This window comes from Nocardioides sp. HDW12B (genome assembly GCF_011299595.1).
GTDB lineage: Bacteria > Actinomycetota > Actinomycetes > Propionibacteriales > Nocardioidaceae > Marmoricola_A.
On the sequence record NZ_CP049867.1, the window covers coordinates 1,713,905 to 1,826,688 of the forward strand.

A 112,784-nucleotide genomic window follows, 5' to 3' on the forward strand; every position below is an offset into this window, starting at 1 on the left:
GTCGTCGAAGCCGACGTTCGCGTCGGCCATCGCCCGGTCGACCGCCTCGCGGCAGAGCCCGGCCATCGACACGTCGCCGCGCTTGGCCCGGTAGTGGGTCTGGCCCACGCCGATGACGGCCGCCAGCTGCTTGCCCATCAGTTCCCTCCCGGGGTCGCGCCCATGACGCACAGCAGGTTCTGCTGCAGCGCCGGGCCGGACGTCGCGTGGCCCAGGACCCTGCTCGCCGAGCCGTCGTGGATGCGTCGCGCCGCCTCGCCGATCCGGATCAGCCCCCCGGTGAACATCGGGTTGCCCGACAGCGAGCCGCCCGACGGGCTGATCGCCGTACTGCCGTTGAGTCCGAGCTCGGCACGCAGCATCAGCTCCTGGTGGCTGAACGGCGCGTGCAGCTCGGCGACCTCCACCCCCGCGAGGTCGAGCCGCGAGGCCGCTCCGGCCGCGGACGGGGCGCGCGCCAGGTCGCGGAGCGACAGGTTCTGCCCGTCCGAGCGGTGCTCGAGACCGGTGATCCACGCCGGAGCGTCGTGCACGTCGCGCGCGCGGTCTTCGGCGGCCAGCACGATCGCTGCCGCGCCGTCGGTCACCGGGGCGCAGTCGTGCTTGCGCAGCGGATCGGCGAACATCGGCTCGGCGAGCAGGTCGTCGACTTCGTGTTCACCTGACAAGATCGCCCACGGGTTGGCGCGCGCGTCCGAGCGGGAGCGAGCCACCACGGACGCCAGGTCCTCCTGCGACCAGGCCCCGGACTCGAGCCCGAGCCGTGCCTGCATCGCCGCGATCGAGACCGTGTCCGGCCACAGCGGCGTGAGCACGTAGGGGTCGAGCTGCAGCGCCAGCACGCGCCGCAGCACGCCGGCCGACGACTTGCCGAAGCCGTAGACGACCGCGGTGTCGACCTCGCCGGTCTGGATCTTCACCCACGCCTCGTAGAGCGCCCACGCCGCGTCCATCTCGACGTGCGACTCGTTGACCGGCGGCAGCGTGCCGATCGCGTCCACCGCGGAGACGAACGAGAACGCCCGCCCGGCCAGGTAGTCCGAGGACCCCGAGCACCAGAAGCCGATGTCGTCCTTCGTCCAGCCGGTCTGCTCCCACAGCTCGCCGAAGATCGGCACCAGCAGCTCGACCATCGACGGGGACCCGTCGAAGTGAGCCGTCTGCCGCTGGGCGAAGCCCACCACGGCCACGTCGCGCGCCATCAGAGGTGCGCCCGGAACGACTCGAAGTCGGCGTCCGGCTCCCCGGTCGGCTCGAAGTGCAGGATGTTCTCCACCGTCGTGCCCCACTCCTCACGTGGCTTCCACACCGCCTTCACGCGCATCCCCATCCGCACCTCGTCGGCGGCGACGCCCTGGATGAGGTGCAGGAAGCCGATGTCCGCGCCCTCGAGCAGCACGTACGCCGAGACGTACGGCGGCGTGATCTTCTGGCCCAGGAACGGCACGTTCACCACGCAGTACGTCGTCACGATGCCGTGGTCGGGCAGCTCGACCTCGTCGGTCGTCGGCACTCCGTCGACCGGGCAGGCGCCGCGGGGCGGGACGTAGACCTTCTGGCACGCCGGGCAGCGCTGGCCGAGGATCCGGCCCTCGGCGAGGCCGCGGAAGAACGCGGACTCCTCGGGGGAGGCCTCGTAGACGTAGTCGAGCTCGACGGGGGTGACGATCCCGGTCACGGGGTCGGACTCGGAGGCGGTGGGCGCGTTGCCTGCGCCCGAGGGGGTCGCGCCGTCCAACCACCCTCGCTCCTTCGTCGCTCGGGGGCCAGGCCCATCCACGGCCGGCGCGGCACCCTCGGCGCCCGGCTCCGTAGCCCCGTACCGTTCCCTGCCAGCCGCCGCGACGGGTTCGAAGAAGCGGATGTCGGTGATGTGGCCCTGGGGGGTGTCGGACCAGACGGCGCGGACCGTCATGCCGGTGGTGAGGGCGGAGGGGCCGGAGGCCTTGACGGCGTGGAGGAGGGGGGCGGTGGCGCCGTCGAGGGTGATGAGGGCGAAGGCGAAGGGCTCGGCGACGGGCTGGCCGGCGACGGGCTCGGACACCCAGGTCCAGGTGACGACCGTGCCGTGGTCGGCGACGGGGACGAGGTCGTCGGTGCTCAGGGGGGCGTAGGTGACGGGGTCGAACTCGACCGGGGGGACGACGACGCGGTCGTCCGACGTACGGATGCCGACGACGCGGCGCTCGCGCAGGCCGGTCATGAAGGCGCCGAGGACCGGTCCGGTCGAGCGGGTGTAGTCGAAGGCCACCCGGAGGGGGGCCGACAGGACGCGACCGGAGTCGGTGGCGGGGGCGGCGGTCATGTCCGAAATGAAACACGTTCTAGTTCTGCACCGCAAGGGCGACCCGCTGCGAGCGACATCACGCCCGGGCGGGACCGTGCCGTGGCAGGGTGACCGGCATGAAACTGGGTCTGCAGCTGGGGTACTGGGGAGCGCGACCGCCGGAGGGCGTCGCCGAGATGGTCGCGGAGGCGGAGCGCTGCGGCTTCGACGCCGTCTTCACCGCCGAGGCGTGGGGGAGCGACGCGTTCACCCCGCTGGCGTGGTGGGGCAAGGACACCGAGCGGCTGCGGCTCGGCACCTCCATCGTGCAGATGTCGGGACGCACGCCGACCTCGATCGCCATGCACACGCTGACGCTCGACCACCTCTCGAACGGCCGCGTCATCCTCGGCATGGGCGTCTCGGGTCCGCAGGTGGTGGAGGGCTGGTACGGCCAGCCGTTCTCCAAGCCGCTGGCCCGCACCCGCGAGGTCGTCGACATCATCCGCCAGGTCCTCGCCCGGCAGGGCCCGGTCACCAACGACGGCCCGCACTACCCGCTGCCGTTCCACGGCGAGGGCTCGGTCGGTCTCGGCAAGCCACTGAAGCCGATCACCCACCCGCTGCGCGCTGACGTCCCGATCTGGCTCGGCGCGGAGGGCCCCAAGAACGTCGCCCAGACCGCCGAGATCGCCGACGGCTGGCTCCCGATCTTCTACTCCCCGGCCTCGGCCGACATGTACCGCCCGTGGCTGGCCGAGGGATTCGCCCGCGAGGGCGCGCGGCACACGCCCGAGACGTTCGAGATCGCCGCCACCTGCCACCTCGAGGTCACCGACGACCGGCCCCGCGCCCTCGAGGCGATGAAGCCGTTCGCGGCGCTCTACATGGGCGGGATGGGCGCGAAGGAGGCGAACTTCCACAAGCAGGTCTTCGAGCGGATGGGGTACGCCGACACCGCCGACCGGGTCCAGGAGCTCTACCTCGACGGCCGCAAGGACGAGGCGACCGCCCTCATCCCCGACGAGCTCGTCGACGACATCCACATCATCGGCGACGCCGCCCTCGTCAAGGACCGCGTGCAGCAGTGGGAGGACGCCGGGGTGACGACCTTGCTGCTCTCGTGCCGCTCGGCCGACGAGATCCGACAGGTGGCCGAGGTCGTGCTGGGGTGAGCGGGCGTCCGGGTGGGGGACTCGGATCCGTCGCCTCGCTGGCCCGTCGGCGCCCGCCCATCGGGCGCCTCGTCGGTGCCTACGGCCTGTTCATCCTCAGCGAGTACGTCGCCTGGGTCGTCGTCCTCGTCATCGCGTTCAAGCGCGGCGGTGCCACCGAGGCGGGGCTCGTCGCACTGGCCCAGCTGGCCCCGGCCGCCGTCGCGGCGCCGTACATCGCACGCCTCTGCGACCGCTACCCGCCCTGGACCGTGCTCTACGGCGGGTACGTCGTGCAGGGCGCCGGTCTGGTCGTGGCCGGTGGTGCGGCGGCGCTCGGCGACGTCCTCGGGGTGTACGTCGGCTCCGTGGTCGCCTCGGTGGCCGTCGTCACCGCGCGTCCGGCGCAGGCCGCGCTGCTGCCCCGCCTGGCCACCGCCCCGGAGGACCTGACCGAGGCCAACGTGCTGGTCGGCTGGATCGAGAACCTCGGCGTGATCGCCTCCGGCCTGGTCGCCGGCTGGCTGCTCGCCGCGTCCGGACCGACCGCGGGGCTGGTGCTCGCGGGCGTCGCGAGCCTGCTGGGCGGGGCGATGGTGTGGAAGCTCGGCCACCGGGTGGTCGTCGGCCACGACGCCTCACACCTCGCCGCCGAGCACGGCCCGCGTCCCCGGCTGGGCCCCGAGGCCAGGCTGCTGCTGGCGCTGCTGACGGTGCAGTGGGTCCTCATCGGCGGTCTCGACGTGCTCTTCGTGGTCATCGCCATCGACGTGCTGGGGGCCGGCGACGGCTGGGTGGGCTACCTGCAGACCGGTTTCGGGATCGGGGGACTGCTCGCCACCGTCGTCGCCGCGCTGCTCGTGGGGCGTCGGCTGGCGTGGCCCATCCTCGGCTCGGCGGTGGCCGCCGGCGCCTGCCTCGCGCTGGTCGCCGTCGCCCCGGGCGTGTGGACCTCCGCGGTGCTGCTGGCGCTGGTGGGAGCGTTCCGGTCCCTGCTCGACGTGGCCGGGCGGACACTGCTGCAACGGTCGGTGCCTCCGCACCTGCTGGGCCGGGTCTTCGGCCAGCTCGAGGGGCTAACCATGGCCGCCCTCGCCGTCGGCTCCCTGCTGGTGCCGGTGTTCGTCGAGCTCGGCGGCGACCGGGGAGCCATCGTCGGCATTGCGCTGGTGCTGCCGCTGGTCGCGCTCCTCGGCGGTCGCCGGCTGATGTCGGTGGACGCGGCCGCGACCGTGCCCGTCGTGGAGATCAGCCTGCTGCGCGACATGCGGATGTTCGGCGGCCTGCCCCCACCGGCGCTGGAGTCGGTGGCGATGGCCATGGAGCGACGGACCCTCGCACCCGACGAGGTCCTGATCCGCGAGGGCGACCCGGGGGACGCCTACTACGTCATCGCCGACGGTGCGCTGCACATCGAGCGCGGCGGCCGCTCGCTCGGGCTGCGGCACCGCGGGGACGGGGTGGGGGAGATCGCCCTGCTGACCGGTACGCCGCGGACCGCGACCGTCTCCGCCCACGGTGCGGCGACCGTCTACGAGCTGGGGCGCCAGCCGTTCCTCGCCGCCGTCAGCGGGCACCCCGGGACCACCGGGCTGCACCCGGTGGCCGCCACCATCCTCGACGAGCGGCTGCGCGACGACGACCCCGCCGCCGACGCCTGACCCTCACCGCTCGCGAAGCGTCACGTGTGTACGCGCGAAGCGTCACGTGTGTACGCGCGAGACGTCGCGTGTGTACGCGCGGAACGTCTCTCGCGCACACGCCTCACTCGCCGCCCGGGCACCCGTCGGTGGTGTCGACCAGCCAGCCCCGCAGGTGCACCAGGCTGAGCCGCGTGTGCGCCGTACCGTCGGGCCGCAGCACCCAGGCGGTCCCGCCGTCCTCGGTCATGACGAACGACTCACCCGCGGCGAGCCTGCGCTCGACGGCCTCCTCGGGCGTCGGGTCGCCCTTCGCCCCCGCGGCGAAGTCGAAGAAGCCGGTCGCCCGTGCGCCGTCCGCGCACACGATCCCCGGTCGCGGGTCGCCCGGACCGAGCCGGGTCGGCACGCCGGCGGCCTTGCCGACCGGCTCCGAGGTCGTTCGCGGCGCCGGGCTCGACGCAGCCGCGGTGGGAGCGTCGCCGACCCCGGCCTCGGGACCCTCGTCGCGGGCATCCCCGCACCCCGCGACGAGGGTCGCGAGGAGGACACCGGTCGCCACACGGGCGCGGACCTGTCGCCGTACTCGTGGGGTCATGGTTCCTCCTCCACCCTGGGACGCACGCCGGAACCTCCAGGTTCCCACTCGCGCAGCCCGCGCGGCCGTTGTCGGTCTCTGGAACACGTTCTAGTCTGACCCGATGCCCGACCTCGACCTCCGCACCGGCCCCCACAACGGCCACCTCCTCGTCCACGCCCTGCGCCGCCACCGGGACGCCCCGGTGCTGCACATCGACGGCGACACCTGGACCGGCCAGGACCTGGCCGACCGCACGAGCTGCTTCATCCAGGCGCTCGACGAGGTCGGCGTCGGAAGCGGGTCGACCGTGGGACTGCTCGCCCTCAACCGCCCGGAGGTGCTGGTCAGCATCGGCGCCGGCCAGCTGCTCGGGCTGCGTCGTACGGCGCTGCACCCGCTCGGCTCGGTGGACGACCACGCCTACGTGCTCGCCGACGCCGGCGTCGAGACGCTCATCGTCGACCCGCTCTTCGCCGACCGCGCCCGCGCGCTGCTCGAGCGGGTCGACTGCCTCACCCAGGTGCTGACCTTCGGCCCGAGCGACCTCGGCACCGACATCAGCGCGCTCACCGACAAGCAGACGCCGGAGCCGCTGGTCCCGCTCGACCTGCCGCCCGACACGGTCGTCGGCATCACCTACACCGGCGGCACCACCGGCAAGCCGAAGGGCGTCGTCGGCACCACCGGCTCGATCGCGACCATGACCACGGTCCAGCTCGCCGAGTGGGAGTGGCCCGAGCAGCCCCGCTTCCTCATGTGCACCCCGCTCAGCCACGCGGGGGCGGCGTTCTTCCTGCCCACGCTCATGGCCGGCGGGTCGATGGTCGTCCTGCCGCGCTTCGACCCCGCCGAGGTGCTGGAGGCGATCGAGCGGCACCGGGTCAGCGCCACCATGCTGGTGCCGAGCATGCTCTACGCGCTCATGGACCACCCGGACAGCCGCACTCGCGACCTGTCGAGCCTCGAGACGATCTACTACGGCGCTTCCGCCATCAACCCGACCCGGCTGGCCGAGGGGGTCGAGCGCTTCGGCCCGATCTTCGCGCAGTACTACGGCCAGTCCGAGGCGCCGATGGTCATCACCTACCTCGCCAAGGCCGACCACCTGCGCCGCGACAAGCTCGCCTCCTGCGGCCGCCCGAGCGCGTTCCTGCGCACGGCGCTGCTCGACGAGACCGGCGAGCGCGTCCCGGTCGGCGAGCCGGGGGAGATCTGCGTCGCCGGGCCGCTGCTCGCGGCCGGCTACTGGAACCTGCCCGACGAGACCGCCGAGACCTTCCGAGACGGGTGGCTGCACACCGGCGACGTCGCGCGTGAGGACGAGGACGGCTTCTGGTACATCGTCGACCGCACCAAGGACATGATCGTCACCGGTGGCTTCAACGTCTTCCCCCGCGAGGTCGAGGACGTCGTCGCCGAGCACCCCGCGGTCGCCCAGGTCGGCGTCATCGGCGTACCGGACGAGAAGTGGGGGGAGGCCGTCACCGCCGTTGTCGTGCTGCGCGAGGGGTACGACGACGGGGCGCGCGAGCGCGTCACCGCCGAGATCCAGGAGGCGGTCAAGCAGCGCAAGGGCTCGGTCCACACCCCCAAGCAGGTCGAGTACGTCGACGCCCTCCCGCTCACCGCCCTGGGCAAGCCCGACAAGAAGACGCTGCGGGCGACGTACTGGCAGGGCCACGCCCGCTCCGTCTAGGCGCACATTTCGTTCAAAAGAATGTTCAGAAGTGACTCACCACGCTCGAGGTGCAGTTCTGAACGTTCTTTTGAACGGAATCCTCAGCCCTCAGGCGGGGGTGAGGTGGGCGGTGAAGAGGCGCCGGTCGTGGGACAGGGCGCGGGAGCGGACCAGCACCTCGACGAGGACCTCGTGGCCGTCGGCACACAGGGCCGGGACCGTCACGGGCGTGTCGATCAGCGGGCCCCGCCCGGCGAAGAGGTGCAGGGTCACCCCGGCGAGGTGGGCCTGGCGGAACCGCTCGGGGATGACGTCGATCAGCCGGCCCCCCACCAGCGCGGCGGGGTCGGGGTAGCCGAGCGCCGTCGCCGCGGCGTGGCTGACCGCGACCACGGTGCCGCTGTCGTCGGCGGCGATGACGGCCTCGGCCGACTGCTGCACCACGGAGGCGTCCCACCGCAGCGGCGGGGCGGACGCGGGGGGTCCGCGGCGCACGGACGGGTCCCAGGTGACGGGGGCGTCGCCGGCCGCCTGCCGGGCCACCTCCTGGCAGATCCACCGTCGGAAGTCGCGGATCTCCGGCTGGATCGGCGGGGTGAGCAGCGACCCGGAGTCGGCCATCTCGGCGGCGTCCTCCAGCAGCCGGTTGAGCACCGCGAAGTGCCGCACCGAGCCGGGCGGCACCTCGAGCACGATCTCGTCGGCCGACACCAGTGGCTCCACCGCCCCGGCCATCACCTCCTCGGGGGCCTGTCCCAGGTCGGGGCGACGGATCTGCTGCTCCATCAGGGCGATCGCGGCGCTCGCCGACGCGTGCTCCTCGAGACCGGACAAGGACTCCTCGTCGAGACGCACCAGGAGGATCTCGCGCAGCAGCGACTCCGCGTGGATCTGCCAGGCGGCGTGCAGCAGCAGCGGGACCCGGCGCAGCACCACGGGAACGATGGGCAGCAGGCTGGACCCGCTCATCGGGGTCGGGTCGTGGTCGGGCAGGTCCGAGACGCCTCCGACCTCGAACCACACCGTCTTCGAGTTCACGCGCGAGCTCACGCCCCACCGCGTGCAGAGCTGGTCGACCATGAGCAGTCCGCGGCCGGTCGAGGCCAGGCTGACGTAGTGGCGCGGGACGGGCAGGTGCGCGCTGCGGTCGAGGACCTCGACACGCGCCCCGCCGTCGTACAGCACGACGGCGACGTCGATCTCGGTGCCCGCGTGCACCACGGCGTTGGTGACGAGCTCGCTCACGCACAGCTCGGCGGTGTCGAGCAGGTCGGGGTCGGGCAGCGACGTGCGGAGCGCGGCACGGACCGCGTGGCGGGCCTCGGCGACGCTCGAGGGGTGCGGGCGCAGACGGCGCAGCTCCTGCGAGCGATCTCGACTGGGGTCGGTCACGCGACGTTTCTACCCCACCCGCCCCATGCGACACGCCACAGTTGCGGCGTTCCGACGTACCTCATGCGGAGGAATCCCCGCACGGGCAGGGATTCCGGCCGCACCCGTGTGGCGGAGCACCTCGCGGGCACCGACGTGCAACCTTTGAGGCGCGTGGTGCGTCTTGAGGTCAGACAACCCGTCGAGAGGAACACGTCATGTCACGCAGGATCGTCGCTGTCGCCGTCGCGACCGCTGCCCTCGCCGGTGGCGCCTGGGGCGTCGGTTCGGCGTACGCCGACCACCGCGCCGCCCTGGACGGAGCCCGCCCCAGCGCGGCCGCTCCCGCCCCGGCCCCCACCCCGTCGGTCGACCCGGGCCGCGGCTCGGACCCGAAGGCCGACCCCTCGGAGCGTCCGGCTCCGCAACGACCCGCTCCGCGGCGCACCCCCGCTCCGCAGGTCACGCTGGAGCCGACGCCCGAGCCCGCACCCGTCCTGCTCGCTCCCGGCGACCAGGGGCCGGAGGTCCGGGAGATGCAGGCCCGGCTGCGGCAGATCTTCTGGCTCTCCGGCGACGTCACCGACTACTACGGCGACGCCTCGCGCGCCGCGGTCGCCGGCTTCCAGACCAAGCGCGGGCTGCCCTCGACGGGCTCGCTCGACACCGTGACCCTGGAGCGGCTGGAGGCGATGACCACGGAGCCGACCGCGGACGAGCTCGCCAACGTCGAGCCGGAGCCGGTGGACCCGGCCGACGGCGCCGGGCTGGACCCGCGGTGCCTGACCGGGCGCGTGCTGTGCGTCGACAAGTCGAGCAGCAGCCTGCGCTGGGTGATCGACGGCGAGGTCCAGCTCACGCTGGACGCGCGCTTCGGCGGCAACGGCTACACCACCCGTGAGGGGCAGTTCGCGGTGACCTTCAAGGACCGCGACCACGTCTCGAGCCTCTACGACACCTCGATGCCGTTCGCGATGTTCTTCAGCGGCGGCCAGGCCGTGCACTACTCGCCCGACTTCGCGGCCACCGGGTACGCCGGCGCGTCCCACGGCTGCGTCAACATCCGTGACTACGACGCCATCGCGGGCCTGTACGACGAGGTGCTCGTCGGCGACAAGGTCGTCGTGTACTGGTCCTGACCTCCCACAGGCCCAGGCACGACCTCTCTGGCCGTCGGGCCGCCCCCGTGGCGGCCCGGCGGCCCTTCCGCGTCCTGCCCGCGTCCCTCCCGCGTCCCTCCCGCGTCCTGCCGGCTCAGCGGCCGGTGAACTGCGGGGCGCGCTTCTCCAGGAAGGCCCGCGGGCCCTCCTTCGCGTCCTCGCTCGCGAACACCGCGGCCCCGACCTCGGCGTCGGCCTTCCAGGTGTCGTTCTCGTGCAGGCCCTCGCTGTCGCGGATGGTGCGCAGCACCGCCTGCACCGCGAGCGGTCCGTTCGCCGCGATCAGGCCTGCCAGCTCGTGGGCCTTGGCGAGGGCCTCGCCGTCGGGCACGACGTGGCCGATGAGGCCGAGCTCGCGGGCCTCGGGCGCCTTGACGTGACGGCCGGTCAGCAGCAGGTCGGCGGCCACGGTGTAGGGGATCTGGCGGGGGAGACGCACGGCGGAGCCGCCGAGCGGGTAGAGGCCCCACCGCACCTCCGAGACGCCGAAGCGAGCACTCTCTCCGGCGACGCGGATGTCGGTGGCCTGCAGGATCTCGGTGCCGCCCGCGATCGCCGGCCCCTCCACGGCGGCGATCAGCGGCTTGGTCAGCCGGAAGCCCTTGAGCAGCGACTTGATCACCGACGGGTCGAACGCCCCGCTCTCGAAGCTGTCGCTGGGGTGGCTGCTGGTCATCGCCGTGAGGTCGGCGCCGGCGCAGAACGCCCCGCCCGCGCCGGTCAGGATCGCGACCCGGACGTCGGGATCCTCGTTCACCCGGTCCCAGGCGTCGCTCATGATCGCGAGCATCTCGCCGGACAGCGCGTTGCGCTTCTCGGGCCGGTTCATGGTCACCACGAGGGTGTGGTCGACGAGCTCGACGAGGGCGTGGGGGACCGACATGGGCTCTCCTCGGATCGGGGTCCCGGCGGTGCGACCGCCGGTGCCGCTCACCCTAGTCAGAAACGAGAACGTGTTCTAGTCTGCCTCCCGTGGCCCTCAACATCGCTGACCTCTTCGAGCACGCCGTCGACGTCGTCCCCGAGCGGACGGCCCTGATCGTCGGCGAGCGCCGCGTGACCTACGCCGAGCTGGAGAGCGAGGCCAACCGGCTCGCCCACTACCTCGCCTCGGAGGGCGTCGGCGCCGGAGACCACGTCGGGATCCTGTCGAAGAACAGCGTCGAGCACGTGGTGGCGCTGCTGGCGGCGTACAAGTTGCGCGCGATCGCCATCAACATCAACTACCGCTACGTCGAGGGCGAGCTCGACTACATCGTCGACAACGCCGACCTCGTGGTCCTGCTCCACGAGCGGGTGTACGCCGACCTGGTCGCCAAGGTCTTCCCCAAGCACGACCAGCTGCGCCGGGTCGTGGTGATCGACGACGGCACCGAGGAGGCCTCGGCCCGGGAGGCGGTGGCGTCGTACGGCGGGGTGGCCTGGGCCGACGCGGTCGCCGACCGGCCCACCGGACGCGACTTCGACGAGCGCTCCAACGACGACCTGTACGTCGTCTACACCGGCGGCACCACCGGCTACCCCAAGGGCGTGATGTGGCGCCACGAGGACGTCTGGCGCACCCTCGGCGGCGGCATCGACTTCTACAGCGGTGAGCGGCTCGAGGAGCACAGCCAGTCGAGGAAGGCGACCGAGGGCCAGCCGATGATGACCTTCCCCCTCAGCCCGATCATGCACGGCGGTGCGCAGTGGGGGATGCTCATGCACCTCTTCGCCGGCCACGCCACGATCCTGGCGCCGACCTTCGACCCGGCCGAGATCTGGTCGACCATCGAGCGCGAGAAGGTGCAGCTGATCTTCATGACCGGCGACGCGATGGCGCGCCCGCTGATCGAGGAGTTCGAGCGCGGCGAGTACGACGCCTCCTCGCTGTTCGCCGTCTCCAGCAGCGCGGCCATCTTCAGCCGCCCGGTCAAGGAGCGCTGGATGGCGGCCTTCCCGAACACGATCTTCACCGACTCCGTGGGCTCCAGCGAGACCGGCTTCCAGGGCATGGGCATGGTCGACAAGGAGAGCCTCAAGGCCGAGGGAGCGGTGACCACGCTCGGCCCGGAGGTCGTGGTGCTCGACGAGCAGAACCGCATCCTCGACCCGGCCGCCAACGTCGGCGTGGTGGGGCGGCTGGCACGAGGCGGCAGCGTGCCGCTGGGCTACTACAAGGACCCGGAGAAGTCGGCCGCCACGTTCCTCGAGATCGACGGCGCCCGCTACTCGGTGCCCGGCGACTTCGTCCGCATCGAGGACGGCAACCGGATCACGCTGCTCGGCCGCGGGTCCAACTGCATCAACACCGGCGGCGAGAAGGTCTACCCCGAGGAGGTCGAGATGGCGCTGAAGACCCACCCGGCCGTCTTCGACGCGCTGGTGGTGGCGACCCCCGACGAGCGCTTCGGCCAGCGGGTGACCGCCGTCGTGCAGACCCGTGAGGGCGAGGAGACCCCGTCCCTGACGGACCTCGACGCCCACCTGCGCTCGCAGCTGTCGGGCTACAAGATCCCACGCTCGCTCGTGACGGTGGACCAGATCCCGCGCCACGTGACCGGCAAGGCCAACTACCCGAAGGCGCGTGACCTGGCGCTGGCCGGGGTGTCTGACGGCGTGCCGGCCGGCGCGGGGGCCTGACGTGCGGACCGATCTCTGCGACCAGTTCGGCATCGACCACCCGATCTTCGCCTTCACCCCGAGCGAGCACGTCGCCGCGGCGGTCTCGCGCGCCGGCGGGTTGGGCGTCCTCGGGGCGGTGCGGTTCAACGAGGCCGAGGAGCTCGACCGGGTCCTGACCTGGATGGACGAGAACACCGACGGTCGCCCCTACGGCGTCGACGTCGTGATGCCGATGAAGATGCCCGACGAGGGCACCTCGCTCGACCTCGGTGCGATGATCCCCCAAGGACACAAGGACTTCGTCGAGCAGACGCTGCAGAAGCTCGGCGTGCCCCCGCTGGCGGAGGGCGCCGGTCGAGAGGGCGTGCTGGGGTGGCTGCACTCCAAGGCCCGCAGCCACGTCGACGTCGCGCTGACCCACCGTCCGGTGCTCATCGCCAACGCGCTCGGCTCGCCGCCGGTCGACGTGATCGAGCAGGCGCACGCGAAGGGCGTGAAGGTCGCGGCGCTGGCCGGCGCGGCCAAGCACGCCGCGTCCCACGTCGCCAACGGCGTCGACATCGTCATCGCCCAGGGCTACGAGGCGGGCGGGCACACCGGCGAGATCGCCAGCATGGTGCTGTGCCCGGAGATCGTCGACGCGGTCGGTGACGTGCCGGTGCTCGGCGCCGGCGGCATCGGCACCGGGCGGCAGGTCGCCGCCTCATTGGCGCTGGGCGCGCAGGGCGTGTGGACCGGGTCGGTCTGGCTGACGACCGAGGAGTACCAGAACCTCAACACCAACAAGGGCATGACCGAGGCGTTCCTGCGGGCCAGCAGCGCCGACACCGTGCGGGCCCGGGTCTACACGGGCAAGCCGGCGCGGCTGCTCAAGACGCGCTGGACCGAGGCCTGGGCGGAGGAGGGCGCGCCCGCCCCGCTGCCGATGCCGCTGCAGAACCTGCTCGTCTCCGAGGCCCACAGCCGCATGAACGAGCACGGCGACCCCGACGTCATCTCGATGCCGGTGGGCCAGATCGTGGGGTCCATGAACGAGGTGCGCCCCGTGGCCGCCGTGATGGCGGAGCTGGTGTCCGGCTTCGAGGACGCCGTCGGGCGCCTCGACAAGATCCGCCACGCCTGAGCGGCGCACATTTCGTTCAAGTGAACGTTCAGAACCCCGGCCGGGACCTGCACCAGGGGCTCTGAACGTTCTTGTGAACGACATCTGACGGCACCATGGGGATGTGGACGTGGGCGCGAGGGAGTGGAGCGACGAGGCGGTCGCGCAGGCGTTCGTGGACTGGTTCTGGGTGCCGGACGGGTCCGAGACGTGGGAGGTCCCCGGCGCGCGGGTCGTGCGCTTCCCGGCGTACGTCGCCCGCCGGATGCACGCCACGCTGCACCTGACCGGGACCGACGACCCCGCCCCGGGCGACCTGCTGGACGCAGTCCTCGAACGCACCCGCGCCGCCGGTGAGCGCGAGGTCCGCCTGCACGTCGCCGAGCGCCCCGCCCACGAGGACCTGCTCGCGGCGCTCCTCGAACGCGGTCACGTGGAGGAGACGCTGGCCCAGCTCGCGTTCACCGGTACGCCGCCCCCGGTCGCGTCCGGTGCCCCCGAGGTCCGACCGGTGCTGAACGAGCGCGACGCCCGCGGCCTGGACCGCGTCGACGTGGCGGTCTTCGACGAGAAGCCCGCTGACGACGCACGCGTCACGGACCTGGTCGCGGACTGCCGTGCCCAGTGGGACGCCCGCACCGACGCCCGCTTCGTCGCCTGGCGCGGCGACGAGCCGCTCGGCTCGGGCGGGATGTCGCGGGCCGGGGACGTGCTGCGCCTGTGGGGCGGGGCGACGATGCCGGCCGCGCGCCGCCAGGGCGTGTACGCCGCGGTGCTGCGGACCCGGCTGGCCACCGGCTGGGACTGGGGCACCACGCTCGCGATCGTCCGCGGGCGGGTCGAGACCTCGGCCCCGCTCCTGGAGGGGACCGGCTTCACCACCGTCGGACGCCAGCTCGCGGTCGTCGTACCGGTGCCGGGCACCTGACGCACGCCCGGCCCGGGGCTAGGGTCGCGCCATGCGCGCCATCTCGTACGCCGTCACCGGCGAGCCCGACGTCCTGACCCTGAGCGACAAGCAGCCGACCGAGCCCGGCCCGGGCGAGGTCCGCGTCGCCGTGCACCGCTCGGGTGTCAACCCCACCGACTGGAAGAACCGCCGCGGTGCCGAGCCGGGTGTCGCCGTGGAGCCGGCCCAGGTGCCCAACCAGGACGGCGCCGGCGTCGTCGAGGCGGTCGGCGAGGGCGTCGACGAGAGCCGCGTCGGCGAGCGGGTGTGGCTGTGGGAGGCCGCCTTCAACCGGCCCGACGGCACCGCGCAGGAGCTGACCGTGCTGCCGGCCGACCGGGCCGTGCCGCTGCCCGACGAGGCGTCCTTCGACCTGGGCGCGAGCGTCGGCATCCCGTTCATGACCGCCCACCGCTGCCTGACCGTGGGGGAGGGCGGCCCGCTCGAGCTCGGGCCGGGGGCCCTCGACGGGGTCACCGTGCTGGTCTCCGGCGGTGCCGGCGCGGTCGGCAACGCCGCCATCAAGCTCGCCACCTGGTCGGGCGCCGAGGTCATCACCACCGTCAGCGGCCCCGAGAAGGCCGATCTGGCCCGCCGGGCCGGCGCCCGCCACGTCGTGAACTACCGCGAGGAGGACGTCGTCGAGGCCGTGCGCGAGATCGCCCCCGACGGTGTGCACGTCGTCGTCGAGGTGGCCGCCGCGGCCAACGCCGAGATCGTCGCCGGCGTGCTGGCGACCGGGGGTGCCGTGGCGGTCTACGCTGACGACGACAAGGCCCCGCTGACGCTGCCGGTGCGGCCCCAGATGCTGCTCAACGCCCGCTGGCAGTTCGTGCTGGTCTACAGCGCGCCGGCGGAGTGGAAGCAGCGCGCCGTGCGCGACGTGTCCCGGGGCATCGCCGAAGGCGTCGTCACGGTCGGCGAGGAGCACGGCGTACCCCTGCACCACTTCGCCCTCGAGGACACCGCCGGCGCCCACGCCGCCGTGGAGAGCGGCGCCGTCGGCAAGGTCATCGTCGACGTCACCGGCTGACCGCGCACATCTTGTTCACGCCGGTTCGGTGACGTCCGCGACGGTGGCGTCCAGCGCGGCGACGAGCGCAGCGGCGTCGACGGTCAGCGCCACACCGTGGGCTCCGCCTCCCAGCGACACCGGGCCGGTCATCCGCTCGTCGGCGACGACGGGCCACGGCTGCGTGGAGCCCAGCGGGGTGATGGTGCCGCGGACGTAGCCGGTGACGTCGTACGCCGTCGCCGCGTCGGGCATCGACAGCCGGTTCACCCCGAGCAGGGCGCGCAGCTTGGGCCAGCTGATCTCACGGTCCCCGGGCACCAGCACGAAGCGGTGGTCGCCGTCGGAGACCCGGACGACCAGGGACTTGACGATCGCGGACGGCGGTACGCCGCGGGCGTCGGCCGCCTCCTGCAACGACCGCACGCGCCCGTGCCGGGTGACGACGTGCTCCAGCCCGAGGGCCTCGGCGGCCGCGACCGCCCGGTGCGACTGGTCGGAGGGGTCGGAGGGGTCGGCGGCGGCGTCGGGCCGGGAGTCGCTCATCGCCCCAGCCTGCCACCCCCGCCAGGTCTCAGACCGGCTCGGCGGCCAGCACCCGACCGACGGCGCGGGCGGCCAGCGTGGTGCCGCCGAGTGCCATCTCCCACCGCTTGGCGGCGGTGAAGTAGCGGTGCGCCGGCGCGTCGAGGTCGATGCCGACGCCGCCGTGGACGTGCACGGCAGTATGGGCGATCGTGTGCCCGGTGTCGCACGCCCACAGCCGGGCGGTCGCGACCTCCGCCTCCGCCGGCAGGCCCTCGGCCAGCCGCCACGCCGCCTGGGTCACCGTCAGCCGGAGGCCCGCGACGTCGATGAAGCCGTCGGCCAGCCGCTGCGAGACCGCCTGGAACGTGCCGATGGGCCGGCCGAACTGCTCACGCGTCCGCGCGTAGTCGGCCGTCAGCCGCAGCGCGCCCTCGCACACCCCGAGCTGGAGCGCCGCGTGCGCCACCGCGAGGTGGTCCAGCAGCCAGCCGTGCGCCTCGGAGTCGCCGAGCCGTGAGGCCTCCGGCACGCGGACGCCGTCGAGCTCGAGCCGGGCGGTCCGGTCGCCGTCGGTGGTCCGCTGCTCGTGGACGCTCAACCCCTCCGCGTCGGCCGGTACGGCGAGCACCACCACGCCGTGGTCGGTGGCGGCCGGCACGAGGTGGAGGTCGGCGGACACGCCCGCGACCACGGTGGTCTTGGTGCCGGTGACGACCCAGTCCTGCCCCGAGCGGACCGCGGTGGTGCCGGGTCGGCGCGGCTCGGCCACGCCGTCCTCGGCGACGGCGACCGTCAGCACGGCCTCGCCGGTGGCGGCACGCGGCAACCAGGTCTGCGCCAGGTCGCTGCCGGCCCAGCGGGCGAGCGCCAGGGCGGCCACGGTGTGGGGGGCCAGCGGCTCCGGCGCCACGACCTTGCCGGCCTCGACCAGCACGGTGGTCAGCTCCAGCAGGCCCAGCCCGGCGCCGCCGTACGTCTCGGGGACCGCGAGACCCAGCAGCCCGGCGGTGCCGAGCTCGTGCCACAGCTCGCGGTCGAAGCGGTCGCCGCCGGCCTCGACCGCGGCCAGCCGGTCCGGGGTGCAGCGGTCGGCGAGGATGCGGGCGGCCAGGGGCTCGACGTCGCTCTGGCCGACGGTGGGGGTGAAGTCCATGGGTTCCTCTCGTGGGGGGTCTCGGCGAGCTCGACCGGCGGGTCGCTGCTCAGCGACGCGCCGGGGGCAGGCCGAGACCGACCATGCCGATGATGTCGCGCTGGATCTCGTTGGTGCCGCCGCCGAAGGTCATCACCAGCGACGAGCGGTGGTAGCGCTCGAGCCGGCCCCGCACGACGGCGGCGGGGGAGTCGGCGTGCACGACGCTGTTGGGGCCGACCACCTCCATGAGCGAGCGGTAGACCTGGGTCGCCAGCTCGGAGCCGTAGACCTTGGTCGCCGAGGCGTCGGCGGGGCTCAGGTCCTCGCCCCCGTCCTTGCCCGCGGAGGCGATCTTCCAGTTCATCAGCGCCAGCATCTCGGCGCGGGCGTGGGCGCGTCCGAGCAGCACCTGCACCCACTCGGCGTCGATGACGCGGCCGCCGGTACCGGGGTCCTTGGTCTGCTGGGCCCACTCGCGCACCAGCCGGATCGAGTGCTGCAACGGCGCCGCGGACGTCAGCGCCACTCGCTCGTGGTTGAGCTGGTTGGTCATCAGCGGCCAGCCGCCGTTGAGCTCGCCGACCAGGTTCGTCGCCGGGACCCGGACGCCCTCGTAGTAGGTCGCTGACGTCGAGACGCCGGCGACGGTGTGCACCGGGGTGTAGGAGAACCCGGCCGCATCGGCCGGCACCAGGATCATCGACAGGCCCTTGTGGCGCGGGAGGTCGGGGTCGGTGCGGCAGGCGAGCCAGATCCAGTCGGCGTACTGCACCAGGCTGGTCCACATCTTCTGTCCGTCGATCACCCAGTCCTCGCCGTCGCGGCGCGCGCGCGTCTTGAGCGACGCGAGGTCGGTGCCGGAGTCGGGCTCGGAGTAGCCGATCGAGAAGTGCAGGTCGCCGGTGAGGATGCGGGGCAGGAAGTGCTCCTTCTGCTCCGGCGTGCCGTAGCGCATGATCGTCGGCCCGACGGTGTTGAGCGTCAGGTAGGGGATCGGCACGCCGGCCACCGCGGCGGCGTCGGAGAAGATCAGCTGGTCGACCATCGAGCGGTCCTGGCCGCCGTACTCCGCCGGCCAGCCGATGCCGAGCCAGCCGTCGCGGCCGATGCGGCGGATGACGTCCTTGTAGACCGCGGTGTCGCCGAACTCGCCGGTCGCGGCACTGAGCCCAGCGCGGACCTCGTCGGTGACGAGGTCGGCGAAGTACTCGCGCAGCTCGGCGCGCAGCGCCTCCTGCTCCGGCGTGAGCGCGATGTGCATGGGTCTCCTCGGCGCTGGTGGGAGAGTGGGGACGGTCACGACGCGGTCGCACGGCTGGTCCCAGGCTCCTCAAAACTGTAACGTGTTCTAAGTATCGATCCGAGCGTCAGCCTTGTCGAGACCCGTGGAGGCCCCCGTGCAGGCAGGACAGCCAGTGCAGACCCAGGGGAAGCACGACCCCCGCCTGATCGACCGCGGTACGCCGCCGCAGCGGTTCGCGCGCGGCTGGCACTGCCTCGGCCTCGCCGAGGACTTCCGCGACGGCAAGCCCCACAGCGTGCCCGCCTTCGGCACGAAGCTCGTCGTGTGGGCCGACAGCCAGGGAGACCTCCAGGTCCTCGACGGCTACTGCCGCCACATGGGCGGCGACCTCACCCAGGGCACCGTCAAGGGCGACGAGATCGCGTGCCCCTTCCACGACTGGCGCTGGGGCGGCGACGGCCGCTGCAAGGCCATCCCCTACGCCAAGCGCATCCCGCTGCGGGCCCGCACCCGGACCTGGACGGCGATGGAGCGCAACGGCCAGCTCTTCGTGTGGCACGACGTCGAGGGCAACCCGCCGATCGCCGAGCAGATGATTCCCGAGATCCCGCAGGTCGCCTCCGACGAGTGGACCGGCTGGACCTGGAACACCCTCGACATCCCCAACGCCCACTGCCGCGAGATCGTCGACAACGTCGTGGACATGGCGCACTTCTTCTACATCCACTACGCCTACCCGAAGTACTTCAAGAACGTCTTCGAGGGCCACGTCGCCACCCAGTTCATGCACTCCTCGGGCCGTCAGGACATGGCCGGCGCCGGGTACGGCGACAGCGACCTGCTGCTGCAGTCGGAGGCCAGCTACTTCGGGCCGTCGTACATGATCAACCCGCTCACCACGACGTACAAGGGCTTCGAGATCGAGGTCATCCTCGTCAACTGCCACGTGCCGGTCAGCGACGACTCGTTCCGCCTGCAGTACGGCCTCATGGTGAAGAAGCCCGAGGGCCTCGACGACGAGACGTCGAACAAGATCGCCAAGAAGTACAGCGACATGTTCGGCGAGGGCTTCCTGCAGGACGTGCACATCTGGAAGAACAAGTCGCCGATCCAGAACCCCCTGCTGTGCGAGGAGGACGGGCCGGTCTACCAGCTGCGGCGGTGGTACGAGCAGTTCTACGTCGACGTCGCCGACGTGACGCCGGAGATGACGCAGCGCTTCGAGTTCGAGGTCGACACCACCCACGCCAACGAGAGCTGGCAGCGCGAGGTGGAGGAGAACCTCCGACGCCGCCAGGCCGAGGACGAGCAGTACGCCGACGCCGCGTCGGTCGAGCGGCCCGCGTCGGTCGAGCCCGTCGAGACCCCCGGCGGGGTGTGATGACCTCCTTCGCCCCCCTGAGCGAGGAGACCCACGAGGACCGGCGGCGCTACCTCGAGGGCCACCTCGCCGAGGTCTCGTGCCTGGACTGCCTGGCCCGGGTGCGCGTGCACAAGCAGAGCGAGTTCCACACGAGCATCCAGTGGGACGCGCAGTCCAGCGCCCACTGCGCCGAGCTCGCCCGCGCCCGCGCGGAGAACCCCCACCGCGTGCCCGCCGCCTGCGGCAGGCTGTCGGCGAGCATCCGCACCGCGGTCCGCGAGGGCCGCCTCGAGATCGGCGGCACCGTTGACTGAGGTCCGTGACCCCTCGGGTCCGCTCGACCTCCGGGTCCTCGAGGTGGTGGAGGAGACCGGCGACGCGCGCTCCCTCGTCCTCGAGGCGCCGGCCGGGCTGACCTACAAGCCGGGCCAGTTCCTCACCCTCGCCGTCCCGAGCGAGCAGACCGGCGTCGCGGCGCGCTGCTACTCCCTGTCGAGCGCACCCCACGAGACCGGTCACCTCCAGGTCACCGTCAAGCGCACCGCCGACGGCTACGCGTCGAACTGGATCTGCGACAACGTCCGCCCGGGCACCACGCTGACGGTGCTGCCGCCGAGCGGGATCTTCACCCCGGCCGACCTCGACGCCGACCTGCTCCTCTTCGCCGGCGGCAGCGGGATCACGCCGGTGATGTCGATCGTGAAGTCGGCGCTGACCCACGGCAGCGGCCACCTCGTCCTCGTCTACGCCAACCGTGACGAGTCGTCGGTGATCTTCGCGCGCGAGCTCGCCGAGCTCTCCGAGAAGTACGTCGACCGCTTCGTGCTGGTGCACTGGCTGGAGAGCCTGCAAGGGCTGCCCACCGCCGACCGTCTCCGTCCGGTGGCGGAGTACTTCCGCAGCTACGACGCCTTCGTCTGCGGGCCCGGGCCGTTCATGGGCGGTGTGGTGGCGATGCTCAAGGAGCTCGGCTTCCCCCGCGAGCGACGGCACCAGGAGAAGTTCGTCTCCCTCGGCGGCAACCCCTTCGGCGACGCCGCCATCAGCGGGGGCTCGGGGGTCGTCGACATCGGCGACCCGGGCGCCGAGGAGCCGGACCCGCCGCTGCGCGAAACCCCCGCCCGGGTCGTGGGCGACCTCGACGGGGAGGAGTTCGCCCTCGACGGGTGGGACCCCGGCACCCCGTTGCTGGACTTCCTGCTGTCCCAGGGCGTGGGAGCGCCGTACTCCTGCCGGGAGGGCAACTGCTCGGCCTGCGCCTGCATCGTCACCGACGGTGAGGTGTCGATGCGCGCCAACGACGTGCTCGACGCCGACGACCTCGCCGACGGCATCCGCCTCGCCTGCCAGTCCCTCCCCGTCTCCGACGAGGTCCGCATCACCTACTCCGGCTGAGAGGCGTCCTGCCGGTTTCACTGGGTACCTAGTGAAACCGGTGCTTCCCCGACGAAGTTTCGTTCGGGAAGCGCCAGTTTCACTAGGTACCCAGTGAAACCGACAGCCCCCTCACCCCAGCCCGAGGACCTGCTCGAGCTCCTCGAGGGCCTCGCCGGCGTAGACGGCGATCTTCTGCAGGCTGGGTACGGCGTCGCGGGAGCCGGTGAAGCCGATGCACAGCGACTGGGCGTTGCTGACGCAGGTGATGTTGAGGGCCTGGCCGTGGAAGAGCAGGCTCAAGGGGTAGTACTCCTCGACACGGGAGCCGTCGAAGTAGCGCTGCTCCTTCATGCCCGGCACGTTGCTGATCACGACGTTCGCGGCCTGCACCCCGACCCCGCCGATGCCCAGCATCGCCTGGCCGAGGAACGGCGTCATCAGCAGCGCCGTGTAGGCGTCCATGGTGGCGCCGGCCGCGGTGGGCAGCCGCTGCTTGCCCTTCTGCGTCGACTCGCGCACCACGCGGATCCGCTCCACCGGGTCCTCCACGTCGGTGCCGAGCTTGGCGTAGAGGAACGTGATGGCGTTGCCGACGCCCACGCCCTCCTGGCGCACCGACACGGGCACGATCGTGGTCAGGCTGCTGCTCGGGAGCTTGTCCAGCTCGAGCAGGTAGCGGCGCAGCGCGCCGCCGCAGATGGCCAGGAAGACGTCGTTGAGGCTGCCGTCGGCCGCCTTCGCGACCCGCTTGACCCGGTCCATGTCGTAGGTCTGGGTCGCGAAGCGCCGCGGCTTGCCGATGCGCACGTTGAAGACCGAACGAGGAGCGCGCCACGGGACGGCGCGCTTGCGGTCGCCGGAGCCCGTCGCGCTCTCGAGGTACGTCGACGCGAGGCTCCCGGCGACCGACGCGGCGGACCGCACGATGCCCGGACCGGAGTCGTCGGCCTTCGCGACCTCCTTGGTCTTCGGCGGCAGCCCGGACTGGTCGGCGCCGCGGGTGCCGACCGCCCACGGCGGCAGCATCCCGCGCGCCTCGGGGTCGACCGAGAAGATCCGGTTGGCCAGGCGTACGCCGCCCACGCCGTCGATCTGGGAGTGGTGGACCTTCATGTACATCGACCACTGGCGCTCGGCGACGCCCTCGATGACGTGGCACTCCCACAGCGGGTAGGTCCGGTCAAGACGCGCGGAGTGCAGGCGGGACACCAGGACGCCGAGCTCGCGCTCGCCGCCGGGGGAGGGCACCGCGGAGTGACGCAGGTGGTAGTCGAGGTCGATGTCCTCGTCGGCGAGCTGCTCCCACCGCGGCAGGCCGACGCCGCGCACCAGCCCGCGCAGCTTGTAGTTGAACGGCGGCTGGAAGGTGGCGTGCTCGCGCCAGCGCGTGACGAGGTCCTCGAGGTAGTCCTCACCGGCGTCGTCGGGCATCGTGAAGGTCGCCAGCACCCCGACGTGCGCGGGGGTCCGCGACGTCTCGGCCAGCAACCAGCCGGCGTCGTTGATCTTGAGAACCTTGGCCACCCGCCCCGCCTCCTCCGGCCCCGGCGGACCGCTCGCGCCAGTGTCCCCGAACCCCGCTCCGCCCGCTCGCCGTTCTCCGAACCCGTCCACCCCGCGGGCATGATGGGAGCCATGACCATCCACCGGTCCCACCCCTTCGAGCCCGCTCGTGAGGACCGCGACGCCCTGCGCCGGTTCCGGGGCCGGCTCGCCTCCGGCGTCACCCTCTGGACCGCCGGCTCGGGGCCCGAGCCCGCCGGTGGGGCCTGGGCCGGGCTGACGGTGTCGTCGATGATGGTGGCGGCGGGCGAGCCCGCGCGCGTGCTGGCGCTGCTCGACCCCGACAGCGACGTGGTCGGGGTGCTGCGGGACACCGGCGTCGCGACGGTCCAGGTGCTGGCCTGGTCGCACCGCCAGCTGGCCGAGATGTTCGCCGGCACCGCTCCCGCCCCCGGCGGGGCGTTCACCCACGCCGGGTTCGAGCAGACGCCGTGGGGGCCTGGCCTCGTCGACGCACCGGCCCGGCTCGGCGTACGCCTGGAGTCGGAGCGGGAGGTGGGTTGGTCGGTCGAGGTGACCTGCGTGGTCGAGCACGCCGAGGTCTCCGACGCCGACCTCGGCGACGAGCCTCTGGTCCACCAGCGCGGCCGCTGGTGGCGGATCGGCACCGGCGCCTGAAACCGGTTGCCGTCGCGGCGGCGCCCGGTGAGGATCGCGGCATGCCCGTCGATCTGTGGACCTCGCCCGCCTTCGTCGACGAGGCTCGCGCGTGGACCGCCGCCCACCTGGGCGAGGGCTCGCTGACGGGGGAGTGGGAGCAGCCGCACGCCCGTGCGTGGTCCAGCGCGATCCGGTTCGGCACGACCCGGGGGAGCGTGTGGTTCAAGGTCAACGGCCCGGGCACCCGGCACGAGTCCCGCCTGACACGGCTGATGAGCGAGCTCGTGCCCGACCTGGTGCCGGAGCTGCTGGCCGCCGACGACGCCCGCGGCTGGACGCTGATGCGCGACGCCGGGCCGACGCTGCGCTCGGTCCGGCCGCCGGAGGAGCTGTGGGGACGCTGGGAGCTGCTGCTCCCGCGGTACGCCGAGGCGCAGCGGGTCCTGAGCGGCCACGAGCACGACGTGCTGGCGGCCCGCGTCCCGGACCAGCGGCCGTCCCTCCTGCCCGGTCACCTCGCCGACACCACGGCTCGGCTGGCCGGCACACCCGTCGAGGACGGAGGGCTGTCCGTCGAGGAGACCCACCGGCTCGAGGCCGTCGCCGCCGACCACGCCGACTGGTGCGCGGAGCTCGCCGCCTCGGGGGTGGTGCCGTCGGTCAACCACGACGACCTGCACTCTTCGAACGTGTGCCTCCCGTCCGGCGGCGACGTCGACGCCGCGCGGGTCATCGACTGGGGTGACGCAGTCTGGTCGCACCCCTTCGCGACCCTGCTCGCCACGCTCAACTCGATCGCATGGCACGCCGGCACCGAGGTCACCGACCCCCGCGTCCGGCGAGTGCGCGACGCCTACCTCGAGGTGTACGCCGACCACGGCTCGGCCACCGAGAGGGAGCGCTGGGTCCGGCTGGCCCGACGGACCGGCTGCGTCACGAAGGCGCTCTCCTACGTGCGCGCGTTCGAGGGCGAGCCGCGGTCGGCCGAGGCCGCGGAGGACTGGCCGGTCCGCGCGTGGCTGCTGGAGACGCTCGACCCGGCCGTGGCGGGCTGACGGTCCGCCGCCTCGATCCGGGCCAGGGCGCGGCCGGCGGCGGCGCGGACACGGGCGACCGGGTCGTCCTGCCGGTCGGCGACCCGCTGGAGGTCGTGGTCGAGGCGGCGACGGGCCACCACCCGCAGGGCGCCCTCACGGACCCGCCACTGCTGGTGGTCGAGAGCCGCCAGCACGGGACCCACCGCGTCGGGGTGCCAGGCGTGGAGGAGGCCGCGGGCACCCCAGACCTGCCACCACCAGGCATGGTCGCCGCCCGGGTCGGCGAGCAGGGCGACGCCGTGCCGGCCGCCGAGGACGAGCGCTCCCTCGCGGGGCACGCCGTGCGGACCGGACCCGCGGAGCAGCTCGGTGCACCAGCCCACGACCGCGGCCTCGCCGTGCTCGCGGACCGCCGCGTGGACGCGGGACCGCGGCGGGTCGGAGACCGGGACCACCGCTGGCGCCTCAGTCGCCCGCCGCGGGAGCGCGGACCATCATCGCGTCGAACTCGATGATCCTCATCGTCCTGCCGTCGCGGACGACCGGGAAGATGCCGGTGAGCCCGAACCCCGCCCGCTCGTAGGTCGCGAGCTGCTCGGTCACGTGCGGCATGCTCTCGTAGAGCGGCACCAGCGAGACCTCGGACTGCATGGCCAGCACCTCGTCGATGCGGTCCCCGGCGCCGGCGAAGGCCTGGAGGTCGAACCCCTGCGTGTCGAGCTTGAGGTAGATCCGGGGATCCTCGACGCCCGCCAGCACCTCGTCCAGGAGGCCGTCGAGGCGCCGTACCGGGACCGCGAGCGTGGTCGTGGTGTCGATGCGCGGGTTCCACTCCCGGCCGAAGTCGGACGCCGGCAGCAGCGAGCTGAGTCGTCCCTGGCCCTTGCCGACGTGGATGTCCAGCGTGGTCTCCTCGGCGCCCAGCGCGCAGCGGTGCACCTGCCAGTCGGGATCGTCCGCGGTCCGCTCCTCCAGCACCTCGGCGCTCGCCGGCACCGGCTCGAAGGAGACGATGCGTCCGGCGTAACCCGCGGCGCGCAGCGCACGACCGTACTGACCGCGGTTGGCGCCCACGTCGAGCACGACGTTGATGCCGAGCCGGCGCAGGACGATGCCGACGTGCTGCTCGCCGAGGTGACGCAGCAGCTGGAGCTCGTGGACGAGGGGGTGGCGGCGCACCTCCTGCGGGTCGACGAGCAGCCCGGTCCGCAGCGAGTCCGGCCCGAGCGGGCGGAGCACCCGGCCAGCGCCGCGTCGGCGTACCAGCCAGGTGTCCTCGTCGACCTGCTCCACGACCAGCCGCCGGCCCCGGGGCGCGGGTCCTCGGAGCAGCCAGCCTCCCGACCCGAGCGGGGTGACGTCCGGGGGGCCTGCGCCGCTGCGGAGGAGGAGGTCGTCGCCGAGCGGTGTCCCACCGCCGCGGCGCCGGTCACGGACCGCGCGCAGCCGTGCCAGGCTGGGAGGCAGCCGACGACGTCCTGCAGCCCCCGCCACCTGGATCGTTCGCATGTTCATGGATAGCACGCGCGGAGGCTGCCGCACCCTGTTGTCAACGGCGTCCGTGAGCGGTTCTGCCGAGGGGTGACCAGCGGCTGCCACCACCGGCCCTGCCGTGCTGGACCGGCCCGTCACCGCCTCTAGACCAGCGGCCCGGCCGGGGTGGCGCCGGGACTAACCTGCAGAGCAGGAGGGAAGCCCCATGCCTCTGTTCCACCTGCGTCACACCTGGGTCCTCGTCAGCGCACCCGGTGGCAACCCGCGGCGTCGATGCGCCAGGTGCGGCAAGACGCAGACCTGGGTCGACCAGAGTGCGGTCAACGAGGCCAAGGGACGCTACGGCAGCGACGGCCGCGAGGGTTTCGGCGGCCCGGGCGCGATGGTCGGCTGAGCCGACCGCCTCCGCGCAGTCGCTTGCCTACCAACCGCGCTCGCGCCACTCCGGGATCTTGGGCCGCTCGGCGCCGAGGACCGAGTCGTCGCCGTGGCCGGGGTAGAACCAGGTCTCGTCGGGGAGCCGGTCGAACAGCTTGGTCGTGACGTCGTGCAGCAGCGAGTCGAAGTTCTCCTTGCTACCGAAGGTGTTGCCGACCCCGCCCGGGAACAGGCAGTCGCCGGTGAACAGGTGCGGGGTGCCGTCGGGGTCGTCGTAGAGCAGCGCGATCGAGCCGGGGGTGTGGCCGACCAGGTGGATCGCGGTGAGGGTGCAGTCGCCGACGGTGATGGTGTCGCCGTCCTCGACGAGGACGTCGGTCGGCACCGGGATCCCCTCGGCGTCGTGCGCCCCGGCGTACGTCGTCGCGCCGGTCGCCTCGACGACGTCGGCCAGCGCGCCCCAGTGGTCGCCGTGCTGGTGGGTGGTGACGACCTTCGCGAGCCCGCCGCGGCCGACGAGGGAGAGGATGCGCTCGGGCTCGGCGGCGGCGTCGACCAGCACCTGCTCGTCGGTCCGGCGGCAGCGCAGCAGGTAGGTGTTGTTGCCGAAGTCGCCGACCACCATCTTCGTGATCATCAGCCGTGACAGCTCACGGACGTCGGCGGGACCGCCTTCGGTGACCTTGCCGGTGTAGCTCATGGGTGGGTTCGCCTCCACTTCCCGCCGCTGCCGCGACGCTCGGACCGGTGTCCCGCCCGAGCATGTCAGGACGACGAGGCACCTGCCCACCGCCCTGCCCACCACCCTGCGGACCGGCGGGTGCCCGGGTTGCCCGGGACACGTACTGTTTCGTGGGGCGTGCACCCCGACCTGTCGGTCCCCGGCGCTAGCATGACGAACATGTGTTCGAAGCCGGACCGTGCTCCCACCTGCCGACCCCGAGGACCTTCGTGGCTGACCAGCTGATCATCCGTGGTGCGCGTGAGCACAACCTCAAGGACGTCTCCCTCGACCTCCCACGCGACTCCCTCATCGTCTTCACCGGGCTCTCCGGCTCGGGCAAGTCGAGCCTCGCCTTCGACACGATCTTCGCCGAGGGCCAGCGCCGCTACGTCGAGTCGCTGTCGGCCTACGCCCGGCAGTTCCTCGGACAGATGGACAAGCCCGACGTCGACTTCATCGAGGGTCTGAGCCCGGCGGTCTCGATCGACCAGAAGTCCACCTCGAAGAACCCGCGCTCCACCGTCGGGACGATCACCGAGGTCTACGACTACCTCCGTCTGCTCTACGCCCGCGCCGGGCGCCCGCACTGCCCCACCTGCGGCGAGCCGATCGAGAAGCAGACGCCGCAGCAGATCGTCGACCGCGTCATGACCTGGGACACCGGCACCCGCTTCCAGGTCCTGGCCCCCGTGATCCGCGGGCGCAAGGGTGAGTACGTCGACCTCTTCCGCCAGCTCGTCACCCAGGGGTTCTCGCGTGCCCGGGTCGACGGGGAGACCTACTCGCTGTCCGAGCCGCCGACGCTGGACAAGCAGAAGAAGCACACCATCGAGGTCGTGATCGACCGGATCGCGGTCAAGGACGGCGTCAAGCGTCGCCTCACCGACTCCGTGGAGACCGCGCTCGACCTCGCCGGCGGCCTCGTGCTGTTCGACCTCGTCGACCTCGACGCGAAGGACCCCGACCGGGAGAAGAAGTTCTCCGAGCGCATGGCGTGCCCCAACGAGCACCCGCTCGAGGTCGACGAGCTCGAGCCGCGCTCGTTCTCCTTCAACTCGCCCTTCGGCGCGTGCGGGGAGTGCCACGGCCTCGGGACCCGGATGGAGGTCGACCAGGAGCTGGTCGTCACCGACCCGGAGGCGACGCTGGCCGAGGGCGCCATCAGCGCCTGGTCCGGCGCCCACGTCGCCGACTTCTTCCAGCGGCTCCTCGGCGCCCTGGGCGACGAGCTGGGCTTCGACCTGGACACGCCGTGGGAGGAGCTGCCGGCCAAGGCCCAGCGCTCCATCCTCGACGGCCACTCCACCAAGGTCCACGTGCGCCACCGCAACCGCTACGGCCGCGAACGCTCCTACTACACCGCCTTCGAGGGCGTCCGCCCCTACATCGAGCGGCGCCACCGCGAGGCGGAGTCCGACACCAGCCGCGAGCGCTTCGAGGGCTTCATGCGCGAGGTGCCGTGCCCGGTCTGCGAGGGCTCGCGCCTCAAGCCGGTCGTGCGGGCGGTCACCGTCGGCGGCCGCTCCATCGCCGAGGTCTGCGCCCTGCCGATCAACGAGACCGCCGCCTTCCTCGCGACCGTCGAGCTCAGCGTGCGCGAGCGCCAGATCGCCGAGCAGGTGCTCAAGGAGATCCAGGAGCGTCTGCGCTTCCTGCTCGACGTCGGTCTCGACTACCTCTCCCTCGACCGTCCCTCCGGGTCGCTGTCGGGTGGGGAGGCGCAGCGGATCCGGCTGGCCACCCAGATCGGCGCCGGCCTGGTCGGCGTCCTCTACGTCCTCGACGAGCCCTCGATCGGCCTGCACCAGCGCGACAACCACCGGCTCATCGAGACCCTGCTGCGACTGCGCGACCTCGGCAACACGCTCATCGTCGTCGAGCACGACGAGGACACCATCCGGGTCGCCGACTGGGCCGTCGACATCGGGCCCGGGGCGGGGGAGCACGGCGGCCAGGTGGTCCACTCCGGCCCCGTCGCCGGCCTGCTGACCCACCCCGACTCCCCGACGGGGATGTACCTCTCGGGGCGCAAGTCCATCCCGCTGCCCGCCGTACGCCGTCCGCGGACGCCGGGGCGCGAGCTCAAGGTGATCGGGGCCAAGGAGCACAACCTCCGCGACATCGACGTCGCGTTCCCGCTGGGGATGTTCGTCGCGGTCACCGGGGTCAGCGGCTCGGGCAAGTCCACCCTGGTCAACGACATCCTCTACACGTCGCTGGCCAAGCAGGTCTACAACGCCCGCACGGTCCCGGGGCGTCACCGCCGCATCGACGGGCTGGGCGAGGTCGACAAGGTCATCCACGTCGACCAGTCGCCGATCGGCCGGACGCCCCGTTCCAACCCGGCCACCTACACCGGCGTCTTCGACCACGTCCGCAAGCTCTTCGCCTCCACGCCCGAGGCGAAGATGCGCGGCTACCTGCAGGGCCGGTTCTCGTTCAACGTCAAGGGCGGCCGCTGCGAGGCCTGCTCCGGCGACGGCACCCTGAAGATCGAGATGAACTTCCTGCCGGACGTCTACGTCCCCTGCGAGGTCTGCCACGGCGCCCGTTACAACCGGGAGACGCTGGAGGTCCACTACAAGGGCAAGACCATCGCCGAGGTCCTCGACATGCCGATCGAGGAGGCCGTCGACTTCTTCGCCGCGGTGCCGGCCATCAACCGGCACCTGTCGACGCTGGTCGAGGTCGGGCTCGGCTACGTGCGCCTGGGTCAGCCCGCCCCCACGCTGTCGGGCGGCGAGGCCCAGCGCGTCAAGCTGTCCACCGAGCTGCAGAAGCGCTCGACGGGCAAGACCGTCTACGTCCTCGACGAGCCCACCACCGGTCTGCACTTCGAGGACATCCGCAAGCTGCTGCTGGTGCTGGGCCGCCTGGTCGACCAGGGCAACTCGGTGCTGGTCATCGAGCACAACCTCGACGTCATCAAGACCGCGGACTGGATCGTCGACATGGGTCCCGAGGGCGGCAACCGCGGCGGCCTCGTCGTGGCCGAGGGCACGCCGGAGGACGTCGCGGCCAACCCCGACAGCCACACCGGCCGCTTCCTCAAGTCGCTGCTCGACGGCCAGACCCGCGTGCCCACCGGCACCCGGTCCCGGGGCACGAAGGCGACCACGAAGGCGGCGAAGGCGGTGACGTCGTCGGGCACCACGACGGCGACCACGACGGCGAAGAAGACGGCGAAGAAGACGGCCGCGAAGACCACGGCGAAGAAGCCCACGACGACGAAGGCGACGACGCGGGTGGCGCGCAGCCGCTGACCGGCGCGACCGTCCGGGTTCAGGGGACCTGATTACGCTGGCGCCATGGCCGACCTCGTCCCCCTCCGTGACCTGCCGCTCGATCGGCGCCGCCTCATCGGGTGCGCCGCGCTCTTCGGGGTCAGCGGGCCGCTGCTGGCCGCGTGCTCGAGCGGCTCCTCCTCCGAGGACTCCGAGGACTCCGAGGACGCTGCGGCCAGCACGTCGGCCGGGGCGGCGCTCGTCGCCGCGGCGGACGTCCCGGTCGGCGGCGGCGTGGTCCTCAGCGACCTGAACATCGTGGTGACGCAGCCGAAGAAGGGGGAGTTCCGTGCCTTCGACTCCCGGTGCACCCACCAGAACGGCACGCTGAGCGAGCCGCAGGACGGCATCATGACGTGCCCGCTGCACGGCAGCCAGTTCTCCGTCGAGGGCGAGAACCTCGTCGGTCCCAACGGCGAGCCCGCCGGCAGCACGCCCGACCTCGACACGGTCGACGTCGAGGTGCAGGGCGGCGACGTGGTGCGCGCCTGACCTCGCCCGACCCCCTCCACGCCGGGCACCGACCCCGGCCCTGACCCACGGCCCTGACCCACGCCCCTGACGCACTGGTCTGAACCGGTTCGCGCCGCAGGTGGCCACCCGGGACCGGGCCTTGTCATGGTGGTGGTGAGACAGGTGGTGTCCTTCGGGCGGGGGACGACCGCTCGACCCGCCCCCGGACGACGCCGGAGAGGGACGGGCGTGCGCGAGGTGCTGGTCTTCGCCGAGGCGGAGCTGGACCGGCAGCGGCAGGAGTGGCTGCTGGAGCGCCTGCACGACCTCCGGCACCGTCCCGTGATCTGTCAGGTCCATCTGCGGCCCCTGCGTCACACGTCCGCGAGCGCCCTGCCCGCGCAGACCCCGCGGGCGGCCGAGGAGCGCGACGTCGAGCTCGCCCGGGCCCGCCGGCGGCTCGGTGACCTCGTCGAGCTGGTGCGCGGCGCCGGCCACGTCGCCCACGGCGAGCTCCTCGTCGGGCCACTGGTGCGCGCGCTCGCCCGCGGGATCGCGGAGCGCTCGCCCGAGGAGGTCGTCCTGGTGACCGCCGACCGTCGCCTGGAGCTCCTGCTGAGGCGTGACCTGGAGCGCCGGCCGCACCACGTCGCCGCCGTCCCCGTGCGCGTCCTGGACGGCTCCTCGGGGCTCCCGCGCGGCTGAGCCCGGCCGGGACGCGAGGCCGGGGGAGCGCCCGGGTGGCCCCCGGGGACTGTCGCACCCGGACAGTAGGGTTGCCGACGTGGCCGACCCGTCGACGTACCGTCCCGCAGCGGGGTCGATCCCGACCTCGCCGGGCGTCTACCGGTTCTCCGACCCGCGCGGTCGCGTGGTCTACGTCGGCAAGGCCAAGAACCTCCGCGCGCGGCTGTCGTCGTACTTCCAGGACATCGCCAACCTGCACCCGCGGACCGCGTCGATGGTCACCACCGCGGCCAAGGTCGAGTGGACCGTGGTCGGCACGGAGGTCGAGGCGCTGCAGCTGGAGTACTCCTGGATCAAGGAGTACGACCCGCGCTTCAACGTGAAGTACCGCGACGACAAGTCCTACCCGTGGCTGGCGGTCACCCTGGGCGACGAGTTCCCGCGCGTCATGGTCGTCCGGGGCGCGAAGAAGAAGGGCACGCGCTACTTCGGCCCCTACTCCCACGCCTGGGCCATCCGCGACACCGTCGACACCCTGCTCCGGGTCTTCCCGATGCGCTCCTGCTCCAACGGCGTCTTCACCCGCAGCGGCCAGGTCGGCCGCCCCTGCCTGCTCGGCTACATCGACAAGTGCGCCGCCCCCTGCGTCGGGCACGTCAGCGCCGAGGAGCACCGCGCGATCGTCCAGGACTTCTGCGACTTCATGAGCGGCCACACCGCGGAGTTCACCAAGCGCATCGAGAAGGAGATGTACGCCGCCTCGGAGGCGATGGACTTCGAGAAGGCGGCCCGCCTGCGTGACGACCTCGGGGCGCTCAACCGGGCCCTGGAGAAGCAGGCGATCGTGCTGGGCGACGGCACCGACGCCGACGTCGTGGCCGTCGAGGAGGACCCGCTCGAGGTCGCGGTGCAGGTCTTCCACGTCCGCGGCGGACGCGTGCGCGGCCAGCGCGGCTGGGTGGCGGAGAAGACCGAGGACGCCGACCTCGGCGGGCTGATGGAGCGCTTCCTGCTGCAGCTGTACGCCGCGGAGTCCGGCGACGGCGTGCCGCGGGAGATCCTCGTCCCGGCCTTGCCGGAGGACCACGCGGCGATGGAGGAGTGGCTGAGCGGGCTGCGGGGGAGCCGGGTCAAGGTCCGGGTGCCGCAGCGCGGCGACAAGAAGGCGCTGCAGGAGACCGTCGCCCGCAACGCCAAGCAGTCGATGATGCTGCACAAGACGAAGCGGGCCTCCGACCTCACCAGCCGCAACCAGGCCCTCGAGGACATCCAGGTGTCGCTCGAGCTGTCCGAGGCGCCGCTGCGCATCGAGTGCTTCGACATCTCCAACCTCCAGGGCACCGAGGTGGTCGGCTCGATGGTGGTCTTCGAGGACGGCCTGCCCCGCAAGTCGGAGTACCGCCGTTTCGTGGTGCGCAGCATCGACGGCCAGAACGACGTCGCGGCCATGCACGAGGTCGTCACCCGGCGCTTCCGGCGGCTCCTCGACGAGCGCGTCGAGCACCCCGAGCTGGGGGAGTCCTCGCCCGTCGGCAGCGGCCCGATGCTGGTCGACCCGGACACCGGGCGCACCAAGTCCTTCGCCTACACCCCGGGTCTCGTCGTCGTCGACGGCGGTCCGCCGCAGGTGGCGGCCGCCCAGCGTGCCCTCGACGAGCTCGGCATCGACGACATCCCGGTCTGCGGGCTGGCCAAGCGGCTCGAGGAGATCTGGCTGCCCTCCCAGGAGGACCCGGTCATCATGCCGCGCACCAGCGAGGCTCTCTTCCTGCTGCAGCGCGTGCGCGACGAGGCCCACCGCTTCGCCATCGCGCACCACCGCGGCCGCCGCTCGAAGACCATGGTCGAGAGCCTGCTCGACGACGTACCCGGACTCGGCGAGGTGCGACGCAAGGCCCTGCTCCGCCGGTTCGGCTCCCTGCGCAAGCTGCGGGCTGCGACGGTGGAGGACATCGCCGACGTGCCGGGCATCGGCCCGTCCACGGCACAACGCATCGCCGACGCCCTCGTGGCGGGAGCACCGGCTCCGGGGGTCAACACGGCCACCGGCGAGATCGAGGAGGGGTAGCAGTGGCGTTCACCTCACCCGGGGGCGACCCGGACAGCCGCGGCGAGCTCGTGGTCGTGACCGGCATGACCGGCGCGGGCCGGAGCACGGCGGCCAAGGAGCTGGAGGACCTCGGCTACTTCGTCGTCGACAACCTCCCGCCGCGCCTGGTCCCCGACGTGGTCCGCATGGTCGACGACACCCACGGGGTCGCGCAGTCGATCGCGGTCGTCGTCGACGTCCGCTCGGGCTCGTTCTTCGACTCGCTGCGCGAGGTCGTGAACGCCGGGGTCGAGGACCGTCGGACGACGCTGCTCTACCTCGAGGCCGACGACGACGTGCTCGTACGCCGCCAGGAGGCGGCCCGGCGTCCCCACCCCCTGCAGGAGGGCGGCCGGCTCCTCGACGGCCTCCAGCGCGAGCGGGAGGTGGTGGCCGACCTGCGCGGCGACGCCGACCTCGTGATCGACACCAGCAACCTCAACGTCCACCAGCTCACGGCGCAGATCGCACGCAACTTCGGCACCGAGAAGCGCCTCGCCCTGACCGTCACGGTGGTGAGCTTCGGCTTCAAGTACGGCATCCCGGTCGACTCCGACTACGTCGCCGACATGCGCTTCCTGCCGAACCCGTTCTGGGTGCCCGAGCTGCGTTCGCACACCGGTCGGGAGAGCGGGGTCTCGGACTACGTGCTGAGCCAGCCCGGCGCCGGGGCGTTCCTCGAGCACTTCGTGCCGCTGGTCACCGCCGTCGGGGAGGGCTACCTGCGCGAGGGCAAGCGCTTCATGACGATCGCCGTCGGGTGCACCGGCGGCAAGCACCGCAGCGTCGCCATGTCCGAGGAGCTCGCGGCGCGGCTGCGCGGGCAGGGCCTCGACGCGCTGGCCGCCCACCGCGACCTGGGTCGCGAGTGACCGCGCACCCGGACGGCGTGCGGGTGGTCGCGCTCGGGGGCGGGCACGGGCTGTCGGCCTCGTTGTCGGCGCTGCGCCGGGTCACGGGCCGGCTCACCGCCGTCGTCACGGTCGCCGACGACGGCGGGTCGTCGGGGCGGCTGCGGCGCGAGTTCGGCTGCCTGCCGCCCGGCGACCTGCGGCAGGCGCTGTCGGCGCTGTGCGGCGACGACGAGTGGGGCGTGACCTGGGCGCGAGCGCTGCAGCACCGCTTCGCCAGCACCGGCGACCTCGACCAGCACGCGCTGGGCAACCTGCTCATCGTCACCCTCTGGGACCTGCTCGACGACCACGTCGCCGGCCTCGACTGGGTCGGGCGGCTGCTCGGCGCCCAGGGCCGGGTGCTGCCGATGGCGCTGGCCCCCCTCCACATCACCGCCCAGGTCCGGGGCGAGGATCCCGAGGCACCCGAGGCCGTCTCCACGGTCCGCGGCCAGGCCGAGGTGGCCGTCACCCCGGGGCAGGTGCTGTCGGTGGCGCTGGACCCGGCCGACGCGCCCGCCTGCCCCGAGGCGGTGGCTGCGGTCCTCGAGGCCGACTGGGTGGTGCTGGGACCCGGGTCGTGGTTCACCAGCGTGATCCCGCACCTGCTCATCCCGGACCTGCGTCGCGCCCTCGAGACGACGTCGGCGCGGATCCTGGTCGCCCTCAACCTCAGCGCCCAGACCGGCGAGACCGAGGGCTTCACCCCCGAGGCCCACCTGGAGGTGCTGGCGGCGCACGCGCCCGGCCTGAGCGTGGCCACGGTGCTGGCCGACAGCACCGCCGTCACCGACCTCGACGGGCTCCAGCAGGCCGCCGAGCGGCTCGGAGCCCGCCTCGTGAGCGAGGACGTGGCCCGGGCCGACGGCTCGCCGCGCCACGACCCCGAGAAACTGGCAGCCGCCTATGCGCGGGCATTGGGAGCGACGTAGGGTGGCCCCTTCCTCACCTGCCGCCGACCTCCTGGGTCGGCTGCCGCACGACTGCACGAGCACCGCCCCACCGTCCACCCAGGACCGGGGCAGAAGAGGGGACCGAGGCGTGACAGGATCGGACGAATGGCGATGACGGCTCAGGTCAAGGCAGAGCTGGCCAGCACCCCCGTGACGCGCACCTGCTGCCGCAAGGCGGAGGTCTCCTCGATGCTCCGCTTCGCCGGCGGTCTCCACATCGTCAGCGGCCAGATCGTCGTCGAGGCCGAGCTCGACACCGGGGCGGCGGCCCGCCGCCTCCGGCGCGACATCTCCGAGATCTACGGCCACGCCTCCGACGTCGCGATGGTGACCGGCCACGGCATTCGCAAGCACAGCCGGTACGTCGTCCGCGTCGTCCGCGACGGCGAGGCCCTGGCCCGCCAGACCGGCCTCCTCGACGGCCGTGGCCGCCCCGTGCGCGGCCTCCCGCCGCAGGTCGTGTCCGGCGGCAACTGCGACGCCGTGGCGGCCTGGCGCGGCGCGTTCCTGGCCCACGGCTCGCTGACCGAGCCGGGCCGCTCCTCCGCCCTGGAGGTCACCTGTCCCGGCCCCGAGGCCGCCCTCGCGCTCGTCGGCGCCGCCCGACGCCTCGGCATCAGCGCCAAGGCCCGCGAGGTGCGCGGCGTCGACCGCGTCGTGATCCGCGACGGCGACGCCATCGGCGCGCTGCTGACCCGGCTGGGCGCCCACGAGTCGCTCATGGCCTGGGAGGAGCGCCGGATGCGTCGCGAGGTCCGTGCCACGGCCAACCGCCTCGCCAACTTCGACGACGCCAACCTGCGCCGCTCCGCCCGCGCCGCCGTCGCGGCCGGCGCTCGTGTCGAGCGCGCGCTCGAGATCCTCGGCGAGGAGGTCCCCGACCACCTCCGTCAGGCCGGCAGCCTCCGGCTCGAGCACAAGCAGGCCTCCCTCGAGGAGCTCGGCCAGCTGCACGACCCGGTGCTGACCAAGGACGCCATCGCCGGACGCATCCGCCGTCTGCTGGCGATGGCGGACAAGAAGGCCCAGGAGACCGGCATCCCGGACACCGAGGCCTCCCTCACCCCGGAGATGTTGGCCGAGGATGAATGACCATCCGCTGCGCGAAGGATGAGCGCAGCGGATCAGGTCATCAGGTCGAGCAAGCCCCGCGGCCGAGCCCGCGAGGCCGCGACGGGCGTGCCGAGACCCGGTGACGTAGGCACCACCCCCGCCCGTGTCCTCACACATCGTCCGCGTCGACCGGTCGCTTTGATCGATCCAAAGTTACCGATCCGTACCGAGGACTCCGGGTCGTGACGTCCACCACGGGGCGATAGGGTCGAGAAGTCCCGACCCCCTTCTTCCCAGGAGACCCGCTGTGACCGTTCGTGTAGGAATCAACGGCTTCGGCCGCATCGGCCGCAACTTCTACCGTGCGGTCCGCGCCTCGGGCGCCGACATCGAGATCGTCGGCGTCAACGACCTGACCGACAACACGTCGCTGGCCCACCTGCTGAAGTTCGACTCGATCCTGGGTCGTCTCGACGCCGACGTGTCGTCCACCGACACCTCGATCAAGGTCGGCGACACTGAGTTCGCCGTGTCCGCCGAGCGCGACCCCTCGAAGCTGAGCTGGGGCGAGCTCGGGGTCGACGTCGTCGTGGAGTCCACCGGCTTCTTCACCGACGCCACCAAGGCCAAGGCCCACGTCGACGCCGGCGCCAAGAAGGTCATCATCTCCGCGCCCGCCTCCAACGAGGACATCACGATCGTGATGGGTGTCAACCACGAGCTGTACGACCCCGCGCAGCACACCGTCATCTCCAACGCGTCGTGCACCACCAACTGCCTGGCCCCCATGGCCAAGGCGCTCCACGACGAGTTCACGATCGTCAAGGGCCTGATGACGACGATCCACGCCTACACCGCGGACCAGAACCTCCAGGACAACATCCACAAGGACCCGCGCCGCGCCCGCGCCGCCGCGCTCAACATGGTCCCGACCTCGACCGGTGCCGCCAAGGCCATCGGCCTGGTTCTGCCCGAGCTCAAGGGCAAGCTCGACGGCTACGCCATGCGCGTCCCGGTGCCGACCGGCTCCGCGACCGACCTGACCTTCGAGGCCGGCCGCGAGACCTCGGTCGAGGAGGTCAACGCCGCCATCGAGAAGGCCGCCGACGGCCGCTACCTCAAGTACTCGACCGACCCGCTGGTGTCCACCGACATCGTCACCGACCCGGCGTCGTGCATCTTCGACGCCCCGCTGACCAAGGTGATCGGCAACCAGGTCAAGGTCCTCGGCTGGTACGACAACGAGTGGGGCTACTCCAACCGCCTCGCCGACCTGATCACCCACATCGGCAGCTCCCTCTGAGTCGCCGCGAGGACCCGCCGATGACCACGATCGACGACCTCGGGGACCTCCGGGGCCGCACCGTCCTGGTGCGCTCGGACCTCAACGTGCCGCTGGACGACGACCGCATCACCGACGACGGACGCATCCGCGCCAGCCTGCCCACGCTGCGCCGGCTCACCGACGCGGGGGCGCGGGTCGCCGTGGTCGCCCACCTCGGCCGTCCGAAGGGGGCGCCCGACCCGGCGTACTCCCTGCGGCCGGTCGCGGCCCGTCTCGGCGAGCTGCTGGGCACCGACGTCGCCTTCGCCGACGACACGGTGGGCGACAGCGCCCGCGCCACGGTGGCGGCGCTCGGGGACGGCCAGGTGGCGGTGCTCGAGAACGTCCGCTTCAACGCGGGCGAGACCAGCAAGGACGAAGGCGAGCGCCAGGCGTTCGCCCGCGACCTCGCTGCCCTCGCCGACGTCTTCGTCTCCGACGGCTTCGGCGTCGTGCACCGCAAGCAGGCCAGCGTGTACGACGTGGCCCGGTTGCTGCCGCACGCGATGGGCGGCCTGGTGCAGACCGAGATCGAGGTGCTGCGCCGGCTCACCGAGGACCCGGAGCGTCCCTACGTCGTCGTGCTCGGCGGGTCCAAGGTCTCCGACAAGCTCGGCGTCATCGACAACCTGCTCGGCAAGGCCGACCGGCTCCTCATCGGCGGCGGGATGGTCTTCACGTTCCTGGTCGCCCAGGGCCACGCGGTGGGCAAGAGCCTGCTCGAGCAGGACCAGGTCGAGGTGTGCCGCGAGTACCTCCGCCGCGCGGAGGAGTCGGGCGTGCAGATCCTGCTGCCGACCGACGTCGTGGTGGCCCCGGAGTTCGCCGCCGACGCACCGGCGACGGTCGTGCCCGCCGACGCCATCCCCGACGACCAGCTCGGGCTGGACATCGGCCCCGATTCCCAGCGTGCGTTCGCGGCTGCCCTGGCCGACGCCCGCACGGTCTTCTGGAACGGGCCCATGGGCGTCTTCGAGTTCCCCGCCTTCGCCGAGGGCACCCGGGCCGTGGCCCAGGCGCTCACCGAGCTCGACGGGCTGTCGGTCGTCGGGGGAGGGGACTCCGCCGCCGCCGTGCGCACGCTCGGCTTCGACGAGGCCGCCTTCGGCCACATCTCGACCGGGGGCGGTGCCAGCCTGGAGTACCTCGAGGGCAAGGACCTCCCCGGCATCGACGTCCTGGACGACCCGGTCGACTCCGTCGACCGCGACCACTGAAACGAGAGAGACCGATGTCCCGCACCCCCTTGATGGCCGGCAACTGGAAGATGAACCTCACGCACTCCGAGGCGGTGGTGCTGGTCCAGAAGCTGGCCGCGGTCCTGGCCGACAAGAAGCACGACCACGCCAAGGCCGAGGTCGTCGTCATCCCGCCGTTCACCGACCTGCGCAGCGTGCAGACCTGCGTCGACGGCGACAAGCTCGCGATCAGGTACGGCGCCCAGGACGTCTCCGCGCACGAGAAGGGCGCCTACACCGGCGAGATCTCGGCCGGGATGCTCGCCAAGCTCGGCGTGTCCTACGTCCTGGCCGGTCACTCCGAGCGCCGTGAGTACCACGCCGAGGGCGACGACCTCGTCAACGCCAAGGCCAAGGCCACGATCGCCGCCGGCATGACCCCGCTGGTCTGCGTCGGGGAGGGCCTGGAGGTCCGCAAGGAGGGCCGCCAGGTCGAGCACACCCTCGCCCAGGTCGACGGCTCGCTCGCCGGTCTCGACGCCGCGCAGGTGGGCGCGCTGGTCGTCGCCTACGAGCCGGTCTGGGCCATCGGCACCGGCGAGGTGGCGACGCCCGACGACGCCCAGGAGGTGTGCGCGGCCATCCGCGGTCGCGTCCGCGAGGTGTGGGGCGACCAGGCGGCGGACGCCGTGCGCGTGCTCTACGGCGGCTCCGTGAAGGCCGCCAACGTCGCGGGGATCATGGACAAGGCCGACGTCGACGGCTGCCTCGTCGGAGGGGCGAGCCTCGACGCCGACGAGTTCGGCGGCATCGCGCGTTTCTACGACATGCCGAAGCTCTGACCGCCGTCCTCAACCCCCACCCCGTGAGTTAGGCTGTCCCACCGTGATCATCGCACTCACCGTCGTGCTCGTCCTGACGAGCCTGTTGCTGATTCTCCTCATCCTGCTCCACAAGGGCAGGGGCGGAGGTCTCTCGGACATGTTCGGAGGCGGCATGTCCAGTGGCCTCGGTGGGTCCTCGGTTGCCGAACGCAACCTGGACCGCATCACCGTGGGAGCCGGATTCATCTGGTTCGCCAGCGTGATCGCCCTGGGACTGCTGCTGAAGGCCAACAACTCCTAGCAGTCGCCCCTCTTCATCCCCCCGAACAAGGAGAAGTGAGCGTGGCAGGTGGTGCAAGCGCCATCCGCGGCAGCCGAGTCGGCGCCGGTCCGATGGGAGAGGCCGAGCGCGGGGAGTCCGCTCCTCGCCAGCGAGTCGTCTACTACTGTGCCCACCGGCACACGTCCGAGGTCTTCTTCGCCGTCGAGGTGACAGCGCCCGAGTCGTGGGACTGCCCGCGCTGCGGCCTGCCGGCCAACCAGGACTCGGAGAACCCTCCGCCGCCGCCGAAGATCGAGCCGTACAAGACGCACCTCGCCTACGTGAAGGAGCGTCGCAGCGACACCGAGGCGGCCGACATCCTCGACGAGGCGCTCAAGACGCTCCGAGACCGCCGCAAGCGCGGCGAGATCGGTTTCTGAGCACTCGACAATTTCTGCCAGCCAGCCGTCGACCGGATCCCCGGTCGGCGGCTGGTCTGTCTCTGCCCGGCAGGACGCGGTCAGCGCTCCAGCTGACCGGCAGCGGTCTCGTCGAGGAACCACAACGTGCGGCGCAGCCCCCGTGGTCCGGCCGCCGGAGTCTCCGACACGTCCCCACCGCCGACCGACCGCGCCACCGCGTCGGCCTTCTCGTCGCCGGCGGCCACGAACCAGACCTGGTCGGCACGCTGCAGGGTCGACAGGCCGAGACTGATGCGCACGGGCGGCGGCTTGGGCGAGTCGTGGACGGCCAGCGCCACGGCCTGCTCGTGCACCTCGGGGCGTCCGGGGAACAGCGACGCGCAGTGGCCGTCCGGACCGATCCCCAGCAGCAGCACGTGGAACCAGGCGTGTCCCTCGGGCACGTGACCGCGCGCGATCCGCAGGTCCTCGACGTACGCCGCGGCAGCGTCCTCCGGGCTCGCGTGGCCCTCGTCGGACGCCGCCATGGGGTGCACGCGGTCGCGGTTCAGCGGCAGCCTGCGCAGCCCGTCCTGCAGCGCCTGCCCGGCGTTGCGCTCGTCGTCGTCGGACGCGACGTAGCGCTCGTCGCCCCACCACAGCGACACCCGGGCCCAGTCGATGTCCTCCCGCTCGGCCGACAGGTCGGCCAGGCGGGTGTGAAGCCGTCGGGACAGCGACCCTCCGGTCAGCACGACATGGGGGTCCTCGCCGAGGGCCGAGAGCTCGGCCAGGTGGTCGAGCAGGCGGACCGCCACCGTCTCGGCCACCTCCTCCGAGCTGGACCGCACCACGAGCTGGTCGGAAGAGGCTGACACCAGGGCACCTGCTTTCAGGACGCGGACTTCTTCGCCGCGGTCTTCTTGGTCGCGGTCTTCTTGGTCGCGGTCTTCTTGGTCGCGGTCTTCTTGGTCGCGGTCTTCTTGGTCGCGGTCTTCTTGGTCGCGGTCTTCTTGGTCGCGGTCTTCTTGGTCGACTTCTTCGCCGCGGGCCTCTTCGCCGCGGGCTTCTTCGCAGCCTGGGCGGCGCCACCCTTGCGGCCCGCGCTCATCCGGGTGAGCCGCTTGACGGTCCGGGCGTAGACGTCGTCGGGGTCGAGCCGGCGCAGCTCCTCGGTCAGAAGCGCGGGGATCTCACGACGGACGAGCGCCACCGGACGGTCGGGCTGCCCCGGCACCGAGAGCACCGCGTGCCGGCCGTCGTCCCGGGCGAGCCGCACGTCGCCGTCGCTGGTGGTGAGCACCACCTCGGTGATGCCGGGACCGTCGGACTGCCGGCGCGTGGCGGTCACGCGCAGCCGGTCGCCGAGCCAGGCGGCCAGCAGGTCGGCGCTCGGGCTGACCCGCTCGGAGGTCACGCTCACCGCGCTCACCCGGCCGTCGGTCTGGTCGAGCGCCGCCGCGAGGAAGGCCCGCCACGGCGTGATGCGGGTCCAGGCGAGGTCGGTGTTGCCGGGTGCGTAGGAGCGGCACTGGTCGAGCATCGCCCGGGCGCGCGCCGTCGGGGCCCGGGCGGCGTCGGTGATGCGGCGCGTCCCGAGCTGCCCGACCGGGTCGGCGGCCGGGTCGGCGGGGGAGCCGCAGGGCCACCAGACCACCACGGGGGAGTCGGGCAGCAGCAGCGGCAGCAGCACCGAGTCGGGGTGCTTGGTGACCGGTCCCTCGAGCGTGATCAGGGCCTGCTCGCCGGCGGTGCCGCTGCCGGTGCGGATCTCGGCCGTGATCCGCGAGGAGCCGCGGCCCGATCCGGTCACGAGGCCCAGCAGGCGCGAGGGGTGCTCCCGGGCGGCGTCGCGCGCAGCGTCGAGGGCGGCGTCGGCGTCCTCCTGGTCGACCACCACGATCATCGTCATCACCATGCCCATGGCGGGGCTGCCGGCGTTGCGCCGGGCCTTGACGATGGCCGAGGCGATCTCGCTGGCGTTGGTGTCCTCCAGGACGGTGCCGCGTCGGCCCGACTGCGTGCTCATGGTCGCCTCCAGGCGCGTCCCTCGCGGGCGAGCATGGCGTCGGCCGAGGCCGGGCCCCACGTGCCGCTGGGGTACTGCTCGGGCCGGCCGTGGTCGGCCCAGTAGTCGATGATCGGGTCGAGGATGCGCCAGGACTGCTCGACCTCCTCGTGCCGGGGGAAGAGCGGTGGCTCGCCCAGCAGCACGTCGAGGATCAGGCGCTCGTAGGCCTCCGGGGAGGCCTCGGTGAAGCTGCCGCCGTAGGCGAAGTCCATGTTGACGTCGCGGATCTCCATCTGGGTGCCGGGCACCTTGGAGCCGAAACGCAGCGTGACGCCCTCGTCGGGCTGCACCCGGATCACGAGCGCGTTGTGGCTGAGGTCCTCGACCGCCGCCTGCGAGAAGGGCAGGTGGGGAGCGCGCTTGAACGACACGGCCACCTCCGTGACGCGGCGTCCGAGCCGCTTGCCGGTGCGCAGGTAGAACGGCACGCCGGACCAGCGGCGGTTGTCGACGCCGAGGCGGATGGCGGCGTACGTCTCGGTCGTCGAGGTGGCCGCGATGTCGGGCTCGTCGAGGTAGCCGCCGACCTGGACGCCACCCGCCCAGCCGGCGGCGTACTGGCCGCGGGCGGTGGTCAGGTCGAGGCGCCGCGGCAGCACGACCGAGTCGAGCACCTTCTGCTTCTCCAGGTGCAGGCTGCGGGCGTCGAAGGAGGTGGGCTCCTCCATCGCGGTCAGGGCCATCAGCTGGATGAGGTGGTTCTGGATGACGTCGCGGGCGGCGCCGATGCCGTCGTAGTAGCCCGCGCGACCGCCGATGCCGATGTCCTCGGCCATGGTGATCTGCACGTGGTCGACGTAGTTGCTGTTCCAGATCGGCTCGAAGAGCATGTTGGCGAAGCGCATCGCGAGGATGTTCTGCACCGTCTCCTTGCCGAGGTAGTGGTCGATGCGGAAGACCGACTCGGGGGAGAAGACGCCGCTGAGGGTCTCGTTGAGCTTCTGCGCGGTCGCCAGGTCGGACCCGAAGGGCTTCTCGACCACCACGCGGCGCCAGGTGTCGGGCCGGTCCTCGGTGAGGCCGTGCTCCTGCAGCTGACCGACCACGTCGCCGAAGTAGCGCGGCGGGATCGACAGGTAGAACGCGTGGTTGCCGCCCGTGCCGCGCACCCGGTCGAGGTCCTCGATGGTCTGCTTCAGCTGGGCGAAGGCCTGGTCGTCGTCGAACTCGCCGGGCACGAAGCGGAAGCCCTCGGCGAGCTGGTGCCAGACCTCCTCGCGGAACTCGGTGCGCGCGTGCTCGCGCACCGAGTCGTGCACGACCTTCGCGAAGTCCTGGTCGGCCCAGTCCCGCCGCGCGAAGCCGACGAGCGAGAAGCCCGGCGGCAGCAGCCCCCGGTTGGCGAGGTCGTAGATCGCCGGCATCAGCTTCTTGCGGGCGAGGTCGCCGGTGACGCCGAAGATGACCATGCCGCAGGGGCCGGCCACCTTGGGCAGGCGGCGGTCCTGCGGGTCCCGCAGGGGGTTGGTCCGCGCGCGGGACGGGCTCACGTGGTCCTCTCTCAGTCCTGCGTGCCGGTCAGCGCCGCGCGTACGGCGGCCAGGCCGGTGTCGAGGTCGTGCAGGTGCAGGCGGAGGACCGGGCGGCCGTGGTCGGCCAGGACCGTGGCGTCACCGGCCGCCTGGGCGGCGATCAGGGTGCCGAAGCCGAAGTCGCGGCCCGGGACCGCGAGGTCGTCGGCCGGGGTGTCGGTGATCTGCACGTAGACGCCGGTGGCCGGACCGCCCTTGTGGAACTGCCCGGTCGAGTGCAGGAACCGCGGACCCCAGCCGAAGGTGACCGGGCGCCCGGCCCGGCGGGCCAGGGGAGCGCGTACCTGCTCCTCGAGCGCGGCGTGCGCCCAGCGGTCCAGGTAGGCCATCACGGCCACATAGCCGTGCTCGGGGTCGAGCTGGGCCAGCAGGGCGCTGACGGCGTCGTCGAGCGAGCCGGAGCCGTCGTACCAGTCGCCGCCGAGGGTGGTGACCTCCACCGCCTCGGACGACCCGGACTGCTCCGAGCTCGGCGGGTCGTCGAGCATGCTGCGGGCGGCGGTCTTGGCGCTCTCGACGTCGGGCTGGTCGAAGGGGTTGATGCCGAGGAGACGACCCGCGACGGCGGTGGCGACCTCCCAGAGCATCAGCTGGCCACCGAGGGTGCCGCTCACGGCCAGGTGGGCACCGTCGTCAGGGAGCGATGCCGCAGAGGCGTCCGCGACGAGGTGGGCCACGGTCACGTCCCCGGCCGGCCCCTGCACCTCCGGCGCCTCGGGGCCATCGACGACGACGGGCAGCACGCCCGTGCCCTGCTTGCCGGTGCTCTCGGCGATGAGCTGCTCGGCCCAGGCCGGGAGCCCGTCGATGCCCGAGCCCTCGTCGACGAGGACGAGCTTGTCGCGCCGTGCCTGCTCCAGGCCGGCCATCGCCGCACCCAGGACGAGCCCCGGGTTGCCCTCGGCGTCGACCGACAGCAGCGCGGAGGCGTTCGCGGCGTCCGAGAGCAGCGCGCCCACGTCGACGCCCGCCAGGGCGCTGGGCACCAGGCCGAAGGCCGTGAGCGCCGAGTAGCGGCCGCCCACGTCGGGGTCGGCCGCGACCACGCGCAGCCCGGCCTGGTCGCTCTGCTCCTGCAGGGGCGAGCCGGGGTCGGTCACGATCACGACGTGGTCGGAGGGCTCGAGCCCGGCCTCGACGAAGGCGTGCTCGAAGGCGCGCCGCTGCGAGTCGGTCTCGACCGTGGAGCCGGACTTCGAGGAGACGACGACGACGGTGGTGCCGAGGTCGCCGGCGAGCGCGGTGCGGACCTGGTCGGGGTGGCTGGAGTCCAGCACCACCAGGTCGACGCCCTCCGTGGCGCAGATGACCTCGGGGGCCAGCGAGGATCCGCCCATGCCGCACAGCACGACGCGGGTCAGTCCCTCCTCGCGGCAGGCGTCCACGATCGGCCGGAAGACCGACAGCAGGGGGCGGGACGCCTCGGGGAGCCCCACCCACGCCAGGCGCTTGGACGCCTCGTCCTCGGCCTCGGGACCCCACAGCGTGTGGTCGCGGGAGAAGAGCCGGCTGGCGAACTTCTCCTCGACGAGGGTGGGCACGTGCGCGGCGACGGCCCGCTGGGCCTCACCCGACGTCTGGACCGTCACCTGCGTGCTCATGACTTCGACGACTCCATCTGCTTCTCGACGGTCTCGGTGAGCTCGTGCCAGGAGGCGACGAACTTGTCGACGCCCTCCTTCTCGAGGGCGGTGATGACCTCGTCGTAGCCGATGCCCTGCTCGGCGAGCGCCTCGAAGACCCGGCGGGCGTCGTCGTACGTGCCACGCACGGTGTCGCCGGTGACGACGCCGTGGTCGGCGAACGCGTCCATGGTCTTCTCCGGCATGGTGTTGACCACGCCGGAGGTGACGAGGTCGGCGACGTACATCGTGTCGTCGTAGTCGGGGTTCTTGACCCCGGTGGAGGCCCACAGCGGACGCTGGGGGAGCGCGCCGTGCTCGGCGAGCGCGGCGAACCGGTCGCCCGAGAAGACCTCCTCGTACTTCTCGAACGCGAGGCGGGCGTTGGCCACCGCGGCCTTGCCGCGCAGCGCGAGGGCCTCGTCGGTGCCGATCTCCTCGAGGCGCTTGTCGACCTCGCTGTCGACGCGGGAGACGAAGAACGAGGCGACCGAGTGCAGCTGGGCGAGGTCCCAGCCGTTGCGGTGCGCCTGCTCGAGCCCGGCGAGGTAGGCGTCCATGACGGCCTCGTAGCGCTCCAGGCCGAAGATCAGCGTCACGTTGACGCTGATGCCCTCACCCAGGGTCTGGGTGATCGCGGGCAGGCCCTCGTCGGTCGCGGGGATCTTGATGAGGAGGTTCTGCCGGTCGACCTTGCGCCACAGCTGCTGGGCCGACTCGATGGTGCCCTCGGTGTCGAAGGCCAGCGTCGGGGCGACCTCGATCGATACCCGGCCGTCCTTGCCGCCGGTGGCGTGCGAGACGTCGGTCAGCTCGTCGCAGGCGTTGCGCACGTCGTCGGTGGTGAGCTCGAGGATGACGTCCTCGACCGTCGCCCCGCCGCGGGTCAGGCCGGCGACCTGGTCGTCGTACCGCTCGCCGTCGGCGACCGCCGCCGCGAAGATGGTGGGGTTCGTCGTCACGCCGACGACGTGCTTGTCCTTGACCAGCTCGGCCAGGTTGCCCGACTCGATGCGCTCGCGCGACAGGTCGTCGAGCCAGATGCTCACCCCGGCGGACGAGAGCTTCTCGAGCCGGTCGGTGCCTGCGTCGGATGTCATGGTTTCCCTCCACGGTTGCGGTGCGGTGGCTCGTTCCGGGCCACCCGGTCCGGAGCCGGCCCGGGTCGGGACGGTCCGGGACGTTCTCTGATGGCTACACGCCGCGGGCGGCGTCGTCGATGCTCTCCTTGGCCGCCGAGACCACGGCCGCGGCGGTGAGCCCGAACTTCTCGTACAGCTCCTGGTACTGCGCGCTGGCCCCGAAGTGGTCGAGCGAGACGGCGCGCCCGTGGTCGCCCACGACCTCGCGCCAGCCCTGGGCGACGCCGGCCTCGATGCTGACGCGGGACTTGACCTCGGGCAGCAGCACGCTGTCGCGGTAGCTCGCGTCCTGGGCGTCGAACCACTCGCGGCACGGCATCGACACCACGCGGGCGGCGATGTCGAGCGCGGCGAGCTGCTCGCGGGCCTCGACGGCGATCGCCACCTCGGAGCCGGTGGCCACGAGGATGACGTCGGGGGTCGAGGGCGTGTCGATCAGGACGTAGGCGCCCTTGGCGACGCCGTCGACGGTCGCGTAGCCGTCGGTCCCTCGCGGGAACGTCGGGACGTCCTGGCGGGTCAGGGCCAGGGCCGAGGGACCGCTGGTGTCCTCGAGCACGGCTCGCCACGCGGCGACGGTCTCGTTGGCGTCGGCCGGCCGCACGACCGCGAGACCCGGGATCGCGCGCAGCGCAGCCAGGTGCTCGACGGGCTGGTGCGTGGGACCGTCCTCGCCCAGACCGATGGAGTCGTGGGTCCAGACGTAGGTCACGGGCAGGTGCATCAGCGCCGCGAGGCGGACCGCGGGACGCATGTAGTCGGAGAAGACGAGGAACGTGCCGCCGTACACGCGAGTGCCGCCGTGCAGGGCGATGCCGTTCATCACCGAGCCCATGGCGTGCTCGCGGATGCCGAAGTGCAGGACGCGGCCGTACTCGTTGCCGGTGAACTTCTTGGTCGAGTGCTCGGCCGGGAGGAACGACGGCTCGCCCTTGGGCGTGGTGTTGTTCGAGCCGGCCAGGTCGGCCGAGCCGCCCCACAGCTCGGGCAGCACCGGGGCGATGGCACTGAGCACCTCGCCGGAGGCCTTGCGGGTGGCCACGCCCTTGGCGTCGGGCTCGAAGGTCGGCAGGGCGTCGGCCCAGCCGTCGGGCAGGCGGCGCTCCACGAAGACCCGCTTCAGCAGCTCGGCGCGCTCGGGGTTCTTCGTCTGCCAGGCGGTGAACTGCTCGTCCCACGCCGCGCCGGCCTCGCTGCCGCGCTCGAGCAGGCCGCGGGTGTGCGCGATGACCTCGTCGCTGACCTCGAAGGACTTCTCCGGGTCGAAGCCCATCAGCTTCTTGGTGGCCGCCACCTCGTCGTCGCCGAGGGCGGAGCCGTGCGAGCCGCCGGTGTTCTGCGCGTTCGGCGCGGGCCAGGCGATGACCGTGCGGAGGTTGATGAAGCTGGGACGGCCGGTCTCCTTCTGGGCCCGCTGGATCGCGCGCCACAGGGCCGGGACGTCCTCGGCGTACTCCGCGCCGCCGTTGGTCCAGTCCACGTTCTGCACGTGCCAGCCGTAGGCGGCGTACCGGGCGGAGACGTCCTCGCTGAACGCGACCGCGGTGTCGTCCTCGATCGAGATCTTGTTGTCGTCGTAGATGAGCACGAGGTTGCCGAGCTGCTGGTGCCCGGCGAGGGACGAGGCCTCGGCGCTCACGCCCTCCTGCAGGTCGCCGTCGGAGCAGATCGCGTAGACCATGTGGTCGAAGGGGCTCTCGCCGGCCTTCGCGTCGGGGTCGAGCAGACCGCGCTCGCGGCGGGCCGCCATCGCCATGCCGACGGCGTTCGCGACGCCCTGGCCCAGCGGGCCCGTGGTGGTCTCGACGCCCGCGGTGTGGCCGTGCTCGGGGTGGCCCGGGGTGCGGCTGCCCCACGTGCGCAGGGCCTTGAGGTCGTCGAGGGCGAGACCGAAGCCGCCGAGGTAGAGCTGGATGTAGAGGGTCAGGCTGGAGTGGCCGCAGGACAGCACGAAGCGGTCGCGCGCGATCCACTGCGGGTCGGCGGGGTCGTGACGCATGACCTTCTGGAACAGCAGGTACGCCGCCGGCGCCAGGCTCATGGCCGTGCCGGGGTGGCCGTTGCCGACCTTCTGCACGGCGTCCATGGCCAGCGCCCGGGCCGTGTCGACCGCCCGGTCGTCCAGCTCGTTCCAGTCGAGGGAGGGGCTCACGAACGGGGTCCTCTCGTTGTCTGAGACCGGGGCGAGCGGTGGCTGTCCCGGCGGAGCCGAGCCTACCCACGCCCCCTGTGGGCATGCACACCCCCGCGGGTGCTCGGCCGGCGGCCCCGGGCGACTACACTCGCACTGCCGGCGGCCTGCGTCGGCATGTCAGCCGCCATCTCGAGGACGCGAGGACACGTGACCGCCGTCGACCCCCAGGTGCGCCTCTCCCCGAGCGCGGGGGGATCCAGCCCTCTCGGCCGGTTCCGCGACGTCGTGGGCGCCTACGTCGGGCTGACCAAGCCGCGGATCATCGAGCTGCTGCTGCTGACCACCGTCCCGGTCATGTTCCTGGCCTCGCGCGGCGTGCCCGAGCTCGGCCTCGTGGTGGCCACGGTGGTCGGCGGGACGCTGTCGGCCGGCAGTGCCAACGCCCTCAACTGCGTCTACGACCGCGACATCGACGAGCGGATGCGCCGTACGCGGCGCCGCGCGCTGCCGCGCCACGCGGTCTCGCCGCGCGCCGCCCTGGTCTTCGGCCTCGTCCTCGGCGTGGTCTCGACCGTGCTGCTGTGGACGCTGGTCAACCCGCTCTCGGCCCTGCTGTCCCTGGCGGCGAACGTCTTCTACGTCGTGGGCTACACGATGCTGCTCAAGCGACGCACCAGCCAGAACATCGTGTGGGGCGGCGCCGCCGGGTGCTTCCCGGCCCTCATCGGCTGGACCGCGGTCACCGGCTCGCTGTCGTGGGTGCCGGTCGTGCTCTTCGCGGTCGTGTTCTTCTGGACGCCGCCGCACTTCTGGGCCCTCGCGCTGCGCTACCGCGAGGACTACGCCGCGGCCGACGTGCCGATGCTGCCGTCGGTCTCCCCGGCCCCCGTCGTGGGACGCCAGATCGTCGCCTACGCCTGGGTGACGGTCGCGACCTCGCTGCTGCTGTGGCCGGTCGCCGGGACCTCGTGGTTCTACCCGACGGTCGCCGGGATCCTCGGAGCGGTGTTCATCGTGGAGTCGCACCGGCTCTCGGCCCGCACCCGCGCCACCGACGACGTCGTCGCCATGCGCCCGATGCGGCTCTTCCACTGGTCGAACATCTACCTGTCGCTGCTGTTCGTGGGCGTCGCCCTCGAGCCCCTCGTCGCCGGCTGACCCCGCTCACTCGGGGGCCGTCGGTTTCCCACGGTATGCAGCCGAACATGCACTCCCCACGGCGTCCGGAGCACGGGGAGCGCCAGTTTTCCATGGGGAGTCGGCCGAGCGCCTGACCCACGACCTCCGGACGTACGACGTACGCGCGTCGGCGGGGCACTGGGTCCTGCGAGCCGTCGCTCGTCGCCGGTCGACGGGATGGCGGCGGAGTTCTTCCCACGGCAACCCGGCACTCCCCACGGTGCGGACGCCGTGGGGAGTGCCAGTTCGCCTGCATACCGTGGGAAACCAGCACCCCACCCGGCCGAGGTCAGAGCGGGCTGGGGGCGGCGGAGCGGGAGGGGACGGTCCGGTCCCGGGCGGCCAGGAGCAGCCACGTCATGGCGGCGGCGAAGAGCGCGGCGCCGAGCAGGTGGATCGCGACGAGGACGACCGGCAGGTCGGTGAAGTACTGCACGAACCCGACGGTGCCCTGCGCGAGCACCACCACGAGCAGGATCCGCGCAGCGCGCACGACCTCGAGGGTGCGGTCCAGGCTGCGCACGGCGACCACCACGGCCACGAGCAGCCCGAGCAGCAGGAAGACCGCGTCGGTGTGCAGCTGGCTCACCGACCGCGGGTCGAGCCCGTTGCGCGGGGCGTCGGCGTCCCCGGCGTGGGGGCCGCTGCCGGTCACGACCGTGCCGAGGTAGAGCACGGCCCAGCCGACGACGAACACGGCGACGGACAGGCGCTCGACGACCGTCCCGACCGTGGGCGCGACCACGGCATCGGCGGCCACGAGCGGCTCGGCCCGGTCGGCGGGCGAGCCGACCACCACCGAGCGCACCAGCAGCACGGCCACGCAGATCATCACCATCGACACGACCAGGTGCATCGACACGGTCCACGGGTTGAGGCCGGTCAGCACCGTGACCCCGCCCAGGGCGGCCTGCGCGGGCACGCCGACGGCCAGCACGACCGCCGGCAGCCGCAGGTCGCGGCGGCTCGAGCGCCACACCGCAACGAGGGTCGCGATCGCGACCGCCGCGATGAGGAAGGTGACCATCCGGTTGCCGAACTCGATCGCGGTGTGGATCGTCATCGCGCCGTGCGGCCGGAACGACTCCTCGGTGCAGCGCGGCCACGTCGGGCAGCCCAGCCCGGAGCCGGTCAGGCGCACCACGCCACCGGTCACCACGATCGCGATGTTGACCACCAGCGAGGCGACCGCCGCACGCCGCAGCCACGCGGGCGACGTACGCCGGGGCGGGGCGTCGAGGGCGCGGGGCGGGCTCACGTCTACTCCCACCGGAAGGTCCTCGCCGTCAGCGCCGTCGCGACGACCGCCCACACGAGCAGCACGAGCGACTGGTCGAGCGGGAACGTGCCGGCCACGAGGCTCTCGCGCATCCCGCTGCCGAGCGCGCCGGAGGGCAGGTAGGCCAGCACCTCGCCGAACCCGCCGTACGTCGACAGCGGCAGGACCACGCCACCGCCGGCCGCCAGCAGGATGTAGACGAGGTTGGCCGCCGCCAGCGTGGCCTCGGCCCGCAGCGAGCCGGCGATCAGCAGCCCGAGCGAGGCGAACGCGGCCGTTCCGAGGGCGACCATGACGAGCAGACCGGCCAGCGCCCGCAGTGTCGTCGCGGGCTCCCAGCCGAGCCCGAAGGCGACGGCGGAGAGCACCAGGACCTGCACCGCCTCGACGAGCAGCAGGGCCAGCACCTTGCCGAGCAGCAGGCCGTGCCGCGGCAGGGGCGAGGCGCCGAGCCGCTTGAGGACGCCGTAGCGGCGCTCGAAGCCAGTGGCGATCGCCAGCGAGGTGAAGGCGGTCGACATGATCGCCAGCGCGAGCACGCCGGGCGTCAGGTCGTCGATGGCGGTGGACGACAGGGACAGGTCGAGCTGGCGCGCGGCCAGCACGCCGCCGGTGAGGACCAGCACCGGGATCACCAGCGCCAGCAGCAGCTGCTCGCCGTTGCGCAGCAGCAGCACGGTCTCCATGCGGGCCTGGGCGACGACCTGGCGCGCCAGGGGCGCCGAGCCGGGTCGCGGGGCGAAGGTGCCGGTCGCGCTCATCCGAAGGTCCTTCCCGTCACCCGCAGGAACACGTCCTCGAGGCTGCGCTGGCCGAGGCTGAGCGACTCCGGCACCACGCCGTTGCGCTGGCACCAGGCGGACACCGTCGCCAGCGTGGTCGGGTCGGCCGGGCCGCTGATGAGCAGGCTGTGCGCGTTGACCGGCCGCACCTCGGTGCCGGCGCCGAGCTCGGCCTGCAGCGAGGCCGGCGCGTCGGGCGGGAACGGCTCGGTCACGACCAGGCGGATGGTGACCTCGCCGACGCCGCGGGTCAGCTCGAAGGGCGACCCGGAGGCGATGAGCCGGCCGTGGTCGATGATGTGGACGGTGTCGGCGAGGCGCTCGGCCTCCTCCAGGTAGTGCGTGGTGAGCACCGTCGTCACGCCGTCGCCCTTGAGCTCCTCGAGCAGGTCCCAGGTGTCGCGCCGCGCCTGCGGGTCCATGCCCGCGGTCGGCTCGTCGACGAAGAGCAGCTCGGGACGCCCCACGAGCGCCATCGCCAGCGACAACCGCTGCTGCTGCCCACCGGACAGCCGCCGGTACGGCGTACGGCCGCACGTGTCGAGACCGAGCCGCTCCACGAGCAGCGGGACCGGCAGGGGATGGGCGTGCAGGGAGGCGATGTGGGCGAGCATCTCGACGGCGCGGACGCCGGTCCAGGCGCCGCCGGACTGCAGCATCACCCCGATCCGGGGCAGCAGCGCGCGCCGCTCGGTGACCGGGTCGAGCCCGAGCACGCGGACGGAGCCGCCCTGCGGCTTCCGGAACCCCTCGCAGGTCTCCAGCGTGGTCGTCTTGCCGGCCCCGTTGGGCCCCAGCACGGCGGTGACGCTGCCGCGCTCGACGCTCAGGCTGAGCCCGTCGACGGCCGTCTTGTCGCCGTACCTCATGACGAGTCCGTCGACCTCGACCGCAGGCGAGGAGGGCGAGGTCAGGGGCACACCCGCCAGTCTAGGGACGCCGGGCTCCCGGACCGACCTCGCCGCGGGTGGAGTGCCTCACGCGTCGCGCACCGCGGCCTGCCCGGTCGCGGGGATGACGACGTGGAGGGCGTTGCGGTCGACCGACAGCTCGACGGGCGTCGCCAGCGCGGGCTCGCCGTCGAGGTTGAGCGGTCGCGGGGTGTCCGTGGTCAGCCGCACCCGCCGGCTGGTCAGGTGCACGACCCGCTCGTGCTCGACCACGCTGCCGTCGCGCAGCCGTCGCGCCCAGGTCGCGTGGTCGCGCAGCGACCCCCGCACGATCACCGACACGTCGAGGGCGCCGTCGTCGACCGAGGCGCCGGGCGCCACGGTGCGGCCGCCGCCGTAGTGGCGGCCGTTGCCGACCGAGACCTGCAGCACGTGGTCGAGCCGCAGGGTGTCGTGGTCGCCGTCGGGGAACTCCAGGACCGCCGAGAAGTCGACGTGGCGACGGTACGCGCGCAGCGTCGCGACCGGGTAGGCCAGCGGGCCCAGGTGCCGCTTGAGGCGCGGCGACAGCATCTCGGTCACGACCGACGACAGGCCGCAGGAGGCGACGTTGAGGAAGGCCTGCGCGTCCGGACGGGCGTCCCCGCCGCCGTCGCCGCGCGTCAGCGTCTCCACCCGACCGAGGTCGACGTCGACCACCCGGCCGGTCACCAGTGCCTCGACCGCCGTGGACATGCTGTCGAGCTCGAGGGTGCGGGCGAAGTCGTTGGCCGTGCCGGCGGGCAGCACACCGAGGACCGTGCCGGTGCCCGCGACCCGGTCGGCCGCCGCGCACAGGGTGCCGTCGCCGCCGGCGACGACCAGCGGCGGGGGAGCGGTCGCCACCGCGCGGTCCAGCGCCTCGAGGAGCTCGGCGCCGGACGAGACCTCGACGACGTCGCCGAGCTCGAGCGCCCGGCCGCCTGTCCGGTCGTCTGACTGGCCGTCTGACCGGCCGTCCAGGCGCGCCTCGAGCAGCCGGCGCAGCTCGGCCGCGGCCCCGGCGCCGCGCCGGGCCCCGACGTTGAGCACGACGGGGACGGGGGTGGACGCGGTGACCGGGGCGGGGGACGGCATGCTGACGACCGTAGGTCCACCGACTGGCCCGGACCTGCGAGAGCGCTGAGAGCCCGCTGTGAGGGGCTGGATGCTCGTGGCCACCGCCGGGGCGGCCCTGGGTAAGGGCTGCCTTACTTGAAGCGGCAAGATCAATAACGGCACACTGGTGTTGTGGAAATCAACGACACCCTCGATGTCGGCGCCGACGCGCCGACGCGCGAGCGCGTCGCGAGGACCATCCTCGAGCGTGGTCCGAGCAGTGCCTCGGTCCTCGCGGAGCAGCTCCTGCTGACCCCCGCCGCCGTACGCCGCCACCTCGACCACATGCTCGAGACCGGTCTCGTCGAGCTGCGCGAGCCGCGCCCGCACGAGGCGCGCACCCGGGGACGCGGCCGACCGGCGAAGGTCTTCGCGCTCACCGCCGCCGGCCACGACCTGTTCGAGCAGCAGTACGACGACCTGGCCGCCCAGGCCCTGCGCTTCCTGGCCGAGACGGCCGGCGACGAGGCCGTCACCGAGTTCGCCCGGCGTCGCTGGGCCGTCCTCGAGACCCGCGTCGAGGAGCTGCTCGCCCTCGACCCCGACCAGAGCCCCACCCGGGCCCTGGCGGCGGCCATGCGAGAGGCGGGGTTCGCCGCCTCGGTCAGCGAGAGCCCGATGGGGGAGCAGCTGTGCCAGCAGCACTGCCCCGTCGCGCACGTCGCGCACGAGTTCCCCCAGCTGTGCGAGGCCGAGACCGAGGCGATCTCCCGGGTCCTCGGCCGCCACGTCCAGCGTCTGGCCACCATCGCCCACGGCGACGGCGTCTGCACGACCAGCATCCCGCACACCCGCACGAGCACCACGCGCACCACCAGCACCCCCACCCTGTCGGCAACCAACGAGAGGCGGTCCTCATGACCACCCATCCCGACGCACCCCTCACCTCCGTCGAGGAGATGAACCCCGAGCTCCAGGGCCTCGGCCGCTACCAGTACGGCTGGGCCGACTCCGACGTCGCCGGCTCGACCGCCAAGCGCGGTCTCAACGAGGACGTCGTGCGCAACATCTCGGCGCTCAAGAGCGAGCCGCAGTGGATGCTCGACCTGCGTCTGAAGGGCCTCAAGCTCTTCCACCGCAAGCCGATGCCGACCTGGGGCTCCGACCTCGGCGCGATCGACTTCGACAACATCAAGTACTTCGTCCGCTCCAGCGAGAAGCAGGCCACCACCTGGGACGAGCTGCCCGAGGACATCAAGAACACCTACGACAAGCTCGGCATCCCGGAGGCGGAGAAGCAGCGCCTCGTCTCGGGCGTCGCCGCGCAGTACGAGTCGGAGGTCGTCTACCACTCCATCCGCGAGGACCTCGAGGCCCAGGGCGTGCTGTTCCTGGACACCGACACCGCGCTGAAGGAGCACCCGGAGCTGTTCCGGGAGTACTTCGGCACCGTCATCCCCGTCGGTGACAACAAGTTCGCCGCGCTCAACACCTCGGTGTGGTCGGGCGGCTCGTTCATCTACGTCCCGAAGGGTGTCCACGTCGACATCCCGCTGCAGGCCTACTTCCGGATCAACACCGAGAACATGGGCCAGTTCGAGCGGACGCTGATCATCGTCGACGAGGACGCCTACGTGCACTACGTCGAGGGCTGCACCGCGCCGATCTACAAGTCCGACTCGCTGCACTCCGCGGTCGTCGAGATCATCGTGAAGAAGGGCGGCCGCTGCCGCTACACGACGATCCAGAACTGGTCGAACAACGTCTACAACCTGGTGACCAAGCGCGCGACCTGCGAGGCCGGCGCCACCATGGAGTGGGTCGACGGCAACATCGGCTCCAAGGTCACGATGAAGTACCCGGCCATCTACCTCATGGGCGAGCACGCCAAGGGCGAGACGCTGTCCATCGCCTTCGCCGGCGAGGGCCAGCACCAGGACGCGGGCGCCAAGATGGTGCACGCCGCCCCGAACACCTCGAGCTCCATCCTCAGCAAGTCGGTCGCCCGCGGCGGTGGACGTACGTCGTACCGCGGACTGATCCAGATCAACGAGGGTGCCCACGGCTCGAAGTCGAACGTCCTGTGCGACGCGCTGCTGGTCGACCAGATCAGCCGCTCCGACACCTACCCCTACGTCGACATCCGCGAGGACGACGTCTCCATGGGCCACGAGGCGAGCGTCTCGAAGGTCTCCGAGGACCAGCTCTTCTACCTGATGAGCCGCGGCATGGAGCAGGACGAGGCCATGGCCATGATCGTGCGCGGATTCGTCGAGCCGATCGCGAAGGAGCTCCCGATGGAGTACGCCCTCGAGCTCAACCGGCTCATCGAGCTGCAGATGGAAGGAGCCGTCGGCTGATGGGCCTCGAGATCTCTTCCCACCTGCACCCGGTGGGCTCGTTCGACCTCGCCGACCACGGCGTCCCCACGGGGCGCGAGGAGGTGTGGCGCTTCACGCCGCTCAAGCGGCTGCGGGGCCTGCACGCCGAGGCGCCCCTGGGCGCCGGTGAGCTCAAGGTCGACGTCGACGCCGGCGACGGCGTCACCGTCGAGGTCGTCGGCTCCGACCACGAGAGCCGCGGCACCTCCGGCCTCGTGCCGCCCGACCGCGTCTCGGCGCGGGCCTGGGCCGCGGCCGAGCAGGTCTTCCTGGTCGACGTGCCGGCCGAGACGGTCGTCGAGAAGGCGTCGACGATCACGCTGACCGGCCTCGGGGTCGAGGACGCCGCCGCCGGCCACGTCGTGGTCCGCATCGGCGCCTTCTCCAAGGCCACCGTCGTCCTGCGTTTCGAGGGCTCGGCCACGCTGGCCGAGAACGTCGAGATCGTGGTCGGCGACAGCGCGAGCCTCACCCTGGTGTCCATCCAGGACTGGGCCGACGACGCCGTCCACCACTCCACCCAGCACGCCAGGATCGGCAGGGACGCGACCCTGAAGCACGTCGCGATCTCGTTCGGCGGCGACGTGGTCCGCCACGACCTCACCGCCGACTACGCCGGCCCCGGCGGCCGCGCGGAGCTGCTCGGGCTGTACTTCGCCGACGCCGGCCAGCACCTCGAGCACCGGCTCTTCGTCGACCACAACGCCCCCAAGACCACGAGCAACGTGGTCTACAAGGGTGCGCTGCAGGGCCAAGGCGCGCACGCGGTGTGGATCGGCAACGTCCTCATCCGCAAGGAGGCCGAGGGCATCGAGACCTACGAGGAGAACCGCAACCTCGTGCTCACCGACGGCTGCCAGGCCGACTCGGTGCCGAACCTCGAGATCGAGACCGGCGAGATCGAGGGCGCCGGTCACGCCTCGGCCACCGGTCGCTTCGACGACCAGCAGCTGTTCTACCTGCAGGCGCGCGGCATCCCCGAGGAGGAGGCCCGCCGCCTCGTCGTGCACGGCTTCTTCAACGACATCGTGCGCAAGATCGGCGTACCGGAGCTCGAGGACAGCCTGATGGCCGCCGTCGAGGCCGAGCTGGAGAAGAACGTGACCCAGGGCGTCGGAGGCGCGGCGTGACCTTCACCCGAGCCTGCGCGCTCGCCGACCTCGAGACCGGTACGCCGTACGCGGCGACCGTCGAGGACGTCGACGTGGCCATCGTGCGCGACGGCGAGGAGCTCTTCGCCATCCGTGACGAGTGCAGCCACGCCAACATCGCGCTGTCCGAGGGTGACGTCGAGGGCTGCCTCATCGAGTGCTGGCTGCACGGGTCGACCTTCGACCTGCGCACCGGCAAGCCCACCACCCTGCCGGCCTTCGAGCCGGTCCCTGTCTACCCCGTCCGGGTCGACGGCGACGACGTGCTCGTCGACGTCGCGAGCCCCCTGAACACCGAGGAATTGAGCGCATGAGCAATCTGGAGATCCGCGACCTGCACGTCAGCGTCGACACCGAGGACGGCCCCAAGGAGATCCTCAAGGGCGTCACGCTGACCATCAACGCCGGCGAGACGCACGCCATCATGGGCCCCAACGGCTCGGGCAAGTCGACCCTGGCCTACTCGATCGCCGGCCACCCGAAGTACACCGTCACCTCGGGCACCGTGACGCTCGACGGCGAGGACGTCCTCGAGATGTCGGTCGACGAGCGCGCCCGCGCCGGGCTGTTCCTGGCCATGCAGTACCCGGTCGAGGTCCCCGGCGTGTCCGTGGCGAACTTCCTGCGCACCGCCAAGACCGCGGTCTCGGGCGAGGCCCCGAAGCTGCGCACCTGGATCAAGGACGTCAACGGCGCGATGGACCGCGTCAAGATGGACACCGCGATGGCGCAGCGCAACGTCAACGAGGGCTTCTCCGGTGGTGAGAAGAAGCGCCACGAGATCGTGCAGCTGGAGCTGCTCGACCCGAAGGTCGCCGTGCTCGACGAGACCGACTCCGGCCTCGACATCGACGCGCTGAAGATCGTGTCCGAGGGCGTCAACCGCTTCGCCGAGAACGGCGACAAGGGCGTCCTGCTGATCACGCACTACACGCGGATCCTGCGCTACATCAAGCCCGACCACGTCCACGTGTTCGTCGACGGCCGGATCGCCGAGGAGGGCGGCCCGGAGCTGGCCGACAAGCTCGAGGCCGAGGGCTACGAGGCCTACACCGGCGCGGGCGCGACGGCGTCGGTCGGCTCGGCGGCCGGGGCCTGACATGCCCCTGGAGGGACTGCTCGACGACCTGGACCTGATCCGGGCCGACTTCCCCATCCTGTCGCGGGTGTTCCCCGACGGGAGCCCGCTGGTCTACCTCGACAGCGCCAACACCTCGCAGAAGCCGCAGGTCGTCATCGACTCGATGGTCGACCACCTCGAGCGCCACAACGCCAACGTCGCCCGCGCCGTGCACCAGCTCGGGGCGGAGTCGACGGAGGCGTTCGAGGGCGGTCGCGACAAGGTGGCCGCCTTCATCGGTGCCCCGTCGCGTGACGAGGTGATCTTCACCAAGAACGCCTCCGAGGCGCTCAACCTGGTGGCGAACACCCTCGCGTGGGCCGGCACGTCCGGCTCCGACCCGGCGCTGCGCGTCGGGCCGGGCGACGAGGTCGTCATCACCGAGATGGAGCACCACTCCAACATCGTGCCGTGGCAGCTGCTGTGCGAGCGGACCGGCGCGACGCTGCGCTGGTTCGGCCTGACCGACGACGGCCGCCTCGACCTGTCCGACGTCGACTCGCTGATCAACGAGCGCACCAAGGTCGTCTCGCTGATCTGGGTGTCGAACATGCTCGGAACCATCAACCCGGTCGCCGACATCGCCGCCCGGGCCAAGGCGGTCGGCGCGCTCGTCGTGGTCGACGCCTCCCAGGCCGTGCCCCAGATGCCCGTGGACGTGTCCACGCTGGGCGCGGACTTCGTGGCCTTCACCGGCCACAAGGTCGTCGGCCCGACCGGCATCGGCGTGCTCTGGGGCCGCCGCGAGGTGCTGGAGAAGCTGCCGCCGTTCCTCGGTGGGGGCGAGATGATCCGCACCGTGTCGATGGAGTCCACGACCTTCGCCGACATCCCCAGCAAGTTCGAGGCCGGCACCCCGCCGATCGTCGAGGCCGTCGGCCTGGGCGCTGCGGTGGAGTACCTCGGACACGTCGGCATGGACCGCGTGCGCAAGCACGAGGAGGCCATCACCGGCTACCTGCTCGACGGGCTCGCGTCCGTCGGCGGGATCTCGGTGCTCGGCCCCACGACCATGGCCGACCGCGGGGGAGCGGTCAGCTTCGAGCTCGCCGGCGTGCACCCCCACGACGTCAGCCAGCTGCTCGACAGCCGCGGCGTCGCCGTACGGGCGGGCCACCACTGCGCCAAGCCGGCGCACGCGCGGTTCGGCGTGCAGTCGAGCGCGCGCGCGTCGACGTACCTCTACACGACGCCGGCGGAAATCGATGCGCTGGTCGAGGCGTTGGAGTACACGAAGAAGTACTTCCGGGTGGACTGAGCGGAGACCATGAGCGACCTCGATGCGATGTACCAGGAGATCATCCTGGACCACTACAAGAACCCTCTGAACGCGGGGCTGCGTGAGCCCTTCGAGGCGGAGGTGCACCACGTCAACCCCACCTGCGGCGACGAGGTGACCCTGCGCGTGCACCTCGCGGACGGCGTCGTCAGCGACGTGTCGTACGACGCCCTGGGGTGCTCGATCAGCCAGGCCAGCGTCAGCGTGATGAGCGACCTCGTGATCGGCAAGAAGGTCGACGAGGCGCTCGAGATCCACGAGGAGTTCCTGCGGCTCATGCAGAGCCGGGGCGCCGTGGAGCCCGACGAGGAGGTCCTGGAGGACGGGATCGCCTTCGCCGGCGTCGCCAAGTTCCCCGCGCGCGTGAAGTGCGCGCTGCTGGGATGGATGGCGTGGAAGGACGCGACCGCCCAGGTGGTCGCGAGCAGCACCGACACATCGAGCCAGACCGACGAGACCAGCCCGACCGACGAGACCGAGGAGTCCCGATGACGGACGCACCCGAGCGCACCACCACCGACGACGACCTGCCCGAGGTCCCCACCGCCCCGGCGGCCGGCACCACGACGCTCTCCGAGGACGAGGTCGAGGAGGCGATGAAGGACGTCGTCGACCCCGAGCTCGGCATCAACATCGTCGACCTGGGCCTGCTCTACGGCGTCAACATCGACGCCTCCCACAACGTCACCCTCGACATGACCCTGACCTCGGCGGCCTGCCCGCTGACCGACGTCATCGAGGACCAGACCAACCGCGCGCTCGAGGGCATGGCCAACGACGTCGCCATCAACTGGGTCTGGATGCCCCCGTGGGGCCCGGACAAGATCACCCCCGACGGCCGCGAGATGCTGCGCGCCCTCGGCTTCAACGTCTGACGGTGGTCGAGCAGGTCGCGCAGCGACCGTCGTCAAGACCCGGCGGGCTTCGCGCTCGCCTCGCCACGGGCCTCGACACGCTCGCTGCCGCTCGCTGCTCGACCAACGGCCGGTCGGGATGACCGCGCTGCTCGTGCCGGCCGGGCGGGTGGTCCGGTGGTGCGCCAACTTCGCCGACCGCCACGGGCCGACGTCGTACGCCGTGGTGGCGGGTGCCCTGACGCTGACCGCGGAGGACGGCTCCACGGCCGGGCTGCGCCTGCCCCTCGACGAGGTGTTCGCCGGCGAGCCGACCCCCGAGGCGCTGGCGGACGCCGTCACCCCGCCCGCGGCCTGGGGCGTGCTGCTGGTCCGCAAGGGCGGCTTCGCCGTGGCCCGGCTGGCGGGGGAGAGGCTCGTCGAGCACAAGATCGGGCAGCGCCACGTCCAGGGCCGCACCAAGGCCGGCGGGCAGAGCCAGCAGCGCTTCGCCCGGCGCCGCGACAACCAGGCCCGGGCGGCCTACGAGGCCGCGGCCGAGCACGCCGCGCGCATCCTCGGCGGGCACCGACTCGACGCCCTCGTGGTCGGGGGAGACGCGGGCGCGGTCGACACGGTCCTGGAGGACACCCGCCTGGCCCGCGCCGCGGCTCGTCGTACGACGCTCTGGCTGCCGGTGGGCGACCCCAAGCGGGCCGTCCTCGACCAGGCCGTCCAGGACGCGCTCGCTGTCCGGGTGGACGTCACCAACGCCTGAGCCGGCCCCTGCTCGCGGCGATCAGCTCGGGTAGAGCTCGTCGGCCTCGAAGGTGTCGCAGGCCTCGAAGGAGCCCTGCTCGTAGCCGACGTTGAACCACATCTCACGAGCGGCCGCGCTGCCGTGTGTCCAGGTCTCGGGGTTGGTCCGCCCCGAGGACCGCTCCTGGATCCGGTCGTCGCCGACGGCCGCGGCGGCGTCGAGGGCCTCGGAGATGTCCTCGTCCGTGAGCTCGAGGATGAGGACGTTGCCGTCGGTGTCCTCGGTCGTGGTGGCGTACTTCGCCCACATGCCGCCCAGGCAGTCGGCCATCAGCTCCACGCGCACGGCGTCGCTGTTCGGCCCCTGCTGGGTGCGCGTGCGTCCGAGGTAGCCGAGCAGGTTCTCGACGTGGTGGCCGTACTCGTGGGCGAGCACGTAGGCCTCCGCGAAGTCGCCGCCCTTGGCGCCGAGCTGGTCCTCCAGCATCGCGGAGAAGAACGAGGTGTCGAGGTAGACCTTCATGTCGTCGCGGGTCGGGCAGTAGAACGGCCCGACCGAGGAGTCGGCCGCCCCGCAGCCGGTGTCCACCGTGCCGGTGAAGATCACCGTGTCGGCGTCGACGTACTGCTCGCCGGTCTGCTCCGGCAGCGCCTCGCGCCAGAACGACTGGATGGAGTTCACGACGGCCAGGCGTGCGCAGTCGGGGTTCTCGTTGGCGTCCTCGCCGGTCTCGCACTCGGTCAGCTCGCTGGTCGCGACCGCCTCCTCGTCGGAGCGCGGCGTGACCGCGCCGCTGCCGGTGCTGCCACCGCCACCCAGGAGGCCGCCCAGCCCGCCGGTGAGCCCGAGCACCACCAGCACGATGACGACGAGGACCACCATGCCGACCCCGCCGCCCTTGCCGCCGGTGGGGATCGGCAGGGACATGCCCGAGCCGCGACCGCCGGAGCCCCGGCCGCCCCCGCGTCGGACCTGCACCTGGCTGCGGTCGAGCCGCGCCTTGGGGTTGAACCTCATCCGTGACCTCCGCCGCCGAGAGCGGTGCGTGGACCGCAGCGCGTCACGAGGCTATCCGCCGGGGCCGTAGAATGGACCCATGCGGTGCGCTCACTAGTCGGCGATCTGCCGTCCTGACCTCGCTCTCGAGCCGAAAGCCCACCGTGATCACAGCAACTGACCTGGAAGTGCGCGCGGGCGCGCGCCTGCTCATGGACGGCGTGTCCTTCCGCGTCGCGCCCGGCGACAAGATCGGCCTCGTCGGCCGCAACGGCGCCGGCAAGACCACGCTGACCCGCATCCTGGCGGGCGACTCCCTGCCGGCGGGTGGCAGCGTCACCCGGACGGGCGAGCTCGGCTACCTGCCCCAGGACCCCCGGGCCAGCGACCCCGAGATGCTCGCGCTGCACCGCATCCTGTCCGCCCGCGGGCTCGACGTGGCGCTGCGCACCCTCGACAAGGCCGGCATCGACATGGCCTCCGACGACCCCCAGGTCCGCGACAAGGCGATGCGGGCCTACGAGCGCGCGGAGGCGGCCCTGCACGTCGGGGGCGGGTACGCCGCGGAGGCCGAGGCCCGCCAGATCGCGTCCAACCTCAGCATCGAGGACCGCATCCTCGACCAGCCGCTCGCCACCCTCTCCGGAGGCCAGCGCCGTCGCGTCGAGCTGGGACGCATCCTGTTCTCCGGTGCCGAGACGCTGCTGCTCGACGAGCCGACCAACCACCTCGACGCCGACTCCATCGTGTGGCTGCGCGGGTTCCTCGCCTCCTACAAGGGCGGGCTCATCGTGATCAGCCACGACGTGGGGCTGCTCGAGGCGTGCGTCAACAAGGTGCTCCACCTCGACGCCAACCGGGCCGAGGTGGACGTCTACAACATGGGCTGGTCGTCGTACCTCCTGCAGCGCGAGACCGACGAGCGTCGCCGCAAGCGCGAGCGCGCAAACGCCGAGCGCAAGGCCACCACCCTCGTGGAGCAGGCCAACAAGATGCGCGCCAAGGCCACGAAGGCCCAGGCGGCCCAGTCGATGATGAAGCGCGCCGAGAAGATCATGTCCGGTGTCGAGGCCGAGCGGGCCAGCGACAAGGTCGCGCACATCAAGTTCCCCAAGCCGGCGCCGTGCGGCAAGACGCCGCTGCGCGGCAGCGAGCTGTCGAAGAGCTACGGCTCGCTGGAGATCTTCACCGACGTCGACCTCGCCATCGACCGTGGCAACCGGGTGGTGATCCTCGGGCTCAACGGTGCCGGCAAGACCACCCTGCTGCGGATCCTGGGGGGCGTCGACAAGCCCGACACCGGTCAGGTCGAGCCCGGTCACGGCGCCCGTCTGGGCTACTACGCGCAGGAGCACGAGACGCTCGACGTCACGCGCACGGTGCTGGAGAACATGCAGTCCGCCGCCCCGCAGCTGACCGACAGCGAGGCCCGCAGCGTGCTCGGGTCCTTCCTCTTCAGCGGCGACGACGCCCAGAAGCCCGCCGGGGTGCTCTCCGGGGGCGAGAAGACGCGTCTCGCGCTGGCATCGCTGGTGGTCTCGCAGGCCAACGTGCTGCTGCTCGACGAGCCGACGAACAACCTCGACCCGGCCTCCCGCGAGGAGGTGCTGGGCGCGATCCGTGCCTACGAGGGCGCCATCGTGCTGGTCACCCACGACGAGGGCGCGGTCGCGGCGCTGGAGCCGGACCGCGTGCTGATCCTGCCCGACGGCGTCGAGGACCTCTGGTCCCAGGAGTACGCCGAGCTGGTGGCGCTCGCCTGACGCAGGCGAGCGGCGTACGAGCGGGGTCGGGAGCAGACCGGCAGCCGGGCCCGCGGGCATCCGACCGTGGAATAAGGACGCCTCGCGCGGGTTGTAACCGTTGTCACCCGTCCATAACCCCGCGTTACATGCGGGGTTGGGCGTGAGACCAGCAGCAGCAGCATGAGCAGCAGCGAGAGGTGGTGGGTCGATGGCGATGGGGCACGGCATGGGGCCGGTGTGGCGCCACATGCGCACCGACCGGAGCGCGACCGACACCCGCCTGCGTCGCGAGACGGTCCGACGGGTGCTGCGCTTCGCCCGGCCGCACCGTCGGCTCATCGGCACCTTCCTGACCCTCACCGTGCTCGACGCCGCCCTCGTGGTGGTGCTCCCGCTGCTGATCCAGCGGCTCGTCGACGACGGCATCGGGGCCGGCGACACGAGCCTGGTGTGGTGGCTGGCCGGCGCCATGGCGGCGGTGGCGGTCTTCGACGCCGTGCTGACGCTGCTCTCGGGCTACCTGTCGTCCCGCATCGGCGAGAGCCTGATCCTCGACCTGCGGTCGTCGGTGTTCGGCCACGTGCAGCGCCTGTCGCTCGCGTTCTTCACCCGCACCCAGACCGGTGCGCTGGTCAGCCGCCTCAACAACGACGTGATCGGCGCGCAGCGCGCCTTCACCTCGACGCTGTCGAGCACGGTCTCCAACTCGATCGCGGTCGTCTTCGTCGGCGTCGTGATGCTCAGGCTGTCGTGGCAGGTCACGCTGCTGTGCCTGCTGCTGTTCCCGATCCTGGTCGTGACGTCGCGCTGGGTCGGCACGCGCCTGGCCGGACTGACGCGCGAGCAGATGGACGGCAACGCCGCGCTGGGCAACGCCATGACCGAGCGCTTCAACGTCGGCGGCGCGATGCTGCTGAAGCTGTTCGGCCGCCGCGAGCACGAGGACGAGGCCTTCGTGCAGCGCGCCTCGCTGGTGCGTGACCTCGGGGTGCGCATCGCGCTCATCACCAACGTCTTCCGCGCCGCCCTCACCCTGATCCCGGCCCTGGCCACGGCCATCGTGTACGGCGTCGGCGGCTACCTGGTCATCCAGGGCGACCTGTCCACCGGCACCTTGCTGGCACTGGCCACCCTGCTGCTGCGCCTCCTCGGCCCGCTGCAGGGCCTGTCCAACGTCCGCATCGACGTGATGACGGCGCTCGTCAGCTTCGAGCGCGTCTTCGAGGTGCTCGACCTGCCGACCACGGTGCCCGAGAAGGCCGACGCCACCCCGCTGCCCGCCGGGTCCTCGCGCGTCGAGTTCGACCACGTCCGCTTCGGCTACCCGCGCGCCGAGGAGGTCTCGCTCGCGAGCCTCGAGGCGGTCGCCCGCAAGGACTCCAAGGACTCGGGCGAGGTGCTGCGCGACATCAGCTTCACCATCGAGCCGGGCCAGATGGTGGCCCTGGTCGGCCCGAGCGGTGCCGGCAAGACCACCGTGACCCACCTCGTCGCCCGCCTGTACGACGTGACCGGTGGCACCGTGCGCGTCGGCGGCACCGACGTCCGTGACCTGACCCTGCAGTCGCTCGAGGACGCGGTCGGCTACGTCACCCAGGACACGTTCATGTTCCACGACACGATCCGGGCCAACCTGGTCTACGCCCGGCCCGAGGCCGACGACCGCGACCTCTGGCGGGTGCTGCACGCCGCCCAGGTCGGCCGGCTCGTCGAGAGCCTGCCCGACGGCCTGGACACGGTCGTGGGGGACCGGGGCTACCGCCTCTCCGGCGGGGAGCGCCAGCGCCTGGCCATCGCGCGGCTGCTGCTCAAGGCACCCGACATCGTCGTGCTCGACGAGGCCACCGCCCACCTCGACTCCGAGTCGGAGGCCGCGGTCCAGCGCGCGCTGGACGAGGCGCTGACCGGGCGCACCTCGCTCGTCATCGCGCACCGGTTCTCCACCGTGCGCAACGCCGACAAGATCCTGGTTCTCGACGAGGGCCGGATCGTGCAGTCCGGCACCCACGCCGAGCTGCTCGCCCAGGGCGGGCTGTACGCCGTGCTGTACCGCACGCAGTTCCGCGAGGACGCCGAGCCCACCGAGCCGACCGAGGACGTCGTCCCGGCGCTGTGACCCGCCGGCGTCCTCAGCTCTGCTTCTTCGCGCCCCAGCCGTGGTAGCGCTCGACCTCGACCCAGGCGCTGACGCGCGGGCTCTGCTGGTCGGGGTAGTCCTGGCCCCGGTAGTGCTGGGAGAGCCGGTTGATGTCGCTCAGACCTTCATCATCCTTCATCTCCACGACCGTCCCGACGACGCTGACGTGGGTGTACCAGTCGTCCTTGTCGGTCACGGTGAGCGCCACCCGGGGGTCGTGCCGCAGGTGCTCCAGGCGCTTGCGGGTGGCGTCCATGTTCACCAGCACGCGGTCGCCGTCGAGCAGGTACCACGTCGCCACGGACACGGGTTGGCCGTCAGCGCGGAGCGTGGTGATGACCGCCGGGTGCGGCTGCGCGAGGAACTCACGCACGTCGTCGGGCAGCGGGGGCTTGGGCACAGGGACCTCCAGGGGTCGGTCGGGCGCGTCAGGGGGTGTTGACGCTCTCCTGGGAAGCCTTCCCCGGAGCCTGGCCGCGACGCATCCGGCGTCGCTCGTCCCAGACGAGGTAGCCGAAGCCGAAGACGGCCAGCAGGCCGAAGAACCACCACTGGAGCCCGTAGAAGAAGTGCGGGCCGTTGCCGAGGTCGGGCAGCTCGGTGCGCACCAGCGTCGTGCCGGCGGCCGGGTCCTCGGTCTCGGCGTCGACGAAGCCCTCGTAGAGGGGGTAGTCGACGGTCTCGCCGATCGCCGCCGACGAGATGGCGCGGGTGGAGCCGTCCTCGACCACGGTGGAGGAGCCCGACCCGTCGGCGCGCACCCAGCCGGTGACGGTGACCTCGCCGGACGGGGGAGCGGGCAGGTCGGTCGGGACGGTCCCGGTGTTCGGGGTCGAGAGCCAGCCGCGGTCGACGAGCACCGCGGCGCCGGCGTCGGTGCGCAGCGGGGTCACCAGGTCGACGCCGGGCTGGCCGTCGCGGGTCTGGTAGCGGACCACGACCGTCGCGGCGTCGTCGTACTCCCCGGTGGCGGTGACCCGCAGCCACTCCCGCTCGAGCGGCACGTCCTCGTCGGGGCTCAGCACCCGGTCGACCGGCACGGGGTCGGCGTCGATGTTCTGCGCGATGAACCCGTTGCGCTCCTCGCGGTCGGCGAGGCGGTGGAACTGCCACTCCCCGAGGCGCACGGCGAGCACGGCGAGCAGCGCGACCGCGATCGCGAAGAGCACCCAGCGGCGGCTCAGCAGGAATCCCACACCCCGAATCTAGGCCCCCGGCGGCTGCCGGAACGAGCCCACCCCGTGGGACGTGGGCCACGCCACCGCCCGCGGCCTAGACTCACCCCTGTGACCTCCACCTCGGGCCTCGTCGACAGGTACGGCCGGACCGCCACGGACCTCCGGGTCTCGCTGACGGACCGCTGCAACCTGCGCTGCACCTACTGCATGCCCGCCGAGGGACTCGACTGGCTGCCGAACGACAAGATCCTCACCAACGACGAGATCGTGCGCCTGGTCGGCATCGCGGTGGAGCACCTCGGCATCGAGGAGGTGCGCTTCACCGGCGGCGAGCCGCTCGTGCGGCGCGGCGTGACCGACATCGTCGCGCGCTGCGCGCAGCTGTCCCCGCGCCCCGACCTGTCGGTCACCACCAACGCACTCGGGCTGGCCAAGCTGGCCGGGCCGCTGGCCGAGGCGGGCCTGGACCGGGTCAACGTCAGCCTGGACACGGTGCGCTCGGACACGTTCAAGGAGCTGACCCTGCGCGACCGCTTCCACGACGTGGTGGCGGGGCTGGCGGCCGCCGACGCGGCGGGCCTGCGGCCGGTGAAGGTCAACGCGGTGCTGATGCGCGGCGTCAACGACGACCAGGCGCCCGAGCTGCTGCAGTGGTGCCTCGACCGCGGCTACGAGCTGCGCTTCATCGAGCAGATGCCGCTCGACGCCCAGCACGGCTGGACGCGCGAGCAGATGATCACGGCCGACGAGATCTTCGAGAGCCTCGCCACCCGCTTCGTCCTCACGCCGGCGAAGGAGCCGCGGGGGAGTGCGCCGGCGGAGCTGTTCGCCGTCGACGGCGGACCGGCCACCGTGGGCGTCATCGCCTCGGTCACGCGACCGTTCTGCGGCGACTGCGACCGGGTGCGGCTGACCGCGGACGGCCAGGTCCGCAACTGCCTGTTCGCCCGTGAGGAGTCCGACCTCATGACGGCCATGCGTGAGGGCGCCTCCGACGAGGAGCTGGCCGACCGGTGGCGCGTGGCCGTCCTCGGCAAGCGTCCCGGGCACGGCATCGACGACGTCACGTTCCTGCAGCCGTCGCGGCCGATGTCGGCCATCGGCGGCTGACCGACGCACGGAGCCCGCGGGCTCAGACGTCGCGCGGGCCGCGCTCGATCATCGGCAGGTCGGGGTGGTACTCGTAGTCGTTGCGCGCCGGGTCGGGCGCCGAGCCACCGTTGGCCGCCACCACCGCGATGTAGGGCAGGAAGACCGCACCGGCGGCGAACAGCCACGTCCACCAGTGCCCGATCGAGAGCACGCAGGCGATCACGCACGTGGTGCGGATGGCCATGGAGATGAGGTAGCGGCGCATCCGCCCGCTCATGTCCTCGCTGTGGGACCGAGAGGCGGAGGTGATCCTCAGAGTGTCGTCCTGTTTCCTCGCCACACCTCCACACTACGTGGAGGTTCCAAGACAGACCTGGGCGTCTCGTGAACCGGTCGGTGACGTCGCCGTACGCCGTGGTGGTGCCGGGTCTACGATCCGCAGGGCGGTGCACCACCGCCCGTCCCCGCCCCGCGTCCCCGACCTCTGGAGAGCCCCATGAGCAACCGTACCTACCGCGTCACCGAGATCGTCGGCACCTCGCCGGAGGGCATCGACCAGGCCATCCGCAACGGCGTCGAGCGCGCCGCCTCGACGCTGCGCCACGTCGACTGGTTCGAGGTCACCCAGGTCCGCGGTCAGGTCCACGACGGCACGGTGGAGCACTTCCAGGTCGGCATCAAGCTCGGCTTCCGCCTCGAGGACGACTGAATCCCGTCGGTCGAGCTCGTCGAGACCCGATTTCGGGTACCCACAAGTAGCCCCTAGCGTCGAACGGGTCAGAGCATGTGACCTGCGCGAAAGGGGAACCCGTGTCCGACACGGCGTCCAGATCCGTCCTCGTGACCGGCGGCAACCGGGGCATCGGCAAGGCGATCGCCGAGGCCTTCGCGGCCCAGGGCGACGCTGTCGCCATCACCTACCGCTCCGGTGAGCCCCCCGAGGGCTTCCTCGCGGTGCAGTGCGACATCACGGTCCCCGAGCAGGTCGAGGCCGCCTTCGCCGAGATCGAGGAGAAGCAGGGCCCGGTCGAGGTGCTGGTGGCCAACGCCGGCATCACCAAGGACACGCTGCTCCTCCGCATGGGCGAGGACGACTGGTCCGACGTCATCGAGACGAACCTGACCGGTTCCTTCCGGGTGGCCAAGCGGGCCGCCAAGGGCATGCTGCGCATGCGCCGCGGCCGCATCATCTTCGTCTCCTCCGTCGTGGGGCTGCTCGGCTCGGCCGGCCAGGCCAACTACGCGGCCAGCAAGTCCGGCCTCGTCGGCATGGCCCGCTCCATCGCGCGCGAGCTCGGCAGCCGCTCCATCACCGCCAACGTCGTCGCCCCCGGCTTCGTCGACACCGAGATGACCGCGGTGCTGCCCGAGGAGCAGAAGGCGCAGTACAAGGCGCAGATCCCGCTCGGCCGGTACGCCGAGCCCGCGGAGGTCGCCGGCGCCATCACGTGGCTGGCCTCCGACGCCGCCGGCTACGTCACCGGGGCCGTGATCCCGGTCGACGGCGGCCTCGGCATGGGTCACTGAGCCACCCCGGCCGACCCACCAGCTCACCCACCCACCCCGCACACACCCAGGAGAACCATGGGAATCCTCGACGGCAAGCGCATCCTCGTGGCCGGCGTCACGATGGACAGCTCGATCGGCTTCGCGGTCGCCCGCGTCGCCCAGGAGCAGGGCGCCACGGTGCTGGTCTCCAACTTCGGGCGCGCGCTCGGCATCACCAAGCGCATCGTCAAGCGGCTGCCGACCGAGCCTCCGGTCATCGAGCTCGACGTCACCGACCCCGAGCACCTCGAGCGGCTGCCCGGGCTGCTCTCGGAGCACGTCGACGGTCTCGACGGCGTCGTGCACTCGATCGCCTACGGCAACCCCGAGACGCTGCTGGGCGGCAAGTTCCTCGACGGCCCGTGGGAGGACGTCGCGCAGGCGGTGCAGGTCTCGGCGTACTCGTTGAAGTCGCTGTCCACCGCGTGCCTGCCGCTGATGTCCGAGGGCGGCTCGGTGGTCGGCATGACCTTCGACGCCACGGTCGCGTGGCCGGCGTACGACTGGATGGGCGTGGCGAAGGCCGGCCTCGAGTCGACCTCGCGCTACCTCGCGCGTGACCTGGGCCCGAAGGGCGTGCGGGTGAACCTGGTCTCGGCCGGTCCGCTCAAGACGCTGGCGGCGAAGGCGATCCCGGGCTTCGAGGACCTCGAGTCGTCGTGGAAGGACCGCGCTCCGCTGGGCTGGGACGAGTCCGACCACACCCCGACCGCGAAGGCCGTCGTGGCGCTGCTGAGCGACTTCTTCCCGGCGACGACCGGCGAGATCGTCCACGTCGACGGCGGCTTCCACGCCATGGGACTCTGAGGCGGTGACCGCAGACCGCCCCCGCACGCTCGTCCTCATGCGCCACGCCAAGGCCGAGAGCACGCCCAGCGGGCCGATCGGCGGTGACATCGGCCGGCGGCTCACCCCGACCGGCCACGCGGACGCGGAGGCGGCCGGCCGGTGGCTGGCCGGCGTCGGCTGCGTGCCCGACCACGCCGTGGTCTCCGCCGCCGAGCGGACCCAGCAGACGTGGGCCGCGGTGGCGGCCGGGTCGGGGTCGTCGGCGCGCGCGGAGGTCTCGCGCTCGATGTACGGCGCCTCCGCCGACTCGATCCTCGAGAGCCTCCGGCTCGTGCCGGACGCGGCCGAGGTCGTGATCTTCGTGGGCCACAACCCCGACACCGAGGTCCTGGCCGGCTCGCTCGGCGACGGCGCGGGACCGGACGAGGCCGAGGCCGGTCTCGCCGGCGGCTTCCCCACCGCCACCCTGGCCGTCTACGACGTGCCGACGGCGTGGGAGGACCTCACCCCCGGCGGCGTGACCGTCCGCCACGTCCACACCGCCCGCGCCTGACCGGCCGCGGCCGGACGCGGGGTGCCCGTCAACCGCGCGGGATCCAGTCGGACGCCCGGACGGCGGCGCCGGGCGCGTAGTCGGTGTCGCGGCGGCGCTCGGTGAGCACGGCGAACCGGACGGCTCCGTAGTCGCCGCCGGCGAGGCAGCTCGAGGGCATGGTCATGCGCGCCATCCCACGGTCGGCGAACCAGCGCACCCGCAGCCCGTCGCAGCGCGGCGCCGAGGCCACCTGACGTCCGGTGAAGGCCCCCGGGACGACGTAGCTCCTGGTCTCGCCGTCGGGACGGTGCTCGCTGACCAGCCGCACGCCCCTGCCGCGCCGCGGCTCGACGCTCACGATCAGGTCGCCGCGGACCGCATCGACGACGCTGACGCGCGCCACGAGCCGGTCCCGGCCGTTGTCGACCGAGGCGGCGACGATGTCGAGCCCCCGCCCGTGAGCGTCCCCGCGCCGGTCGGTGACCCTGCCCTCCTGGGCCGCCACCGGAGCGACCGAGACGGCCACGGTCCCCACTGCTGCGACGACTGCGCTCCAGCCCCTGTTCCTCATCCGCCCATCCTGCCCCAGGAGTCCCGTGCGCCCCGGCACGTCACCGGCGAGGCGGTCGAGTGTCGCGGGGGAGGCGCCCGCGAATCCCGTTGCCCCGGCGGGGAGGCCTTGGGACGCTGGGGCATGGTGACGAGCGACCGAGGACCCGCGTTCGAGCGCTTCATGGCGACGGCGGAGGCGGTCGCGCGGGAGCGCCCCGAGGTCGACCCGGACCTGGCGCGCGAGGTGTTCGAGGAGGCCGCGACCCTGCTCCACGACGGCCTCGCCCTCGACGGTCTCGACTCCCACGACACCGACGCCGTCGTCACGGGTCTGTGCGCCGACCTGGTCTCGCCGGACCCCGGCGCCGCCGTACGCGCACGGTCGCAGGCGGCCGCGGCGGGCGCGAACGACCTGCACGACCCCGCCGCGGTGTCGGCGGCGTACCTCAGCGCGGCGTCGGTGCTGCAGCTGTGACGGGCAGACACGGCCCGTGACGTGCGAAGGGCCCCGACCGCAGTGCGGTCGGGGCCCTTCGGCGTCAGATCAGGAGACGCGGACGTTCTCGGCCTGGGGACCCTTGGGGCCCTGGGCGAGGTCGAACTCGACCTTCTGGTTCTCGTCGAGCGACTTGTAGCCGCTGGACTGGATCGCGGAGAAGTGGACGAACACGTCCTCGCCGCCGCCGTCCTGCGAGATGAAGCCGAAGCCCTTCTCAGCGTTGAACCACTTGACGGTGCCCTGAGCCATGATCTTTTCCTTTGGTCTGCCGAGGGCGGTGTGCCCTCGAGCTGCTGAAGACATCGAAGCTGTGCTGATGTCCAGCGAACCGAAGATCAGAAGTACGAAATACCAGCCGCGACTAGGTGCGCGGCGAGGACGGCCCGTGAGCCTTCCCTTCAACAACGTCGACGATAGTGCATGGAGCCCGGATCGCGGCATCGGCACCTCCGCGTCGGCCTGTCGCCGACCTCGGGGATACCGTGAACCCCCCCCCCCCCCCGTCCCCCGAGTGCAACGAGGACACCACCATGGTCCGCCTGGTCCCCGACACGGTCGTGCTGCACGGTCACGAGCTGTCGTACGTCGACAGCGGCTCCGGTCCGGTCGTGCTGTTCATCCACGGCATCCTCGGTTCGCAGCGGCAGTGGGCGCACCTCGTCGACGCGATGGACGACGACCACCGGCTCGTCGTACCGGACCTCTTCGGTCACGGCGAGTCCGCGAAGCCGCTCGGCGACTACTCGCTCAGCTCGCACGCCGCGACCATGCGCGACCTCCTCGACCACCTCGGGGTCGAGCGCGTCACGCTGGTCGGGCACTCGCTCGGCGGCGGCATCGCGATGCAGTTCTTCTACCTGTTCCCCGAGCGGGTCGAGCGCATCGTGCTGGTCTCCAGCGGCGGGCTGGGGCGCGAGGTCAACCTCGTGCTGCGCTCCGCCACGCTTCCCGGTGCCGCCCAGGTCCTGGGCGTCGTCGCCTCGCGTCGTGTGCTCGGCAAGGTCGAGGCCCTCGGACGCGGGGCGTCCCGGACCGGCTGGCGGCCCGGCGCCGACCTCGGCGCGATCTGGCACGGCTTCAGCTCGCTGGGCGACCGCGAGAGCCGACGCGCCTTCCTGTCGACCACCCGGGCCGTGATCGACATCGGCGGGCAGAGCATCAGCGCCCACGACCACCTCGAGGGCGCGCTCCCGGTGCCGACGCTCATCGTGTGGGGCACCAAGGACCGGATGATCCCGGTGGCGCACGCGCGGAGCGTGCAGCAGGCGCTGCCCGACTGCCAGGTCGAGCTCTTCGAGGGCGCCGGCCACTTCCCCCACCTCGAGGACCCGGACCGCTTCGCCCGCCTGCTCCGCGACTTCGTGGCCTCCGCACCGTCCGTGGACTAGCCCGCGGCCCCCGTCGTGACGCCGGCGAGCTCGGCCAGGCGCGCCACGCCGGGCCCGGTGTGCTCCTGCAGGCGCCCCAGCGCGTCGTCGAGGGCGGCGGAGCCGGGGTGCTCGGGCGGGACCCGGGCCGGGTTGAGCGCGACGCGGTTCGACCAGTCCTTGACGTCGGGCTCGGAGCCGAAGGACGCCGCGTTGCGCATGCCGAGCACGTTCATCGTCGCCCAGTCGACGAGGCTGTTGCCGAAGGACGACGGGGGACACAGCCGGTTCTTCTCGGCGTCGTCCGCGCGCGTCGCCTCGACGTACCCGGCCAGCGCGCCGCCGAAGCAGGGGAAGCCGGCCCGGATCGCCTGCAGGGTGATGACGTCGGGCTGCCAGATCGGCACGCGGGTCGGGTTCTTGAGCCCGTCGGCGGCGCAGTTGACGACGAGGGCGTCGTCGGCCACCGCGACCGAGCCGTCGGCGAACGTCAGCCGGCCCCGCTCCACCGACGTCAGGTGCCCGCGACGCACCACGTTGCCGATGGTGCGGAGCAGCTCGAGCTCCCAGACACCGAGGGTGGGGGCCTTGGCCATCGACGGGGTGCGCGTCCGGTCGATGCGCAGCATGATCCCGAGCTCCTCCAGGCGCAGGAAGAGCGCGTCGAGCGAGGTCGCGGACCCGGCGGCCTGCATCATGTCGGCGACCATGGCGAGGTAGATCTCGGGGTCGGGCTGGATGAGGGCGCGGTTCAGCATCCACGGCTCCCGCGGGCGCACCCAGCAGATCGCGTCCGGGTCGACGCCGCTGCCCAGCAGCCACACGCAGGCGTCGGTGGCCGTCTTGCCCGAGCCGACGACGACGTACTGGCTGGGGGAGGACTGCTCCGCGACGAGGTCGTTGACCGGGATCACCCGCACCCCCTCGCCGACCGCGAACCGCGGAGGTGTCTCGGCGGGGATCTCGGGCGCGAGGTAGCGGGCGTCGACGACCCGGCAGCGCTCGGGCACCTCGTACTGCTCCCCGGTGTCGTGGGACGCGAAGGAGCGGCCGCCGAGGTGGTCGGCGGAGGTGAAGAGCTCCACGCGTCCGGGGCCCACCATCCGCTCGGCGAGCACCTGGTCGTAGTAGGCGCAGATGGTGCCCTGGTCGGCACGCTCGTGCAGCCCGGCCTCCGGGCCCTCGGTCTGGATGCGGCCGCCGCCGAGCAGCGTCGAGGGCACGCCGTAGAACGTGGAGGACTGGTGCAGGCGGACGAAGGGGTACGCGCCGCGCCAGTGCCCGCCCGGTCCGGACCGGCGGTCGACCATCACCACGTGGGCGTCGCTGTGGTCGATCAGGGCGTCGGTGAAGGCCATGCCCATGGCTCCGGCGCCGACCACCAGGTAGTCGGCCTCGACTGTTCGTGTCACCGTGCCAACCAACCACGCGGTGACGGGCGCCGCCACCACCACGGCGCGCGGAACTTCCGATGACGGGCCCGGTGGTGCCGAGGACCCCTGCACGCCCGGGGTGCCGCCCGCAGCCTCCTGACCGTTCGGCCAGCATGTGGGGACGTTGGTCCCCGGTCGTCCCGGGTCGGACCTTCCGGACGATCCGCAGTGCAACGCTTCTCGCGCGACACCCGTCGCCGTCACCTCCGAGTCTCCACCGTCGCCCGCTCTCGGTGCCGGGTGCGGGCTCCGCGTCGAGAGGCTCTCCATGCCCGTGTCCCATCGCCCTGCCCGGTTGCGGCGGATCGCCGTGCCGCTGACGGCCGCGGCCCTGCTGGCCTCGGCCGGCGGGCTCGTCGCCGCCCAGGCCACGACCGCCGCGACCGCGTCCATGTCCGCGCCCCGGATGCTGCACGACGCCACGGTGCTGCCCGGCGGCTCGGTGCTGATGTCGGGCGGGAAGAACGCCGCCAGCCCCTACGGACTGCGAGCGGCCGAGGTCTTCCAGCCGTCGACCCGGACCTGGGCGACGGTCGGCTCCCTCGCCCTCGGTCGCACCGCCTCCGCGACCGCGGCGCTGGCCGGCGGTCGGGTGATCGTGACCGGCGGCATCGACGACGGTCCCTCCGGCGAGGTGACCGGCACCACCGAGGTGTACGACGACGACACGCGCACCTGGTCGGCCGGTGCCCCGCTGCTGCACGCCCGCTACGAGCACGTCGCCACCACGTTGCAGGGCGGCCGGGTGCTCGTCACCGGCGGCAGCGGGATCGTGGGGGACGAGTGGCAGGACCTGGCCAGCAGCGAGGTCTACGACCCGACCCTGGGCGACGCGGGCACGTGGTCGACCACCGGCTCCCTCGCCACCCCGCGTCTCTCCCACACCGCGACGCTGCTGGGCGACGGCACCGTGCTCGTCGTCGGCGGCAGCGACGGCACCGAGGGCAGCGGCTACCTCAAGCGGACGGAGACCTTCGACCCCGCCACCGGGCTCTGGACCAACGCAGGCCCCCTGAGCGTCGGCCGGGCCGGCCACACCGCCACCCTCATGGGCGACGGGAAGGTGCTCGTCACCGGCGGGTTCACGGACAGTGGGACGCTGGCCACGAGCGAGGTCTACGACCCCGCCACCCGCACCTGGAGCAGGACGGCCTCGCTGAGCGCCCCCCGCAAGTGGCACGACGCGACCGCGCTGAGCGACGGCCGCGTGCTCGTCGCCGGTGGTCAGTCGAACACCGGCACCGAGGTCTACAGCCCGGTCACGAAGACGTGGCGCGCGGCCGGCGCGCTGGCGACGGTGCGGCAGTACCCCAGCGTCACGGCACTCCCGAACGGCACCGCCCTCGTCGCCGGCGGCTACAAGGCCGGCTACCTGAGGTCCGCCGAGATCGTCACGCCTCCGGCCGAGCCCGCGCCGGTCGTCGACGCCGACGGCGACAGCGTGGCCGACAGCCGGGACAACTGCCCGACGGTCGCCAACAAGTCGCAGGTCGACACCGACGCCGACGGCACGGGCGACCCGTGCGAGGCCACCCACGCCCGGCGCGTCACCCTGGCCGGTGTGCACCAGACGGTCTCCGGCGTACGACGTCTGGTGCTGTCGGGGCGCCTGACCGTCACCGACACCGTGACCGCCTGCCGTGCCAAGCGTCCGGTCGTGCTGGCCCGGCTCGACTCCGCCACCGGGCAGTGGACCCAGGTCGCGGCGCCGGTCACGACCGCCGAGGGCACCTTCCGCTCGGTGCTGCGTGACCAGGTCGGCCGCTACCGCGTCCAGGTCGCCGAGCAGACCGTGACCGCCGGCGGCTTCACCAGCACCTGCCTGGCCACCGAGGCGCTGCGCCAGCACAGCCACTGACGGGTCCCGTCGACCTGTCGCTGGGCGGGACGGACCCCGGTCCGTCCCGCCCAGCGCGGACCGAGGTCCCGGGGGCACCCGCCCGACGGCCCTCGCCACGCCGAGGTCGGGGCGCCACCCTGGGGTCACCTCCCGTGATCCGGTGGGAACCGGTCCCGCGGCGCCCGGGGGAGACAAGGGGACACGCCATGAGCTCACGCACCGCCACCCTGTCCGCCACCCTGGCCGCCACCGTCCTGCTCGCCGGGTCCGTCGCGCTCGCCGCGCCGGCCTCCGCAGCACCGACGGGCCCTGCCGTTCAGTCGCGCGTCAGCGACAGCGCCTCCTGCGTCGGCAAGGTCTTCGTGCCGCAGGCGCTCGATGACCCCGGGACGGTCGCCCGCCGGATCGCCGAGATCAAGGGCTTCATCGACGTCCCCTTCGGCACCCCCATCAGCGGCCTCGCGCGCACGACCGACTGCTGAGCCACGCCGGCGCGGTGCCTGCGCGGTGCCGGCGCGGTGCCGGCGCCGGGCTACGAGACGACCAGGTGCTGGTGGCCGTCGACGGTCTCGCGCACGAGGTCGAGGTGACCGGCGTGCGTCGCGGTCTCGACGAGCACCCGGTAGACGCAGCCGCGCGCATCGGCGAAGCGGGGGAACGGGAACACCTCCGCGGGGGGCCACCAGCGGGGAGCTGCGTCGAGGTCGACCTCGGCCAGGACCGCGTCGCTGCGCTCCGCCCAGCGCCGGTACGTCGCGACCGCGTCGGCCCCGCTCGTGACGGGCACCGCCCAGCCGTTCTGCACGAGCCCGATCGCCTCCTCGTCGGCGCCGAGGATGGCGCTGACCCAGAAGATCTCGTCGTCGTAGGTCAGGTGCTGCAGCAGCTGGGCCATCGACCACCCCGACGGCGCGACGGCGCGGGTGAGGTCCTCCTCGGAGAGTCCCTCGAGCGTGGCGAGCACGTGCGCGCGCTCGGACTGCAGGTGGGCGACGAGGACGTCGCGTTCGCGTGACATGGCGGCCACGGTAGGCCGCTCGCCCCTCAGACGGGGGGAGCGGGGGTGGTGAAGCCGGCCGCGGCGTCGGCCGCCTCGACCTCCTCGCGGCTGATGCCCAGCAGGTAGATGACGGCGTCGAGGAACGGCACGTTGACCGAGGTGTCCGCCGCCTTCTGCACCACCGGCTTGGCGTTGAAGGCGATCCCCAGGCCGGCCGCACCGAGCATGTCGAGGTCGTTGGCGCCGTCGCCGACGGCCACGGTCGCGGCCTGGCTGACGCCGGCCTCGGCGGCGAAGCGGCGCAGCGCGTCGGCCTTGCCCGCCCGGTCGACGACCGCGCCGACGATCCGACCGGTGAGCCTGCCGTCGACGACCTCGAGCTCGTTGGCGGCGGCGAAGTCGATGCCGAGATCCTCGGCCAGCCGGTCGGTGACCTGGCTGAAGCCGCCCGACACGATGGCGAAGCGGTAGCCGAGTCGCTTGAGGGTCCGCACCAGGGTGCGCGCCCCCGGGGTCAGCACCAGCCCGTCGTACACCTTGTCGAGGGCCCCGGCGTCCAGGCCCTCGAGCAGCTCGACGCGGGCCCGCAGCGACTCCTCGAAGTCGAGCTCGCCGCGCATCGCCTCCTCGGTGACCCGCTTGACCTCGTCGAGGCAGCCGGCATGCTCGGCGAGCATCTCGATCACCTCGCCCTGCACGAGGGTGGAGTCGACGTCCATGACGATCAGCCGCACGCCGTGGCGCAGCAGGTTGGCCGGCTGCACGGCGACGTCGACCTGCTGGCGGGCGGCCTCCTCGGCCAGCACCAGCCGCAGCCGGTCGGGGTCGGCGCCGGAGACGTGCAGGTCCAGCGCGGTGACGGGGTAGCGCGCCATGCGCTCGATGCGGTCGATGTTCGCGCCGATGTCGGCGATCCGGCCCGTGATGGCCGACACCGCGGTCGCCTTCAGCGGGCTGCCGAGCACGGTGACGTGGCTGCGGCCCGCGCCCCGGGCCCGGTTGTCACCGGTGCCCTTGTCGACGGTGACCTCGAGGTCGAGCGCCGCACCGGCGGCGGTCACCGCGTCGCGCAGCTGCTTCCAGCCGCGTGGCGCGGTCACGAGCACGCCGAGCACGAGGCGGCCGCGCAGCACGATCTGCTCGATGTCGAGCACGTCGACACCGAAGCCGGCCAACGTGCGGAGGACCTCGGTGGTGACACCGGGCCGGTCCACGCCGGTGAGGGTGATGAGCAGTGTCGTGGGGGCGTCCTGCTCGTCGTCCATAGGGCGCCAACGCTACCGCTCCGGTGCGCTCACGGCAGCACCGCCGTCGCTTCCACCTCCACGAGCAGGTCGGGCTCGCCCAGCCCGGACACGCCGATGAGGGTGACCGCCTTGGTGGGGTCGGTGCCGACGGCGGCGGCGAAGCGTCCGATGCCCTCGCCGAGCGCGCCCAGCTTGTCCGGCGTCCAGTCCACGACGTACATCGTCAGCTTGGCGACGTCGGCGAAGGTGCCGCCGGCCGCCTCGACGGCGGTCGCGACGTTGCGGAAGGCCTGCTCGACCTGGGCCGCGAGGTCCCCGTCACCGACGGGGGAGCCGTCGGCGTCGCGGGCGACCTGCCCGGAGACGAGGACGAGGCGGGTGCCGGTGGCGACGGCGACCTGGCTGTAGTGCTCGGGCCGGGGGAGTCCCGGCGGGTTGATCAGCTCGACGGACATGGGGCGCTCCTGGTGATAGCAGTGCTATGGCTTCCCATTCATAGCACTGCTATGCCACACTGGGCAAGTGCCTCGCCCCGCCCCGGAGTCCGTCCGCACCATGCTCGTGGAGCGCGCCGCCACCATGCTGGCCGCGCGCGAGCCGGTGAGCCTCCGCTCGCTCGTCGCGGGCACGGGGGTGTCGACGATGGCCGTCTACACCCACTTCGACGGGATGGCCGGGCTGTGGGCCGAGGTACGCCGTGAGGGGTTCCTCCGGCTCGGCGACCGGCTCGCACAGGTCCCGTCGACCGACGACCCGGTCCACGACCTCGCCGCCCTCGGGGCGGCGTACCAGCGCAGCGCGGCCGAGCACCCGGACCTCTACCGGGCGATGTTCGACGCCGCGCACGACCTGGTCGACCCGGCGGTGGCCTCACGCTCCTTCGACCTGCTCGTCGACGCGGCCGCCCGCGCCCGCGAGGCCGGGCGCTTCGCCCCGGACACCGACCCGCTCGGCGTCGCGACCCGCTTCTGGGCCAGTGGCCACGGTCTCGCGATGCTCGGCCTCACCGGCGTGCTGCCCGCCGAGGTGGTCCAGGACCAGGCCCGCCAGGTGTCGGTCGCGTTCTGCGTCCACGCCGGTGACGACCGGGAGCGCGCCGAGAGGTCGGTCAGCGCCGGCTGGCCGGTCGGGCCCACGGCCGGACCCGGAGGACGGTCCTAGCGCTCGGCGTCGGGGTCGCACGCGGCGACCACGGCGCGCCGGGCGGCGCCGTCCAACGGCTGCAGCGCCTCGCGTCGTACGGCGATCTCGCGCGCGGTGACGGCGTTGCCGTCGTCCTCGCGCGCCAGCGCCACGATCCGGCGGCACCGCGTGGCCAGCGCCAGCAGGGCCTGGGTGCGTCCCGACAGGGACGCCGGGACCGGCATTGCCAGCGGTCGGCGCAGGTCCATGATCTCGTCGGCGACCTCGGGCCGCCAGCGCGCGACGTCGAGGTCGACCAGAGCGTCCGCCGTGGTCGTCAGCGTGCGGCGCAGGACCCGCTCCGCGTCGGCCACCCCGTGCGTCGGCGGCGGGGGAGTCGCGGGCAGGCACCGCCACACCACGCCGGCTCCCGCCCGCACCGGCACCAGCCCGACCCCGGTGCCGCGCACGACGACGGCCTGCTCGGCCTCGAACGCCTCGGCGTTGAACGCCGGCGGTCCCGCCAGTCCCAGGGGATCGCCCGGCTCGGGCAGCGCGAGCGACGCCCCGGTCGCCCCGGCCGCACGGAGCCGTCCGAGCGCCAGGATGAGCGGGGTCGACGTACCGGCGTCGCCCGGGTCACCGGGCAGGTCCAGCACGTCGTGCGCGGCGTCGCCCCCGACGACCGCGTCGCGGGCGTCGTCGAGGCTGACCTCGCCCCGCAGCCAGGCCGTCAGCCACAGCGCGAGCACGGTCGCGTCGTCGAGCTCCTCGCTCACCGGGGCACCCGCGCCGACCCCTCGGCGGAGCGCGCGTGCGTCGTCGTCCACGCCGAGGAGCCTACGACCAGGACACCACCGCCGGTGTCATAGGTTGAGGCCCATGGATCCGGTGCTGCAGTTCGCGGGCGTGACGGTGCGGCGGGGCGAGGCGACGCTCCTCGACGACGTCGACTGGACCGTCGAGGAGGACGAGCGCTGGGTCATCCTCGGCCCCAACGGCGCGGGCAAGACGACGCTGGTGCAGGTCGCCTCCGCGAACATCCACCCCAGCGACGGGGTGGCCGGCGTCCTCAACGAGGTGCTGGGCGCCGTCGACGTCTTCGAGCTCCGCCCGCGCATCGGCCTGACCAGCGCGGCGCTGGCCGAGCGCATCCCGCGCCACGAGCTGGTCCGCGACGTCGTCGTCTCCGCCTCCTACAGCGTGCTCGGCCGCTGGCGCGAGGTGTACGACGACCTCGACCACGACCGTGCCGCCGAGCTGCTGGCCGACCTGGGGGTGGCCCGGCTGGCCGAGCGCACCTTCGGCACCCTGAGCGAGGGCGAGCGCAAGCGCGTGCAGATCGCTCGTGCCCTCATGACCGACCCGGAGCTGCTCATCCTCGACGAGCCCGCCGCCGGGCTCGACCTCGGCGGCCGTGAGGACCTCGTCGTCACCCTCTCCGGGCTCGCGATGGACGAGGAGGCGCCGGCGATGATCATGGTGTCGCACCACGTCGAGGAGATCCCGCCCGGCTTCACCCACGCGCTGATGCTGCGCGAGGGCCGTGTCGTGGTGGCCGGACCGCTCGAGCACGTGATGACCGCGGAGAACCTGTCGGAGACCTTCGGGCTCCCGCTGGCGCTGGAGCAGCACGACGAGCGCTGGGCCGCGCGCCGCGCCACCTGAGCCCCGACTGTCCCACCTGACTCGTCCCTGACCCGTAGAGTCGGGTCATGGACTGGGACTGGGTGCGTGAGAACGCCTGGGCCGCGTGGCTGGTGGCCGCGATGGTGCTCGGGGGCGCGGAGATGCTCTCGCTCGACCTCGTCCTGCTCATGCTGGCCGTCGGCGCGCTGGGCGGCATGACCGCCGACCTCGTCGGCCTGGGTCTCGGCGTCCAGGTCGTGGTCGCCCTCGTCACCTCGGTCGGGCTGCTCGCGCTCGTGCGTCCCGGCGTCGTCAAGAAGCTCCACCACGGCCCCGACCTGGTGCAGGGCCACGACGCCCTGATCGGCATGGAGGGCTTCGCCGTCGCCGAGATCACCGAGCAGTCGGGCCAGGCCAAGATCCGCGGCGAGGTCTGGACGGTCCGGCCCTACGACCCGCACGAGGTCATCGCGTCGGGCGCGAAGGTGCAGGTCCTCGAGATCCGCGGCGCCACGGCGTACGTCCACGAGATCCCTCAGCTGGGGTCCTGACCCCCGAACCGGAAAGGCTGGACCCCCATGGAAGTCCTCATCGTCTTCGTCGTCCTGCTGCTGCTGGTCGTGCTCGGTCTGTCCAAGACCGTCAAGATCGTGCCGCAGGCGCGCGCCGGCATCGTCGAGCGCTTCGGCAAGTACCGCACCACCCTGTCGGCCGGCCTCAACATCGTGGTGCCGTTCGTCGACAAGGTCCGCTACACCATCGACCTGCGCGAGCAGGTCGTGTCGTTCCCGCCGCAGCCGGTGATCACCGAGGACAACCTCGTGGTCTCCATCGACACCGTCATCTACTTCCAGGTGACCGACGCGGTCAGCGCGACGTACGAGATCGCCAACTACATCCAGGCCGTCGAGCAGCTCACGATGACCACGCTGCGCAACATCGTCGGCGGCATGGACCTCGAGCAGACGCTGACCAGCCGCGAGGACATCAACGCCGGCCTGCGCACCGTCCTCGACGAGGCGACCGGCAAGTGGGGCATCCGCGTCAACCGCGTCGAGATCAAGGGCATCGACCCGCCGCCGTCGATCAAGGACGCGATGGAGAAGCAGATGCGCGCCGACCGCGACAAGCGCGCCGTCGTCCTCACCGCCGAGGGTGGTCGGCAGTCGGCCATCCTCACCGCCGAGGGCAACAAGCAGTCCGCCATCCTCAACGCCCAGGGCGAGCGGGAGGCCGCGATCCTGCGGGCCGAGGCCGAGCGGCAGTCGGCGATCCTCCGCGCCCAGGGTGAGGGGCAGGCCATCCAGACGGTCTTCCAGGCCATCCACGACGGTCAGCCCGACCAGTCGCTGCTGGCCTACCAGTACCTCCAGATGCTGCCGAAGATCGCCGAGGGCGGCGCCAACAAGGTGTGGGTCGTGCCGTCGGAGATCACCAAGGCGCTCGAGGGCCTCGGCTCGGCCATCGGCGGCTCCGAGGGCATCCCGCAGAGCAGCGGCGGCCCGCGCACGCGCGTCAGCCTCGACGCCCCCGTGGAGGCCACGGAGACCGACCCGGCGGTCAAGGCGGCCGAGGCCGACGTGCAGGCCGCCATCGCGGCCGCCCGCGCGGACGCCTCGCCCTCCTCGCGCCGTGCCGACGCGCGGTCGCTGGGCACCGGCGCCACCCCCACCGCGGGGACCGCCCCGGAGGCCGCGACCGCGCCGTCGGTCGACGTGCCCCCGAACACCCCGCCCACCGGTGAGGAGCCCCCGGCTTCGTGACCTGGCTCGAGCTCGCCGCGATCGCGCTGGCGGGGATCGGGGCAGGGTTCGTCAACACGCTGGCCGGGTCGGGGACGCTGCTGACGTTCCCGACCCTGCTGGCGTTCGGCGTGCCCCCGGTCACCGCCAACGTCTCCAACAACATCGGTCTGGTCCCCGGCGCGCTCAGCGCCGCCTGGGGCTGGCGCGCCGAGCTGCGCCACCAGAAGCGGCGGCTGCTCCGCCTGGCACCGGCCTCCCTGGTCGGCGGCCTGGTCGGCGCGGTGCTGCTGCTCGTGCTGCCGGCCGAGGCCTTCGAGGCCGTGGTGCCGGTGCTGGTCGCGCTCGGGCTCGTGCTGGTGGCGGTGCAGCCCTGGATCAACCGGCGCATCAACGCCCGGGCCCAGGAGGGGATCGAGCCCCGCGACCACTGGACGACGATCCCCGCGGTCGCCGCGACCGGGGTGTACGGCGGCTACTTCGGCGCCGCCCAGGGCATCCTGCTCGTCGGGGCGCTCGGGATCACCACCGGCGAGCCGGTGCACGCCACCAACGCGATGAAGAACGCCCTGTCCGCGGTGGTCAACTCCGTCGCAGCCGCCGTGTTCGTCCTGGTGGCCGAGGTCGACTGGCTGATCGTGCTGGTGATCGGCGTCGGGTCGGTCGTCGGCTCGCTCGTCGGCTCTCGGGTGGGACGCCGGCTGCCCGCCGCGCTGCTGCGGGGGTTCATCCTCGTCATGGGGACGACCGCGCTGGTCGTCTTCCTCACCCGCTGACGTAGGCCCCGAGCCACCGGTCGAGCTCGGCGTAGACCCGGTCGCGGGCCGGCTGGCGCGACAGCGTCACGTCGTGCAGCGCCCCGGGGACCTGCACGAGCGTCACGTGGCGGGAGAGCTTGTGCACCCACTTCGCCATGAGCGCCACGTCGAGCACGGTGTCGGACTCGTCGACCGCCGGCTCCCACTCCTGCGGCTGCAGGCTGGTGGCCGAGCTGAGCACGAGGGTGGGCACCGTCAGGCCCAGGCCCTTGTGGATGGCGGCGTGGCCGCGGCGCACCGCCCGCAACCAGCCGGCGTACACCGGCCAGCTCTCGATCGGCTTCCAGGCCAGGTCGTAGTCCCACTCGCCGTCGAAGTCGGCGTGCAGGCTGCGTCCGTAGAGCCCGGACACGTGCCGCGGGATGGACTGGTAGGGCCGTCGCGCCCCGACCTGGTTGATGGCCTGAGTGCCGGCGGTGCGCAGCAGGAAGGAGCCCTGCATGTCGAGCCAGGGCGAGTTCAGCACGACCGCCTCGAGCGGCACCTCGTGCCGGGCCGCCCACAGCGACCCGATCATGCCGCCGGTGGAGTGCCCGGTCAGCAGCACCCGGTCGTGGCCGTCCCGCTCGGTGATGATCCGGAACGCGGCGGTCAGCTCCTCGGCGTACTCGTCGAGGTCGCGCGCGAAGTTGGGGGTCTGGTGCGGGCGCAGGGAGCGGCCGTACTTGCGCAGGTCGAGGGCGTAGAAGGCGTAGCCGCGCTCGGTCCACCAGTCGGCCGCCCCGGTCTGGAAGAAGTAGTCGCAGAAGCCGTGCAGGTGCAGCACGGCCGGACCGGTCGCCGGGGCGTCGGAGCGGGAGACGAGCGTGGCGACGACCTCGCCCTCGTCGTCGGGCTCGAGGGGGATCGTCTCGCGGAGGTACGGCGCGCCGAGGACGTCGGCCTGACGGTCGGGGGCGTCGTCGACGCCGGGGCCCTCGGGGGTCACAACGGCAGGCATGTCGAGCATTCTCACCCACCGGCCCTGAGGCAGAGTGGCCCGGGTGGGCCCCACGCCGCCCGTCGATCCCGACCACCTGCTGCCCTGCGCCCGACGCTCGTGCGACGTCGCAGGCGTCTTCCTCGTCGACGCGCGCGGGTGGGTGCTGCTGCAGGAGCGTGACGAGGGCGCCCCGGTCGCTGCGAACCAGTGGGGCATCGTCGGCGGCCACGTGGAGCCGGGGGAGGAGTGGCCCGCGGCGATGCGTCGCGAGCTGCTCGAGGAGACCGGGCTGACACTGCCCGAGGGGGTCCTCGAGGTCTGGTACGACGGCGACCACACGCCCGAGACCAAGGCCGTCGCCGGCCTGCGCAACCACTGGCAGCTGTGGGTCGGCCGCGCGGACCTGACCGACGACGACATCGTGCTGGGGGAGGGGCGGCAGATCGTCTTCGTCGACCCGGACCGGATCGACGAGCTCGACCTCGCCGAGACCACGGCCGACTTCCTGCCGCGGTTCCTGGCCTCGGAGACCTACCGCCGTCTCACCCGCTGACGACGCTCAGTGCTGGTAGGTGCCGGTGAGGATCGCGCGGCCCGCGGTCTTGAAGGCCAGGTTGAACGACACCACCGCCGGGCTGGCGTCGCTGTCGACGCCGAGCTGCTCCTCCTTCACCGCGTGGACGACGAAGAAGTAGCGGTGGACCTGGTCGCCCTCCGGCGGGGCGGCACCGGTGAAGGCCTTCGTGCCGACGTCGTTGCGGCACATGAACGCGCCCTCGGGGAGCCCGGCGCCGCCCTCGGCGCCGGCGCCGGTGTCCAGCGAGGTCACCGACGCCGGGATGTCGCACACGACCCAGTGCCAGAACCCGGACGGGGTCGGGGCGTCGGGGTCGAAGCAGGTCACGGTGAAGCTCTTCGTGTCGTCACCGAAGCCGGACCAGCTGAGCTGGGGCGAGGTGTCGCCGGCGGCCTGCACCTGGTCGTCCTTCAGCGCCTGCCCCTCGGTGACGTCGTCGCTGGTGACCTCGAACGACGGCACGCTCGGCAGCAGCTCGTAGGGGTCGGGGGTGACCGGGCGGTCCAGGCTCATGGAGGTTCTCCTCGGGATCGGTGTCTCGGGCGGGTGTCGTGCGTGTAACCGACCGGTGACGGCCGCGGGGACGCGTTCCGTCAGGTGGTCGGTCCTCATCGTGCCCACCGGACCGCCGGAGAATGCATGCATGGACAGCACCGCCCCGCCGTACCCCTCCGCGCTCCGGCTGCAGGGTCGCCGCGTGCTGGTCGTCGGGGCGGGTCAGGTGGCCCAGCGCCGGGTGCCCGCGCTGCTGACCGCCGGCGCGGTCGTCGAGGTCGTGTCCCCCGAGGCGACACCGGCCATCGAGGCCTTCGCGACCGCGGGGGAGATCACCTGGCACCGGCGCCCCTTCGTCGCCGAGGACTGCGACGAGGCGTGGTACGTCATCGCGGCCACCGACGTCACCGAGGTCAACGCCGCCGTCACCGAGGCGGCCGAGGAGCGGCGGATCTTCTGCGTGCGCTCCGACGACGCCAGTCAGGCGACGGCGTGGACTCCCGCGGTCGGGCGCCACGACGGGGTCACCGTCGCGGTGGTCAGCAACCGCGAGCCGCGGCGCTCCGCCGCCCTGCGCGACCAGATCATCGACGGGCTGCGCGACGGCGCCCTGCCCGCGCACGTCCCGGACCGTACGCCGGGCGTGGTGCTCGTCGGGGGCGGCCCCGGGGACCCCGACCTCGTGACCGTGGCCGCCCGCAAGGCGCTGGCCGACGCCGACGTGGTGGTCGCCGACCGTCTCGCCCCCCGTGAGCTGCTGGGTGAGCTGTCTCCGGACGTCGAGGTCATCGACGTCGCGAAGCTTCCCCGCGGCCGCTCCGCCACGCAGGAGGAGATCAACCGGGTCATCGTCGAGCGGGCCCGCGCCGGCAAGCGCGTGGTGCGTTTCAAGGGCGGTGACAATTTCGTCTTCGGTCGCGGCTTCGAGGAGATCCAGGCCTGCCAGGAGGCGGGTGTCCCGGTCCGGGTCGTGCCCGGCCTGTCCAGCTCGATCTCGGTGCCCGGGCTGCTCGGCATCCCCGTCACGCACCGCGGCGTGGCCCACGAGTTCACCGTGATCAGCGGCCACCTGCCGCCCGACCACCCGGGCTCGCTGGTGGCGTGGGACGCCGTGGCGCAGATGCGGGGCACGGTCGTGCTGCTGATGGCGGTGCAGAACCTGCCCGCCATCGCCGCCCGGCTGGTCGCGGCCGGCCGTCCCTCCTCGACCCCGGTGGCGGTCGTGGCCGACGGCAGCATGCCGACCGAGCGCGCCGTGTGGTCCACCCTCGAGCACGTCGCCGAGGACCTGGAGACGCAGTTCATCCGGCCGCCCGCGATCGTGGTCGTCGGCGAGGTGGTGGCGGTGGCGAACCCGCAGCGCTACGCCACCCCCGGTGCCGTGCACGGCTGAGCGCCGAGCGCCCACCCATGGCCGAGATCGTCGAGATCACCGACCCCGCCGACCCGCGGCTGCGCGACTACCGCGACCTGCGCGACGTACAGCTCCGCACGCAGGTCGAGACCGCGCACGGGCTGTTCCTCGCCGAGGGGGAGAAGGTCGTGCGCCGTGCCGCGGAGGCCGGCTACGAGGCCCGCTCGTTCCTCATGGCCTCGCGCTGGCTGGACGGGCTGGCGAGCGTGCTGACGGCCAGCGACGCACCCTGCTACGTGGTGTCGGAGGCGCTGGCCGAGGAGGTCACCGGCTTCCACGTGCACCGCGGCGCGCTGGCGTCCTTCCACCGCACGCCGCTGCCGAGCGTGGCCGAGGTGCTCGACGGCGCCCGCACCGTGCTGGTGCTCGAGGACATCACCGACCACACCAACGTCGGGGCGGCCCTGCGCAACGCCGCCGGTCTCGGCGTCGACGGCGTGCTGCTGGCGCCGCGCTGCGCGGACCCGCTCTACCGGCGCGCGGTCAAGGTGGCGATGGGCACCGTCTTCTCGCTGCCCTGGACCCGCCTGCCCGACTGGTACGACGCACTGCCGTCGCTGGGCGCCGCCGGCTTCACCACGGTGGCGATGGCGCTGACCGACGACGCCGTCGACGTGGCCGAGGCGGTCGCCGGCGTCGACCGGCTGGCGCTCGTGCTCGGCAGCGAGGGCCACGGGCTGTCCTCGCGGTGGCTCGAGACCGCGGACCGGCACGCGGTGATCCCGATGACCGGCGGCGTCGACTCGCTCAACATCGCCGCCGCCGCCGCGGTCGCCTGCTACGTCGCCCGCGAGCGGTAGCGGGCGCCGGTTTCCCACGGTATGTCGACGTACTGGCACTCCCCATGGTGTCGGCGCCGTGGGAAGTGCCAGTTTTCCTGCATACCGTGGGAAACCAGCACCCCTCAGGCGTGGTCGGCGGGCCAGCCGAGCGGGTAGGACGCGGCCTCGTCGTCGTGCTGGCGGGTCAGCTTCTTCATGGCGCGGCGGTTGATGCGGTCGCCGAAGACGGTTCCGTGGCAGTGGTCGGTCTCGTGCTGCAGGCAGCGGGCGAGCAGCCCGTCGCCCTCGTAGTGGACCGGCTCGCCGTCGAGCCCCTGGCCGTCGACGGCCGCCCAGTCGGGGCGGGCGCACGGCACGAACGAGCCGGGGAAGGACAGGCAACCCTCGTCGCTCTCGTCGAGGCGGCGGTCCCGTCCCTCGGGCAGCCGCAGGGTGGGGTTGCAGACCACCCCGCTGACCATGCGGCCCTCGTCGTCGGGGCAGTCGAAGACGAAGACCGAGCGGCCCACCCCGATCTGGCAGGCGGCCAGGCCCACGCCGTCGGCGGCACGCATGGTGGCCACCATGTCGGCCGCCAGGGCCCGCAGGTCGTCGTCGAACTCGGTCACCGCCTCGGCCGGACGGTGCATCACGGGCTCGCCCCAGCGCGTGACCGGGCGGACCGTCCCGCCGGTCGGCAGGACCGAACCGGCGGCGTCGGGGGTGGCGTCGGCTGTGGCGTCGGCTGTGGCGTCGGGAGTGGCGTCGGGGGAGGGGGACGTCATGGGTCCATCGTAGGCAGCGCGCGCGTGTGACCCCTGCCACCCGGGGCGTGTGTGGCGCAGTGTGTAACTCAGAGTTACAGTGGAGCACATGTCCGACAGCGCACGCACCAGTGATGAGACCCGTCCCGGTCAGACCCAGCGCCCTGCCTCCGCGCAGCGACGACGCGGGCTGACCTCCTTCGACCGACCCGACGCCATCGGCTATGCGGTGGCGGCCCTGAACCGGCTGGCCCAGACCCCGGCGCTCGACAAGCTCGGGCTGCGCAAGCCCGCCGAGCGCGCGGTGTACGCCGCCACCAAGTCCGGCTTCCAGACCGTCGGCACCGTGAACCGCCAGTTCTCCCGCTCAGGCAAGAAGCAGGCCGGCACCCGCGTGCCGAGCACGAACCGCCCCGGCGTCTTCGACCTCACCCCGACCGAGGACGAGCAGATGCTCGTCGACGTCGTGAGCGAGCTCGCCACCGAGGTCTTCGCCCCCGCCGCGGAGGAGGCCAACGACGCGTGCGAGGCACCCGTCGACGTCCTCAAGGCCGGCCTCGACCTGGGTCTGCCGGTCCTCGGTGTCGCCGAGGACCTGGGCGGCATCGCCGCTGAGCGCTCGTCCGTGGCCGGGGTCCTGGTCGCCGAGGCGCTGGCCAAGGGCGACATGGGCCTCGCGGTCGCCTCCCTCGCGCCGGCCGCGGTCAGCACCGCCCTGTCGCTGTGGGGCACCGACGAGCAGCAGCAGACCTACCTGCCCGCCTTCACCGGCGACGACGTACCGGCCGCTGCGCTGGCGCTCGCCGAGCCCACCGCGCTGTTCGACCCGCTCGCGCCGGGCACCAAGGCCGAGCGCAGCGGTGACGGCTTCGTCCTCACCGGCACCAAGTCGGGCGTCCCGCGCGGCGTGGACGCTGAGCTGTTCGTCGTCGGCGCCGAGCTCGACGGCAAGCCGCAGCTGTTCATCGTGGAGTCCTCCACCACCGGGCTGACCGTCGAGACCGACCCGTCCATGGGCGTCCGCGCCGCCGGCCTGTCCAAGCTGGTCCTCAACGGCGTCCAGGTCGGCTCCATCAGCCCGCTGGGCGACGCCGAGACCTACCGCGACGCCGTGCGTCTCTCGCGCCTGGCGTGGTGCGCCCTCGCGGTCGGCACCGGCCAGGCCGTGCTCGACTACGTGACGCCCTATGTCAACGAGCGCAAGGCCTTCGGCGAGCCCATCAGCAACCGCCAGTCGGTCGCGTTCATGGTCGCCAACATCGCGATCGAGCTCCAGGGCATGCGCCTGGTCACCTACCGCGCCGCGGCACGCGCCGCGCAGGGCAAGTCGTTCGACCGCGAGGTCGCGCTGGCCCGTCGCCTGTGCTCCGAGCACGGCATGCGGATCGGCCTCGACGGCGTCCAGCTGCTCGGCGGCCACGGCTTCGTCAAGGAGCACCCGGTCGAGCGGTGGTACCGCGACCTGCGTGCCGTCGGTCTCATGGAGGGAGGGGTCCTGGTCTGAGCGCCGGCCGCTTCCGCCGTACGCCGAGCAGCCGACGACTTCCAGGAGACACACCATGATCAACCTCGAGACCCCCAAGAAGCACAAGGGCCTGGTCAGCCAGGCCCACCAGGTGGCGATGAACGTGCTGCGCGCCAACTCGCGCAAGTACGACCTCGCCGAGCACGAGTACCCCGTCGAGCTGGACATGCTCGCCGCCATGATCGACGGCCTGTCCGACTCCGGATCGGCTGAGGGCGCCGGCGCCTCCGGCGTGCGCCGCGAGGCGGACGACGGCAAGGACACCACCGTCAAGAACGGGGCGAACCTCGCCTCGGTCCTCTCCATCCAGGAGATGTGCTGGGGTGACGTCGGCCTGCTGCTGTCGATGCCGCGCCAGGGCCTGGGCAACTCCGCCATCGCCAGCGTCGCCAACGACGAGCAGCTGGAGAAGTTCAAGGGCGTGTGGGCCGGCATGGCCATCACCGAGCCCGGCGCCGGGTCCGACTCGGCGAACATCTCCACGACCGCCGTCCTCGACGGTGACGAGTACGTCATCAACGGCGAGAAGATCTACGTCACCGCCGGTGGCCGCGCCGACGCCATCGTCGTCTGGGCCACCCTCGACAAGGACCTCGGCCGTGCTGCCATCAAGTCCTTCGTCGTCGAGAAGGGCACGCCCGGCATGCGGGTGGAGCGCCTCGAGCACAAGCTCGGCATCAAGGCGTCCGACACCGCCACGATCATCTTCGACGACTGCCGCGTGCCGAAGGAGAACCTCCTCGGCTCCCCGGAGGTCGACGCCAAGCAGGGCTTCGCCGGCGCCATGGCGACCTTCGACAACACCCGTCCGCTGGTGGCCGCGATGGCCGTCGGCGTGGCCCGGGCGTCGCTGGAGCTCACCAAGGAGCTGCTGACCGAGGCCGGCGTCGTCATCGACTACGACCGCCCCGTCCTCACGCAGTCCGCCGCGGCCGCGACCTTCATCCAGCTCGAGTCCGACTGGGAGGCCGCGCACCTGCTGACCATGCAGGCGGCGTGGATGGCCGACAACCGCAAGGCCAACTCGCTGGAGGCCTCGATGGCCAAGGCGAAGGCCGGCCGGATGGCCTCCGACGTCACCCTGCGCTGCGTCGAGCTCGCCGGCAGCGTCGGCTACAGCGAGCAGGACCTGCTCGAGAAGTGGGCCCGCGACTCCAAGATCCTCGACATCTTCGAGGGCACCCAGCAGATCCAGCAGCTCATCGTGGCGCGCCGCATCCTCGGCAAGTCGTCGGCCGAGCTCAAGTAGACCCCCTCGTTCGGGAGAGCGACACGGGCAGCCGAGCGGCCCGCCGGGTCCCGTCACGGGAACACCGGCGGGCCGTTCGTCGTTCTGGCCCGCATGACCTCCACAGCGGGCAGCACACCGGGCAGCACCACGATCGGGATCACCGGCGCGACCGGCCACATCGGCGGACAGGTCGCGCGCCTGCTCGCGGCGGACCTGCCGGCCGGCACGAGCCTCCGGCTGCTCGTCCGCGACGCGTCACGCGCCCCTGACCTGCCGGGCGCCGACGTCGTCGAGGTGCAGTACGGCGATCCGGCCGCCGTCGAGGCGCTCACCGGCGTGGACGTCCTGCTCATGGTCTCGGCCGCCGAGTCCGACGACCGGGTGGGGGAGCACCGTGCGTTCGTCGAGCACGCCGTCGAGGCCGGGGTCGGCCACCTCGTGTACACCTCGTTCGTCGGCGCCACCCCCGACTGCGGCTTCCTGCTGGGCCGCGACCACGCCGCCACCGAGGAGATCATCCGCGGCACCGGCGTCGCCTCGACGTTCCTGCGCGACAACTTCTACGCCGAGGTCTTCCCGCTCTTCGCCGACGACGACGGCGTGCTGCGGGGGCCGGCCGGCCACGGCCTGGTCGCGCCGGTGTCGCGACGTGACGTGGCGGAGGTGGCGGCGGCGGTGCTGCGCGCTCCCGCCGACCACGTCGGTGCGACGTACGACCTCACCGGGCCGGAGGCGCTCACCCTCGCGGAGATCGCCGACGTCCTCACGGAGGTCACCGGGCGCCCGCACCGCTTCCACGACGAGACGCTGGAGGAGGCGCGCGCGAGCCGCGCCCACTACGGCGCCCCGGACTGGATGGTGGAGGCCTGGATCAGCACCTACACCGCCATCCGCGACGGCGAGCTCGCGGCCGTGAGCGACGGCGTCCCCCGGCTGCTCGGGCGACCGGCGACGTCGTTCCGGGAGGCGGTCACGCCCGCCTGAGGGCGCGTCCACTCTTCCGACGACCTCAACCTCGGGTTCACCGTGCCGTCACGCGCACCCGCCAGCGTGGACGTCATGAAGACACAGATGGTCGCCCTGTTCGGACTGGCCGCCTACATGATCTGGACCTCGACGTTCGCCGGGCTCATGCTCGGGTTCGTGCCCGCGCCGGGCCTCTAGCCCTGCGGGCGGGAGGGACCCGTCCTCGGCACGGGTGGCGACGAATACGGTGTGACGCAGCCAGTCCACCGACGAAGGGTCCCCACCGTGACGGCAACCGCGCCGACCCCGCCCGACACCCGCCCCAGCCCGGGGGGTGAGCCGGTCGCCGAGGTCCTGCACGGCCTGGCCGACAAGGTGTTCGGCGGCGAGGCCCCGCTGCGCATCACGGCGTGGGACGGCTCCACGGCGGGTCCGGCCGACGCCCCGGCGCTGCACGTCACCACCCCGCAGGCCCTCACCCGGCTGCTGTACCACCCCGGCGAGCTCGGCCTGGCCCAGGCCTACGTCCTGGGTGAGATCGACGTCGAGGGCGACCTCCTCGACGGCCTGCGGCGGGTCTGGGCGGCCACCCGCGAGCGGGGGCTGAGCTCACGGCTCGACGTCACCACGGTCGCCGCCGGGCTGCGCGCCGTGGTCGGGCTCAAGGTGCTCCGGCGCCCGCCGGCACCCCCGGCGACCCAGGCGCAGCTGCGCGGGCGGCTGCACAGCAAGCGTCGCGACTCCGAGGCGATCTCGCACCACTACGACCTCAGCAACGAGTTCTACGACTTCATCCTCGACCGCCACAAGGCCTACTCCTGCGCCTACTACACGAGCGACGACCCGTCGTACACGCTGGAGGACGCCCAGCGCGACAAGCTCGACCTGGTCTGCCGCAAGCTCGGCCTCGACCAGGCGAAGCCCGGTCACCGTCACCTCGACATCGGCTGCGGCTGGGGCTCGCTGTCGCTGCACGCGGCCGCGGCGTACGGCGTCGACGTGGTCGGCGTGACCATCTCGAAGGAGCAGAAGGCCTCCATCGACGAGCGCCTGGTGCGCGAGGGCCTCCAAGGCAAGGTCGACATCCGGCTCCAGGACTACCGCGAGGTCGTCGACGGGCCGTTCGACACGGTGTCGTCGATCGAGATGGGCGAGCACGTCGGCAAGAGGAACTACCCGGTCTTCCTCGGTCAGATCGAGCGGTTGCTGGCTCCCGGCGGCCGGATGCTCATCCAGCAGATGTCGCGGGTGACCAAGCCGGGCGGCGGTCCCTTCATCGAGGCCTTCATCGCCCCCGACATGCACATGCGCCCGGTCGGCGAGACCATCGGGCTCATCGAGGAGGCCGGCCTCGAGGTGCGCGACGTGCACGCCCTGCGCGAGCACTACGTCCGCACCGTCGACGCGTGGTACGCCACCTTCGAGTCGAACTGGGACCGCGTGGTCGCCATGGTCGGCGAGGAGATGGCGCGCGTCTGGCGGCTCTACCTCGTCGGCGGTGCGCTGGCCTTCGAGGAGGGCCGGATGGGCGTCGACCAGATCCTCGCCGTCAAGGCCACCCCGGACGGCCGCAGCGGCCTGCCGCCGGTGCGTGCCTGGTGAACGACCTCGACGGCTCCGCCCTGCTGGTGGCGCTGCCGGCCACCGCCGGGGCGGTCCTCGTCCTCATGGGGCTGACCTTCGCGGTCGCGCTGAGGGCGGGCAAGCACGCGGTCATCGACGTCACGTGGGGCCTCGGGTTCGCGGTCGTCGCCGCGACGGCGTACGTCCTGCACACCGGCGACGGCACCCGCGCCGCGGTCGCGCTCGGCATCGTCGCGCTCTGGGGGCTCCGGCTGGCGGCGCACATCGCCAACCGCTCCCGCGGCCACGGCGAGGACCCGCGCTACGAGGCGCTGCTGGCGCGCGCACCCGGCAACCCGCAGGTGTACGCCGTGCAGCGGGTCTACGTGCCGCAGGCCGTCATCATGTGGTTCGTGTCGCTGCCGGTCCAGTTGGCGATGTTCTCCGGCTCCGGGCCGGGGCCGCTGCTGTGGCTCGGCGTGGCGGTCTGGGCGGTCGGCATCACGTTCGAGACGGTGGGGGACTGGCAGCTGCACCGGTTCCGCAGCGACCCGGCCAGTCGGGGGCAGGTGCTCGACACCGGGCTGTGGCGCTACACCCGCCACCCGAACTACTTCGGCGACGCCACCGCCTGGTGGGGCATCTTCCTCGTCGCCGCCGACACCGGGCTGCCCGGCTGGCTGACGATCCTCTCGCCGCTGCTCATGACGTGGTTCCTGGCCAAGGGCACCGGCAAGCCGCTGCTGGAGAAGGACATGGCGGAGCGGCGTCCGGGCTACGTCGACTACGTCCGGCGCACCAGCGGGTTCGTGCCGTGGCCGCCGAAGAAGGGCTAGGCGCGCCGGCCACCCGGCGCCCGACCTGTCAGCCGGCGTCGACGCGCCCGTCGTCACCGATCCAGGCCAGGGTCTCCTCGCGGTCCACGCGGTAGGAGTACTCGACGCCGCGGCAGTTGTCGTTGCGTCCGAAGGACACCACCGCGAGCAGCACGTCGGTGCCCTCGGCCAGGACGGGGCCGCCCGAGTCCCCGACGCACGAGCCGCCCTTGCCCTGCGAGGCGTTCGACGACGTCTTGAGGTGGTACTCGGACACCGGGGAGTCATCGCTGACCAGCTGGGACCGGGCCGTCAGCCGCTGGCCGACGAGCACGCGCGGCTTGACCTGGCTGACGCCGTACCCGCTGAGGGTGAAGTCGACGGTGCGCTTGGCCGACGAGCTCGACGTGTAGGTGTCCACGGCGCCGGGCGCCGGCAGCTCGGCGTACCGCTCGAGGGTCACGGGCTCGTCGAGCACGACGACGCCGAGGTCTCCGGTGTCGGGCAGGCTGCGGGAGCCGAAGCCGAGGTTCGCCGCGTCGCGGAACTCGGTGCCGCCCAGGTAGGGGTAGCCGGTCGTCGTGTCGCCGCCCCGCCCGCCGAAGGCGGTGGGGTCGTAGTCGGGGAACGGCGAGGTCTGGAAGTAGGCCCGTCCCGTGTCGACTCCCTGGGTGCAGTGACCCGCGGTCACCACGGTGACGCGGTCGGCCAGCAGGCTGCCGGTGCAGCGGTGGCTGTAGGGGTCGCCGCCCGGCTCGGCGGGCTCGGTGTAGAAGACGAGGAGCGCGACGTAGGGGTGCTCGTCGTCGACCGTGGCGTTGCCGGTGACGGCCTGGGACGGCGCCGGCCCCGTGAGGGTCAGCGCGGTCAGGCCGAGGGCGGCGAGGACGGCAGAGGGTCGGCGCACAGGGGTCCTCCTGGGAGCGATGGGACTCTCAGGGTAGGAGCGCAGCCGGATGCCGGTGGGCGATATGTCCGATCCCGTGGGCGACGTCAGCCTGCGTCGAGCCGGTTCGGGTCCGCGATCCAGTCGAGGACGACCTTCCGGTCGAGCCGGTAGGAGAAGTCCAGGCCCCGGCACTTGGCGTTCATCCCGAAGGACGTGACGGCCAGGACGGTGTCGCTGCCCCTGGCCAGGACAGGACCACCGGAGTCACCGCTGCAGGTGCCGGCCTTGCCCTGCGCCGGGTTGGCGGAGGTCTTCAGGTTGAACCTCGTGATCGGCGCACGGTCGTTGACGAGGGCGGAGGTGCCCGTCAGGCGCTCGCGGGTGGAGGTCGGGGTCGGCGTCGTCCCGCTGAGGCCGTAGCCGCTCAGGGTGAAGCGCACGTTCTGCTTCTTCCTGACGCTCGCCACGTAGTCGTTCAGGGCGCCCGCCTCCGGCAGCTCGGCGTACCGGCGGTTGGAGGTGGTGACGGGCTCGTCGAGCACGACGACACCGACGTCCTTGTTCTCCGGGTAGCCCTCGAAGTCGTGGAAGCCGTAGTTGTCGGCCTGGCTGAACGTCACGCCGCCGACGTAGGGGTAGCCCGTCGTCGGGTCGCCGCCGCGGCCGTCGAAGGCCTCGGGGTCGTAGTTCGGCGCCGCCGCCTGCTGGAAGTAGGCGCGTCCCTCGTCGACGCCCTCGGTGCAGTGGCCCGCCGTCACGATCGTCACGCCGTCGTCCAGCAGGCTGCCGGTGCAGCGGTGGCTGAACGGGTCGCCGCCCTCCTCGGCCGGCTCGGTGTAGAACACGAGCATGGCCACGTAGGTGTGGACCGTGTCCTTCTCGTAGTTGCCCGTGATGGCCTGGCTGGGAGCGAGCCCGGCCGCGGTGGCGGCGAGGCTCAGGGCTGCGACGGTCAGTGCGCGGCGCATGGCGGTTCCTCCTGGACGCAACGGCACCCCGGGGTGCCGTCGGCACCGGGTTCGGTGCACCCGCGCATGCTAGGTCCCGGTCGAGCCCCGTGGGAAGACCTGCGAGCGGGGCTGGGACCGGGGACCGGTCGTAGGGTGTCCCGGTGCGCTTCCTCGACGACCACGGCGTCCCGCCGTACGACCTGACCTACGACGACGTCTTCATGGTGCCGCGGCACTCCAGCGTCGGCTCCCGCGACGACGTCGACCTCTCCACCGACGACGCCACCGGAGCGACGCTGCCGCTGGTGGTGTCGAACATGACCGCGATCTCGGGTCGCCGGATGGCGGAGACCGTGGCGCGTCGTGGCGGGCTGTCGGTGATCCCGCAGGACATCCCGGTCGAGGTGGTCGCCGACGTCGTCGCCGACGTCAAGGGCAAGGATCTCGTCGTCGACACCGCGATCACGCTGTCGCCGGAGGACACGGTTGCCGACGCGCTGGCGCTCATCCCCAAGCGTGCGCACCGGGCGGCCTTCGTGGTCGTCGACGGTCGGCCCGTCGGCGTCGTGACCGAGGACGACTGCCGGCGCGTGGACCGCTTCACCCAGGTCCACCACGTGATGTCGGCCCACCCGGTGACGCTGTCGCAGGGCCTCAGCCCGCGCGAGGCCTTCGACCGCCTCGTCGAGGTACGCCGCCGCGTCGCCCCGGTCGTGGACGCCGACGGCCTGCTCGTGGGGGCACTGACCCGCACCGGGGCGCTGCGCGCCACCGTCTACCGCCCGGCCCTCGACGGTCGTGGCCGCCTGGCGATCGCGGCCGCGGTCGGCGTCAACGGCGACGTGGCGGGCAAGGCCAAGACGATCCTCGACACCGGCGTCGACGCGCTCGTCATCGACACCGCCCACGGGCACCAGGAGCGGATGATCGATGCCCTGCGGGCGGTCCGGGCCCTGACGCCCGACGTGCCGGTCGTCGCCGGCAACGTCGTCTCCGCGGAAGGCACGCGCGAGCTGATCGCTGCGGGTGCCGACGTGGTGAAGGTGGGCGTCGGCCCCGGCGCCATGTGCACGACGCGGATGATGACCGGCGTCGGTCGACCGCAGTTCTCCGCCGTCCTGGACTGCTCGGCGGCCGCCCGCGACGCCGGCGGTCGCGTGTGGGCCGACGGCGGGGTGCGTCACCCGCGCGACGTGGCCCTCGCCCTCGCGGCCGGCGCCAGCGCGGTGATGATCGGCTCCTGGTTCGCCGGCACGCACGAGTCGCCCGGTGACCTGCACGAGGACGCCGACGGTCGCCGCTACAAGGAGAGCTTCGGCATGGCCTCGGCGCGCGCCGTGCTCAACCGCACCAGCGCCGACACCGCCTTCGAGCGGGCCCGCAAGGGCCTCTACGAGGAGGGCATCTCCTCGAGCCGGATGTACCTCGACCCCACCCGCCCCGGCGTCGAGGACCTCATCGACCAGATCTGCGCCGGCGTGCGCTCGGCCTGCACCTACGCCGGGGCCCGCACCCTCGCGGAGTTCGCAAACCGGGCCGTCGTGGGCTTCCAGTCCGCGGCCGGCTTCCACGAGGGGCGCCCGCTGCCCGCCGGCTGGTAGCGCGGGGCACGCCCGCCGGTTGGTAGCGCGGGGGCACGCCCGCCCCGGCGTCCGCCTGACCGACGTCGCCGCTCCGGCTCACCGCTGCGTGGACGCGGCCTCGTCGAGCCACGCCGGTCGCCACGACGCGTCGTCCAGGTCGCTCAGGTCACCCATGCCGCCGAGATCGTCCAGGTGGTCCGGATCCCAGGTCGGACCGTCCCAGGGCGGGCTCTCCAGGAGCTGGGCGTCCCAAGGCTGGCCGTCACCGGGCCGGAAGTCGACAGACACCGCCGCCGAGGTCAGGATCGCCGGGGTCTCTCGTCCGAGGGCCGTGCTGCCGGTGTGGTCCACCTGGAACCAGTGGCCTGACGGCGTCTGCCAGAGGTAGACGCCCGGCAGCGGCTGGTGGCACCGGAACCCGCCGAAGGTCTTGGCGCGGTGGTGGTGACGGCCGAGCGGGCCGAGGTTGTCCGGCCGTGTCTGCCCGCGACCGCCGCCCTCGGACCGCGGTCGGAACGGCGTCGTGTGGTCGAGGTCGACGGATCCGACCTCGCCGGTGCCCCAGGGGAACACCTCGAACGGCTCGCGCAGCTCCATCACCTCCGCCATCGGCGGCGGGATGGCGTACTCGTCCACCGGGACCTGTCCGGCCAGGTCGATCACGGGTCTGACGTCGACCCGGTCCTCGCCGATCCAGTCCCTCAGCTGTTGCAGACCCACGGGGCCGAGCCCTCGCACCCGGGCAAGTTCGGCGTGGGGGCGGCCGGAGCCGGGTGTCACCGACAGCGAGTCGAGTGCCTCCTCGGCCAGGTGCACGTAGAGCACGGTCCGTGGACGCAGCCGCCGCAGGGCACGGGCACCCATGCTGATCAGGGCCTGTCCGAGCAGCACCGCACGCTCGACCGCGGTCTCGTAAGGCTCCGCCTCCTCGGGCTCCGGGTCCTCGGGCTGCTGCACGTCCTCGCGATGCACGTCGATGTTCTCTGGGTGTGACACGTCTGGGGTTGAGTCAGCCGGGGTCGCCTCAGCCCGCGCCGAGGTCGGCGCGCCCGGTGTCAGCGCTTCCGAGGTCGGGGTGTGAGCGGGCTGGTGTCCCTGAGCCAGCAGCTGGCAGGCGCGCGCCGGATCGGCCAGGACCGCGAGGGCCTTGGCCCGGCGCACCTGGAGCGGATCCTGGTCGCCGAGACGCTCGAGCACGTCGGCCAGGTGCGCCACCATCGCGTCCACCCGCGCGACGTCGCCGGCCGTCGTCTGGCAGACCAGCGAACGGAGGCCGGCCGCGTTGGGGCGGCGGCCGAGCGCGACGTAGCGACGTGCCTCCTCGGCCCGGCGCCGCGCCTCGTGCGCCGCGGGGTCGGCCGCCACCACCGCAGCCTCGAGCACGTCCAGGGCCCGTCGTGTCGGGAGGCCCACGAGCGCCTGCGCCACCCGGGCGTCCACCAGCGCTGCCTGCTCGGCGGTGAGAGGACGTGTCGCGGTCGCCACGCGACGCGCCTTCCACACGTCGATCTGCCCGGTGACGGTGACCTGCCACGTCCTCGGCAGGCGGTGCCGCAGCTCCAGGGCGTCGCGCATCAGCGTCGCGGCGGCGTAGGTCGTGATCTGCAGCAGCACGCCGAGCTCGACCGCGGCGAACTCGCGGATGGCGGGGATGCCGTCGGCACCGAGCTGCACCGATCGCTCCGATCGCTCAGATCCCTCCGGACGCGCGGCCACGCGGTCGCTGTCACCGCGGCGGCGACCCAGGCGGCGCAGCGCTGCTTCGTCCGCCTGCCGCGTCCACGACGTGTCGTCGGCGCAGGGCTCCGCGAACGCCCCGGGATCCCGACGGAGCTGCCTCTCCCCGGGCGGGTGCAGGTCGGCCCAGTGGACCGCCAGCAGGAGCCGCTCCGCCTCCGCACGTCGGACAGCAGGCACCGAGGACACGAGCGCGTCCGCACACTCCGCGACCGTCAGGTCGTCGAGAGCGGGTAGCGTGAACATGGCTTTATTTTAAGCGAACGCATGTTCGACTACAAGCATCGCCACGTGTCTGGGGAGAACCAAAGAACTCGGGCCGAGGTCCCGCCGGGCGACCGCTCCCGGGTCACCGCGCCCGGGTCACCGCGCCCGGGTCATCGCGCCCGCGGCTCGAGCACCACGACCGGGATCTCACGGTCCGTCCAGGAGCGGTAGTCGGCGAAGTCGGCGTACAGCTCGTCGAGCAGCGGCCAGAGCCGCTCGCGCTCCGCCGGCTCGGCGACGCGTGCGGTGACGAGCCGGAGCTCGGGACCGATCTGCACCTGGGTGTCCGGAGACGCGACGAGGTTGCGGTACCACTGCGGGTGAGCGGCCATCCCGCCCTGCGAGGCGACGACGACCACGTCGGACCCGTCCTCGAGGTACAGCAGCGGGGTCGTGAAGAGCCTCCCGGATCGACGGCCGAGGTGGTCCAGCAGCAGGACGGGCACCGGCTTGCGGAACCCGGCACCGACGCGCCAGGTGCCGCCCACCCGACCGTTGGTGCGGCGGTAGAGCCACACCTGCGAGCGTGAGACCCGCTTCAGCAGCTTCTTGACGGTGGGGGAGTCCAGACCCGGCGGACGCCGGGTGGCGCCGCTCGCCTCAGGCACCGGTCTCCCCGTCCCACGCGCGGCGCACCTTGTCGACGACCGTGGCCGCCTGCCGCAGGCCGGCGCGCGCCGCATCGGCGCGTTTGCTCGGGTTGAGCACGTTCTTGCCGATTGCGGCGAGCGCGTCCTCGTCGGGCGCGACGACGGCGCGCGTGCGAGGTGCGACGCGGTCGAGCTGGGCGTGGATGGAGGTGTGCTTGCTGAACGCCTGGGGGAGCGGCGCGAGGACGACGACGCGGTCGCAGCCGACGGCCAGGTCGGCGTTCGCGGTGGAGCGCATCCCGCCGTCGACGTAGTGGAGCCCGTCGATGGTGACGGCCGGCCACACGAGAGGTACGGCGCAGCTGGCCGCGACCGCCTCGACGAGGTCGACCCCGCTGTCGCGGGTGAACGTCACGAGCCGTCCCGACTCGGCCTCGACCGCCGTCACCCGCAGGTCGCGCTCGGGCCACTCGTTCACCCCGATGCGGCTGCGGATCACCTCGATGCGCTGGGCCCCGCCGGGTGGATGAGCCTTGAGCGCGAGCGAGCCGATGCGGGAGCGCTTCGCGACCGGGTGGCCGGGCAGCACGATCGGCACGGCCAGCCGGAGCATCATCGACCGCGTCATCCGCGCCCCGATCTCGCGGTCGGCCGGCCGCAGCTGCTCGGCGTACAGCTCCTCGACGGTGAGGCCCGTCGTGATCTGCGCGCCCACCACCGACCCGGCCGACGTGCCGACGACCCGGTCGGCCGTCGTCAGGTCGACCCCGGCGTCGGCCAGGCCCTTGAGGAGCCCGAGCTCCCACGCGATCCCCGTGATGCCGCCTCCACCGAGGACCAGCGCTCGTCCGCTCATGCGGGAAACCTACGCGGTCACTCCGACGCGTCCGCTCGGTAGGTCAGCCCGAGATCGGCGAGGGCCTCGCCCAGCCGCGTCAGCGCCATCGGCCCCACCCCGTGGAGCGCCGCGAGGTCCGCGCGCGTCCACGACGCCACTTGCTCGACGGTGCTCACCCCCACGCCGTGCAACGCGCGCGTCGCGGGCGCCCCGATGTTCCGCGGCAGGGGAGTGCCGGCCGCGCGCGGCGCCCGCTCCCGAGCCGGACCGCCGTGGTCGAGCACCGCCTCACCACGGGGCGAGAGCCGGTAGCCGATGGCCAGCGACTCGGTCAGCCCCTTCTCCTTGAGCTTGCGCACGTCGCGCTTCCACTCGAGCGTCTCGCGACCGAGCTCGGTGGCCAGCTCGGGCGCGCGCACGCCGGGGGAGCGGTCGATGATCTCGAGGGTCGCCCGCGTCCACGGGCCCACGGCCGACACCTGGTCGAGCCGGTCCATCCAGGCGCGAATGTCCTTGATCTCGTCGGGCGTGGGGACCTGCTCGCGCAGCTCCTCGCGCGGGTCGGCGCCGGCGTGGCGCAGGCCGACGCGGAACAGCGGCCGCTCCGCGCGGGCCTGGAGCGCCTGCGTGAGCGCCGCCACCGACGCGTACCCCGCCCGGCGCGCATCCTCGGCCCTCAGCGACGAGACCGTCACCTGCTCCACCGAGACGACCTCGAGCAGCCCCACCGCCGTCCGCAGCCGGGTCCCGACCTTCACCCGGGGGCGTTCCCACCGCCGGAAGGCCAGGTCGATCTCCCCACGTCTGATGGCCGCCAGCTCGGCGGGTCGGATCATCATGGCGCCCAGTCTCGCCCCAGGCGGGCCGGTACGGCGACCCGCGGCGGCGGTTCTGCCTGACGGCCCGACCCCCGACCGGGCATGATCGCGCCATGGCGACCACGCGTCCTGCACCGCCCGCCCGTCGCGGAGGGGCGGCCTTCCTGCTGCCCCTGCTCGCCGTGCTCTGGGCCTCGGAGACGGGCGCGGAGGGCCGGACGACCGGCCGAGAGCTGTTCACGGTCGCCGTCGTGTGCGTCGCGGCCGGCGCGGCGTGGAACCTCCTGCACCGTCGCGACCTCGCCGACCGGCTGACCCACCTCGCCGCCTGCTTCAGCGTGGTCGTGGTGATCCACCTCGGTTACGCATGGGACAGCGCGGTCTCCTCGAGCGCCGGCACCGGGTGGGGCCTGCTCGGGGTCGTCACCGGACTCGTGTGGGCCGAGCAGTGGTCGCGGCACCGCGACTCCCGGAGGCGGGCCCGCGCCGCCCGGGCGAGCCGGGCGCGCACCGAGTCGCTCACGGCCGTGTCCCGGAGGTCCTTGCAGGACTAGGCTCCCGGGCACCGAGGACGCCCGAGACCGGAGGTCGCCGTGCACGCTCGGCTGACCCGCTCCACCGCTGCCCGCTCGGGCTTCGCGCCCGGGCTCGCCGGCCTGCGTGGCTACGGGCGCGAATGGCTCCGCGGCGACGTGCTCGGCGGGGTGACCGTCGCGGCGTACCTCGTGCCCCAGGTGATGGCCTACGCCTCGGTCGCCGGGCTGCCGCCCACCGCCGGGCTGTCCGCGGCGCTGCCGGCCCTCCTCGTGTACGCCGTGCTCGGCAGCTCACGTCAGCTCTCGGTCGGGCCGGAGTCCACCACCGCCCTGATGACCACAGCGGCGATCGGAGGGATGACGGCCGGCGACCCGGACCGCTACGCCGCGGCCGCGGCCGCGCTGGCGCTCGTCGTCGGGGCGCTCTGCCTGCTCGGGCGCGCCGTGCGGCTGGGGTTCGTCGCCGACCTGCTCTCGCGCCCCGTGCTCATCGGCTAACTCGCCGGGGTCGCGGTGCTGATGGTCACCGGGCAGCTGGGCACCGTGACCGGGGTGGACCTCGCCGCCGACGACCCCGTCGGGCAGGTGCGTTGAGCTGGTCGCCGAGGCCGACCAGGTGCGGCTCGCGCCCCTGACGGTCGCGCTGCTGGTCACCGGCGGCCTGCTGGTGGCGAGCCGGCTGCGCCCCCGGTGGCCCAACCCGCTCATCGCCGTGGTGCTCGCCTCGGCGGCGACCGCCCTGCTCGACCTGGAGTCCCTCGGCATCGCCACCGTGGGACCGGTCGCCGGCCTGCCGGTGCCGGAGCTGCCGGCGGTCTCGCTCTCGGTGCTGGCCGAGCTGCTGCTGCCGGCCGTCGGCGTGGCCGTCGTCGGCTACACCGACAACGTGCTCACCGGCCGCGCCTTCGCCTCCCGCCACCAGCAGCACGTCGACGCCGACCAGGAGCTGCTCGCGCTCGGGGCCGCCAACCTCGCCAGCGGCGTGGTCGGCGGCTTCCCTGACCGCCCTCGACGCACTCGACGAGCTGCGCCGCACGCTGGTGGCCCAGGACGTGGTGGTGGCGCTGGCGCGGGTGAAGGACGACCTGCGCCACGACCTCGACCGGTTCGGCCTCACCGAGGCGCTGGGCCCCGACCTGCTGTTCCCCACGCTGCCGACCGCGGTGGCGACGTACATCCGCGACTTCGAGGCCCGCCACGGGCGCCCCCCGTCCGGCGCGCCGGGCTGACGCCGTCGCGGCCTGTATCGACGAGCAGCCCCTCAGCCGTCGGCGCCGGGGAACGCCTGCGACATCCGGCCCGACAGCGCGATCTCGCGCAGCTCGTCGGCCTTCTCCGGTGTCCAGCGCCGGGGCCGCAGGATCGCCGCCCACCCGTCCACGTGCTCACCGGTGTAGTTGTGCCCGTGCCCCGGCTCGGTTGAGAAGGCCAGCGCAAGGTCGGCCGAGACCTGCCAGAAGGACACGAAGGGCACCCACCGCACCTCGTCGAGGACGTCGTCGCCCGGCGGCTCCTGCATCCAGTCGGGCGGGCGGAGCACCAGGTCGGGGCTCCACCACGTGATGGGGTCCGACGGGTGCTGCAGGTAGACCACCCGGCTGCCCTCCCACGGCCGGCCCTGCGGACCGATGCCGTCACGCGGGCGGTTGCTGAAGCGGATGGTCCGGCCGTCGCGGTAGACAGGCTCCACCTCCGACGAGCCGGGGTCGCGGTCGCGGTCGAAGCTGCGGTAGAGCGGGTTGAAGTTGGGCGGGCCGACGCAGAGCGCACCGGACGTGCGGTTGCGCAGGTCGTACTCCCCGCTGAAGGCGGTCTCGCCGCCGAAGGAGCCGAGGCTCTCCCCGAACACGTGCAGCCGCGGCCGGTCGTCGGCCGGCAGCCGGCTCCAAAGGCTCGTAGACGGCGTCGAAGAGGGCGCGGCCCGCCGCGCGGGCCCGGTCCTGGTCGACGAGGAACGACAACCACGACGGCAGGTAGGAGTACTGCACCGCCACGGAGGCCGTGTCCCCTCCGGCGATGTACTCGAACGACCCCAGCGACGCCGGCTCCACCCACCCGGTGCCGGTCGTGGTCGACCCCCTCACCTCCGGTGAAGGCGGCGATGTCCTCGGCGCCCGGACCCCGTCCCACGAAGACGCGCCCCTCGCGTCCCAGGTCCTCCCACGCCACGACCGAGTCCGGGCTGTCCGAGCGCAGGGGAGTGCTCGGCACCGCGACGCGTCCCGGCGTGCCCTGGTCGCGCAGGTGGTAGACACCGTCGGCGGTCCGAACGGCGGCGTCGAGCAGGACCCCGTTCACCAGCATCACCGCGACGCCGACGAGCAGCACCAGCCCGGTCGCCCGGGCCGCCCGGTCACCCATGCGGCGGGCGAGCCACCCCGACACCCGCCGGTACGCCGTACGCACCCCGCGCGCCAGCGCGACGAGGAGCACGAACGTCAGACCGGCGACCAGGGGGACGAGCAGGGAGGCGACCGGGTTCTCGGGCTCGACGGCGACCAGCTCGCTGACCTGTCGTTGCCACGCGACGTGGAGGATCGCAGGCGGCGCTCCCGGCGGACCAGACCAGAGCGCGCGACGACGCTCCGCTGCCGGGACCCGACGCACAGGACCCCGGACCCTCACGAGGAGGGGACCGGGGTCCTGAGGTGTGGTGTCCGAGGGGGGACTTGAAGTCCCTCATCGGCTGTCGATCTGCCGCCTAAAACCGGGCGAAAGCCGGTTTGACCAGGTGTTCCTCCAGCTCGTCGGGTCCTCGCGGAACCTCGCAGGACCTCCAGGGGACCACGAGTGGGACATGAAATTCAATGGTTCAGTGCGTCCGACCGGGGGTTCGGTGGGGCGGGCGGTGGACGTGGTGCTGCTGCTGCAAGCGCCACCCCAGCAGGCTGCTGGATTTGGCCAGTTTCCAGAACGGACCGGCACGTGCCGCAGAGGACCCGCGGCAGCGCTGCACGTCACCGTTCGCCGATACCGCATGCGTGTCGAGCCCACCTGAAACCCCATCTCCGCCTTCGATGCGCAGACGGTCTCGCTCGCCGTCAGCCTCAATCGCACACATGATGAAGGAAGTCGATCATCGTCTCCCCGCGCTTGCGGCGCTGACCCCACCACGAGAAACATCGGTGCCCCCAGCAATGACGTTGGGCGCGCGCGAATACGCACTCGGGCGTGTGAGCCATGCTGCTGGTGAGCGTTGACCGCAGCCCCACAACACAGGCTCTCCGGCCCTTTCGGCGCGTCCTACACGGCAGCGACGTCCCTTGCGCGATAACCGTCCCCGACGACGCGCTCGGGCACGCTCGACGAGCGGGGTTGCGCTGTGGCTAGATTCAGCCGTCGCCTTCGAGAACCAACTTCCAAGTCTCGCCGTCGTCGGTGGACTCGAAGACACCCGTGGCGGTGGCTGCATGCCAGCGGCCTGATGTCACGTCGAGCGCTTCGGCCGGCCCGTCAAGCCTACCTTCTTCACTCCATTGCGTTTCACCGTCCGCGCTGACCATCACGGCCCCGCTGGGGGTGACGCCGACTAGGGGACCGTCCGGCTGCCAGTCGATGACGCTGAGGGTCGGGGACGCGTCGACGGGTGCGGGTGCGGCCTGGTCGACGGAGCGGACGAGGCCGCCATTGCCGGTGGTGGCGTAGACGGTTTCCGGGTCGGCTGGGTTGGCAGCTATGTCGAGAAACGGAGCGCTCAATATACTGTTCCAGCGTTGCCGGTCGGTGGTGACGATGAGGGATTGGGTGGCTGCGTCGAGTGCGTAGGTGTAGTCGCCGACGGCTTCAATGGCGTGGAGGTCTGCTTCACCGAGGAGGGACACCGGTTCCCAGGTCTCTGCAGCGTCGGTCGATTCGATGAGCCCGAGCAATGGCGGGAGGTCCTCGGAGAGGTCTGGGTGGCCGCTGCCGAGGAAACGACCGGGCCCGACAACCGTGAAGCCCATGGTGTCTTGCCACCGGTCAGCGACCCGTTGGCCTTCGCCGCCCTTGACACGGAAGACTCCGTAGTGGGATGCGACGTACAAGATGCCGTCGGTGGGGTCGACTCCGAGGCCGTGGACGTGCCCCACAGCCCGCTCGTCCGCCGCCGAGGCCCCTCCCGATGCGCCTCCTGTCTGAGTCGCGTTGCCAGAAGAGCAAGCAACCAATGTGGCTGTGGTGAACGCAAACACGGCGGTGCGACCGGCGGTGGCAACAAGAGACACGTTTTCTCCTCGGCAAGATTGCGGTTCGTGTTAGGCACGGGCGGCAGGGGTGCGTGCGCGTTGGCGGTGACGGTAGCCACGGCGGGTCAGCCCGGCTGGTTTGTACACAGCGAGGGCCGTGGCGCTGACTAGGAGAATGAGCGCTCCAGTTGCGTGCACGACCACTGATGCGCTGCGCAGGAACTGCAGCTCGTCAGGTGTGATCGTCTCCAACGTGGCAACGTCGGCGAATGCGTCGAGTGTGCTGGTGTAGGTGACAAGGACACCGGTGGCGAGGACTGTGACGGCGAGCTTGAAGATGACCCAGTAGTGCCGCAGCAGTCCCCACTTGGTCACCAGCGACTGCGCGACACCAGTGACCAGGGTGGCGGCTGCGAGAGGAACAAGGACCCCCCAGGCAGCCCAGTCCATCGCCACATAGGCGGCGCGAAGTAGGACGGTGTCCTCACCGGTCATGACGGTGACACCGAGGGCGAGGTAAACCAGAACGACACCGACCCACCCGACTGAAACGAGCACGTGGACCGTCAGGAGGGCCTTGCAGGCCGGTGAGGACGCTCTCATCGGTACCCCAACCGGTGAGCCGCTATTTCGAGTTGGGTCGGAGCGGATAGGTGCCTTCCGGGGCCATGGTCACCGCCCACGATGAGAGCCACCACGATCAGTACAACCAGCAACGCCACGGCGGTGACGAAGGACCACCTCACCCACTTCGGCATCCCGGTGTAACCGTCACCGGGAGGCGGGCTGGGGGTTGGAGCACGACTCAACGGATGTCCTTCAGTTCAGTGATGCCCCATCGGGGGCGGGTAGCTCGGTCGAGACCCCACCCGCCCCCTCTGGCGGGACCGGACGGTCAGGAAACGAGCCCTTGCATCATCTCGATCTCGGCTGTTTGCGACTCGACGACGTTATCGGCGAGTTCGACGGCGGGCTTGTACTGTCCGTTGGTCTTCTCGGATTCAGCCATCTCGACCGCGCCTTCGTGGTGCTCGATCATCATCTCGAGCCACATGTCCTGGAATTTGGCGTCGGAGGCGTTCGCGAGGGCTTCCATGTCGTCGGCGGACATCATGCCGGGCATCCCCGAGTCCATTCCTTGCATGTCCATCTGGTCCATCTCGCTGGCCGAACTCTTGCTGCTCGTGTCGTGGAAGGTCTTCGGGATGTCTTCGCCCCACTGAGCCAACCATCCGGTCATGGCTTCGATCTCGGGTGCTTGGGCAGCGCGAATGTCGTCGGCCAGTCCCTCGACCGCGGGGTCGAGCTCGCGGCCCTCGGTCATCTCGACCATCGTGAGGGCCTGGGCGTGGTGCTGGATCATGTCTGTCGCGAAGGCGACGTCGGCGTCGTTGTGCTCGGTGGCAGACACGCTTGTGGTCGTGTCGGCGGGCTCGTCGTCGTTGCCGCAAGCGGTCAGCGTGAGGGACAGGCCGAGAGCCAGAGCCGCGATTGCAGGGATCGTGCGCATAAGGGTTCTCCAAAGGGTCGAAAGGGTTACTGAGCGGGCCGTGTGGACGCACCCACGAAAGGGCGTGTCGGAACGTCTCTCAGCACCTGATGACGGAGAACTTCCATGCAACCGGTGGTCCGATCCCAATACGGGCTGTGAAGGGGAACGTGCGGTTGCCCGGCCTTGGCCTGAGACTGACCGGAATGCGGGGCGCACATCGCCTGAGCCGCAACGCCAAGAGGATCCCGGCGGCGACCGCGACGAGCATCGCGGCGCAGAGCATGACCATCTCGCCCATCGAGTGGGCGGGGACTGGAACCTCGGCCACAGTGCCGCCGCGCGCAGATGCGGACAACGGATCGATCAGCCTGGTCGCCATGCTGTGGCCGGTCGCTTCGACGCTCACTCCGACGGTTGCGCTGTGGCTGGCCCCGGTCATCTGCATCGGGTTGTGAGCGAGCCCGTGCATGCCCAGGATGCCGAGGACGATGGCTGCGACGACGGCACTCAGACCAGCGGCCATCAGGGGTGTCCTGATGCCGTGGTCTGCTCGACCGTGCGCTGCCACTGTGGTCACTCCTTCATTGTAGGAACCAGTGCCGCATCATCTGTAGGCGTGCTGCGTCACGTGTGAGGGATGTCGCCGTGGGCGGAGCGCAAACGGAGTGCGTTGGCGATGACCGAGACCGACGACAACGCCATCGCGGCGGCAGCAATCATCGGTGACAGCAACAGCCCGAAGGCCGGGTAGAGGACACCCGCAGCGATGGGGATACCGGCCACGTTGTAGATGAACGCGAACACCAGGTTCTGGCGGATGTTGGACATGGTGGCGCGCGAGAGGTGGCGCGCTCTGACGATGCCGGTGAGGTCGCCCTTGAGCAGCGTCACTCCGGCGGACTCCATGGCAACGTCAGTACCTGAACTCATCGCCAACCCGACGTCGGCGGCTGCCAGAGCGGGTGCATCGTTGACACCGTCACCGGCCATGGCGACGACGCGCCCTTCGGCGCGCAGCCGGTTGACGACGTCACTCTTGTGGTCGGGCAGGACCTCCGCTTCGACCCGGTCGATGCCCAGGGTGCGTGCGACGGCTTCGGCGGTGACACGGTTGTCGCCGGTCAACATGACCACCTTGATGCCGTCGGCGCGCAACGCTTCCAGCGCTGCAGGAGTGGTGACCTTGACGGGGTCGGCGATGGCGAAGATCCCGACGACACGGGTGTCGATGCCCATGATGATGGCGGTTGCCCCGTCGGCGCGGAGCCGGTCAGCCTCCTCTGCCCAAGGGGTTGGGTCGAGGCCCTGGGAAGCGAGGAAGCTGGCGCTGCCGAGGAGGACCCGACGACTCTCGACGACACCGACCACTCCCTTGCCGACCGGGGAGTCGAAGTCACTCACCGTAGGAATGGTGTGCCCCGCGGTGGTCGCGGCGTTGACGATCGCCAACCCGAGAGGATGCTCCGAAGCTCTCTCCACTCCAGCTGCCAGGCGCAACAGGTCGCCCTCGTCGAAATCGTCGGTGGTGATGATGGCGGTGACTGACGGCTTGCCTTCGGTCAGGGTTCCGGTCTTGTCGACGACCAGGGTGTCGACCTTCTCCATCAGCTCGAGCGCCTCGGCGTTCTTGATGAGCACACCGGCCCCGGCACCGCGTCCGACGCCGACCATGATGGAGACCGGTGTTGCCAGGCCCAATGCACAGGGGCAAGCGATGATCAGGACGGTGACAGCCACGATGAGGGCGTGCGCCAACCTGGGGTCGGGCCCGATGGTGGCCCAGATCGCGAATGCGACAATGGCAATGACGATGACGACGGGAACGAACCAGGCGGCGACCCGGTCTGCCATCCGTTGGATCGGTGCGCGTGAGCGTTGGGCATCAGCAACCATCTGCACGATGCGGGCAAGCATCGTGTCGCGACCAATCTTGTCGGCGACCATCACCAAGGATCCGGTCTGGTTCACGGTGCCACCAATGACCGTGTCGCCAGTGGCCTTCGTGACTGGCATCGACTCACCGGTCACCAATGACTCATCGAGCGAGGATCGGCCGTCCTCAACAGTCCCGTCCACCGGCACCGTGTCGCCGGGGCGAACCCGGAGCCGGTCACCGATCTGCACCAGGTCGAGAGTCACCTCATCCTCGGTCCCGTCAGGGTTGAGGCGGTGCGCCGTCTTGGGGGTCAGATTCAGCAACGCCTTGATGGCACCAGAGGTTTGCTCCCTGGCGCGCAGTTCAAGGACCTGGCCCAGCAGCACCAGTGTGGTGATGACTGCGGCGGCTTCGAAGTAGACGTCGACGACGCCGTCCATGCGGAACGAGTCGGGGAAGATGTCGGGGGCGATGGTGGCGATGACGCTGAACAGCCAGGCAACACCGGTGCCCATCGCGATCAGGGTGAACATGTTCAGCTTCATTGTCCGGACCGAGGTCCAACCACGCTGGAAGAACGGCCACCCCGCCCACAGCACCACCGGAGTCGCCAGCACCAACTGCACCCACGATGAGGCGGTGGGTGAGATCAGCTCGTGGATGGCGGACACCAACTCGCCGCCCATCCCCAGGATCAGCACCGGGACGGTCAGCGCGACCGCGACCCAGAACCGGCGAGTCATGTCAGCCAGCTCCGGGCTGGGCCCTGAGTCAGCAGTCACCATGACCGGTTCGAGCGCCATCCCACAGATGGGGCACGCGCCCGGCCCCGGCTGACGAATCTCGGGGTGCATGGGGCAGGTCCACTCCGACACCTCCCCCTCGGGGGGTGCACCAGCTGCCGACGTACCCGCGTGCCCGTGACCCGCATGGTGGTTTCCGCCCACCTGGGCGAACTGAGCCGGATTCGCGTCGAACGTCGACTTGCAGTGACCGGAGCAGAAGAAGAACCGCTCGCCGTCGTACTCAGAGACGAATCCGCTCGTAGCGTGATCCACGTCCATGCCGCACACCGGGTCCTTCACGGTCGGGGTAGTGCGCGCAGTGCTGTCGGGTGGGTGGCTGGTCATACCCAAAGGGTACCCCCTA

At 72.2% G+C, this 112,784-nt stretch carries 112 protein-coding genes and 1 pseudogene (1 of these 113 cut by a window edge); 64 read left to right on the plus strand and 49 right to left on the minus strand.

Annotated features, from left to right (window positions below; all coding sequences use genetic code 11):
• The 3 genes in view from G7072_RS08020 to G7072_RS08030 are tightly spaced (each overlapping or abutting the next) and all read right to left on the minus strand, a layout consistent with a single transcriptional unit that may run on beyond the window.
• Positions 1-138: the start of a thiolase domain-containing protein gene (locus G7072_RS08020; protein ID WP_166085229.1), read on the minus strand. 1,023 nt of this gene lie to the left of the window's left edge; only the first 138 of its 1,161 coding nucleotides appear in the window; it begins with the start codon at positions 136-138; its stop codon lies off the left edge, out of view.
• Positions 138-1,202 (minus strand): thiolase domain-containing protein, encoded by a 1,065-nt coding sequence (locus tag G7072_RS08025; RefSeq protein WP_166085232.1) that lies wholly within the window; start codon positions 1,200-1,202, stop codon positions 138-140. Before G7072_RS08025 ends, G7072_RS08020 begins: the two co-directional genes overlap by 1 nt.
• The gene (locus tag G7072_RS08030) at positions 1,202-2,305 is read right to left on the minus strand and encodes an OB-fold nucleic acid binding domain-containing protein (RefSeq protein WP_166085234.1); all 1,104 of its coding nucleotides are present in this window, start codon (positions 2,303-2,305) and stop codon (positions 1,202-1,204) included. The genes G7072_RS08025 and G7072_RS08030 overlap by 1 nt, the downstream gene beginning before the upstream one ends.
• Positions 2,306-2,403: 98 nt before the next feature.
• Between G7072_RS08030 and G7072_RS08035 the strand changes: the two genes are divergently transcribed.
• Positions 2,404-3,441: an LLM class F420-dependent oxidoreductase gene (locus G7072_RS08035; RefSeq protein ID WP_166085236.1), complete on the plus strand. Its 1,038-nt coding sequence runs from the start codon at positions 2,404-2,406 to the stop codon at positions 3,439-3,441.
• Positions 3,438-5,081, plus strand: a complete 1,644-nt coding sequence (locus G7072_RS08040; protein ID WP_166085238.1) for a cyclic nucleotide-binding domain-containing protein — start codon at positions 3,438-3,440, stop codon at positions 5,079-5,081. Before G7072_RS08035 ends, G7072_RS08040 begins: the two co-directional genes overlap by 4 nt.
• A 103-nt stretch (positions 5,082-5,184) precedes the next feature.
• On the opposite strand, the gene G7072_RS08045 is transcribed toward G7072_RS08040, so the two are convergent.
• Entirely contained in the window at positions 5,185-5,658 is a 474-nt protein-coding gene (locus tag G7072_RS08045; protein ID WP_166085240.1) for a hypothetical protein, read from the minus strand.
• 103 nt (positions 5,659-5,761) lie between these two features.
• Here G7072_RS08045 and fadD8 point away from each other — a divergent pair, with 103 nt between their 5' ends.
• Positions 5,762-7,336, plus strand: coding sequence for a fatty-acid--CoA ligase FadD8 (fadD8, locus tag G7072_RS08050; RefSeq protein ID WP_166085242.1), 1,575 nt, complete (start codon positions 5,762-5,764; stop codon positions 7,334-7,336).
• A 90-nt stretch (positions 7,337-7,426) separates the two neighbouring features.
• Here fadD8 and G7072_RS08055 read toward each other — a convergent pair whose 3' ends face one another.
• On the minus strand, positions 7,427-8,710 hold the full coding sequence (locus G7072_RS08055) for an ATP-binding protein (protein WP_166085243.1): 1,284 nt from the start codon (positions 8,708-8,710) through the stop codon (positions 7,427-7,429).
• Positions 8,711-8,907: 197 nt separating this feature from the next.
• On the opposite strand from G7072_RS08055, the gene G7072_RS08060 reads away from it, so the two are divergent.
• A complete protein-coding gene (locus G7072_RS08060; RefSeq protein ID WP_166085245.1) occupies positions 8,908-9,828 on the plus strand; it encodes a L,D-transpeptidase family protein in 921 nt (306 codons plus the stop codon).
• Between the two features lie 115 nt (positions 9,829-9,943).
• Here G7072_RS08060 and G7072_RS08065 read toward each other — a convergent pair whose 3' ends face one another.
• On the minus strand, positions 9,944-10,732 hold the full coding sequence (locus G7072_RS08065; RefSeq protein ID WP_166085247.1) for a crotonase/enoyl-CoA hydratase family protein: 789 nt from the start codon (positions 10,730-10,732) through the stop codon (positions 9,944-9,946).
• Between the two features lie 89 nt (positions 10,733-10,821).
• Here G7072_RS08065 and G7072_RS08070 point away from each other — a divergent pair, with 89 nt between their 5' ends.
• The 4 genes from G7072_RS08070 (at position 10,822) to G7072_RS08085 (ending at position 15,537) form a co-directional block, all read left to right on the plus strand.
• Positions 10,822-12,471, plus strand: coding sequence for an acyl-CoA synthetase (locus tag G7072_RS08070; RefSeq protein WP_166085250.1), 1,650 nt, complete (start codon positions 10,822-10,824; stop codon positions 12,469-12,471).
• A gap of 1 nt (position 12,472) precedes the next feature.
• Positions 12,473-13,576, plus strand: coding sequence for a nitronate monooxygenase family protein (locus G7072_RS08075; RefSeq protein ID WP_166085252.1), 1,104 nt, complete (start codon positions 12,473-12,475; stop codon positions 13,574-13,576).
• Positions 13,577-13,685: 109 nt separating this feature from the next.
• Positions 13,686-14,483 (plus strand): hypothetical protein, encoded by a 798-nt coding sequence (locus G7072_RS08080; protein ID WP_166085254.1) that lies wholly within the window; start codon positions 13,686-13,688, stop codon positions 14,481-14,483.
• A gap of 31 nt (positions 14,484-14,514) precedes the next feature.
• Positions 14,515-15,537, plus strand: coding sequence for an NADPH:quinone reductase (locus G7072_RS08085; RefSeq protein WP_166085256.1), 1,023 nt, complete (start codon positions 14,515-14,517; stop codon positions 15,535-15,537).
• Positions 15,538-15,552: 15 nt separating this feature from the next.
• Here G7072_RS08085 and G7072_RS08090 read toward each other — a convergent pair whose 3' ends face one another.
• The 3 genes from G7072_RS08090 to G7072_RS08100 are packed head-to-tail and all read right to left on the minus strand — an operon-like array spanning position 15,553 to position 18,440.
• Entirely contained in the window at positions 15,553-16,062 is a 510-nt protein-coding gene (locus G7072_RS08090) for a YbaK/EbsC family protein (RefSeq protein WP_166085258.1), read from the minus strand.
• Between the two features lie 28 nt (positions 16,063-16,090).
• The gene (locus G7072_RS08095; protein WP_166085260.1) at positions 16,091-17,197 is read right to left on the minus strand and encodes an acyl-CoA dehydrogenase family protein; all 1,107 of its coding nucleotides are present in this window, start codon (positions 17,195-17,197) and stop codon (positions 16,091-16,093) included.
• Positions 17,198-17,246: 49 nt separating this feature from the next.
• Entirely contained in the window at positions 17,247-18,440 is a 1,194-nt protein-coding gene (locus tag G7072_RS08100; RefSeq protein WP_166085262.1) for an acyl-CoA dehydrogenase family protein, read from the minus strand.
• A 154-nt stretch (positions 18,441-18,594) separates the two neighbouring features.
• On the opposite strand from G7072_RS08100, the gene G7072_RS08105 reads away from it, so the two are divergent.
• Genes G7072_RS08105 through G7072_RS08115 form a run of 3 tightly spaced genes read left to right on the plus strand, consistent with a single transcriptional unit; the run spans position 18,595 to position 21,180 of the window.
• Entirely contained in the window at positions 18,595-19,803 is a 1,209-nt protein-coding gene (locus tag G7072_RS08105) for a Rieske 2Fe-2S domain-containing protein (RefSeq protein ID WP_166085264.1), read from the plus strand.
• Entirely contained in the window at positions 19,803-20,099 is a 297-nt protein-coding gene (locus G7072_RS08110; RefSeq protein ID WP_166085266.1) for a hypothetical protein, read from the plus strand. The genes G7072_RS08105 and G7072_RS08110 overlap by 1 nt, the downstream gene beginning before the upstream one ends.
• The gene (locus G7072_RS08115; RefSeq protein ID WP_166085268.1) at positions 20,092-21,180 is read left to right on the plus strand and encodes a ferredoxin--NADP reductase; all 1,089 of its coding nucleotides are present in this window, start codon (positions 20,092-20,094) and stop codon (positions 21,178-21,180) included. The genes G7072_RS08110 and G7072_RS08115 overlap by 8 nt, the downstream gene beginning before the upstream one ends.
• A 111-nt stretch (positions 21,181-21,291) precedes the next feature.
• On the opposite strand, the gene G7072_RS08120 is transcribed toward G7072_RS08115, so the two are convergent.
• Complete coding sequence (locus tag G7072_RS08120) at positions 21,292-22,686, minus strand: wax ester/triacylglycerol synthase family O-acyltransferase (protein ID WP_166085270.1); 1,395 nt, start codon at positions 22,684-22,686, stop codon at positions 21,292-21,294.
• Between the two features lie 111 nt (positions 22,687-22,797).
• On the opposite strand from G7072_RS08120, the gene G7072_RS08125 reads away from it, so the two are divergent.
• Together G7072_RS08125 and G7072_RS08130 are read left to right on the plus strand one after the other, a co-directional pair.
• A complete protein-coding gene (locus tag G7072_RS08125) occupies positions 22,798-23,343 on the plus strand; it encodes a flavin reductase family protein (protein WP_166085272.1) in 546 nt (181 codons plus the stop codon).
• Positions 23,344-23,384: 41 nt separating this feature from the next.
• Positions 23,385-24,380, plus strand: coding sequence for a phosphotransferase (locus G7072_RS08130; RefSeq protein ID WP_166085275.1), 996 nt, complete (start codon positions 23,385-23,387; stop codon positions 24,378-24,380).
• On the opposite strand, the gene G7072_RS08135 is transcribed toward G7072_RS08130, so the two are convergent.
• Together G7072_RS08135 and G7072_RS08140 are read right to left on the minus strand one after the other, a co-directional pair.
• Positions 24,275-24,817 carry a HEAT repeat domain-containing protein gene (locus G7072_RS08135; RefSeq protein ID WP_166085277.1) on the minus strand — a complete coding sequence of 181 codons (543 nt, stop codon included), beginning with the start codon at positions 24,815-24,817 and terminating at the stop codon, positions 24,275-24,277. The genes G7072_RS08130 and G7072_RS08135 overlap by 106 nt on opposite strands.
• Positions 24,818-24,827: 10 nt before the next feature.
• Positions 24,828-25,871 (minus strand): FkbM family methyltransferase, encoded by a 1,044-nt coding sequence (locus G7072_RS08140; protein WP_166085279.1) that lies wholly within the window; start codon positions 25,869-25,871, stop codon positions 24,828-24,830.
• A 190-nt stretch (positions 25,872-26,061) separates the two neighbouring features.
• Here G7072_RS08140 and G7072_RS08145 point away from each other — a divergent pair, with 190 nt between their 5' ends.
• Positions 26,062-26,250 carry a hypothetical protein gene (locus G7072_RS08145; RefSeq protein ID WP_166085281.1) on the plus strand — a complete coding sequence of 63 codons (189 nt, stop codon included), beginning with the start codon at positions 26,062-26,064 and terminating at the stop codon, positions 26,248-26,250.
• Positions 26,251-26,277: 27 nt separating this feature from the next.
• On the opposite strand, the gene G7072_RS08150 is transcribed toward G7072_RS08145, so the two are convergent.
• Entirely contained in the window at positions 26,278-26,934 is a 657-nt protein-coding gene (locus tag G7072_RS08150; protein WP_166085283.1) for an MBL fold metallo-hydrolase, read from the minus strand.
• A gap of 251 nt (positions 26,935-27,185) precedes the next feature.
• On the opposite strand from G7072_RS08150, the gene uvrA reads away from it, so the two are divergent.
• The 12 genes from uvrA (at position 27,186) to G7072_RS08210 (ending at position 40,398) form a co-directional block, all read left to right on the plus strand.
• Entirely contained in the window at positions 27,186-30,221 is a 3,036-nt protein-coding gene (uvrA, locus tag G7072_RS08155; protein ID WP_166085285.1) for an excinuclease ABC subunit UvrA, read from the plus strand.
• A 45-nt stretch (positions 30,222-30,266) separates the two neighbouring features.
• Positions 30,267-30,734, plus strand: coding sequence for a Rieske (2Fe-2S) protein (locus G7072_RS08160; protein WP_166085287.1), 468 nt, complete (start codon positions 30,267-30,269; stop codon positions 30,732-30,734).
• A 210-nt stretch (positions 30,735-30,944) separates the two neighbouring features.
• Entirely contained in the window at positions 30,945-31,400 is a 456-nt protein-coding gene (locus G7072_RS08165) for a hypothetical protein (RefSeq protein ID WP_166085289.1), read from the plus strand.
• Positions 31,401-31,479: 79 nt separating this feature from the next.
• Complete coding sequence (gene uvrC / locus G7072_RS08170; RefSeq protein WP_166085291.1) at positions 31,480-33,450, plus strand: excinuclease ABC subunit UvrC; 1,971 nt, start codon at positions 31,480-31,482, stop codon at positions 33,448-33,450.
• Between the two features lie 2 nt (positions 33,451-33,452).
• Positions 33,453-34,343 (plus strand): RNase adapter RapZ, encoded by an 891-nt coding sequence (gene rapZ / locus G7072_RS08175; RefSeq protein WP_166085293.1) that lies wholly within the window; start codon positions 33,453-33,455, stop codon positions 34,341-34,343.
• On the plus strand, positions 34,340-35,296 hold the full coding sequence (gene yvcK, locus G7072_RS08180; protein WP_206063322.1) for a uridine diphosphate-N-acetylglucosamine-binding protein YvcK: 957 nt from the start codon (positions 34,340-34,342) through the stop codon (positions 35,294-35,296). Before rapZ ends, yvcK begins: the two co-directional genes overlap by 4 nt.
• A gap of 126 nt (positions 35,297-35,422) precedes the next feature.
• Positions 35,423-36,409: a DNA-binding protein WhiA gene (gene whiA / locus G7072_RS08185; RefSeq protein WP_166085297.1), complete on the plus strand. Its 987-nt coding sequence runs from the start codon at positions 35,423-35,425 to the stop codon at positions 36,407-36,409.
• 268 nt (positions 36,410-36,677) lie between these two features.
• Positions 36,678-37,673 carry a type I glyceraldehyde-3-phosphate dehydrogenase gene (gap, locus tag G7072_RS08190; RefSeq protein WP_166085299.1) on the plus strand — a complete coding sequence of 332 codons (996 nt, stop codon included), beginning with the start codon at positions 36,678-36,680 and terminating at the stop codon, positions 37,671-37,673.
• Positions 37,674-37,693: 20 nt separating this feature from the next.
• A complete protein-coding gene (locus tag G7072_RS08195; protein WP_166085301.1) occupies positions 37,694-38,911 on the plus strand; it encodes a phosphoglycerate kinase in 1,218 nt (405 codons plus the stop codon).
• Positions 38,912-38,925: 14 nt separating this feature from the next.
• Entirely contained in the window at positions 38,926-39,714 is a 789-nt protein-coding gene (gene tpiA / locus G7072_RS08200; protein ID WP_166085303.1) for a triose-phosphate isomerase, read from the plus strand.
• 43 nt (positions 39,715-39,757) lie between these two features.
• Positions 39,758-39,997, plus strand: coding sequence for a preprotein translocase subunit SecG (gene secG / locus G7072_RS08205; protein ID WP_166085305.1), 240 nt, complete (start codon positions 39,758-39,760; stop codon positions 39,995-39,997).
• 41 nt (positions 39,998-40,038) lie between these two features.
• A complete protein-coding gene (locus tag G7072_RS08210; RefSeq protein WP_166085307.1) occupies positions 40,039-40,398 on the plus strand; it encodes an RNA polymerase-binding protein RbpA in 360 nt (119 codons plus the stop codon).
• A gap of 80 nt (positions 40,399-40,478) precedes the next feature.
• Here G7072_RS08210 and pgl read toward each other — a convergent pair whose 3' ends face one another.
• The 6 genes from pgl to tkt form a co-directional block, all read right to left on the minus strand.
• Positions 40,479-41,237, minus strand: a complete 759-nt coding sequence (gene pgl / locus G7072_RS08215) for a 6-phosphogluconolactonase (protein WP_166085309.1) — start codon at positions 41,235-41,237, stop codon at positions 40,479-40,481.
• A gap of 14 nt (positions 41,238-41,251) precedes the next feature.
• Complete coding sequence (locus G7072_RS08220; protein ID WP_166085311.1) at positions 41,252-42,388, minus strand: glucose-6-phosphate dehydrogenase assembly protein OpcA; 1,137 nt, start codon at positions 42,386-42,388, stop codon at positions 41,252-41,254.
• Positions 42,385-43,920, minus strand: coding sequence for a glucose-6-phosphate dehydrogenase (gene zwf / locus G7072_RS08225; RefSeq protein WP_166085314.1), 1,536 nt, complete (start codon positions 43,918-43,920; stop codon positions 42,385-42,387). The genes G7072_RS08220 and zwf overlap by 4 nt, the downstream gene beginning before the upstream one ends.
• 11 nt (positions 43,921-43,931) lie before the next feature.
• A complete protein-coding gene (locus G7072_RS08230) occupies positions 43,932-45,563 on the minus strand; it encodes a glucose-6-phosphate isomerase (RefSeq protein ID WP_166085316.1) in 1,632 nt (543 codons plus the stop codon).
• Positions 45,560-46,684, minus strand: a complete 1,125-nt coding sequence (tal, locus tag G7072_RS08235; protein ID WP_166085318.1) for a transaldolase — start codon at positions 46,682-46,684, stop codon at positions 45,560-45,562. The genes G7072_RS08230 and tal overlap by 4 nt, the downstream gene beginning before the upstream one ends.
• 94 nt (positions 46,685-46,778) lie before the next feature.
• Positions 46,779-48,878 carry a transketolase gene (gene tkt / locus G7072_RS08240; RefSeq protein ID WP_166085321.1) on the minus strand — a complete coding sequence of 700 codons (2,100 nt, stop codon included), beginning with the start codon at positions 48,876-48,878 and terminating at the stop codon, positions 46,779-46,781.
• Positions 48,879-49,067: 189 nt separating this feature from the next.
• Between tkt and G7072_RS08245 the strand changes: the two genes are divergently transcribed.
• Complete coding sequence (locus tag G7072_RS08245) at positions 49,068-50,018, plus strand: heme o synthase (RefSeq protein ID WP_240917204.1); 951 nt, start codon at positions 49,068-49,070, stop codon at positions 50,016-50,018.
• A 310-nt stretch (positions 50,019-50,328) separates the two neighbouring features.
• On the opposite strand, the gene G7072_RS08250 is transcribed toward G7072_RS08245, so the two are convergent.
• The 4 genes from G7072_RS08250 to G7072_RS08265 are packed head-to-tail and all read right to left on the minus strand — an operon-like array spanning position 50,329 to position 54,106.
• On the minus strand, positions 50,329-51,297 hold the full coding sequence (locus G7072_RS08250; RefSeq protein WP_166085326.1) for a COX15/CtaA family protein: 969 nt from the start codon (positions 51,295-51,297) through the stop codon (positions 50,329-50,331).
• 2 nt (positions 51,298-51,299) lie between these two features.
• Positions 51,300-52,079 (minus strand): ABC transporter permease, encoded by a 780-nt coding sequence (locus G7072_RS08255; protein ID WP_166085328.1) that lies wholly within the window; start codon positions 52,077-52,079, stop codon positions 51,300-51,302.
• Entirely contained in the window at positions 52,076-53,020 is a 945-nt protein-coding gene (locus tag G7072_RS08260; protein ID WP_240917205.1) for an ABC transporter ATP-binding protein, read from the minus strand. Before G7072_RS08260 ends, G7072_RS08255 begins: the two co-directional genes overlap by 4 nt.
• Positions 53,021-53,077: 57 nt before the next feature.
• Positions 53,078-54,106: a YegS/Rv2252/BmrU family lipid kinase gene (locus G7072_RS08265; RefSeq protein ID WP_166085330.1), complete on the minus strand. Its 1,029-nt coding sequence runs from the start codon at positions 54,104-54,106 to the stop codon at positions 53,078-53,080.
• Between the two features lie 153 nt (positions 54,107-54,259).
• On the opposite strand from G7072_RS08265, the gene G7072_RS08270 reads away from it, so the two are divergent.
• The 9 genes from G7072_RS08270 to G7072_RS08310 all read left to right on the plus strand — a co-directional run bounded on the left by G7072_RS08270 (position 54,260) and on the right by G7072_RS08310 (position 61,609).
• Complete coding sequence (locus G7072_RS08270; protein ID WP_166085332.1) at positions 54,260-54,988, plus strand: helix-turn-helix domain-containing protein; 729 nt, start codon at positions 54,260-54,262, stop codon at positions 54,986-54,988.
• Between the two features lie 38 nt (positions 54,989-55,026).
• Entirely contained in the window at positions 55,027-56,427 is a 1,401-nt protein-coding gene (gene sufB, locus G7072_RS08275) for a Fe-S cluster assembly protein SufB (protein ID WP_166089848.1), read from the plus strand.
• Positions 56,427-57,578, plus strand: a complete 1,152-nt coding sequence (sufD, locus tag G7072_RS08280) for a Fe-S cluster assembly protein SufD (RefSeq protein WP_166085334.1) — start codon at positions 56,427-56,429, stop codon at positions 57,576-57,578. Before sufB ends, sufD begins: the two co-directional genes overlap by 1 nt.
• Complete coding sequence (locus G7072_RS08285) at positions 57,575-57,913, plus strand: non-heme iron oxygenase ferredoxin subunit (protein WP_166085336.1); 339 nt, start codon at positions 57,575-57,577, stop codon at positions 57,911-57,913. Before sufD ends, G7072_RS08285 begins: the two co-directional genes overlap by 4 nt.
• The gene (gene sufC, locus G7072_RS08290) at positions 57,910-58,698 is read left to right on the plus strand and encodes a Fe-S cluster assembly ATPase SufC (RefSeq protein WP_166085338.1); all 789 of its coding nucleotides are present in this window, start codon (positions 57,910-57,912) and stop codon (positions 58,696-58,698) included. The genes G7072_RS08285 and sufC overlap by 4 nt, the downstream gene beginning before the upstream one ends.
• A 1-nt stretch (position 58,699) precedes the next feature.
• Positions 58,700-59,977 (plus strand): cysteine desulfurase, encoded by a 1,278-nt coding sequence (locus G7072_RS08295; protein ID WP_166085340.1) that lies wholly within the window; start codon positions 58,700-58,702, stop codon positions 59,975-59,977.
• A gap of 9 nt (positions 59,978-59,986) precedes the next feature.
• Positions 59,987-60,490, plus strand: coding sequence for a Fe-S cluster assembly sulfur transfer protein SufU (sufU, locus tag G7072_RS08300; RefSeq protein ID WP_166085343.1), 504 nt, complete (start codon positions 59,987-59,989; stop codon positions 60,488-60,490).
• A complete protein-coding gene (locus tag G7072_RS08305; RefSeq protein ID WP_166085345.1) occupies positions 60,487-60,873 on the plus strand; it encodes a metal-sulfur cluster assembly factor in 387 nt (128 codons plus the stop codon). Before sufU ends, G7072_RS08305 begins: the two co-directional genes overlap by 4 nt.
• A 118-nt stretch (positions 60,874-60,991) precedes the next feature.
• On the plus strand, positions 60,992-61,609 hold the full coding sequence (locus G7072_RS08310) for an acVLRF1 family peptidyl-tRNA hydrolase (RefSeq protein WP_166085347.1): 618 nt from the start codon (positions 60,992-60,994) through the stop codon (positions 61,607-61,609).
• Positions 61,610-61,630: 21 nt separating this feature from the next.
• Here the strand turns inward: G7072_RS08310 and G7072_RS08315 are convergent, their stop codons facing one another.
• Positions 61,631-62,608, minus strand: a complete 978-nt coding sequence (locus tag G7072_RS08315; RefSeq protein ID WP_166085349.1) for a neutral zinc metallopeptidase — start codon at positions 62,606-62,608, stop codon at positions 61,631-61,633.
• A gap of 143 nt (positions 62,609-62,751) precedes the next feature.
• Here G7072_RS08315 and G7072_RS08320 point away from each other — a divergent pair, with 143 nt between their 5' ends.
• Complete coding sequence (locus G7072_RS08320) at positions 62,752-64,350, plus strand: ABC-F family ATP-binding cassette domain-containing protein (RefSeq protein ID WP_166085351.1); 1,599 nt, start codon at positions 62,752-62,754, stop codon at positions 64,348-64,350.
• 190 nt (positions 64,351-64,540) lie between these two features.
• Complete coding sequence (locus tag G7072_RS08325; RefSeq protein WP_166085353.1) at positions 64,541-66,448, plus strand: ABC transporter ATP-binding protein; 1,908 nt, start codon at positions 64,541-64,543, stop codon at positions 66,446-66,448.
• Between the two features lie 13 nt (positions 66,449-66,461).
• On the opposite strand, the gene G7072_RS08330 is transcribed toward G7072_RS08325, so the two are convergent.
• Positions 66,462-66,869, minus strand: coding sequence for a PPOX class F420-dependent oxidoreductase (locus tag G7072_RS08330; protein ID WP_166085355.1), 408 nt, complete (start codon positions 66,867-66,869; stop codon positions 66,462-66,464).
• A 28-nt stretch (positions 66,870-66,897) separates the two neighbouring features.
• The gene (locus G7072_RS08335) at positions 66,898-67,665 is read right to left on the minus strand and encodes an SURF1 family protein (RefSeq protein WP_166085357.1); all 768 of its coding nucleotides are present in this window, start codon (positions 67,663-67,665) and stop codon (positions 66,898-66,900) included.
• A 90-nt stretch (positions 67,666-67,755) separates the two neighbouring features.
• On the opposite strand from G7072_RS08335, the gene moaA reads away from it, so the two are divergent.
• A complete protein-coding gene (gene moaA / locus G7072_RS08340) occupies positions 67,756-68,757 on the plus strand; it encodes a GTP 3',8-cyclase MoaA (RefSeq protein ID WP_166085359.1) in 1,002 nt (333 codons plus the stop codon).
• A 22-nt stretch (positions 68,758-68,779) separates the two neighbouring features.
• Here moaA and G7072_RS08345 read toward each other — a convergent pair whose 3' ends face one another.
• Complete coding sequence (locus G7072_RS08345) at positions 68,780-69,079, minus strand: DUF3099 domain-containing protein (RefSeq protein WP_277343408.1); 300 nt, start codon at positions 69,077-69,079, stop codon at positions 68,780-68,782.
• A 156-nt stretch (positions 69,080-69,235) separates the two neighbouring features.
• On the opposite strand from G7072_RS08345, the gene G7072_RS08350 reads away from it, so the two are divergent.
• The 4 genes from G7072_RS08350 to G7072_RS08365 all read left to right on the plus strand — a co-directional run bounded on the left by G7072_RS08350 (position 69,236) and on the right by G7072_RS08365 (position 71,629).
• Complete coding sequence (locus G7072_RS08350) at positions 69,236-69,448, plus strand: dodecin (protein ID WP_166085363.1); 213 nt, start codon at positions 69,236-69,238, stop codon at positions 69,446-69,448.
• A 101-nt stretch (positions 69,449-69,549) separates the two neighbouring features.
• Entirely contained in the window at positions 69,550-70,266 is a 717-nt protein-coding gene (fabG, locus tag G7072_RS08355) for a 3-oxoacyl-[acyl-carrier-protein] reductase (RefSeq protein ID WP_166085365.1), read from the plus strand.
• A 57-nt stretch (positions 70,267-70,323) separates the two neighbouring features.
• Entirely contained in the window at positions 70,324-71,094 is a 771-nt protein-coding gene (gene fabI / locus G7072_RS08360) for an enoyl-ACP reductase FabI (protein ID WP_166085367.1), read from the plus strand.
• A gap of 4 nt (positions 71,095-71,098) precedes the next feature.
• Positions 71,099-71,629, plus strand: coding sequence for a histidine phosphatase family protein (locus tag G7072_RS08365; protein ID WP_166085369.1), 531 nt, complete (start codon positions 71,099-71,101; stop codon positions 71,627-71,629).
• A 28-nt stretch (positions 71,630-71,657) separates the two neighbouring features.
• Here the strand turns inward: G7072_RS08365 and G7072_RS08370 are convergent, their stop codons facing one another.
• Complete coding sequence (locus tag G7072_RS08370; RefSeq protein WP_166085371.1) at positions 71,658-72,182, minus strand: hypothetical protein; 525 nt, start codon at positions 72,180-72,182, stop codon at positions 71,658-71,660.
• A 123-nt stretch (positions 72,183-72,305) separates the two neighbouring features.
• Here G7072_RS08370 and G7072_RS08375 point away from each other — a divergent pair, with 123 nt between their 5' ends.
• Positions 72,306-72,638: a hypothetical protein gene (locus G7072_RS08375; RefSeq protein ID WP_166085373.1), complete on the plus strand. Its 333-nt coding sequence runs from the start codon at positions 72,306-72,308 to the stop codon at positions 72,636-72,638.
• A 69-nt stretch (positions 72,639-72,707) separates the two neighbouring features.
• Here G7072_RS08375 and G7072_RS08380 read toward each other — a convergent pair whose 3' ends face one another.
• Positions 72,708-72,911: a cold-shock protein gene (locus G7072_RS08380; protein WP_166085375.1), complete on the minus strand. Its 204-nt coding sequence runs from the start codon at positions 72,909-72,911 to the stop codon at positions 72,708-72,710.
• Between the two features lie 281 nt (positions 72,912-73,192).
• On the opposite strand from G7072_RS08380, the gene G7072_RS08385 reads away from it, so the two are divergent.
• Entirely contained in the window at positions 73,193-74,050 is an 858-nt protein-coding gene (locus G7072_RS08385) for an alpha/beta fold hydrolase (RefSeq protein ID WP_166085376.1), read from the plus strand.
• Here the strand turns inward: G7072_RS08385 and G7072_RS08390 are convergent.
• On the minus strand, positions 74,047-75,441 hold the full coding sequence (locus tag G7072_RS08390) for an NAD(P)-binding protein (RefSeq protein ID WP_206063323.1): 1,395 nt from the start codon (positions 75,439-75,441) through the stop codon (positions 74,047-74,049). The two genes, G7072_RS08385 and G7072_RS08390, sit on opposite strands and share 4 nt — an antisense overlap.
• Before the next feature lie 289 nt (positions 75,442-75,730).
• Between G7072_RS08390 and G7072_RS08395 the strand changes: the two genes are divergently transcribed.
• Both G7072_RS08395 and G7072_RS08400 read left to right on the plus strand, forming a co-directional pair.
• Positions 75,731-77,320 carry a kelch repeat-containing protein gene (locus tag G7072_RS08395; protein WP_166085380.1) on the plus strand — a complete coding sequence of 530 codons (1,590 nt, stop codon included), beginning with the start codon at positions 75,731-75,733 and terminating at the stop codon, positions 77,318-77,320.
• A 188-nt stretch (positions 77,321-77,508) separates the two neighbouring features.
• Positions 77,509-77,784: a hypothetical protein gene (locus tag G7072_RS08400; RefSeq protein ID WP_166085382.1), complete on the plus strand. Its 276-nt coding sequence runs from the start codon at positions 77,509-77,511 to the stop codon at positions 77,782-77,784.
• Positions 77,785-77,834: 50 nt separating this feature from the next.
• On the opposite strand, the gene G7072_RS08405 is transcribed toward G7072_RS08400, so the two are convergent.
• The 3 genes from G7072_RS08405 to G7072_RS08415 are packed head-to-tail and all read right to left on the minus strand — an operon-like array spanning position 77,835 to position 80,004.
• Positions 77,835-78,320, minus strand: a complete 486-nt coding sequence (locus G7072_RS08405) for a DinB family protein (protein WP_166085383.1) — start codon at positions 78,318-78,320, stop codon at positions 77,835-77,837.
• A 26-nt stretch (positions 78,321-78,346) separates the two neighbouring features.
• A complete protein-coding gene (serB, locus tag G7072_RS08410) occupies positions 78,347-79,567 on the minus strand; it encodes a phosphoserine phosphatase SerB (protein ID WP_166085386.1) in 1,221 nt (406 codons plus the stop codon).
• A gap of 29 nt (positions 79,568-79,596) precedes the next feature.
• Positions 79,597-80,004 carry a RidA family protein gene (locus G7072_RS08415; protein ID WP_166085388.1) on the minus strand — a complete coding sequence of 136 codons (408 nt, stop codon included), beginning with the start codon at positions 80,002-80,004 and terminating at the stop codon, positions 79,597-79,599.
• 67 nt (positions 80,005-80,071) lie between these two features.
• On the opposite strand from G7072_RS08415, the gene G7072_RS08420 reads away from it, so the two are divergent.
• The gene (locus tag G7072_RS08420) at positions 80,072-80,710 is read left to right on the plus strand and encodes a TetR/AcrR family transcriptional regulator (RefSeq protein ID WP_240917206.1); all 639 of its coding nucleotides are present in this window, start codon (positions 80,072-80,074) and stop codon (positions 80,708-80,710) included.
• On the opposite strand, the gene G7072_RS08425 is transcribed toward G7072_RS08420, so the two are convergent.
• On the minus strand, positions 80,707-81,501 hold the full coding sequence (locus G7072_RS08425; RefSeq protein ID WP_240917207.1) for a hypothetical protein: 795 nt from the start codon (positions 81,499-81,501) through the stop codon (positions 80,707-80,709). The genes G7072_RS08420 and G7072_RS08425 overlap by 4 nt on opposite strands.
• Positions 81,502-81,553: 52 nt before the next feature.
• Here G7072_RS08425 and G7072_RS08430 point away from each other — a divergent pair, with 52 nt between their 5' ends.
• The 4 genes from G7072_RS08430 to G7072_RS08445 are packed head-to-tail and all read left to right on the plus strand — an operon-like array spanning position 81,554 to position 84,818.
• Positions 81,554-82,339, plus strand: a complete 786-nt coding sequence (locus G7072_RS08430; protein ID WP_166085390.1) for an ABC transporter ATP-binding protein — start codon at positions 81,554-81,556, stop codon at positions 82,337-82,339.
• 47 nt (positions 82,340-82,386) lie between these two features.
• Entirely contained in the window at positions 82,387-82,851 is a 465-nt protein-coding gene (locus G7072_RS08435; RefSeq protein WP_166085392.1) for an NfeD family protein, read from the plus strand.
• 27 nt (positions 82,852-82,878) lie between these two features.
• A complete protein-coding gene (locus tag G7072_RS08440; protein WP_166085394.1) occupies positions 82,879-84,063 on the plus strand; it encodes an SPFH domain-containing protein in 1,185 nt (394 codons plus the stop codon).
• Complete coding sequence (locus G7072_RS08445; RefSeq protein ID WP_166085396.1) at positions 84,060-84,818, plus strand: sulfite exporter TauE/SafE family protein; 759 nt, start codon at positions 84,060-84,062, stop codon at positions 84,816-84,818. Before G7072_RS08440 ends, G7072_RS08445 begins: the two co-directional genes overlap by 4 nt.
• Here the strand turns inward: G7072_RS08445 and G7072_RS08450 are convergent.
• Positions 84,808-85,800: an alpha/beta hydrolase gene (locus G7072_RS08450; RefSeq protein WP_166085398.1), complete on the minus strand. Its 993-nt coding sequence runs from the start codon at positions 85,798-85,800 to the stop codon at positions 84,808-84,810. The genes G7072_RS08445 and G7072_RS08450 overlap by 11 nt on opposite strands.
• 43 nt (positions 85,801-85,843) lie before the next feature.
• Between G7072_RS08450 and G7072_RS08455 the strand changes: the two genes are divergently transcribed.
• Positions 85,844-86,335: an NUDIX hydrolase gene (locus G7072_RS08455; RefSeq protein ID WP_240917208.1), complete on the plus strand. Its 492-nt coding sequence runs from the start codon at positions 85,844-85,846 to the stop codon at positions 86,333-86,335.
• A 6-nt stretch (positions 86,336-86,341) separates the two neighbouring features.
• Here the strand turns inward: G7072_RS08455 and G7072_RS08460 are convergent, their stop codons facing one another.
• Positions 86,342-86,872 carry a YbhB/YbcL family Raf kinase inhibitor-like protein gene (locus G7072_RS08460; protein ID WP_166085400.1) on the minus strand — a complete coding sequence of 177 codons (531 nt, stop codon included), beginning with the start codon at positions 86,870-86,872 and terminating at the stop codon, positions 86,342-86,344.
• A 130-nt stretch (positions 86,873-87,002) separates the two neighbouring features.
• On the opposite strand from G7072_RS08460, the gene cobA reads away from it, so the two are divergent.
• Positions 87,003-88,247, plus strand: coding sequence for a uroporphyrinogen-III C-methyltransferase (gene cobA / locus G7072_RS08465; RefSeq protein ID WP_166085403.1), 1,245 nt, complete (start codon positions 87,003-87,005; stop codon positions 88,245-88,247).
• Positions 88,248-88,264: 17 nt separating this feature from the next.
• Complete coding sequence (locus G7072_RS08470) at positions 88,265-89,068, plus strand: RNA methyltransferase (protein ID WP_166085406.1); 804 nt, start codon at positions 88,265-88,267, stop codon at positions 89,066-89,068.
• Between the two features lie 104 nt (positions 89,069-89,172).
• Here G7072_RS08470 and def read toward each other — a convergent pair whose 3' ends face one another.
• Complete coding sequence (gene def, locus G7072_RS08475; RefSeq protein ID WP_166085408.1) at positions 89,173-89,814, minus strand: peptide deformylase; 642 nt, start codon at positions 89,812-89,814, stop codon at positions 89,173-89,175.
• 88 nt (positions 89,815-89,902) lie between these two features.
• On the opposite strand from def, the gene G7072_RS08480 reads away from it, so the two are divergent.
• From G7072_RS08480 to G7072_RS08500, 5 genes are all read left to right on the plus strand, one after another.
• Positions 89,903-91,297, plus strand: a complete 1,395-nt coding sequence (locus G7072_RS08480; protein WP_166085410.1) for an acyl-CoA dehydrogenase family protein — start codon at positions 89,903-89,905, stop codon at positions 91,295-91,297.
• A gap of 55 nt (positions 91,298-91,352) precedes the next feature.
• Positions 91,353-92,567 carry an acyl-CoA dehydrogenase family protein gene (locus G7072_RS08485; RefSeq protein ID WP_166085413.1) on the plus strand — a complete coding sequence of 405 codons (1,215 nt, stop codon included), beginning with the start codon at positions 91,353-91,355 and terminating at the stop codon, positions 92,565-92,567.
• A 93-nt stretch (positions 92,568-92,660) separates the two neighbouring features.
• Entirely contained in the window at positions 92,661-93,533 is an 873-nt protein-coding gene (locus tag G7072_RS08490) for an SDR family oxidoreductase (protein ID WP_166085415.1), read from the plus strand.
• A gap of 267 nt (positions 93,534-93,800) precedes the next feature.
• Positions 93,801-95,117 carry a cyclopropane-fatty-acyl-phospholipid synthase family protein gene (locus tag G7072_RS08495; RefSeq protein ID WP_166085416.1) on the plus strand — a complete coding sequence of 439 codons (1,317 nt, stop codon included), beginning with the start codon at positions 93,801-93,803 and terminating at the stop codon, positions 95,115-95,117.
• Positions 95,114-95,914 (plus strand): DUF1295 domain-containing protein, encoded by an 801-nt coding sequence (locus G7072_RS08500; protein WP_240917209.1) that lies wholly within the window; start codon positions 95,114-95,116, stop codon positions 95,912-95,914. The genes G7072_RS08495 and G7072_RS08500 overlap by 4 nt, the downstream gene beginning before the upstream one ends.
• Positions 95,915-95,942: 28 nt before the next feature.
• Here G7072_RS08500 and G7072_RS08505 read toward each other — a convergent pair whose 3' ends face one another.
• The gene (locus G7072_RS08505) at positions 95,943-96,800 is read right to left on the minus strand and encodes a trypsin-like serine protease (RefSeq protein ID WP_166085418.1); all 858 of its coding nucleotides are present in this window, start codon (positions 96,798-96,800) and stop codon (positions 95,943-95,945) included.
• 86 nt (positions 96,801-96,886) lie between these two features.
• The gene (locus G7072_RS08510) at positions 96,887-97,750 is read right to left on the minus strand and encodes a trypsin-like serine protease (protein WP_166085420.1); all 864 of its coding nucleotides are present in this window, start codon (positions 97,748-97,750) and stop codon (positions 96,887-96,889) included.
• Between the two features lie 143 nt (positions 97,751-97,893).
• Between G7072_RS08510 and G7072_RS08515 the strand changes: the two genes are divergently transcribed.
• A complete protein-coding gene (locus tag G7072_RS08515; protein ID WP_166085423.1) occupies positions 97,894-99,333 on the plus strand; it encodes a GuaB1 family IMP dehydrogenase-related protein in 1,440 nt (479 codons plus the stop codon).
• A gap of 78 nt (positions 99,334-99,411) precedes the next feature.
• Here G7072_RS08515 and G7072_RS08520 read toward each other — a convergent pair whose 3' ends face one another.
• The 4 genes from G7072_RS08520 to G7072_RS08535 form a co-directional block, all read right to left on the minus strand.
• Positions 99,412-101,298: an HNH endonuclease signature motif containing protein gene (locus tag G7072_RS08520; RefSeq protein ID WP_166085425.1), complete on the minus strand. Its 1,887-nt coding sequence runs from the start codon at positions 101,296-101,298 to the stop codon at positions 99,412-99,414.
• 131 nt (positions 101,299-101,429) lie between these two features.
• Complete coding sequence (locus G7072_RS08525; protein ID WP_240917210.1) at positions 101,430-101,927, minus strand: nitroreductase family deazaflavin-dependent oxidoreductase; 498 nt, start codon at positions 101,925-101,927, stop codon at positions 101,430-101,432.
• A complete protein-coding gene (locus tag G7072_RS08530) occupies positions 101,920-102,765 on the minus strand; it encodes a patatin-like phospholipase family protein (RefSeq protein WP_166085429.1) in 846 nt (281 codons plus the stop codon). Before G7072_RS08530 ends, G7072_RS08525 begins: the two co-directional genes overlap by 8 nt.
• Positions 102,766-102,782: 17 nt before the next feature.
• Positions 102,783-103,586, minus strand: a complete 804-nt coding sequence (locus G7072_RS08535; protein ID WP_166085431.1) for a hypothetical protein — start codon at positions 103,584-103,586, stop codon at positions 102,783-102,785.
• 92 nt (positions 103,587-103,678) lie between these two features.
• On the opposite strand from G7072_RS08535, the gene G7072_RS08540 reads away from it, so the two are divergent.
• From G7072_RS08540 to G7072_RS20015, 3 genes are all read left to right on the plus strand, one after another.
• Positions 103,679-104,119, plus strand: coding sequence for a hypothetical protein (locus G7072_RS08540; protein ID WP_166085433.1), 441 nt, complete (start codon positions 103,679-103,681; stop codon positions 104,117-104,119).
• A gap of 39 nt (positions 104,120-104,158) precedes the next feature.
• Positions 104,159-104,599: a SulP family inorganic anion transporter gene (locus G7072_RS20200; protein WP_206063324.1), complete on the plus strand. Its 441-nt coding sequence runs from the start codon at positions 104,159-104,161 to the stop codon at positions 104,597-104,599.
• A gap of 542 nt (positions 104,600-105,141) precedes the next feature.
• On the plus strand, positions 105,142-105,330 hold the full coding sequence (locus G7072_RS20015; RefSeq protein WP_240917319.1) for a hypothetical protein: 189 nt from the start codon (positions 105,142-105,144) through the stop codon (positions 105,328-105,330).
• 32 nt (positions 105,331-105,362) lie between these two features.
• Here G7072_RS20015 and G7072_RS20020 read toward each other — a convergent pair.
• The 6 genes and pseudogenes from G7072_RS20020 to G7072_RS08580 form a co-directional block, all read right to left on the minus strand.
• Positions 105,363-105,983, minus strand: a pseudogene (locus tag G7072_RS20020) (alpha/beta-hydrolase family protein); the annotation flags it as partial.
• Between the two features lie 1,450 nt (positions 105,984-107,433).
• On the minus strand, positions 107,434-108,171 hold the full coding sequence (locus G7072_RS08560) for a F510_1955 family glycosylhydrolase (protein ID WP_166085437.1): 738 nt from the start codon (positions 108,169-108,171) through the stop codon (positions 107,434-107,436).
• Positions 108,172-108,336: 165 nt separating this feature from the next.
• Positions 108,337-108,762 carry a DUF2269 domain-containing protein gene (locus tag G7072_RS08565; RefSeq protein ID WP_206063326.1) on the minus strand — a complete coding sequence of 142 codons (426 nt, stop codon included), beginning with the start codon at positions 108,760-108,762 and terminating at the stop codon, positions 108,337-108,339.
• Between the two features lie 400 nt (positions 108,763-109,162).
• Positions 109,163-109,777, minus strand: coding sequence for a DUF305 domain-containing protein (locus tag G7072_RS08570; protein WP_166085441.1), 615 nt, complete (start codon positions 109,775-109,777; stop codon positions 109,163-109,165).
• Between the two features lie 79 nt (positions 109,778-109,856).
• The gene (locus G7072_RS08575; protein WP_166085443.1) at positions 109,857-110,336 is read right to left on the minus strand and encodes a DUF6153 family protein; all 480 of its coding nucleotides are present in this window, start codon (positions 110,334-110,336) and stop codon (positions 109,857-109,859) included.
• Between the two features lie 47 nt (positions 110,337-110,383).
• A complete protein-coding gene (locus G7072_RS08580; RefSeq protein ID WP_166085445.1) occupies positions 110,384-112,765 on the minus strand; it encodes a heavy metal translocating P-type ATPase in 2,382 nt (793 codons plus the stop codon).
• Positions 112,766-112,784: the final 19 nt, after the last annotated feature.

Coding starts and splice junctions, on each gene's coding strand:
- G7072_RS08540 (WP_166085433.1), top strand. CDS start 103,679: ATGGCGACCACGCGTCCTGCACCGCCCGCCCGTCGCGGAGGGGCGGCC.
- G7072_RS08095 (WP_166085260.1), bottom strand. CDS start 17,197: ATGGACTTCACCCCCACCGTCGGCCAGAGCGACGTCGAGCCCCTGGCC.
- sufD (WP_166085334.1), top strand. CDS start 56,427: ATGGGCCTCGAGATCTCTTCCCACCTGCACCCGGTGGGCTCGTTCGAC.
- G7072_RS08025 (WP_166085232.1), bottom strand. CDS start 1,202: ATGGCGCGCGACGTGGCCGTGGTGGGCTTCGCCCAGCGGCAGACGGCT.
- G7072_RS08305 (WP_166085345.1), top strand. CDS start 60,487: ATGACGGACGCACCCGAGCGCACCACCACCGACGACGACCTGCCCGAG.
- G7072_RS08085 (WP_166085256.1), top strand. CDS start 14,515: ATGCGCGCCATCTCGTACGCCGTCACCGGCGAGCCCGACGTCCTGACC.
- G7072_RS08325 (WP_166085353.1), top strand. CDS start 64,541: ATGGCGATGGGGCACGGCATGGGGCCGGTGTGGCGCCACATGCGCACC.
- G7072_RS08440 (WP_166085394.1), top strand. CDS start 82,879: ATGGAAGTCCTCATCGTCTTCGTCGTCCTGCTGCTGCTGGTCGTGCTC.
- G7072_RS08045 (WP_166085240.1), bottom strand. CDS start 5,658: ATGACCCCACGAGTACGGCGACAGGTCCGCGCCCGTGTGGCGACCGGT.
- G7072_RS08485 (WP_166085413.1), top strand. CDS start 91,353: ATGATCAACCTCGAGACCCCCAAGAAGCACAAGGGCCTGGTCAGCCAG.
- fabI (WP_166085367.1), top strand. CDS start 70,324: ATGGGAATCCTCGACGGCAAGCGCATCCTCGTGGCCGGCGTCACGATG.
- G7072_RS08195 (WP_166085301.1), top strand. CDS start 37,694: ATGACCACGATCGACGACCTCGGGGACCTCCGGGGCCGCACCGTCCTG.
- whiA (WP_166085297.1), top strand. CDS start 35,423: ATGGCGATGACGGCTCAGGTCAAGGCAGAGCTGGCCAGCACCCCCGTG.
- G7072_RS08460 (WP_166085400.1), bottom strand. CDS start 86,872: ATGAGCCTGGACCGCCCGGTCACCCCCGACCCCTACGAGCTGCTGCCG.
- G7072_RS08110 (WP_166085266.1), top strand. CDS start 19,803: ATGACCTCCTTCGCCCCCCTGAGCGAGGAGACCCACGAGGACCGGCGG.
- tpiA (WP_166085303.1), top strand. CDS start 38,926: ATGTCCCGCACCCCCTTGATGGCCGGCAACTGGAAGATGAACCTCACG.
- tal (WP_166085318.1), bottom strand. CDS start 46,684: ATGACATCCGACGCAGGCACCGACCGGCTCGAGAAGCTCTCGTCCGCC.
- G7072_RS08145 (WP_166085281.1), top strand. CDS start 26,062: ATGCCTCTGTTCCACCTGCGTCACACCTGGGTCCTCGTCAGCGCACCC.
- G7072_RS08530 (WP_166085429.1), bottom strand. CDS start 102,765: ATGAGCGGACGAGCGCTGGTCCTCGGTGGAGGCGGCATCACGGGGATC.
- G7072_RS08030 (WP_166085234.1), bottom strand. CDS start 2,305: ATGACCGCCGCCCCCGCCACCGACTCCGGTCGCGTCCTGTCGGCCCCC.
- G7072_RS08130 (WP_166085275.1), top strand. CDS start 23,385: ATGCCCGTCGATCTGTGGACCTCGCCCGCCTTCGTCGACGAGGCTCGC.
- G7072_RS08350 (WP_166085363.1), top strand. CDS start 69,236: ATGAGCAACCGTACCTACCGCGTCACCGAGATCGTCGGCACCTCGCCG.
- G7072_RS08435 (WP_166085392.1), top strand. CDS start 82,387: ATGGACTGGGACTGGGTGCGTGAGAACGCCTGGGCCGCGTGGCTGGTG.
- G7072_RS08160 (WP_166085287.1), top strand. CDS start 30,267: ATGGCCGACCTCGTCCCCCTCCGTGACCTGCCGCTCGATCGGCGCCGC.
- G7072_RS08150 (WP_166085283.1), bottom strand. CDS start 26,934: ATGAGCTACACCGGCAAGGTCACCGAAGGCGGTCCCGCCGACGTCCGT.
- G7072_RS08140 (WP_166085279.1), bottom strand. CDS start 25,871: ATGCGAACGATCCAGGTGGCGGGGGCTGCAGGACGTCGTCGGCTGCCT.
- G7072_RS08400 (WP_166085382.1), top strand. CDS start 77,509: ATGAGCTCACGCACCGCCACCCTGTCCGCCACCCTGGCCGCCACCGTC.
- G7072_RS08580 (WP_166085445.1), bottom strand. CDS start 112,765: ATGACCAGCCACCCACCCGACAGCACTGCGCGCACTACCCCGACCGTG.
- serB (WP_166085386.1), bottom strand. CDS start 79,567: ATGGACGACGAGCAGGACGCCCCCACGACACTGCTCATCACCCTCACC.
- sufU (WP_166085343.1), top strand. CDS start 59,987: ATGAGCGACCTCGATGCGATGTACCAGGAGATCATCCTGGACCACTAC.
- G7072_RS08395 (WP_166085380.1), top strand. CDS start 75,731: ATGCCCGTGTCCCATCGCCCTGCCCGGTTGCGGCGGATCGCCGTGCCG.
- sufB (WP_166089848.1), top strand. CDS start 55,027: ATGAACCCCGAGCTCCAGGGCCTCGGCCGCTACCAGTACGGCTGGGCC.
- G7072_RS08100 (WP_166085262.1), bottom strand. CDS start 18,440: ATGCACATCGCGCTCACGCCGGAGCAGGAGGCGCTGCGCGCCGAGCTG.
- def (WP_166085408.1), bottom strand. CDS start 89,814: ATGACGTCCCCCTCCCCCGACGCCACTCCCGACGCCACAGCCGACGCC.
- G7072_RS08430 (WP_166085390.1), top strand. CDS start 81,554: ATGGATCCGGTGCTGCAGTTCGCGGGCGTGACGGTGCGGCGGGGCGAG.
- fadD8 (WP_166085242.1), top strand. CDS start 5,762: ATGCCCGACCTCGACCTCCGCACCGGCCCCCACAACGGCCACCTCCTC.
- G7072_RS08230 (WP_166085316.1), bottom strand. CDS start 45,563: ATGAGCACGCAGGTGACGGTCCAGACGTCGGGTGAGGCCCAGCGGGCC.
- G7072_RS08035 (WP_166085236.1), top strand. CDS start 2,404: ATGAAACTGGGTCTGCAGCTGGGGTACTGGGGAGCGCGACCGCCGGAG.
- G7072_RS08535 (WP_166085431.1), bottom strand. CDS start 103,586: ATGATGATCCGACCCGCCGAGCTGGCGGCCATCAGACGTGGGGAGATC.
- G7072_RS08415 (WP_166085388.1), bottom strand. CDS start 80,004: ATGTCCGTCGAGCTGATCAACCCGCCGGGACTCCCCCGGCCCGAGCAC.
- G7072_RS08405 (WP_166085383.1), bottom strand. CDS start 78,320: ATGTCACGCGAACGCGACGTCCTCGTCGCCCACCTGCAGTCCGAGCGC.
- G7072_RS08265 (WP_166085330.1), bottom strand. CDS start 54,106: ATGCCGTCCCCCGCCCCGGTCACCGCGTCCACCCCCGTCCCCGTCGTG.
- G7072_RS08520 (WP_166085425.1), bottom strand. CDS start 101,298: ATGTTCACGCTACCCGCTCTCGACGACCTGACGGTCGCGGAGTGTGCG.
- G7072_RS08510 (WP_166085420.1), bottom strand. CDS start 97,750: ATGCGCCGCGCACTGACCGTCGCAGCCCTGAGCCTCGCCGCCACCGCG.
- G7072_RS08380 (WP_166085375.1), bottom strand. CDS start 72,911: ATGGCTCAGGGCACCGTCAAGTGGTTCAACGCTGAGAAGGGCTTCGGC.
- G7072_RS08065 (WP_166085247.1), bottom strand. CDS start 10,732: ATGTCGGTCCCCCACGCCCTCGTCGAGCTCGTCGACCACACCCTCGTG.
- G7072_RS08220 (WP_166085311.1), bottom strand. CDS start 42,388: ATGAGCACGCAGTCGGGCCGACGCGGCACCGTCCTGGAGGACACCAAC.
- G7072_RS08480 (WP_166085410.1), top strand. CDS start 89,903: ATGTCCGACAGCGCACGCACCAGTGATGAGACCCGTCCCGGTCAGACC.
- G7072_RS08255 (WP_166085328.1), bottom strand. CDS start 52,079: ATGAGCGCGACCGGCACCTTCGCCCCGCGACCCGGCTCGGCGCCCCTG.
- G7072_RS08310 (WP_166085347.1), top strand. CDS start 60,992: ATGACCGCGCTGCTCGTGCCGGCCGGGCGGGTGGTCCGGTGGTGCGCC.
- G7072_RS08295 (WP_166085340.1), top strand. CDS start 58,700: ATGCCCCTGGAGGGACTGCTCGACGACCTGGACCTGATCCGGGCCGAC.
- G7072_RS08385 (WP_166085376.1), top strand. CDS start 73,193: ATGGTCCGCCTGGTCCCCGACACGGTCGTGCTGCACGGTCACGAGCTG.
- G7072_RS08315 (WP_166085349.1), bottom strand. CDS start 62,608: ATGAGGTTCAACCCCAAGGCGCGGCTCGACCGCAGCCAGGTGCAGGTC.
- G7072_RS08570 (WP_166085441.1), bottom strand. CDS start 109,777: ATGCGCACGATCCCTGCAATCGCGGCTCTGGCTCTCGGCCTGTCCCTC.
- G7072_RS08565 (WP_206063326.1), bottom strand. CDS start 108,762: ATGACCGGTGAGGACACCGTCCTACTTCGCGCCGCCTATGTGGCGATG.
- cobA (WP_166085403.1), top strand. CDS start 87,003: ATGGACAGCACCGCCCCGCCGTACCCCTCCGCGCTCCGGCTGCAGGGT.
- G7072_RS08470 (WP_166085406.1), top strand. CDS start 88,265: ATGGCCGAGATCGTCGAGATCACCGACCCCGCCGACCCGCGGCTGCGC.
- G7072_RS08450 (WP_166085398.1), bottom strand. CDS start 85,800: ATGCCTGCCGTTGTGACCCCCGAGGGCCCCGGCGTCGACGACGCCCCC.
- G7072_RS08490 (WP_166085415.1), top strand. CDS start 92,661: ATGACCTCCACAGCGGGCAGCACACCGGGCAGCACCACGATCGGGATC.
- G7072_RS08125 (WP_166085272.1), top strand. CDS start 22,798: ATGACCATCCACCGGTCCCACCCCTTCGAGCCCGCTCGTGAGGACCGC.
- G7072_RS08375 (WP_166085373.1), top strand. CDS start 72,306: ATGGTGACGAGCGACCGAGGACCCGCGTTCGAGCGCTTCATGGCGACG.
- sufC (WP_166085338.1), top strand. CDS start 57,910: ATGAGCAATCTGGAGATCCGCGACCTGCACGTCAGCGTCGACACCGAG.
- G7072_RS08090 (WP_166085258.1), bottom strand. CDS start 16,062: ATGAGCGACTCCCGGCCCGACGCCGCCGCCGACCCCTCCGACCCCTCC.
- G7072_RS08060 (WP_166085245.1), top strand. CDS start 8,908: ATGTCACGCAGGATCGTCGCTGTCGCCGTCGCGACCGCTGCCCTCGCC.
- G7072_RS08370 (WP_166085371.1), bottom strand. CDS start 72,182: ATGAGGAACAGGGGCTGGAGCGCAGTCGTCGCAGCAGTGGGGACCGTG.